This window comes from Pseudomonas mucidolens, assembly GCF_900106045.1.
Lineage (GTDB): Bacteria > Pseudomonadota > Gammaproteobacteria > Pseudomonadales > Pseudomonadaceae > Aquipseudomonas > Aquipseudomonas mucidolens.
In genome coordinates this window covers 569,822-683,014 of record NZ_LT629802.1, presented here as the reverse complement: position 1 = coordinate 683,014, position 113,193 = coordinate 569,822, and the positions used below count along the sequence as shown (strand labels likewise).

Below are 113,193 nucleotides of genomic sequence, written 5' to 3'. Positions count from 1 at the left end.
TCACTATTCTGTTCCAGGTGCTGGTCTTGGGCGCGGTGCTCAACGCCTTGCTGGATATCTACGCACGCACCGAACATGCCCGCACGCGCTCGATCAAGGGTTACGTGCAGCTGGCAAAAATGGTGCTGTTCATATTTGGCGCCATCATCATCGTCGCGACCTTGATCGACCGTTCGCCGTTACTGCTACTGTCTGGCCTGGGTGCCATGTCGGCGGTAATTCTGTTGGTCTATAAGGACACCCTGCTGTCATTTGTCGCCAGCGTGCAATTGACCAGTAACGATATGCTACGCGTGGGTGACTGGATCGAGATGCCCCAAGTCGGTGCCAGTGGCGATGTGGTCGACATCACTCTGCACACCGTCAAGGTGCAGAATTTTGACAAGACCATCGTCTCCATTCCTACGTGGCGCCTGATGTCCGAGTCCTTCAAGAATTGGCGTGGCATGCAAGCCTCGGGCGGGCGGCGGATCAAACGCAGCGTGTATATCGATGCGGCCGGCGTGCGTTTTCTGAGCGATGACGAAGAAGCGCGCATGACCCAGGTCCATCTGCTGACCGACTACATCAGCCGCAAGCAGGCGGAGTTGAAAGCCTGGAACGAGGCTCAGGGCCACAGTGCGCAGCTATCGGCGAACCGTCGGCGCATGACCAATCTGGGCACCTTCCGTGCCTACGCCCTGGCTTATCTGAAAAGCCATCCGGACATCCAGCCCAATATGACCTGCATGGTCCGCCAGATGCAAACCTCTGCCCAAGGTGTTCCGCTGGAAATCTACTGCTTTACCCGTACCACGGTGTGGGCTGACTACGAGCGCATCCAAGGCGATATCTTCGATTACCTGCTGGCGGTGCTGCCGGAATTTGGCTTGAGCCTGTACCAGCAGCCAAGCGGCAATGATTTAAGGGCGGGCATCTTACCCGCGGTGCTGGGGACAAGTCATTTGCCGATGCCGGAGAAAGTGGCACTCTGAGGATTGCCGCGAAGTCGAGTCGAAGTGCATGTCCGTTGCCGCAGCAACGGATATGCGCCCCCACCCGCTCATCCCCGCAAGGCCTTGAGCCTGGCCATCACCCCGGCCGCTGTCTGTTCGCCCAACAACTGCTCACGCACTTTGCCCTTGTCATCAATGATGTAGGTCACGGGCAACACTTCACTGCGGGGGATATCGAAAATCGCCTCGGGGTTCTGCGCCAGCACGGTGAACTTGATACCGAGCTTTTCACTGGCACTCTTCAGCTCTTCACCCTGCACATTATCGAAGTTGACCCCGAACACGCTCACCGGCTGCCCTTTCAACTGCTCGGCCAGCGTATTGAGTTCCGGGATTTCGATACGGCAGGGACCGCACCACTCGGCCCAGTAATTGATCACCAGCCATTGCTTGTCGACGCGCTCGGACGCCACTTTCTGGCCGTATTGATCGATGCCGTAATCATTGCCGCAGCCGCTGAGCAGCAGGGTAGTGATCACTGCCAACGCGCCTATCAGTCGCCGTGTCATGGGGAAATCCTTTGCAAAAAATGAACAAGGGCTGCGGCCTAACGCCTCTTACGGTTTAAGGACCACCCGCAGCGCAGGTAGAATACCCGCCACCTTACGCAAGATGCGACCCGCACATGACCGATCTGACGCTTTATCACAACCCGCGCTGCTCGAAATCCCGCGGTGCGCTCGAACTGCTGGAAGCCCGCGGCTTGACGCCTACCGTGGTGCGTTATCTGGAAACCCCGCTGGACGCCGCACAGTTAACGGTCTTGCTCGGAAAGCTTGGGGTCAGCGCCCGGCAACTGTTGCGTACCGGCGAAGAGGAGTACAAAACCCTCAACCTGGCTGACGCAAGCCTCAGCGACGCGCAGTTGATCGCAGCCATTGCCCAACATCCGAAGTTGATGGAACGGCCGATCCTGGCAACCGCCAATAAAGCCGTGATCGGTCGCCCGCCGGAAAATATCCTGGAGATATTGCCGTGAGCGCGCCTTACATTCTGGTGCTGTATTACAGCCGCAACGGTTCGGTGAGCGAAATGGCCCGACAGATTGCCCGGGGCATCGAACAAGCCGGTCTGGAAGCACGATTGCGCACCGTTCCAGCCATCTCCACTGAATGCGAGGCCATCGCGCCGAGCATTCCGGCAGAAGGTGCGCTGTACGCCAGCCTCGACGACCTGAAGCACTGCTCGGGCCTGGCCCTGGGCAGCCCGACGCGCTTTGGCAACATGGCCGCGCCACTGAAGTACTTTCTCGACGGTACCAGCAACCTGTGGCTGACCGGCGCGCTTGTCGGCAAACCGGCCGGCGTCTTCACGTCGACCGCGAGTTTGCATGGCGGCCAGGAAACCACCTTGATGTCGATGCTGCTGCCGCTGCTGCACCACGGCATGTTGATCACCGGCCTGCCCTACAGCGAACAGGCCTTACTCGACACTCAGGGAGGCGGTACGCCCTACGGCGCCAGTCATCACTCCGGCGCCGACGGCAAGCGCGTCCTGGACAAGCATGAAATTGCCCTGTGCCGCGCCCTCGGTCTGCGCCTGGCAAGCACGGCGATGAAACTGGAGAACGGCCGTGGCCAGGAAGCTTAAGATCCTGCCACCTCAGGCCTGGCTGGAGCCACGGGTCAAAGTGGCGCGAGCGTTGAGCCTGCTGGCGTTTTTCGGCCTGGCGGGCTTGCTGTGTGGCTATTACCTGCTAGTTGCCGACCTGCACGGTGCACGGCCCTGGGTGATTCTACTGATCGAACTGGTGCCGCTGCTGATCCTCGCGCCGGGGATGCTCCTGGGCAGCGCACGCGGGCATTCATGGACCTGTTTTGTGGTCAACCTGTACTTCATCAAAGGCGCGTTGGCCGCCTACGACCCGAACCGACAGTGGTTTGGCGTGCTGGAAATGCTGGCGAGCCTGGCGGTGTTCTGCACCGCGCTGCTGTACGTACGCTGGCGGTTCCAGCTGGATCGACGGTTGGCGGGGGAAGGCCAACCACCAGCGAATCCTGCGTAGATAACGTCTTGAATCTCACCGAACACCTCACACGCCAGCTGCTGCGGGATATTCCTCACACGTGCGGTCAGTGATTGACGGTGTAGGCCAACATCATCGACAACTGGCACATGGGCCGTCCACTCTCGGCGTGCCACTGGTTGAACGCGCCCTGCACGGTCGCCAGATCGCGCAGGCTGCTGGGTACCTTGTCGACGATGTTCTGCGCATTGAGCGCTGCCACCACATCGTAGCCCGGTACAAAGGTGTCCTTGCCGACCATGCGCAAAAAGCGCGGCGCCGACAGTCCGCCCAGCTGATGGCCGTGCTTGCTGAGGTATTTCCACAGGCCGACGATATCGGTCACCGGCCAGTCGGCAATCAGTGCACCAAAGCTACCCTTTTCCTGCTCGATATCGAGGATCATCTGCGCATTGCGCGGCACGCTCTTGAGCTTGCCCAGGTGCCGGATGATTCGCGTGTCCTGCATTAGTCGCTCGAGGTGCTCGGCGCCCATCAACACGACTTTCTGCGGATCGAAACCGAAAAACACCTGCTCGAACGCCGGCCACTTGGCGTCCACCACGCTGTGTTTGAGTCCGGCGCGAAACACCCGCAGCGACAGCGTCGAGAGGTAGCGGTCAGCGCTGATCTTGCGCAACTGCGCCGGCGTCTTGGGCACGGGCAGGTGCGCTTCCAGCTCGGCCACTGAACCGAAACGATTCAGACAATATTCGTGCAGCCACTTGTAATCGCGCATGCCCTCTCCTACCGGTTGAAATGAAAACGGCGCCCAGGAGCGCCGTCAGTCAGAGCCTTGAAAAGACTCAGAGGTTCACCACATTGACGAAACGCGATGCCGCGTTTTCATCGATACGCAGGTTGCTGAAGTCGAACAGGTTGCGATCGGCCAGTTGCGACGGAATCACATTCTGCAGGCTGCGGAAGATGCTTTCGGTACGACCTGGCGTCTTGCGCTCCCATTCTTGAAGCATCTCCTTGACCACTTGGCGCTGCAGGTTCTCCTGGGAGCCGCAGAGGTTGCAGGGAATGATCGGGAATTGCTTGAAGTCAGAATAGGCCTGGATGTCCTTCTCGTTGCAATACGCCAGTGGGCGGATCACCACATTGCGCCCGTCATCGGCTCGCAGCTTGGGCGGCATGGCCTTCAGAGAGCCGTTGAAGAACATGTTGAGAAAGAAGGTTTCGACGATGTCATCGCGATGATGGCCGAGAGCCATTTTGTTCGCGCCGATTTCATCGGCAAAGGTGTACAAGGTGCCACGACGCAGGCGTGAGCACAGCGAACAGGTGGTCTTGCCCTCCGGGATCAACTCCTTGACCACCGAATAGGTGTCTTTCTCGACGATGTGGTACTCGATACCCACTGTCTTGAGATAGGCCGGCAACACATCCTCGGGAAACCCGGGCTGTTTCTGGTCCATATTGACTGCGACGATCTCGAACCTGATGGGTGCGACCTTTTGCAGGTGCATGAGCACATCCAGCATGGTGTAGCTGTCCTTGCCACCGGACAGGCAGACCATGACCTTGTCGCCCTCCTCGATCATGTTGAAGTCAGCCACGGCTTCACCGGCCAGGCGACGCAGGCGTTTTTGCAGCTTGTTCTGGTTAACTGTAAGAGTGCCCATGGCGCTAGGATCCGCGAAAGGTATGTGACGAAAAGCCGGGTATTTTACGCAAAAAACGCCGCATGAGCGACGTTGGCCCAGTGTGGGACTTCTTACAGACCTCACCGCGATTAAGCCCCGTGTTTACAGCGCGATTTGCTCTAAAGCCGCACAGTTTTTCCGGTCATTCATTCCTATACTGCGACATAAGGTCGCATACATATATCCAGACCTTTTAGGCCAATTGGCCGGCGGGCGCTCCGCTGGGGGGCGATGGTAATAACGACAGGAGTGACAGGCATGATCCATCACGTCGTGGGGCTGTTTACTCACCCCGACCAGGAATGGCGGGAAATTCGTGGCGATAAGGAAGAAAGCATCAGCCACATGTACCTCACTCACACGCTGATTCTCGCGGCGATTCCGGCCGTATCAGCCTTTATCGGCACCACCCAGGTCGGCTGGGTCATCGGCGAACGCGCTCCGGTCATGCTGACCCAGGAAAGCGCCTTGTGGATGACCATCATGTCGTACCTGGCAATGCTTGGTGGCGTAGCGGTCATGGGCGCTTTTATTCACTGGATGGCGCGCACTTATGATGCCACCCCCAACATGGCGCGCTGCGTCGCATTCGCCACCTACACCGCGACACCGCTGTTTATCGGCGGGCTGGCAGCGCTTTATCCCCACTTGTGGCTGGGAATGGTCGTCGGTACCGCTGCCATCTGCTACACCGTGTACTTGCTGTATGTCGGGTTGCCGACCTTCATGAACATCGACCCGGATGAGGGCTTTCTGTTTTCCAGCTCAGTACTGGCAGTGGGCCTGGTGGTGCTGGTAGCGATCATGGCGTTTACCGTGATTGTCTGGGGCTTGGGTGTCGGCCCGATCTACACCAGCTGACCTGGATCGGATCGCAGGAGAAGCCACCGCAAGGTGGCTTTGTGCGTCATGCATGACCATTCGGCGCCTGATAGATTCGGAAACACCCCACGATGCGGCATACTGGATGTCTCTGGAGAGATGTACAGCATGCCCGAGCAACTCAATACCCGCGTCGAAGATTGTTTCCTGCAAGCCGAATCCTTTTTCAAACGAAGTTTCAAACGCCCCCAAGTCAGCCTCAAGCTGCGCGGGCAGAAAGCCGGTGTCGCGCATTTGCACGAGAACCTGCTGCGCTTCAACCCGCAGTTGTACCGGGAAAACAGCCAACACTTCCTTAAACAGACCGTCGCCCATGAAGTGGCGCACCTGATCGCCCACCAATTGTTCGGCGAGCGAATCCAAGCGCATGGCGAGGAATGGCAACTGATCATGCGCGGCGTGTACGAACTGCCGCCTGATCGGTGCCACACGTATGAAGTCCAGCGTCGGCGGGTAACCCGCTATATCTACCGCTGCCCGTGTGCCGACAGTGACTTCCCGTTCTCGGCCCAACGCCATGGGTTGGTGAGGCAAGGCCGGCGGTATTTGTGCCGAAAGTGTCGCGAAACCTTGGTATTTACCGGGGAGACTCGGGTGGAGTGAGGGTTGGGGCGTCTGTTCTGGCCTCATCGCGAGCAAGCCCGGACAGGCACTACCCCACCACTTTGGCCCCCCGCAACTGGGCTATCCGCTGAGCACTGAACCCCAGTTCGCCCAGCACCTCGTCACTGTGGGCGCCCAACGCCACGCCTATATGCCTTGGCGCTGGCAGGCCTGCTGAAAACTTCAGCGGACAGGCCATCTGCGCCTGGAATGAACCGTCCTCACGCGGCACCTGGTGGAGCAGGTCCCGGGCTTTGAGTTGTGGATGCTCAAGCGCTTCACCCAGGCTGAGCACCGGCTCGACGCAGGCGTCCACCGCGGCAAACAATCGGCATAGTTCCTCAAAGCTGTGCTTCTCAAACTCAATCTGCAACGCCTGCTTCAGCGCCTGCTGTCGCTCGGGCTCAAGCGACAAGCCTTGGGCCGCCAGCTCCGGACGCCCCAACGCCGTACATAATTGCTGCATAAAAGCCGGCTCCAGGCTGCCCACCGACCACCAACGCCCGTCCCGCGAGCGGTAATAGTCATAAAAGCTGCCGCCATTGAGCACCTGGTTTTCCATCTCCGGCTCCACACCGCAAGCCAGGTAGGCAGCGCCCGCCATGGCATGCAAGCTAAATGCACAGTCGGTCATGCTCACATCCAGATACTGGCCCACCCCGCTTTGTTGCCGTGCGATCACCGCCGCCAGCAGGCCGACCACCGCGTGCAGCGAGCCGCCACCCACATCCGCCACTTGCACGCCCAAAGGCAACGGGCCGCTGTCCCGTCGTCCGGTGTAACTGGCCACGCCGGACAACGCCAGGTAATTGATGTCGTGACCGGCGCGATCCTTATAAGGACCCGTCTGGCCGTAACCGGTGATGGAGACGTAAATCAGCTTCGGATTGATCGCCTTCAGCGCCTCATACCCCAGGCCCAGACGCTCCATGACACCGGGTCGAAACTGTTCAAGGACGATGTCGTAGTCCTTCACCAGTTGCCGGACGATGTCCAGCGCTTGCGGCTGCTTGAGGTCAAGCGCCAGGCTGCGCTTGTTGCGATTGAGATAAGCGTGACTGGCCGATACGCCACGGTCATGCGGCGGCAATACACGCAACAGGTCGATGCGCACGGGGGATTCGATGCGCAGCACCTCGGCGCCCATGTCCGCCAACAGCAGCGAGGCGAACGGGCCAGGCAGCAAGGTCGAGAAATCCAGCACTTTGAGGGACGCCAAGGGACCTGACATAGGAGCTCCGTTTCCGTTTCGATGGAATACAGAGTAGGCAGCCTTGGACCGCAGCGGCAATTACCGTAACCGTCATCGACACTGACCGTTGTGCTCGCCCCGTAATCCAACGCATAAAAAAACCCATCCGAAGATGGGTTTTTTGTACGGCCTCAGCGGTTACTTGAGGGCTGGCGCCGGGCCTTCGGCCACACCCAAGTCGTCGAGTTCACGGGTTTCGGAGATACCGGTACCGCCGGAAGCCAACTCGCGGTGCAGCGTGTCAGTGTCCAGTTCCTTGACCCACTTAGCCACAACCAGGGTCGCGACTGCGTTGCCGACCAGGTTGGTCAGGGCCCGCGCTTCGGACATGAAACGGTCGATACCGAGGATCAGCGCCAGACCGGCAACCGGCAGGTGGCCGACTGCCGACAAGGTCGCGGCGAGCACGATGAAACCACTGCCGGTCACACCAGCGGCACCTTTGGATGACAGCAGCAGCACCAGCAACAGCGTGATCTGGTGGGTGATGTCCATGTGCGTGTCGGTTGCCTGGGCAATGAACACCGCGGCCATGGTCAGGTAGATCGAAGTACCGTCGAGGTTGAACGAGTAGCCAGTCGGAATAACCAGACCTACCACCGACTTCTTGGCCCCCAGACGCTCCATCTTGATCAACATACGTGGCAGCGCGGACTCGGACGATGAAGTCCCCAGTACGATCAGCAGCTCTTCACGGATGTAGCGCACCAGTTTCAGCACGCTGAAGCCGTGAGCACGGCAGATGCTACCCAGCACGACCAACACAAACAGCACGCAGGTGATGTAGAAGCAGATCATCAACTGGCCCAGTTGCACCAGGGAACCCACGCCGTAGGCACCAATGGTGAATGCCATGGCGCCCAAGGCCCCGATTGGCGCGAGCTTCATGATCATGTTGATGATGTTGAACATCACGTGGGCAAACCGATCGATGAAGTCCAGCACCGGTTTGCCATAGGCACCCAGGCGATGCAGGGCAAAACCGAAGATCACCGAGAACATCAACACTTGCAGGATATCGCCATTGGCGAAAGCACCGACGATGGTGTTCGGGATCACGTTGAGGATAAAGCCAACAATGCTCTGGTCTTTACCGGCGGTGACGTAGGCCGCCACTTTGGAGGCGTCCAGGGTCGAGACGTCAATGTGCATGCCGGCGCCCGGTTGCACGACGTTGACCACCACCAGGCCGATCAACAGGGCAATGGTGGAAACCACCTCGAAGTACAGCAGCGCGTAGCCACCCGTCTTGCCGACCGATTTCATGCTCTGCATACCAGCGATACCGCTGACAACGGTACAGAAGATGATCGGGGCAATAACCATTTTGATCAGCTTGATAAAGCCGTCACCCAGTGGTTTGAGGGCCACACCGGTCTGCGGGTAGAAGTGGCCGAGCAAAATACCGATAACGATGGCAACGATTACCTGGAAATACAGGGTTTTGTAGAACGGCTGACGAGTCGTCATTGCAAAGTTTCCTCAAGAGTCCCGCGTGGCAAAGATCCGCCATTGCCCACGACACCTGAATTGCGAACCCTCCTGCACTGGAGGGATTTGTTTTGGCGAGCGGCACCTGGCAGCTCTGCCTCTCCTATCGCAAGCGCCATGCCACTTTATGGAAATAGCCTGGAGGCCTTTAGGCATAAGGCCTGAGGCTTTGCAGTGAGTGGGACAGCCTCGAAAAAGGCTGGCGGATTTCCGCCCATGCCCCGGGTCTCGTCCTACAATTTGGCGGATATCCGCCTTGTTCGCCGTCTGCCCGATAGCTACCATCGGTCCCTCAATGCTTGAGGTCCCCGCATGCGTGAACGAACCATCGCCAGTCATTTCGCCCGTGCCGCCTTGGGTGGCGCGCGCCGGGCTGGCCATGACTATTCGGCGCTGTTGCAGCAAGTGGGCATCACCCCGGAACTACTCGCCGAACCTCGCGCGCGCATTGCGCCGGAACAATTCACCCGCCTGCTGCAAATGCTCTGGCTGGCGCTGGATGACGAATACCTGGGATTTGCCGAAGGGCCGAGCAAACGGGGCACCTTTGCCATGATGTGCCACGCGCTGATCCACTGTCGCACCCTGGAAAAGGCGCTAGAGCGCGGTTTACTGTTTTACAGCCTGTTCCCTCAAGGGCCGCGCTGGCAACTGACGCGCGAGGGCGACATGGCACGCTTGAGCCTGGATGACTCGCAGCTGTGGGATCCGGATCACTTTTTGAGCGAATGCCTGCTGGTGATCTGGCACCGTCTTGGCAGTTGGCTGATCGGCCAGCGCATTCGCCTGGAGCAGGTGACTTTCAGCTACCCGATGCCGGCCCATGGCGGCGAGTATGATCTGCTGTTCCCTTGCTCCCTGATGTTCAACGCACCCGGCAGCAGTCTGGTGTTCCACAGCCGCTACCTGAGCTTGCCGCTGCTACAGGACGAGCGCACCCTCAAACATTTCCTCGAACGCTCGCCCGCCGACCTGTTGTCACGGCCGGATGAAGGCGACAGCCTGAGCAGCCAGATACGTCGTCTGCTGAGTCGCGACCGCACGCCCTGGCCGGACCTGGAAGCCGTGGCCCAGCACCTGCACATCAGCGCACAAACATTGCGTCGGCATTTGCGGGAGGAAGGCACCAGCTTTCAGGCCCTCAAAGATGAACTGCGTCGCGATATTGCGATTTATCATCTGGGACGGGCAAATCTGTCGCTGCAGGAGATCGCCGAGCAATTGGGCTTTTCCGAGCCTTCGGCGTTCCATCGGGCGTTCAAGAAGTGGACCGGGTTGACGCCGGGGGCTTATCGGGCGCAGGGAGGGTAAGACGTAAAGTCAGCCCTCACCCTCTCCCGGAGGGAGAGGGAACTGAGCGGGGGGATATTGGCGTTTTACTGTGACCTGAAAGAGCGGCTTTGAATCCATAATCAATACGGTTTTTCAGGTCGCCCATTGTCTCAGCACACTTCGGTCAGTCCCCTCTCCCTCCGGGAGAGGGTTAGGGTGAGGACGGCTTTTGCCCTGCCTCTCAAACCGCAGGAAAATGAATCCTGAACGCCGCCCCGCCCAATGGCGAATCCCCCAAGGTCAACCGCGCACCGTAGCTTTCTATGATGTCCTTGACCACCGCCAACCCGATCCCCTGCCCCGGGTGCTGGCGATCCAGGCGCTCTCCCCTTTGCAGAATCCGCGCTCGCTGGTCCGGCGGTACACCCGGGCCGTCATCTTCAATGCACACGCGAATCCCATCAAGCCCCTCGTCCAGCGTGATGCGTACCTGGCTCAGGCACAGTCGATAGGCGTTTTCCAGCAAGTTGCCAAGCAACTCCAGCAAGGCACCCTGTTCAATAGGCACCTCGCATTCGTCCGGCAGATCGAAAGTCACCGTCACCTGTTTGTCGCGATAAACCTTGCCCAGAGTGTCACACAGGCTTTGCAGCACGGGGCGCAGTTGCACCTGATGGCGTACCAGGCCGCTTTTGCGCAGGCTGGCGCGTTGTAATTGGTAGCTGATCTGCTGACTCATGCGCTCGATCTGCGATTGCAGGACCCTCGCTTGATCCCGCTCCTCAGGACGCTGCGCCATGTCCTCACTCACACCTTGCAAGACCGCCAGCGGGGTTTTCAGGCTGTGGGCCAAGTCATCCAGGGAATCGCGGTAACGGCTGCGCTGCTCGCGTTCGCTGTGGAGCAAGCGGTTGAGGGATCCGGTCAGGCGCAGTAATTCCCGCGGGTGCTGCTCGCTGAGGCTTTCGCGGGTGCCGCCTTCGATTTCATCCAACTCCTGGCTCAAGCGGCGCAGCGCCCGCAAGCTCCAGCTCAGACCAAACCAGAGCAGGGTCAGGAGCACCAGCAAGGCGGCGCCAAACCCCAGGTACAGGTTTTCTCGCAGGCCTTCGAGGGTCAGTTGATATTCGCGCACCGGTTGCAAGGCTATGATGCTGAACGCCGCGCTCTTGCCCCCCAGCAGCTTGACCTCGACGTCATAGACAAAGAATTCCTGGCCATCGGCCTCGCGAATTCTTGCGAACTCGTTGCCGCGCCCGTCGTAGCGCGGTCGGTAGTTGATGTTTTCTGCCTGCGATGCGCGTGAGCGCCAGACCAGATGACCTTCGCGGTCATAGATGTAGCCCAGCAGACGGCTGTCGGTCAGGTTGAAGCGCTCATCGGGCAATTGCGCGGGCATCAGCAAACGGTTGTTGTCGACCCGCGCAGCCGAAATCAATGTCGTCACGTCCGACGCCAGGCGCTGCTCGATGGAGTCTTGCAACGCCAGACTGAAGGCCCCTTGCATCGCCGGCAGTAAAGCGAGCATGAACAACACGGCCAGGGTCGCGGCCGCCAGCATCAGGCGTACACGTAACGAGCGAATCAACGGCAGCGCTCGTTAAACAGGTAACCCAGGCCACGTACGGTGTCGATCGGCTTGAAGCCGGCCGGGGCCTCGAGCTTGCGACGCAGACGCCCCACCAGCACTTCGATGACGTTCGGATCACGCTCGTCGTCATCAGGATACAGTTGCTCCATCAATCGATCCTTGGCCACCACTTGTTGATGATGACGCATCAGGTATTCGAGGATCCGGTATTCGTAGGCGGTCAGCGCCAAGGGTTGTTCGTCAAGGGACGCCTGCTTGCGGTTAAGGTCCAGCAGCAGCGGCCCGGCGACAATCGTCGACTGGGTAAAACCGCTGGAGCGGCGCAGCAACGCGTTCATCCGCGCCTCCAGCTCCTCGAACTGGAACGGCTTGACCACATAATCGTCAGCCCCGGCGGCCAGGCCTTCGACCTTGTCCTGCCAGTTGCCGCGCGCCGTGAGGATCAGGATCGGGAAGCTCTTGCCCAGGGTGCGCAATTGACGGATCAGATCCAGGCCGCCCATGCCCGGCAAGCCCAGGTCGATGATCGCCAGGTCATGATTGAATTGTCCGGTCTGGTACAGCGCCTCTTCGGCATTGGCCACGGCTTCGACCACATGACCGCTGTCGGTAAGGCGGGTCAACAGGTGATGACGCAGCAGCGCCTCATCTTCGACAACCAGCAATTTCATAACACCCTCCAAGGTCAATCGACTGTCCCACAGGGAAACATCATAGCGGCCCTGAAGGTCTTGCTCACACAGTTTACGGCGGTTGAACTGAACGCTGTCTGAACCGCCAGCCCACCCGTCGGGCTACCCAGGTGCCTCCCGATCCATGCAGAATAGCCAGCATGAATTTATTACCTGCCTGTTGCACCCCATTAGATGCCCACTGGCCACTGCCCGAGCCGCTTCCGGGCACGGTGTTTCTGAGCACCCGATTCGATCCGGCCTTATTGGATGCCGGCGATTTTCAACGCTGTGCGGTGCCTCCACCGGCCAGCATCCAGCGTTCGGTGGCCAAGCGCCAGGCCGAGTTTCTCGCCGGCCGGCTGTGCGCCCGTGCCGCGCTGCAAGCGCTTGAAGGCTTGGACTGCATTCCGGCCATCGGCGACGATCGCGCGCCGGTATGGCCGGGTCATATCACCGGTTCGATCACCCACAGCACCGGCCACGCCGCGGCTATCGTCGCGCACAAGACACAATGGCGCGGACTGGGCATGGACCTGGAGAATGTGCTGTCACTGGAGCGGGCCGAACGCCTGGCCGGGGAAATCCTCACACCGGATGAGTTGCAGCGCATGGCGGCCGGACCACGGGAGCAGATTGCCCGGCGGGTGACCCTGACCTTCTCGGCCAAGGAAAGCCTGTTCAAGGCGCTCTACCCTATTGTGCAGAAGCGCTTTTACTTTGAACACGCCGAGTTGCTGGAGTGGTCTGATACCGGACACGCACGGCTAAGGTTGTTGACGGACCTGTCCGGTGAGTGGTGCCACGGCAAGGAACTGGACGCGCAGTTTGTGGTGCAGGGGGAGCAATTGCTGAGCTTGGTGGCTATCAAGACGCCGTAGTGAAACCTACCGGGCAAGGTCCAATTGAGCATCCCGTAGCAGCTGTCGAGCGCCAACTGCTACGGGGCGGCCAATGTGTCAGGTTTTTTCCTGATAGCGCGGCCAACTCAAGCTGAAACAGGCACCGCCCAAGTTATTGCTCTTGCTGATCAACGCACGCCCGCCGTGCCAATGGATGATCCGCCGTACAATCGACAAGCCCAGGCCGTGACCGCCCGAGGCACGGGTGCGGCTATCGTCCAGGCGCAGGAACGGTGTGAAGATCCGTTCCCAGGCGCTTTCCGGCACACCCGGACCGTCGTCCTCGACATCTATACGGCAACGTACCTGCCCGACTTGATAGCTGATCAATACCCGGGACTGGGCATGGCGCATCGCATTGCTCACCAGGTTCTGCAGGGCACGGTGCAAATAGCGCGGCTCGGCCTCGACCCATGCCCCATCCAAGTGCGCCGATGCCAGACAAATCCCCCGCTCCACCGCAATTTCAGGACGCAACGGCGCCAGTTCACCGATAACCTGATCCAGCAAGGTACTGAGATCGACCCGCTGGAAACTCAGCGCCGGTGATCCCTGCTCAAGGCGCGCATAGGTCAGCATTTCGTCCACCAGGCCATCCAGGTCCTGGATATCACTGTCCATGCCTTCCATGTACTTGCGCCGGGCCTCGGGCGTCGTGGCTTGCGCAATCATCTCGAGACCAAAGCGCAGGCGCGCCACCGGCGTACGCAGCTCGTGTGACACCGCCCGCACCAGTTCGCGCTGGATAGCCAACAATCGCTGCAAATGCTCGGCCATGCCATTGAAGGCGGCTGCCAGTCGCCCTACCGAATCAGCCCCGCGCGCCGGCACCCTGACTTCCAGGTTGCCTTTGGCAATGCGTGTGGCCGCTGCCTCCAACCCGCGCAGGCGCCGCTCCAGCTGACGCACCAGGAAATACACGATCAAGCCAATCAGGGTCAGGCCAATCAAGGCGATCAGCACCAACCACTGCACCGGATACGGGTTCATCTGGTACAGCGGGCCGATCTCCAGCACCCACGGCGTACCAACCATGCCGGCAAACACCCGGATCGAATCACCGCCCTTGCCCAGCGCCATGACGGTATCGCCTTCAGCCACGCGGCGGCGCTGGTCGTCATCCATGTCAGCCTGGTCCAGCGGGACCAAATGTATATCGAAACCAAAACCCTTGGCCTGTTTCAGGTCGGCCAGGCGTTGTGGTTGCTCGGCGTCCGGGAAGCGCACCAGCTCATCGGCCAACAGGTAAATGGTTGCGCGAGCCAATTGCTCACTGATTTGTTGCACCTCGCCGGTGAGTAACAGTTGCTCTTTTTCACTGACCAGGCGCATGACTTTGGCCGCGTGGGGCCCGGTCTGCTCGACCAGCACCTGGCCGCGCTGCAAGCGATTACGCTGGCTCAGGTCCAAATGGGCATCGGCCACCTTCTGCAGTTCCAGGGGAATCCCCAGCAGGCGCTCCCACACCGCCAGGGCGCGTCGGCGCTCAATGGCACTCATCGGCTGCAGGTTGTCACCCATCAGGGCAAACGTGCCATGGGCCAGACGCTCGCGATACTGGCCACTGCGCACTTCATTGAGCAGGTGCAAGGCCAGCACCCCCAGCAGGGCCACCAGGATCAGCGCCGCGCACATGCCGCCGTAGATGCGCAGAAAGATGGAGTTCACGGGCGCAAGTCAGCGGCAGCTTCGGGGACGAACAGGTAGCCTTTGCTGCGGATCGTCTTGATCAGCCGTGGGTGGATCGGATCGTCACCGATTTTCGGGCGAATCCGTGAAATACGCACATCGATGGAGCGGTCCTGGCCGTCGTAGCCAATACCGCGCAAGGCGGTGAATATTTCTTCCCGGGACAGAATGCGACCGGCGTTGACCACCAACAGCCACAATAAATCGAACTCGGCGCTGGTCAATTCGATGCCGGCCTCGTGCAGCCAGGCTTCGCGCAAGGCATTGTCGACCACCAGTGGCCCGAATTGCAGGCGCCGCTGCGGTTGCGGCGCCGCAGGCTCCGCACTGTCGCTGCGACGCAATAAGGCCTGGATGCGTGCCAGTAACAGGCGCGGACGCACCGGTTTACAGACGTAATCGTCGGCACCCATGTCCAGGCCCAGTACCTGGTCCATGTCATCGGTACGCGCAGTCAACATCAGGATCACCCCGTCGTAGCGCGCGCGCACTTTGCGGCAAATGCTCAAGCCGTCTTCGCCCGGCAGCATCAGGTCGAGAATCACCAGGTCAGGTTGCTCGGCGATGATCCGGGCGGCGGCCAACGCGCCGTTCCCCTCCACCGCGACGCTCAGGCCATTGCTCTCCAGATAGTCCCGGGTCAGTTCGGCCAGACGCTGATCGTCCTCGACTATCAGCACCTGCCAGGCTTCTTGTTCCACCGGCGATCCTCGTTTTTATAAGAAATATGTCAGGACAGCGCAGTTCAAATGTGGGAGCGCACTTGCCCGCTGCCACATTTTTGATCTTCGCCCGCCGCACTGCATTTGTCATGTAATCAGGGCATAACACTGATCAATAGCAAGTCGATTGTAGCAACGCGCCCGCCCTCGAATACAAGCCTGGAATTGCACTCGGCGATCGCGTTTTTGTGTGGTAGGGTGCGCGCCCGCAAAAATTCAACCGGGTGTGTTGGTCTTGGAATATTCGGTGACAAACGGTGCAATGCAGCAGCACTGCGGCCTACACGGCAGTTACACCATTCATACACATTTTACCCACAGCGTTATCCACAGGTCGTGCGTTGCTAAGCCTCCCAAAACGCATTATCTTGTAGCTCGGTGCTAAAAAAACCCTACATATAGGGTTTTCAGCCAAAAAACCAAACACAAATCAGACAAGAAACTCAAGCTCTTTCTTGCACCTGCTTGGTTGAACTAATGCATTTTTCAGAAGACCAATCGCCCGTGCGGTCGGTCGCTGTTTTCCAACCCCGAATGGGAGAAAACGGTACGGGTGTTGCAGTACACAGTGGCACCCAATTAGGAATACGGTGAAGAGCCAACGGCTCGGAACCGCAGACTTCGGCATGGAAGCGGCGCGAACAGCTCCCTTCCTCCTGTCCCGAAGTTGTTATGCCAGGCCAAGGCTTGTTGTAAGTGCTTCAGGACGGAACGGTGGGCACTTTGATGGTGCCCAAATAAATACAGAATGTGGAGATAACCCCCCATGCAAACCGACACAACTCGCGAGAACCCGCAAGGCTCCGTGCCGCAGGCCGCTGATTCGAATATGGATCTGTCCGCCACCGCGCCCGGCCAATTGCGAGTGATCAAGCGAAACGGCACTGTCGTTCCTTACACCGATGACAAAATCACCGTCGCGATCACCAAAGCGTTTCTTGCAGTTGAAGGCGGCAGCGCTGCCGCCTCGTCGCGCATTCATGACACCGTTGCCCGTCTGACCGAACAAGTCACCGCGACCTTCAAGCGTCGCATGCCATCCGGCGGCACCATCCACATCGAAGAGATCCAGGACCAGGTCGAACTGGCCCTGATGCGTGCCGGCGAGCAGAAAGTCGCTCGCGACTACGTGATCTACCGTGATTCGCGCGCCAAGGAGCGTGCCGTGCGCACCCCTGCCGACGAGACTGCCGTACAAGCGCACCCGTCGATCCGCATCACTCTCGCCGACGGTACTTTTGCACCGCTGGACCTGGGCCGCCTGAACACTATCATCACCGAGGCCTGCGAAGGCCTGGAAGAAGTCGACGGTGACCTGATCCAGCGCGAAACCCTGAAAAACCTGTATGACGGCGTGGCCCTGACCGACGTCAACACCGCCCTGGTAATGACTGCCCGGACCCTGGTCGAGCGCGAGCCGAACTACTCGTTCGTGACCGCCCGCCTGCTGATGGACACCCTGCGCGCCGAAGGCCTGGGCTTCCTGCAAGTCGCCGAAAGCGCTACCCATCACGAAATGGCCGACCTGTACGCCAAGGCCCTGCCTGCCTACATCGCCAAGGGTATCGAATTCGAGCTGCTGAACCCGATCCTGGCCACTTTCGACCTGGAAAAACTCGGCAAGGCGATCAACCACGAGCGCGACCAGCAGTTCACCTACCTGGGCCTGCAAACCCTGTATGACCGTTACTTCATCCACAAGGACGGTATCCGCTTCGAACTGCCGCAAGTGTTCTTCATGCGCGTGGCCATGGGCCTGGCGATCGAAGAGAAGCACAAAGAAGACCGCGCCATCGAGTTCTACAACCTGCTGTCGTCGTTCGACTACATGTCGTCGACGCCGACGCTGTTCAACGCCGGTACCTTGCGTCCACAGCTGTCGAGCTGCTACCTGACCACCGTGCCGGATGACCTGTCGGGCATCTACCACGCGATCCACGACAACGCCATGCTGTCCAAGTTCGCTGGCGGCCTGGGCAACGACTGGACGCCGGTGCGTGCGCTGGGTTCGTACATCAAGGGCACCAACGGCAAGTCCCAGGGCGTTGTACCGTTCCTCAAAGTAGTGAACGACACCGCCGTCGCCGTGAACCAGGGTGGCAAGCGCAAAGGCGCTGTCTGCGCCTACCTGGAAACCTGGCACATGGACATTGAAGAGTTCATCGAGCTGCGCAAGAACACCGGTGATGATCGCCGTCGTACCCACGACATGAACACTGCCAACTGGATCCCTGACCTGTTCATGAAGCGTGTCTTCGATGACGGCCAGTGGACCCTGTTCTCGCCCTCCGAAGTGCCCGACCTGCACGACCTGACCGGCAAGGCTTTCGAAGAGCGTTACGAGTACTACGAAGCCCTGGCTCAGTACCCAGGCAAGATCAAACTGTTCAAGACCATCCAGGCCAAAGACCTGTGGCGCAAGATGCTCTCCATGCTGTTCGAAACCGGCCACCCATGGTTGACCTTCAAAGACCCGTGCAACCTGCGCAGCCCGCAGCAGCACGTGGGCGTGGTCCACAGCTCGAACCTGTGCACCGAGATCACCTTGAACACCAACAAGGACGAGATCGCCGTTTGCAACCTGGGCTCGATCAACCTGCCGAACCACATCGTCAACGGCAAGCTGGACACCGCCAAGCTTGCACGCACCGTGAACACCGCCGTTCGTATGCTCGATAACGTGATCGACATCAACTACTACTCGGTACCACAGGCGCAGAACTCCAACTTCAAGCACCGTCCGGTTGGCCTGGGCATCATGGGCTTCCAGGACGCGCTGTACCTGCAGCACATTCCTTACGGTTCGGACGCTGCGGTGGAGTTCGCCGACAAGTCCATGGAAGCGGTCAGCTACTACGCGATCCAGGCTTCCTGCGACCTGGCCGACGAGCGCGGCGCCTACGAGACGTTCCAGGGTTCGCTGTGGTCCAAAGGCATCCTGCCGCTGGATTCGCAACAGATCCTGATCGAGCAGCGGGGCCAGAAGTACATCGACGTTGACCTGAACGAATCCCTGGACTGGGCGCCGGTACGTGCCCGTGTGCAGAAAGGCATTCGTAACTCCAACATCATGGCCATCGCACCGACCGCGACCATCGCCAACATCACCGGCGTATCGCAGTCGATCGAACCGACCTACCAGAACCTGTATGTGAAATCGAACCTGTCGGGCGAATTCACCGTGATCAACCCATACCTGGTTCGCGACCTGAAAGCCCGTGGCCTGTGGGACTCGGTCATGATCAACGACCTGAAGTACTACGACGGTTCGGTGCAGCAGATCGAGCGCATCCCGCAAGAACTCAAAGAGCTCTACGCGACTGCGTTCGAAGTGGACACCAAGTGGATCGTCGACGCTGCCAGCCGTCGCCAGAAGTGGATCGACCAGGCTCAGTCCCTGAACCTGTACATCGCCGGCGCATCGGGCAAGAAGCTCGACGTGACCTACCGCATGGCTTGGTACCGTGGCCTGAAAACCACTTACTACCTCCGTGCCCTGGCCGCTACCAGCACCGAGAAGTCGACCATCAACACCGGCAAGCTGAACGCGGTTTCCAGCGGCAACCACGGTGATGACTCGGTTCTCGCCGCTCCAGCCGGCCCAGCGCCAGTGCCAAAGGCCTGCGCGATCGACGAGCCGGATTGCGAAGCCTGCCAATAAGCTGAGCCTGCCTTGGGGCTAATCCTCCAAGGTTGAGAAACCCCCGATAGACCCTGGCTGCAACGGGATCCATCGGGGGTTTTCTTTTGCCTGCGGTTTGCCTTCAAATGACGCGCATAAAAAAGCCCCTCGATCGAGGGGCTTTCAAGTGAAGCGTCAGGCCAACCGCATCAGGTCATCTGAATGATGGTCTGCATGATGGTGCTTTGCGTGGAGATAGTCTTCGAGTTCGCCTGGAAGTTGCTCTGGGCCTTGATCAGTTCGACCAGTTCGCTGGTCAGGTTGACGTTGGAGTTTTCCAGGGAGTTGGCAACAATCGTCCCCAAGGTACCGGATTGTGGCGCGTCGTAGCCTGGTTGGCCGGAAGCGAACGTCTCTTTCCAGGTAGTGCCGCCATTTGCCTGCAGGCCCTGTTCATTGTTGAAGCTCGCCAGGGAGAGCTGGCCGATCGCCTTGCTCTGCTGGTTGCTGAAGGTGGCGAACAGCACGCCGCTGCCGTCGATTTTCAAGCCCGTGATTTCACCCGTGGCGTAGCCGTCGGTGACCGGTGGGTTACGGTAGCTGGCCGAATTGTACTGGGTGATGTTGGCCATGTTGATGGCAATCCCGGTAGGGTTGGCCGCTGCGCCATTGTCTTCCCACACACCATTGTTCAGTACGCCCGGCTTCCAGTCATCAACGGTCAGGGTGGTATTGGAAACGGTGCTCGGCGGTGTGACGATGCCTGCAAGGGCACCGGCCGTGTCAAACGTCAGCGTCGAGGCCACGGGCGGGACCGCACCGACACCGCTGATAGGCGTGCCATCAGGGTTGCGGCCATCGATCAAGGTGTAGGACTTCCACTCATTGGAGCCGGTCTTGACCATGTATTGCACCATCGGGTGCGAGTTGCCCTGGGTGTCATACAGCGTGGTGGTGTACTGGGTGGTGAAAGTCGATGTTTCATTCGGGTCGAACGGATGAAGCGCCTGGTCAATCACCGGTTCCGTGGACTTGAGGTTGCTGCTCGAATCAACCTTGGTCGAGGCTTTCGGTGGCAGGTTCGACTGATCGATACGCAGGTCAATCAGTTCGCCCTTGATGATCTTGCCGTTTTCGTCCGCCGCATAGCCTTGCAGGCGCGAAGTGCCGCCGGAGTTGGTGACAAAGCCATCTTTGTCCGGTTTGAAGGTGCCGGCACGCGTGTACTCCAGGGAGCCATCGCTACCCTTCTGTACAAAAAAACCACCGCCCTTGATCGCCATGTCCAGCAGTCCGCCAGTACCGTTGATTTCACCTTGGCTGAATTGCTGGGAAACAGCGGCGAGGTTAACCCCGCTGCCGATGGCGTTATGGCCAGTACCGAGCTTGGACGCCGCGTAGATATCGGCAAACTCCGCACGAGACGACTTGAAGCCGGTGGTGGCGACGTTGGCGATGTTATTGCCGGTCACGTCCAGTTGTTTATTGGCCGCATAGAGGCCGCTGAGGCCGATATTAAAAGACATGTTCTCTCCTCTTGCCGTGTTTAGCCGGCTCTATGTACCGATAGTCTGAATTTGCGACAGCCTGATACTGCCCAAGCCGCCCGACAGATTGAGCAGCATTTCGCCGCCCGTCTGGCTCAAGGTGACGCTGGTAACGGTGGCCGGCAGCGAAGTGCTCAGAGCCACCGTATCGCCCGCGTCATTTTTTGTGCTGGCCGCGAAGGTGTAATTGCCGGAGTCGACGGTCTCGCCGGCTTCGTTCTTGCCGTCCCAGATGAAGTCCGACTTGCCGGCGCCTTGGGCACCCAGCTCGATGGTCTTGACCAGATTGCCGTCTTTGTCGGAGACCTTGACGGTGACGTTGCCCACCGACGAAGTGACGGCCACCGAGCCGGTGAAGCTCTTGCTCGTATCAACCAGCGCCTTGTCGGTATCAATAATCACCGAACGGCCCACCAGCGACGACGCTTGCAATGCCTGCGAGGACTTGTAGTTGCTGGAGATGGCATTCACCGAGTCGTTCAAGGTGTTGATGCCTTCCAGACTGCTGAACTGCGCCAGTTGCGCCACGAACGCGCCGTTGTCCTGAGGCGACAGCGGGTTCTGGTTTTTCAATTGGGTAACCAACAATTGCAGGAACGCGTCCTTGCCCAGGGCCTGATTGCCGGAAGCCGACTTGGCAGCGTCGGACAGGCTGTCCTTATTGGCCGCCGTGTCCTTGACGTTGGTGTTGAACAGATCCTGGATCGTCGAGTTACTCGACACATCGTTAGTGACGGACATTCTTTGGCGCCCCTTATCACTGACCCAGGGTCAGGACCTTCTGCATCATGGTTTTGGCGGTGTTCATCATTTCCGCATTGGTCTGGAACGAGCGACTGGCGGAAATCATGTCAGCCATTTCCTCGACCACGTTGACGTTGGGGTAATACACGTAGCCCTTTTCGTTCGCGGCAGGATGGTTGGGTTCGTAACGCGCTTCCAGATTGCTCTGGTCTTCGACCACACCCAGGACCTGGACGCCCTGGCCCGCGGCATCCTGGCTCTGGAACAGCGAATCGCTGCCGCCATTCTGGCCAGCCTGGAACATGGTGGCGAACACCGGGTGGCGCGCACGGTACGTCTGGTCAATGCTCGACGATACGGTTTCGGCGTTGGCGATGTTACTGGCAACGGTGTTCAGACGCGTGGTCTGCGCACTCATGCCACTACCGGCAATATTGAAAACACTGGATAGAGACATGAATTACTCTCCGCGCAGGGCCGACATCAGCCCTTTGAATTTGCTGTTGAGCAGGGTAAAGCTGGCTTGGAAGTTCACCGAGTTTTCGGCGTAGTTCGACTGTTCCAACTGGGCATCGACGGTGTTCTGGTCTATCGACGGCTGCATCGGCGTGCGATACATCAGCGACTCATCACCATTGCCCAGGCCTTGTGCTTCGATATGACGGTTGTTGGTCATGTTCAACGCAAAGGCGCCATTCTTGGTCTTGTCACTCTGCGCGGCGAGCACAGCAGCAAAGTCCAAATCCCGGGCCTTGTAGTTCGGGGTGTCGGCGTTGGCGATGTTATTAGCCAGGACTTCAGCGCGCTGGGCGCGGAACCCCAGGGCTTGTTCGTGGATACCGAGCGCTTTATCGAAGCTGATGCTCATGGCGGAAACCTTTAGGCTGACCTGCTTTTCGTAATACGGATTTAGCAAGTGCCATGCCAAGTAGCTTAAGCCCATATAAATCAATGCGTTGAGTAAATCCAGGTAGCGGCAATGCCAGAAAAGCGGCAACCGTCTTCCGCTTTGACGCCAGTAAAGCGGCAATAGCCGTTGCCACCATCCAATAATTTGCCGCAAAAAAATGGGTGTGGCGCTGAATGCCGGTCAGTCAGGCAAAACGACTGTGGGAGCGGGCTTGCTCGCGAAAGTGGCGTAACAGTCAACATTGATGTTGCCTGCCACACCCATTTTGCGAGCAAGCCCGCTCCCACGGGTTCCACTGCTTATCGGAGGTGATTTTCGGGGTGTTACTTGGCCTGGTAAATGATCCCTGGACTGCACTGCACCATCTGATAATGGTCCGGCAAGCCATTCAAGGCTTCGGACGCCCCCAGGAACAGGTAGCCACCGCGCTTAAGGGTGCCGTGAATGCGCAACAAAATGCCTTTCTTCACTTCAGCCGAGAAATAGATCAACACGTTGCGGCAAAACACGATATCGAACTTGCCCAGGCTGGCATAACTGTCCAGCAGGTTGAACGAGCGAAACTCGACCCGACTCTTGATCGGTGCCTTGATCGCCCAACGCCCGGCGCCCTTGGGGTCGAAATAACGCTGCAAGCGTTCCGGAGACAAGCCACGTCCCAAGGCCAGGCTGTCGTACTCGCCGGTCTTGCAGTTGGTGAGCATGGAGCCGGACAAATCCGTGGCGACAATCTGCACCCCGGCCTTCAACTGCCCCATGTTGGTCCGCTCGAACTCATCGATGGACATCGACAGCGAATAGGGTTCCTGGCCCGAAGAACACGCCGCGGACCAGATCCGCAGACGCTGGCCCGGGCTGGCCTTGATTGCCGCAGGCAGTACTTTGTTCTTGAGCACTTCAAAGGGATAGGTGTCGCGAAACCACAGGGTTTCGTTGGTGGTCATGGCATCGACCACCAATTCCTTGAGCCCGCTGCGCGGCTGACCCTGGATCCGCTGGACCAGCTCGCTCAGTGTCTTGATCCCCTGCTGCTCCATCAATTTATTGAGGCGGCTGGATACCAGATACTGCTTGTTTTCACCGAGCAATATGCCACAGGCTTTCTCCAGGAAGACCCGGAACTGTTCGAAATCCAAATTACCCGTAGACAATGATACCGCCTCTCAAATCGTGTGAACGCCAAGGAAAAAGCCCTTAGCCGTGATCTGCTGCCTTGATCCGGTCAACCACCCGGGATGCCAGGTCATCAGGACGAAACTTGGCCAGGAAGTCATCGGCACCGACCTTCTTGACCATCGCTTGATTGAATACACCTGACAAGGAAGTATGCAGGATGATATGCAATTTTTGCATGCGCGGGTCGTTGCGTATCTCGGCAGTGAGCGTGTAGCCGTCCATTTCTGGCATCTCGATGTCGGAAATCATCATCAAGAATTCGTCTTCCGGCTTCTTGCCCTCATCCACCAGCTTGCGCAGATAATCCAGCGCCTGGCGACCATCATTGAGTGCCACCACTTCCACGCCAACCGCCTGCAGGCAACGGGACACCTGCTTGCGTGCCACCGAGGAATCGTCGACCGTCAGCACCCGCAGCGAAATCGCCTTGTGCGCCGTCTCGGCATCTACCACACCCACCGAGATGGCTTCCGAGGTAGGTGCAACTTCAGCCAGGACTTTTTCCACGTCGATGATTTCCACCAACTGGTTGTCAACCCGCGTCACTGCCGTGAGGTAATGATCACGTCCGGTACCCTTGGGTGGCGGATGAATCTCTTCCCAGTTCATGTTGACGATGCGCTCCACCGAACGCACCAGGAACCCCTGGGTCTTGGTGTTGTACTCGGTGATGATCACGAACGGACTGCCACGATCCTGCAAACCAGCCGAACCAGTTGCCATGGAAAGATCAAGAATCGGAATCGTCGAGCCGCGAATATTGGCCACGCCACACACTACAGGGTTGGACTTGGGCATTATTGTCAGCTTGGGACATTGCAACACCTCCCGCACTTTGAAGACATTGATGCCATAGAGCTGATTGCCATCAAGCCGAAACAGCAATAACTCCAGGCGATTCTGCCCTACCAGCTGTGTGCGCTGGTTTACCGAATCCATTACACCTGCCATGCACAGACTCCTACGCTACAAAATCTACGGATACGACGCGTACCCAACACTAAACGGCACGAGCTTTGCTTTTTATTGGCCATGGACATCAAAACGACAGTTTCCCGACACCTTGGCTTATCCCGTCACCGCAGATTGCTCTGCGCCTGGATGGCGTTGCTCGCCTTGTGCGCGGGGCAACAGGTTCGAGCCGACAACGCCACCTTGCCTGATGTACTTATCGGCGTCACCCAGGGCTTTCTTGAGTTCACTGTAGAAGATTATCTCGCGACCACCCAGACACCGGGGCGCTACGAGATCGAAGTCAAACAGTTGGATCCTCGTCTGCGCATGCCAATGTGCGACAAGGAATTGACAGCCACCCTGGAAAGCCCCGCCCAGCCCATCGGTCGGGTCACGGTACGGTTGCGCTGCGACGGCGCCTCGCCCTGGACCGTGTTCGTGCCCGCTCAGGTCCGGCTGTTTCGTGAAGTAGTCACCGTCACTCGCCCACTTAAACGCACGGGAATCATTGGTTTTGAAGACGTCGCCCTGCGTGAACGAGACATCAGCCAGATCAGTCAGGGTTATCTCACCTCGCTGGACCAGGCCATCGGCCAGAAACTGACGCGACCAATGGTCACCGACCAAGTCATCACCTTGGTGCACATGGAACAGGCCGAAGTGATACGCAAAGGGGATCAGGTGGTCATTTCCGCCAGCAGCGGCGGCCTGAGCGTCAAGATGCCTGGCGAAGCCCTGGCGAATGGCGGGATGAGCGAACAGATCAGGGTCAAGAACCTCAATTCCAAACGCGTGATCAAGGCCCGGGTGACCGCTCCCGGCCAAGTGGAGGTCGCGCTATAGATCACTGGCGTGGGACGCTGGCTTTTCCTACACTGTGAACTGAATTTCATTGCACGTAGGTTTATTGTCAATCGAGCCTAAAGTTTGTCCGGGTATGGCCGAAAACATGGCAAGCGTCCAAATACCCAGAGGTTTTTTAACATGGTCATTGATTTCAATCGTTTGAATAACGCTCCGGCGTTGTCCGGCAATACGCGCACCAGCGGTGCCAAGGACAGCGTCGAGGCCAAGTCCCAACCTTCGCCCGCTCCGGCCGAACAAGCCGACGCCAGCAAAAGTGGGGAATCTGTCCACCTGAGCAATGAGGCTCAACAGTTGCAGAAGGTCACTGACTCGCTGCGCCATCAACCCGTTGTCAATGAAGCCCGCGTGGCCGAATTGAAACAGGCGATTGCCGATGGCAGCTACAAAGTCGACAGCAACCGTGTAGCCAGCAAACTGCTTAACTTCGAAGCCGAGCGCTAGGCAAAGGCCTGCGCCAGGCTTTTGGACGCTTAAAACCCAAGGCCAGCCATGCACGACGAAAATTTGTTGCAACTGATCATTGAAGACCTGGCTCCCGCACAACGCTTGCTCGAGCTGCTTCAAGAAGAGTCCCTGGCCCTGCATGGCCGGGATATGCGGCTGCTGGAAGATATCCTGGCACGCAAGCAATCACTGATCGTCCTGCTTGAACAACACGGCAAGAAACGCAGCCAGATTCTTCTCAGCCTCGGGCTGACGACCGACCACGACGGCCTGCAACAGCTGGCGAGCCATTCGTCGGTCGGTGAGCAGTTGCGCGCCCAGAGCGAAGCACTCAACCAGTTGCTGCTCAGTTGCCAGGAAGCCAACGCGCTTAACGGCCAGTCCATCCAGATTCAACAAGCCACCACCGCAAACCAGCTGCGCATCCTCCATGGCGGCGAACCTCCGGCCTTGTATAACGCCCAGGGTTCCACCTCGCGACTGGTCAAGCCCAGCACTCTCAGTCAAGCCTGACCCGGTTTTACCACGCGCCCTATCAAGGCGCGCAACATGCTGGCAAAATGCCCACTCTTGCATGTAGTCGTATTTTGCCTGGAGATGGAAGAACCGTGTTCAATACCCTCAACGCGGAAGATGCTCCGCAGCCGCCCAAGGTCCTCACTACACCTCTGGAAATTGCCGGTACCTTGCGACTGCTACAAGAGAGCAATGATCCTCTGATCATCACTTTCCAGGAGCGCAACCAGCGTTTCCAGAGCTACCTGGTGGACATTGATCGCGACGGCAAGACGCTGATCCTCGACGAAATGATCCCGCGGGACGGTGAGCGTTATCTTGAGAATGGCGAAGCGTTTCGCGTGGAAGGCTTTCACGAAGGTGTCCGGGTGGCCTGGGAAAGCAACGGCAACCTGACCATCAGCGAAGAAGACGGCCATCGCACGTATCAAGGCAGCATGCCCAATGAGGTGGTTTACCATCAGCGGCGCAACGCCTTCCGCGCAGCGTTGAAACTGGCACAATTGATCAATGTCGATCTGGGCGGCGAGAAACTCAAAGCCCCCGTCAACGGCAAACTGCTGGATATTTCCGCTACTGGTTGCAAGCTGCGCTTTGAGGGCGATATCTCCCAGCGCCTGCAATTGGGTCAGGTCTATGACCGATTTATCGCCGCCCTGCCCTTCGGCAACATGACCACCGCCGTGGAATTGCGTTACTTGCACTTCGAAGAAAAGATCGACGCCACCTTTGCTGGCGTACGCTTCCACAACATGAGCGGCCTGGTGCAGCGGCAGGTGGAACGCTTTGTTTACCAACTGCAACGTGAAGCCCGGCGGTTTGATAAAGACGACGATTTTTAAGCACTGAACCGCAGCAGAAAAAACGGGCAGCTCCTTTCGGAACTGCCCGTTTTCGGTTTCAGGGGCGCGCCCTGCTCAAGTCATGCGGATGCTCGTCCGGATCCAGTGGCTCCGGTGGCCCATCCTCGGCGGACGATCGCTGCGCAACGGTCTCAGCGTCAGTCTCAGGCTCAGGTTCGAGCTCAGTCTCCGTCGGAGTCGTCTGCATTTGATCCTGCACCACCTGCTCGTCGACCCGCGGATCAAGCGCGGCCACCAGCGGCGAGCTGGACATGCTGTCGGGCATGGCCACGTGATGCAGCGGCGCATCGTCCACCTGATGCAGGTTGGTCACCGCTTTGGGTCGAATGCGCCAGACCAGAACCAATGCGCACAGACTGAAAAACGCATAGAGCATCTGGCTGCCGAACAGTTTCATGACCACACCGGCCAACAGCGGCCCGATACTCGCGCCGATACCGTAAGTCACCAGCAACATGGCAGTCAGCGATACGCGGCGATCGCCTTCAACGTGGTCGTTGGAGAATGCAACCGCCAACGGATAAAGGCAGAACTGCACCAGCGAACACAAAAAGCCTACGATAAACAGCACTTCCAAGGGCACCTGGCTCATGATCGCCAACGGCAAAGCCGCGACCGCCAGGCTCAAGGCGAAGCAGCGAATCAATAGCGCACGGTCATATCGATCCGAAAGCCAACCCAATGGCCACTGCACCACCAATCCTGCGAAAATACAGCTGCCCATGAACAGACCGACCTGTTCAGTGGTCAGCCCCTGCTGGGATGCATACAGCGGTGCCAGGCCGTAGAACGAGCCGACAATCAGCCCCGCGCCCAGCACCGTGCTGAGGGACTGCGGTACCCGCTTGATAAAGAAGCGCGGTTCCATCGGCGCCGGATGCAAGGGCGCCGGGTGAATACGCCGAGTCATGGCGACCGGCACCAGACACAGGGCAAAACACAGCGCGACCAGCATCAACAGCTCAAGCCCCAGCTCAGGGTGCATGACCAGGATCAACTGGCCCAATACCAAGCCCAGATAAGAGGCGATCATATAGCCACTGAACACCAAGCCTCGCTGGTTGGCATCCGCCTGCTCATTGAGCCAGCTCTCGATGACCATGTACTGGCACATCATGCCCAGGCCGACAATAACCCGCAGCACGATCCAGGCCGATAACCAGTCGACCAACCCATGGCCCAGCACAGCCGCGCCGACAATCCCGGCACACGTGGCATAGGCACGAATATGGCCGACCCGGGCAATCAGCCGGTGACCGATCTTGCCGCCCAGGACCAGGCCAAAATAGTTGGCCGCCATCAACGCACCGACCCACAGACTGTCGACATTATCGGCCGCCAGGCGCAAGGCCAGGTAAGTGCTGAGCAGACCAGAGCCAATCAGCATCATTAATGAGGCGAAGTAAAGGGCTCGAAAAGATTTCCAGATTTGGCGCATCGGCGTTCCGAGCGGCTCCTTGCAGTGGGGTGTCAGACTCTCTACACGATAGCCTGATAACGAAAAGCGTCATGAAACCCGGGCACCAAAACACAGCGATACCAAGGTCTGTTTAATCCGACAAGCAGGTCAACGCCGGGATCTTCGAAGCTTGAAGCCTTCGATGAACACGTCGCGCAACAGTTCCCTTGCCTTTGCGCTTTATCAGACGCTCACGGGCAGGAGACAAGGTACACGCCGACGACAATATATCTCGCCAATCAGGCCACCGGCACCGGCAGAAAGGTGCAGGCACAAAAAAACCCCGCTTGAAAGTTCCAGGCGGGGCGCTTATCGATCACCTCGGGTCGAGGTCGTCAATGCTGCCGGGCAGCTAAGAGCCTTTTCCAGCCTGTTTTTGCCGGGATGCTCGTTGTATCCAGCCCCAACTCAGGCCCAGCGCGGCCGCAGCGGTCGAAGCGCAGAGGACGCTCAACTTTGCCGCCGAGAGCAAACTGGCATCCTCAAACGCCAGCGCGGCGATAAAAATCGACATGGTAAAACCGATACCCGCAAGCAAGCCTACGAGGACGACGCCAGACCAGGTTACGTCATCAGGCAGCTGACACAATTTCGACTTCACCAACAAACCCGAGGCGAGTATTACGCCCAGTGGCTTGCCTACCACCAGCGCGAGTATCACCGCGATAAACACGTGCTGGGAGAGCGCGCTTTCCAGGTTCGCGCCGGAAAAACTCACCCCGGCATTCGCAAGAGCGAAGAGCGGCATGATCCCGAACGCCACCCAGGGATGCAGTGCGGTTTGAATCCGCTGAACCGGGGAAAGCACTTCTCGCTGAGCCTGGCGTATCTGTTTCAGGGGCTTCGAGATGGCCTGTGCGCCGTTGTCCTTTGAAGAGAATCTGTCCACCAACTCATGAAAGTTTTTTTGAATGGTTTCCAGCGGTTGCTCGCGCATAGGCATCGAGCGCACCGGGCTCATAAGCCCGAGGATCACGCCAGCCAATGTGGGATGCACGCCGGTCTTGAGTAATCCATACCAGATGACCACACCCGGCACTATGTAAAGGAGCATATTGCCTATGCCCATTCGCTGGAGCATCAATACCAGCAGCATGCCGCCCAGTACGACTACGATCCCCGTGTAATCAAGATTTGAGGTGTAGAACACCGCGATAATCAAGATGGCCACGATATCGTCAATGATCGCCAGCGCCAGCAATAACACCCTCACGCCCGCTGGAATCGACTTACCGAGCAGCGCCAGCACCCCGACAGCGAATGCAATATCTGTGGCAGTCGGCACGGCCCAGCCGCTACTCGCCTCAGTTCCCTGATTGATGGCGAGGTAAATCAGCGCCGGCACCAGTACCCCGCCCAATGCAGCGCCCATGGGCAGCAACGCCAGTTTGACGCTGGCCAACGCACCGGCGTGGATTTCCTGCCGTATCTCTGCGCCGACGACCAGGAAGAAGATCGTCATGAGCCCGTCATTCACCAGAAAATGCAGGGATTGCGAGACGCTGGCGTCGCCAAAGCCAAGGGTGACCGGGGTGTGCCAAAGATGTATGTAACTTTGCGCAAAAGTACTGTTTGCCCAAACCAAGGCGATAATCGCCGCTATCAGCAGCGCGATGCCGCTGAGGGCTTCAATATGCGAAAAACGTTCAAGCGCTGAGAGTGCCTTTTCGGTCAGCACTTGAGGGCGCGGGATGACGGTTGAGGACGGCTTATTTCCAGGCACTGAAACTCTCCGGTTGGCGGTGCGACCCACACGATAAATTCAACCTGCTCTGCGCGTCATGCAGCAGTTCAGCCGGCTGATGGTATGAAGGTATCATCCGAGGCGCAAATTTTGCGGGCGAACGCCGAGTGAACCTTCTGCAATCAAGCGACTCCAGTTGCTATGTCATCATGCTCACGGCAGAACAGGCTCGATAGCTATTTTACGGGATACGAAGCACTTCAAGGCGTTTTGTGCGTGCGCTTGATGATCATAGTGGGATGTGGTCTGGTAGTTGCCACGCAAAGGTCGACGGCCTTTACCCAGTCAGGCTCTCGAAAGCCCCATTTTGCCCAGCATTCCGAGGTTTCATGCAAATCGAGTTACAGGAGATCAGCGACCATCTCTATCGTTTCGCACCGTTTGATACACTGCCGAAGGAGTCGGTAGATGCCATAGCCCGACGGGTTGAAGTCAGTTACTTCAAGGCTGGCAGCGACATCCTCGAAGCGGGCGCAATCGTCAAGGATTTGCACTACGTACGTAGCGGCGCGGTGGAGATTTATCGGCGCAACGGGGACCTCTACAACCGACTCGTCGAAGGCGATCTCTTCGGGCAAGCCGGTCTGCTGCGCAGTAACAAGGTGCGCTTTCCTGCAAGGGCGCTGGAAGACAGTTTGATCTACTACATTCCCGCCGAGGTCTTCGCCGACCTGTGCGCTCAGCATGACGCCTTTGCGGACTTCGTTGAGGCCGAGGGCCACTCCAGGCTCAAGTCCGCCGTCGAAGCCCAGGGCCGAGCGAGCGAACTTATCCAGCTCAAGTGCCGTGCGTTGATTTCACGCTCCCTGGTGTGGGTGACCTCTGACACGTCCGTTGGCCAAGCTGCAAAGATAATGACCGAGCAAAGTGTTGCTTGCGTCCTGGTCATGCCGCCAGCGGGGATCCAAGCAGAGATCGAAGGTATCGTGACCGACAGGGACCTGCGTACGCGCGTCGTCGCTGCCGCAAGAGACAGCAACACAACGTCCGTCAGCGATATCATGACCACCGATCCGGTGGCGATCAGCGCAGATGACTCCGTCTTCGAGGCCATGCTAGTGATGTTGCGGCGCAATATTCACCATTTGCCGGTCCTTCACCATGGCCGGCCGATTGGCTTGATCAATCTGTCGGACATCATCCGCTACGAGTCCCATAGCAGCTTGTACCTGGTGAACAGAATCTCCAACCAGACCTCCGTCGAAGGCCTGAAGTCGCTATTACGCGACCTGCGAGGCACCTACATCCGCATGGTGCGCGATGGCGCCACCGCGCACATGATCGGCAGTGCGATTTCCGGTATAGGCCGTGCCTTCACCCAGCGCTTGCTGGAGCTGGCGGAGAAAAAACTCGGCCCTCCTCCGGTGCCCTACTGCTTCATGGTGCTGGGTTCCATGGCACGTGACGAGCAGTTGCTGGTGACTGACCAGGATAATGCGCTGGTGCTGGATGATAGCTTCGATCCCGCCCTGCATGATGCGTACTTCCGCAGTTTGGCGACGTTTGTGAGTGACGGTCTCGCCGCCTGCGGTTACAGCTACTGCAAAGGCAAGATAATGGCGACCAATGATCAGTGGCGCCAACCGTTGAAGGTGTGGCGCAATTACTTTGATCAGTGGATCGACAAGCCAAACCCGACAACGTTGCTGAACAGCTGCATTTTTTTCGATCTGGATGGCGTGTTTGGCCAGCTTGAATTGGTGCAAGAACTCAAGAAGTTGTGCGCCAGCAAATCCAGTGCACATCATGGGTTTCTGAATGCCATGGCCAGGATCGCCCTCAACCGGACGCCACCCTTGGGTTTTTTCCGAACCTTTGTCGTCGAGACCGATGGCCAGCAGAAAAGAATCATCAACCTCAAGGGTCGTGGCACCGCGCCGCTGACCGACCTTATCCGCATCCACGCGCTGGCGTGCGGCAGTACCGCACAAAATTCGTTTGATCGCCTAGATGCAATTGCCGACACTCATCTCATGCCGCCGGACGCGTTGAAGCAACTGCGCTACGCGCTGGAATTCCTGTCCATGGTCAGAATCCGGCACCAGGCCGACGCCTTGGAACAAGGCGCAACGCCCAACAACTACGTTGAACCAGAGCGCTTCTCCAACAGCGAGCGACATAACCTAAAAGAGGCATTTCAGGTCTTGAGCAATGCCCAGAACTTCCTGCGATTCCGTTACCCGGCAAAGGGCCGTCTTTCGCAATGAGGGCGCTCAAATCGAATCCAAACCCGCAGCTGCCGGATTGGTCCGCGCAGTTTGAGGTCTTGGCAAAAAAGGCCCGTCACCCTGGCTTGCGACAGTACTACCAAGCAGGCGTCGTCCCGGCACAGACCTCAATCGATGAGGTGCAATTTCTGGCCATGGACGTGGAAACCACCGGGCTTAACCCGCAGGCTCACAGCATTGTCAGCATCGGCCTGATACCTTTCACACTGCAGCGAATTCATTGCAGCCAGGCACAGTATTGGGTGCTGAAACCCACGTCGGAACTGAGTGAAAAGTCTGTCACTTTTCATCACATCACCCATACCGAAATCTTGAATGCGCCTACCTTCGAAGCAGTGCTGGATCCACTCCTGGAAGCTATGGCAGGCAAAGTAATGGTGGTCCATTACCGGAACCTTGAACGCGCGTTTCTCGGGCAGGCAGTACTTAGACTGCTGAAGGAAGAGCTGGCGTTTCCGGTGATCGACACGATGCAGTTGGAAGCTCGAATACATCGCCAGAAACGGGGATGGTTTGCCCGGCTGATGCGCCGCTCACAAGCCTCCATACGCTTGGCTGATAGCCGCGAGCGCTATAACCTTCCGGCGTATCACGCCCACCATGCGTTGACCGATGCCCTGGCGACTGCTGAATTATTGCAGGCGCAGATCGCCACTCTCCACTCCCCGTCGACGCCGGTCGGGGCGTTATGGAACTGAGTCAGGTAGCTTTATCAGAAAGAAAACCATCGAGCGATGGTTCTTGACGCAGTGCAGATCCTCACAGGTATAGCCCTTTGGCCGGGCTATACCTCCAAGGGTGAGTTAAACGTACGCGCCGCTTAACTCACAGGCAGCGTGCTAACGCGGTTCAGACATCAGTCCTTTCACCAGGGATATACATCCCAGCATCAGCACGATAGCGAACGGCAAGCCCGTGGACACCGCCATCGCCTGCAATGCCACCAGACCGCCCCCGAGTAGAAGAGCAATCGCAATCACACCCTCGATGACCGCCCAGAACACCCGCTGAGGCACAGGTGCATCCACCTTGCCGCCCGCCGTGATCGTATCGATGACCAACGAGCCGGAGTCAGAGGAGGTAATGAAGAACACGATCACCAGGATAATGCCCAGGAACGAGGTGATTTCCTTCAGCGGCAGCTCTCCCAGCATGGCGAACAGTTTCAGCTCCAGGACCGCGTCCTTGACGCCCATCACGCCTTGTACGGTCGCTTGATCAATGGCTGTCCCGCCGAACGTCGTCATCCACAGCACAGAAACCACTGACGGAACGAGCAACACCGAAATCAGAAACTCTCTGACGGTTCGACCACGACTCACACGTGCGATAAACATCCCGACAAATGGCGACCAACTGATCCACCAGGCCCAGTAAAACGCAGTCCAGCCTTGAGTGAACTCGGTATCAGTGCGCCCGAAAGGATTGGAAAGCGCCGGCAGATACTCCACGTAAGTGACCAGATTCTTGAAGAAACCGGTGAAAATGGCCAAGGTCGGGCCAACCACGATGATAAACACCAACAAGAGCAATGCGAGTGCCATATTGATCTGGGAGAGCATCTTGACGCCCTTGTCCAACCCCGCCAGAACCAACCACAGGGCGATCAAGGTAATCCCGACGATCAGTACGACCTTGCTGAGATTCGTCGATTGGATGCCGAACAGGTACTCGATACCCGCTGCGGCCTGCTCCGCGCCGATCCCTAAAGATGTCGCCAGCCCGAACAACGTGGCGAATACCGCGAGGATATCGATGCAATGCCCCGGCCATCCCCACACGCGCTCCCCCAGCATCGGATAGAAGACCGAACGTATCGACAGCGGCAAGCCCTTGTTGTAGGAAAACAGCGCCAGGGACAACGCAACAATCGCGTATATCGCCCAAGGGTGCAGACCCCAGTGGAAGATCGTGGCCGCCATTGCCAGATCGGCGGATGCCTTCATATCGCCCGCCGCGCCGCCTAACGGCGCCCAGTCGGTGCGCGCTCCGCTGGCATCGACGGTGATACCACCCATGGATGCAGCGTAGTGAGACATCGGTTCCGCCACACCGTAGAACATCAAGCCGATGCCCATACCGGCGGCAAACAGCATTGAAAACCATCCGACGTAGCTGTGGTCTGGCTTGGCGTCTCTACCCCCCAAGCGAACCTTGCCTAACGGCGAGCAGATCAGCGCAAGACAAAGCACCACAAAAATGTTGGCGATGCTCATGAAGAGCCAGGCTAGATGACCGGTCAGCCAATTGCGGATAGCGCTGAACAGCGGTTCAACTTCATTTTGCAGCGATAGCGTCAGAATGACGAATAGCAAAATCGTGGCGGCGGAGATGATGAAGACTTTGCCGTGGATATCGAGCGAGAACGAAAACTCTCCTTTGATATTGTCTTGGCCAATGACGTAGTCGGTATCTATCAGGTTGGCAGCGCCGCTAGGCGCACGAATACCGTCCTCACTTGTAGATTGAGGGCTGACAGGTAGATCGTCCTCTGGTTTTTGACCCATAAGAGCCTCCTTGGTTAAGGCACGTTACAACGTGCATTTATCGTTATCCCCGCTGTTCCTATGGTAAAAACGAGATGTGAACCCTGCTATCGTAACAAGCTTTTCCAAGCACCCGACAACCTCTGTCCGTATCGAGCGCGCACGCTCGGCCCCCAGCGCAATTGGATGCCTCCAGGGTGGCCAGCATTTTCACTCTCCGCTATCGCTTCCAGGCTGTCACTTTTCCGAGTTTTTCACATAGGCACGCGGACACTGCCAGCAGGCTGCTTACCCCTGGCAGAACTGTCGGTTAGCAGGTCAGACCCTTGGCGAATCCCTGGCGTTCCTTGAAATGCAGTCCCAGATACGAAAAAGCTCCGCCAGGAAACCTGAGCGGAGCTTTTTCTTGGCCACGTGGCGGGTACACCGGTGGACCCACAACATGGGAAAAAGATGGTGTCCCAGGGCCGGTTCGAACGGCCAACCTTCCCCTTAGGAGGGTCAATTTCGACCCAACAGGCACAGCCACAAGCCCAGTATTAATGGGCCCTTTAGTCCCATTGAGTCCGTGAACATCGAGCGGTATAGTGCTTTTTGCTGCCACCCTGCTGTCACGGTCGAACCCTTGAAAACCAAAATCACTCAGAAGCTAATTGGCAGCCTAGCCGCCGAGGCGAAAGCATACCGCGTGCATGACACCGTGCAACCCGGTTTCTTCATTCGTGTACTGCCCAGCGGTCACAAGTCCTACATGGTCACTTGGGGCCGAAACAAGAACGCCACCCTCGGGCGTGTCGGCGTGCTTACTCTTGACCAAGCCCGAACCGAGGCCGCCCAGTACTTAGCCGATGCGCACGCCCATGGCGAGCCTCTCGCCATCGCCCAGGGCCGCAAAGGGTCAGCCCTGCCCTCGCTGCGCGACTTTATCGACGACACCTATATGCCGTGGTTCAAAGCCCATCACAAAGGCCATGAGAAGACGCAGCACACCCTCAGCAATAACTTCGACCCAATCATGGCCCAGCGCTTGGACGCGATCACCGGGCGAGACCTGGAGCTGATCCGCACAGGATGGATGCAGGGCGGCAACAAGCCCTCCACGGTCAACCGGAAAATGGGCTCTATCAGCGGAGTATTCAGCCGGGCGGTCGAGTGGGATTACATCGATACACATCCGCTGGCCAAGCTGAAACAGCTCAAAGTCGATTCAAAGGGAGTGATTCGCTACCTGGCTGCTGACGAGACCAAACGTCTACGCGATGCCCTGGACGCTCGACAGGATGAAATGAGGACCGAGCGTGAGAGTGCGAACACTTGGCGGACGGACCGCCACAGAGAGCCGATGCCAAGCCTGCTGGAACTGCCCTTCACCGATCACCTGAAGCCAATGGTGTTGGTATCGTTGAATACCGGCATGAGGCGCGGAGAGCTGTTCGACCTTAAATGGTCAGCGGTGAACTTCGACACGAAGACAATCACAGTCGCCGGGGCCACCACCAAGACAAGCGATACGCGCCACATCCCGATGAACAAGGAGACTATTGGTGTGCTGGAAGCCTGGAAGAAGCAGGTGAGCAAGTCGCCGTATGTCTTCCCAGGTCAGGGCGGCGGTCGCTTTGAGGACGTCAAAAGCGCCTGGCTCAAGTTGCTTGAGCGGGCTCAGATCGACGGATTCCGCTGGCACGATATGCGTCACGACTTTGCGTCACGCCTGGTAATGGCCGGCGTACCGCTCAATACGGTACGGGATCTGCTGGGGCACGCCGACATCAAGATGACTTTGCGCTACGCACATCTGGCGCCAGGAACAAAGGCCGCTGCTGTGGAACTGATTTAGAACGGTATGTCGTCAGGCATGAAGTCGTCGTCATAGATGGGGACCACTGTCGGTGACGATTTGTGCTTTTCGACATGAGACTGGATCAGCGCCCAGTGAGACCTGATGAGATTCAGTTCAAGCCGATTGAAATTGTCTCCGAATGAGCCGTCTGGGTACACGTCCCAAAAATAAGCACTAGATCTGATTGTCTCCCACACTCTTAACTCATCATACGTGAGGGCTTCCGGCATATTTATCGCCAGGTTCACCATTCTAACCGCTTCATCTGTAGACCAAATTTTGTCTATCGAGCTAGCCAATGTCCCGCCATCAAAATCCGTCGCCTGATTAGCGATTGCCTGAGAGATCGACCATTCAATAACGGCCGTCAGAGAGCGCTTTTGCAGCCGACCCATGATGTCCAGAGCGAACTTGATTTTAGGATCGATCCGAATCCCAACGCTCACTGTCGTGCTCGATTCACCCGCGCGCTTACTCGTCTTAGTCGCCATATCCTTCCATCTACTCTGATGCGGCCAGCCTAACCGGCCTAATTGCCACAGCTTGCGTGACACGCAAATCTCTGTCAATCCATGCGAGTGCGAGACTGTTTAGCATTTGCTTGCAGATATAGTTTTATGCGATGTAAGCTAGCATCACACGACGCCTCTCTGGCTTCGTTTTTTGGGAGACAACCATGGAACAAGCACAGCAACAAATGGCGCCGCTGTCGGTGAGCGTCGAAGAATCTGCCCGCATTTTGGGTATCTCGCGCTCGGCTACCTACGAGTTGATCGCTCAAGGCGAAATCAAGACTTTCAAAATCGGCCGCCGACGCCTGGCACTCGCATCCGAGCTGAAGGCTTTTATCGAGCGCGCAGCAAAGGTCGGCGCACGGTGACGTGCGAAAAGAATAGGGAGTGGGGATTGCGCAAGGCTGCGCGAGAGGTTGCCAAGGCGGTGCTCGAACACCGCCTTAGCGAAAACACACTGGATAGCACCAACGTGAAGGGCAAACTATGACACGGCATTCTTCAACCGAGCAAGACCGCAAGATGATGGAGGCCCTGCGAAACGGGCCGGTATCGACCATCGAAGCCGCCAAAGACCTGGATATAGTCCAGCCCCCCAACACGATCCGGCGCCTCAGAAAAAAGGGTCACGAAATCCGGACCTACTGGACGCATCAGTCCACTGAGCCAGGCCGGCCGCCACACCGCGTGGCCAAGTACATCCTGATGCGCGAAGCCTCGTAATCGGGAGACCACAAGAGACGCCGCGAAATTGCGACGTCCCTTGTACCTGCCTGCGAGCTGCTGGCGGGCTTCGGCCCGTTGTTTATCCAGCCGAATTACGCTGAGGTCGATTCAGTGGAATGCCTAGCCACAAAACTACTTAGCCGCGGCGACACGGTTAGCATTGAGCTTGGGCAGCTCGTCATTCAACCGGCGAGCGGCAAGCCTGTACCGCCGGAGTGGGTCAGTACCAACCGGGCCAGAATTTGCCGTGAAGTGCTTATTTCATTAGGCATGGATGCTTTCGAGTACACGGATTACTCAACTGGGCACTATGGCAAAACCCGAAGCGCCGGTATCACGCTGAGGTTCGTCTCGCTAGTAAATGGGGAGTCTGTATACGCCGTGTTCAATGCAGACCTGACCCGTCAGCGGAACACGGCCGCAGCTAAGGCTGGCGCGCTGCTTCCCAGGGGGCAATTCCGCATCGGCAAGCGGAGCCACTTCTACAAATTCTGGATGGGCACGGGCTTGCCATTCCCTAGGCGCCTCTCAGCTATGCACGATTACATGGGGAAACTGCGAAGCGTCATGCTGACCGGATTACTGACTGACGACCGTATTAACGCCGGCAGTCTGGTGCCTGTCAGCCTGAGTACCGAGCAATTCAGAACGGCAGTTTTGCCGGACAAGTTCCGGACAATATCCGGACAACTGCCGGACAACTTCCGGACAAGAGCCCCGGACAAGGAAAACGCTACAGCCCATGTAATGCACGGGTTACAGCCGATTCCAACTACGTGCGTTTCAAACCACGAAAACAAGTTAATAAGAAAGGACGAATACAAGACAGCTTCCAGAACTGATTTACCTATTCCTAAGCCTCCTCAGGATCAGAGTGTTGACGAGTGGTTGGAGGCATACAGCTCGACCTGACCACCTTGCTGAGAATTTACCCACCGCCAACAAATGAAAAAAGGGCACCACCCTGTTTCGGGGTAGCGCCCTTGATGCCGCAAAGGTTTCGTTGCTTGTCAGCCCTACTCCAACACCACCGCGTGGTATTGCTGATCGCCGCCCAGGTCATCTGAGCCGAACAGAGCCTGATTGACGGCCTTCCTACTCTCAAGCAGAAGGTCATGCTCATCATGAGTGCCAATGTCCGCTGCAACCCACTCAGGGAGCTCCTTACGCCGCCGCATCTCGCTTAGGTGCGTCCACCAGCGCGTAGCGTAACGACGCTCTGCTAGGATTAGCTCCACCACCAAGGTTCGCTGGTTCTCGGTGAAGAGAGGCAAGTCTACGGCGCTAGAGTCGTACACCTCAGTGGCTACCGCCCCCCTCCGCTTCTAATCCGGACTTTTCTTGGCCTTTCAGGGCGTTACTGATATTTTGGTAAAGTTGCATGACGTGTACCTTGAAGTTTCGTCGTGTGATCGCCAGGCCGCTGTTGACGCAGCGGCTTGGCACCTCTTCTGAGATGGCCCAAATCTGGACCATCGATTCAATCGGCTACGGTTTAAGCCGATCTGCATACGGGATTCACCCGCATCTATTGCTTACCCTTCTCGCTGATCCAGCCAGCCGCCCAGCTCAAGGGGTCTTTCGACTCCATCGGCTCGAGTGGCTTCCCGTCGCGTGCTGCCTGCTTTCCCTGATCCTCTGTTTCGGAGTGAATCCATACTGTGGTGTGCCTGAATCCTGCCTCGCGCTGACGCTCCTTGAAGAGCCTCTGACGCTCTGCCGCTGACAGAGGCTGCTTCTGGTTTTCCTGATCTGCCATATTTCCTCCGTTACCACTTACGAAAAAGAGATGATGGATTATTGTGAGTGGTAACGCAATACAGGGTATGCAAATAATTACAGGGCTCCGATCGACTTATCATTTGAGTATTGCCGTCCTGACCCGACGCAGGCCAAGATCAGCGATCACTCACGGAAGGAAAATCTGATGACTGCGATGATCGCAAGGCGGTTTGTCGAGCTTGAGCAGCAATTGGAAGAGATCCTGGCGTCTAAAACCCATAGAAACAGTTCGTATACAGGTTCAAGTTACGAGCACATCGAATCGGACCTAGTGCTCAATTGGGGCGTGAAGGTCAAATCATTGTTTGAGCGGTTGGGCTCAGAAGCGGCAAGTCAGTTAAAGACATTTATTGAAGCCGAGGAATATCGATCATTTGATTCGGAGGTAGATCGCCTGAAGCGCCTCAGAGCGATCTTCCTCGCTACCAAGGAGGATTTCGAAGGCGGCTACTTAGTGTCGTACCGCAACCTGGTCCAAGCAGAGGTATTTTCCAATGAGCTAGAGCAAGCAGAGGAGCTATTCAGAAACAGCTACGCCACTGCTGCGGCGGTAATCGCAGGTGTTGTCCTCGAGACGACTCTGCGCGATCTGTGTTCTACCCATGAGCTAGAGCACGGTAGCCTCAACAAAATGAACGATGACCTAGCCAAGGTAGGTGCATACAATGCCAGTCAGAAAAAGCGGATCACCGCCTTGGCTGCAATCCGCAACAGTGCCGCCCATGGTAAGCCAGAGGAGTTCACGGCCGCGGACGTGAGGAGCATGATCGATGATGTGGAGCGTTTTCTCACTGCGACGCTTCAATGATCAGCATCAAGTAACGATGTGCATCTACCCCACTAATAATAAAGATGTCAGAATCAACAAAAGGATAATTTATCGAATTAGGCGACGGTACTTCTCAGTTATTGCAACAATTTCAGGTGGAAACGTTTCCGCGCGACTCTCGAAGTACTTATCGCTAGTCAGATCCAAGATTGTCCGAACAGCCCCAGAAAAATGCCATTTAGGTAGCTCTCTCTCGCCCCCCACTCCGGTTTCATACTCCACCTCTTCCTTCTCAAAGTTCGTTAGAATGGGGAGGCACAACTCAATCTTTTCCACCAAATCCTTAAAATTGAATCCCGCCTCTCTAATTTCTTCGAGCAAGCTTGGAATATGATTATCATCATGAGCACGATCGCTAAAATAACGATTGTAAATAGCAACAAGTGAATCAGAACTCAACTCAGAAAAATCCTCCAAATTAAGCTTATTCTCCGTCAACTTCTCAACAAGCTTGACCTTAACGTTCTTAATAGCGTCGAACTGCTCATCAGCAAGTTCAATTAACGCGCTCAATCTATTTAACTGCCGCTTAAACTGAGGAGGAACATCTGCCTCCCTTTTATAAAGTAATTTATGGCTTATTGCAGCCCAAGTATGCATAAGCATGGTTCGAATTTGTATTTCTGCACGAAATCCGCCCAAGCCCCGAGCCCCTGGATGGGCCAACCACTCATTCTTCAACCGAACGATATAATGGTAAGAGGTATATCCAAACTGATTATCATTAAGAGCGTCTTTTTTGTTATCTTTTTGAAGAACCTCGAACTCACTTTCAACGATACCACATATATTTTCTATATCTTCTTGATAATAGCAAATAACTCTTACACCACACAGATCGTCAATTTCATCTAACGGCGCACTATATGATTTTCTCGCCACTTTTCCGACAAACGACTCTTCATTCTTAATTCGAGACTCAATTCCAAAGACTGGAATATTTCTTTCACCGACAATTTGCTTAATCACACTCTCAATATTTTGCCTCAACCTCTCAAGCTTCGGCTTGGCATCTCTAAACTGATCAATAATTTCAGACATCAGCAATGCATCCTTTCGATTATTCGGGCACGCTATCTAAGCGCTAACGTATGTAATATCAATAAGACATGACGCGCAACTGGTGTTCCATCCAGGGAGGCAGCCATCTCGAATAAAGCGCGCCCTTCCCCAATTAGCGAGAGGACGAAAAAGAGCCAGACGACAGACCGAAACAGATGGCCGCTGTGGTGATCCTTCAATGGGGATAGATGTGGGAGGTTTACTCCGTAGGAGAAAGCCTCGACGTTCCACCGCTGGTGAAATACCTCGTCTTTCACTAATGGTGGAAGTTACAGGCGCATCTGCCGAATCACCTGCCGCGGATCTGCGCCGGCGGATAACGCTGAGGTTGCGTCCCTGGTGAGCTGATCCAGTGCCTGCTGCTCGAATGCATCGGCGAGCGATGCAGCTTTGCGCACGATCAGCAGCGCCAGTTCTGGTGGGAATGCGGTCTTGGATGGGGCGGGCAGGTAATCGCAATCAATGACTGACATAGGGGCTCCTGGGAATACCCTGAGTTTTGAGGATATTCCCGCGTTAAGCCAGGCGAAATCTCTACAGAAACACGAAAAGACAGAAGATTATCGTGCTGTGTGACGATTTGGTCTCACTGAGACGGTTTGGTCTCACCCAAAGTGCTTTAAACAGTTTGCACCTTGCACACATTCGCAAGCCCTGTCGCTTGAATGCAAATAGCCATTACATGTACTTTCGCTAAAGGGAATTACTCCTCAAATAGAAAGGGTTCAGAGCCATGGCTGAAGGGAATGAGTTTGCTACTGGAGACTTTGTAAAGCTGAAGTCGGGTGGGCCGGTGATGACAGTGAAGGGATATCGGAAGATTAGCGATGCATTCATTTGCCAATGGTTCGCAGGGAAGAAGCTCGAGCAGGGAGAGTTTTTCCCGGATAGCTTGGTAGCTACGACCATAGAGGAAAAGGTGACCTGATGGACGCTGACTCGGTTGCGGTTTGGATGCTCGCTCAAATTCACAATGACGCGTGCGTCTATCAAGACGAGGTAGTGGATCATCTAGTCAGGGCCAAGCGAGAAGATTTGCTGACTGAAAATTCCGATGGCAATCAGGTCATTGGCAAGCAAGTCCTGGCAGCCTTCCGAAGATTGACGCCCGATACGGTGGTTTGGGTGAAGCCAGATCGTTATTGGCGATTTCGGGTGGCAGAGGATGAACCAGGCCGCGATGCCAGAGGTTGATCCACATAAATGTATCGGGGGCCTTAACTTGAGAACCCCCGCCTCACCAACATGCATTGGTCTCAACGATCAGGGACGGCAATGAATCGTTTACAGCATGATGTTCTCAAATACATTTACGAGCGCAATGAGGTGAAAGTCCGTGTGCTAACGGGAGCGATGGAGAGAAAATATAACGATCATCGTGATTTCTACCCGTTAGCCGGCCTGGTGCTAGAAGGCTTTATTGGCTTCACTGGCGGTCTACCGACATTGAGGCAGGACGAAACAATCACTCATCAAGATGCCTATCTCCTATCTCGGGTATTCCAGTGCTACTCCCAGGGCACGGGAAATCAGCGCTACCAGGAGGTTACAATTCTTACTGGTGCGGGTGAGAGCGACGTTTTCATCGCCGCAAAAGGGCTCTTGTACTTTCATGAGTACAAAGAAAAGCGAAAAGAATGGTGGGCCGTCGCCGCGCTTGGGCTAGTCAGCGCGATAGTGGCTGGGTGCGTAACTGGAGCACTGGTTGCGTCCTAGCCACCCAAGGTACGATCCCATCGATTTGCTGGCGACAATTCACCTAGCTCGGAATAAGACTGCAGATCAGGAGTCGTTCAAATTTTCTCGATACTCGCTCCCGCAGCGGCGAGACAGACCGAATGAACCGAGTCGGACCATTTGGTCTGCTTGGCTCCCTCTCCTCCTGGCAGCAGGCTGGAGCAGGTGTTGCGAGGACAGCAACACCTTCGCTCAAATGTGATCCTTGTTCACCTTAAACCATCGTGACCGAAGCGGGATTCTCCCACTCTGCCTGCGCTGCGAAGCGCCGAGGATTTCTCAGTGGTTCGTAAATCCCGCCGATCAGGGGTATTTCCCCAATGAGGGAAGATGTGAGCAAAATCGCTCATCTCCACTACGCGCCACGTTTTCTTATCTCGCAAAACGTGGCGCAGAAACCTGACATACCGAAACGGTAGGCCAGCCCTCCCCGCTCCATCCTCAATCTGAGATCGATCTGAGCCGAAAACCCGGCTGCGTATCACTTTGCCTATCCGCGACTTACTGCAACAAAAAACCTCTTCTAGATTCGCTGTAAACCAACTATTTCAGTCCCGTTTAATCCGGTTAAGTGTATCACCTAGAGTGCACCTAAAAAGCACTGGATAAATGATCAGATCATGCCTAATGTGAGTTTTTGAGCCACTCAGAACCCCATTCGAGGCCGCATCTATGAACACAGCTAAGCCCGCCCGAGGACGCCAGCACAAACCAACTCGCTCTGAAGTTGCTGCCGCCTGGGGCCGCCTTCGCGAAGCCGCAGCCGACGGGAGCGTTCAAGCATCCGCCCTGCTGATAGCGCTCGCTGAAAACAAACCGGTCATCGCTATGGAATCGCCCACGGCATGACTGATCGCGATAAAGCCGGCAAATGGAAGCCGGGGCAGTCAGGTAATCCAGGTGGCCGTTCTGGCCAAACGCAGGAACTGCGCGCCCGACTCGCGGAAGGTGCAGACGCCGTGACAAAGAAGGTTCTGACAGCGGCCAAGAAGGGCGATATGCAGGCTTGCCGACTGATCCTTGAACGCCTGGTACCGCCAATCAAGCCAACTGCCGAGACAGTGTGCTTCGACCTGGACGACACCGACCTGCCCAGCGCAGCCAAATCAATCCTTCGCGCAGTTGCCGCCGGCGAGCTACCGCCCGACCAGGGCAAGGCATTGATCGAAGGGCTAGGCGCTGTTGCCCGAGTCATCGAGGTTGCCGAGCTACAGAAGGCCGTCGAAGAACTCCGCGAACAGATGGAGGGAATGCGGCAATGAGCATTAAGTGGATGCGGGCCGAGCTCAAACGAATTGCAGAGAAGATCGGCACCGAAGACGAAGAGACAGTGCTCGTTATGTTGACGGTGGTGGACTGCAGGGTTGACGCGGTTGAGGGGGAGATGGATTACCCCGAGACAGTGGGCCATTCGTTCAACTATCCCGTCCAGGGCGTACAGACGGTCATGCACCTCCCACTGTGCACCATGAACAGCTATGACGCGGCCAATCTGGCAGAGGCGTTCATTCTCCACGTCCGCGCAATTGAAAGCCTCCGCCGCCCCGCTCCGGTAGGTGTGATGGATATGCGGCCATTCCCAAGTTCTGGTGCCTGGATCTTCCCGCCGCTGGCTGATGGGCAAAACATCAAAGAGCACGTCGCAGAACAGTACCAACTGATCATCGAGACCCGCCATGAACATCCGTAACCAGGTGGCAAAGCTGCGTCAGCAATCCGGGCTCACTCAATTCAATCGTGACGTGCGAGAGATCAGCGCCCTTATGGACGAGTTGCACGTAACAGAAACCGGCGGTGGCACCCGAGAAAACGTGTCCCTACTCGAAATTCTGAGCGAAGCCTCAGACCAAAACCGGCCGCCCCACGGCCAGACAATCAAAAGGTAACTCAATGAAAATCGGCAAACGATCCGTCCTCAAAGTTGGCTTGGCCAACCTCCATTACTCCGAATACGAACACTCCCAGGTAGAGGCGAGAACATTCAATATTCAGCGACCAGATGGCACCAAAGGCACCTGGCAGGCAGGTGGCTTGCTGAAGTCTGTCCGCCATTTGCAGGGATTGTCCCTGGAGGCGTTCAAGGACCTCGGAGAAGAAATCCTCTCGATTCGCGAGAACAAGGACCTCAACGCCGCAGCCATTGAGCGCAAGGGTAAGGAGCAGATTGATGGAATCATCCCCGCCCTGATGCCGGCGATGGAGAAGGCGGCAAAAGATATGCTCACGCTGGCCCAAACAGTTGCCAGCGGCTTTGCAGCGGTCACGCCTCGCGCTAGCTCGGACGTTGTTGGTTTCCTGGCAGATCAGGAGCTGCGAGCGATCGTGCGAGGCCTCAAGCCGGAGGAGCGCCAGCGGCTAGTAGCTGAAGCGCGCGCAGGCAGTCACCCCGACGTTGTAGAGGCGGTGCTCAGGGCAAACCCAATGCTCTCCGGGCTGTCGCCAGAGGCGGCTGACAGCCTTTCGCGTGCAGGCATTGCCGCATCGCGCGCCGAAGACATCGAAGGGCTCAAGCAGATGCTAGCGATCTACGACGACGTGCTGGCCACCGCCTCCAATGCTGGTGTCGCACTGAGCGGTATGGTCGCCAATTCGAATGGGTACACCGGCCGGTTTGAGAAGTGGCGATCGGGCTGTGAGGGTTCCGAAGCGCTTCGCGAATGGCTGGCGAAAATGCCCACTCGCACCACCGCAAAAGCGTCTCCTGATCAATCCGAAGCGGCCTAACTGCCCCTCCGTGCGCTACGCAAGTATTGGTAGCGCCAATCAACGGCAGACTCTGTGAGTGTGAAGACATGACCTTTCAAGAGCGTTTTACCGAAGCGTGCAAAACGCAGAAATTCAAACCCTACGAACTGATCCAGGGGCCGGACGCCGGCTACACGGTGTGGGAGGTCCAGCACGTCAGTGGTGGCCAACAAGTGACAGTCGACGGCCCCTTCTTCACTGAGGAAGAGGCCAGGGTTTCCGCCGACCTGCTGAGGGGGACATTCCGAGGCGCCCGGGCCAGCGATGCGATCTACAACCGGGTGTGGAACTACGACCCGCGCCAGGAGCAACTGACCATCGACCAGGCGCATATGTCGCGTGCAGTACTCGCCATTCGTCTTGGGCTGCCCGCCCCATCCACCAAGCCATAGGAGGCCCCATGGCCGCTACAGCAATCGAATACGCCCAGCTCACCACAATCAAACTGTACGGACAGCTACGGCAGTTCGGTAAGTCCTACCAGTTCTCCATCCGAACGCCGGCCGAGGCAATCAAAGCATTGTCAGTGCAGATCCCTGGGTTTGAACGGTTTCTGTCGAATGCGAAGTCTCGCGGCCTCGTGTTCGCGGTATTTCGAGGCAAGAAAAATATCGGTGAGGGTGAGCTTGGGTTTCAAGGCAAGGGCGACATCATCATCGCCCCCGTGATAGTGGGCAGCAAACGCTCTGGAGTTCTGCAAACCGTAATCGGCGCCGTGCTGATCGCAGCGTCATTCTTCACGTTCTGGGCGCCTCCAGTATCAGCCGGCTTGTTTGCATCTGGAGTGGGTATGGTTGCCGGCGGTGTTATTCAAATGCTCAGCCCCCAGGCCGGCGGTCTCAAGACCAGCGCAGCGCCGGAGAACACGCCATCGTATGCATTTGGCGCAGCACGAAACACCACTGCCTCTGGCAACCCAGTACCGCTTTGCTGCGGCTACCGGCGCTGGGGTGGCGCGATCATCAGCGCGGCGATTTACGCTGAGGATCGGATGTAAGTTACCGGAATAAAGAACTCTTCTTGCGGTTCGACCTTCGGATGATAAATGCCCGGCCTTGAGCGTTTTCGTGCCGGGCATTTGCATTAATGATTACTCATCATCCATTAACTTGAATACGCGCTTAACTATCATTAAAAGAGTCAGAACTAAATTAGCAGTAAGAAAAACAGAAAGAGAGAAAAGCAAATTCTTATAGTCAAAACTAAGAATAGCCGACCATACTCCCTGAATCGGGGTACCAACCTTGGGTGGCGATGCCAAATAAGCAATCATACATAACACAGACGCAAAGACCGAAACAATAACCGAATAAGAGATATTCACCACTAACTCACTCAGCAGTCTCTTATGTTGGCTATACCTACGAATGGGAAAATCCTCAGGTGAGTCTATATCACCAGATTTGAGCACCCCCAAGCTTTCTGCTGACTTAATTAGGCCTCGACGAGCCTCAGTCAAAACGATCAACTTCTCGCTCACCCTCTTACTCTGATCATAAACCAGAACAAGTAAGTTCAGCAGCAAACCTGCAAAAATCGCACACACAGAAGTCAATAGACTTATGGTGTTCGCTTTATCAACAATCTCACTAAAAAAAACCAATACGGCTGTAGCAGCAGGAACCAACAGAAAAATAGTCAAGTCTGACAACGAAATCTTGTCAGTCGAAGAGTTGCGAACGGCAGACCTGCAATGCCGGACGAGAATAAACCAGATGTTAATTTTTTGGCTCATTTTGACACCTTCTGAACAAACTCCTTCATCAGATGTTGCGCATAGTCATGCAAGCTGCTCGGATCAGGACTACCGTTTTCCATGGCAACATTCTCCTCGTCGATATCGATAGCGGCTATCGGCTCTCCATTCCTGAGCGACAGCACTTTTTTTCGTCCCCCCGACTCCACAACGGCTTTAACATCCGCAGAAATATCAGATAGCATCTCTACGTAAGAGCGATCTGCTCCATCGACCTTTTCTCTGAGTCCCTTGATGTTCCCAAAGCCCATACCTCTTTTGGGCTTAAGAATTAGTTCTGCACGTTCTACGCCCAAATTATCAGCTATATCAGCACCTTTATCCGTAAGATTGTAGCGCCCTAGTCGAATCTCCTTAACATCGGACTTATCGAGCCACTCTTTAACGGAGGCTTCATGTGCAAGCGCTGGCATCTGCACATGGAGGCCTACCATCTTATTGAAATATGCACCGAATTCCTTATGGAAAAATGTCTTTACACCCTTACCCCCAGCGGTGTGTAGCAATACCACCCCTGTTTTACTTTTTTCAGGGATACAGAAACTAAAATACAAAGACTTCACATCAGTTTCGTCATGTTTTTTATCATGAGTCTTTTTCCGGCTTTTTATATCAACGATGCTACCGGCAAGCCCATACTCACCGTACTCCAACCAGCCGAAAACGCTACGACCTTTTTTCTCGACACTCACCACCTGAATGGTCTTTTTTGTCTCGGTATCATCATGCATCTCTTTTTTAAGTGTTTCGAGAAAAGCATGTATAAAATCTAACATATCATTAGTTCTGATATTATTCAGCTCATGATATCTCTCGCCTTTGGGACCATCCAAAAGATTATCGTGAACCTTTAAAGTGTAAGCAGATAGCGAGTGCATACGAGTCCTTTCTTTTTAGAGTACAGCTGATTAGCGTCACAAAATAGTGGCACAATAATAGCCGCCTAGCTCATGGAAGGCACGAGCGCTTTGTCGTTTTTTTGTGTATGCCTATCCAGATACAGGCTTATTTTGCCTTTTTCGGGCTTTCCGCTTGATAAGTAACATCCAAAGTGCAACAGTATTAGTGAAACGCCCTAACTGATACAGGCACACATCATGTTCATCCGCGCATACCTCCGAGCATCCACCGAAGAGCAAGACGCCAGCCGCGCCCGCGCCTCGCTTGAGCAGTTCGCCAGCGACCATAACAAGGTCATCGCCAGCGTGTACCTGGAGAACGCCAGCGGCGCCACCGCCGACCGGCCGGAGCTGCTGCGCCTGCTGAAAGATGCGCGCAAGGGTGACGTTCTGCTGGTGGAATCGATCGACCGTCTCTCCCGCCTGCCGGTTGAGGATTGGCAAAAGCTCAAGGCCGCTATCGACTCCAAGGGCCTGCGCATCGTCGCGCTAGACCTGCCGACCAGCCACCAGGGAATGCAGGACACCAAGGGCGACGAGTTCACCGGGCGGATGCTTGGGGCCATCAACTCGATGCTGGTGGAAATGATGGCCGCAATCGCGCGCAAGGATTACGAGCAGCGCCGCGACCGCCAGGCCCAGGGCATCGAGAAAGCCAAGGCCGCCGGCAAGTACCAGGGGCGCCCCGTGGATGCCGACCTGCACAAGCGCGTCACCGAGCTGCTCGGCGCCGGCCTGGGAATTCGCGCAACGGCCCGACACGCAGGATGCTCGACCACGACGGTGCTTCGAATTAGAGATCTTCACAGCCGCGTTAATTGAACGTTGTTAGCTCCATCCTTAGCCACCCAATAGATCGAGGTCTATGTGCCAAAAATACCTTTGCCTAGTTTTGAAATTATTCAGATAGCACAGAATTATCTAGACGCAGCTCTCGTTCTTGAGCAATCAAGATCTGGGCCCGGCGCGTTGGGGCCCGCCAGTATGCTGGCTGCTTTCTCAATGGAGCTTTTTCTCAAAGCCTTTCACGCGCGAGACGCAAGCATTCCACTTCAGGGGTTCGGGTCAGTTGAGATGTTCTGCGGTGCTTTAAAGTCCGCACACGGGCATGACCTATTGAAGCTTTACGATAGTTTGCCCGCTGAGTTCCTCAAAGCCATAAATGACGCCTCAGAAGAGCTTTCGCCCGGGTTCGGCCTTCGGGAGAAGATCGAACGCTACAAAAATCATTTCGTAGGTATCCGGTACGAATATGAACCAGGTGCGATAGGCATAATCAGGAGCGAGATGTTCGACGTTGCCGAGCACCTAGGCAAAATATGCGAAGCGCTCGCTCCACGTGCGTACGGGTTGGAGAGATGACACTGTGACCTCTACTGCTGTCACCCTGCTGTCACGGAAAAAGTGCGGTGACAGTGGATCGACGCGAAAGGCCCTATTTGTATGGTGTCCCAGGGCCGGTTCGAACGGCCAACCTTCCCCTTAGGAGGGGGATGCTCTATCCAATTGAGCTACTGGGACAAATGACAGTCGCACCGCTCAAAGGCGTTGCGACAGACGGCGTGCATGTTAACGGCCAAGGTGAGTTTTGTCATGTCGTCCGTCAGCTTTTCGCAAGTCGGTTTTTACACCAACCAGATGAGCCGTACGGTTCGATATTAAGCCTGTTCAAAATGCCATCATGCAAATTGCACTATCCCAAAGGAGCTTCATTGCAAACTGCAACGGGCCATGAGTTTGGAATCAACATATACTATTGTTTTTAAAGGATTTTATTAAAAACCAGGAGCTGGCATGACAGCTGCAGTGGGTATACTTACACCACTCGATAAAAAAGGGGTCCACACCAATGAACAGTACGCTCCTGCTCCTGAATTCACTGGCGTTGGCCACCTTGCTGGTCTTCCACTTCCAGAACACGGGTAGCGACGATATGGCACCGACCAGCCAGACAGGCAGCCGCTACACCCAACAGCGTCCACAGCTGGCGATCATGACCGTCAATGATCAATCATCGACGCGCCTGACACACGGCACGCAGTCGGCGAACGTTTCTGACCACTGGGTTTTCTGACACCGTTTTGTTTTACCGGAGCGACTCATGACCAAGCCAGCCTGGCTGTCTCTGACCTTAGCCTTGGCCGCCGGCCTCCTCGGCCTCGATGTCACGTCGCATGGCATGCAGATCGCCGCCTTTGTCGCCAGCGGTATATTGACTGCGACTGGCGTACTGTCCCTCATCGCCGGGAAGCGCTTCAAGTTCGACCCCGTATTGCGCTGATTGCTTTCTCCCGCCAAGACCCGCCCTTCCGACGCCCAGCCGTAGGTCACCCGCCCGAGCAAATCGGCAATTTGCCACTAGTCTTAAAATGAAAGGCGAAGGTCGGCATTGCTATACGATGGGCGTGCCAACCCACCTTCTGATTGGGCACATGCGGCTCGAGCATCGACTGAGTACCGCGCGAAAATTTTTCTAACCAGTCCGCAAATTTGAAAAGCAGTACTGGCATAAAGCCTGTATCGGGTTCAATATTTGTCACAGAATTGACGCCAGTGAACCGGCGGATTTGAGGCATGATGCGGCCTCTTTGCAATTCGGGTTGAACATTTGGCAGCAAACCTTGTCCTAACACACATGTTGCGGCCAATCCCAAGAACCGCTCCCCTGAACTTACCGGTTAAATATATGCGCCCATTGAAACAGGCAATTTATTCCAGCCGTACGGCTGACAAGTTCGTCGTACGTCTGCCAGACGGAATGCGGGAACGCATTGCCGAGGTGGCTCGCAATCATCATCGCAGCATGAACTCCGAAATCATCGCGCGCATGGAGCAAAGCCTTATTCAGGAAGGCGCGCTGGGCGACGAGTTGAGCATGCGACTGGACAGCCCGGAGCTGTCACTGCATGAACGCGAACTGCTGCAACGTTTCCGTCAGCTCTCTCACCGTCAGCAAAATGCGCTTGTGTCGCTGATTGCCCATGACGCTGAGGCAGCCGCAGTAGCCGAATAGCCGGCAATTGAAAGCTGAAGCCAGCCTTGTGCTGGCTTTTTTTTGCCTGGAATTTGACGGGTACGCGGACCGCGCAGCCCTTATCGGGCTGCGCGGGAAGGGTTCAGAGCAGGAAGATGGTTGCCAGCCCAAGGAAGATGAAGAAGCCACCGCTGTCGGTCACAGCCGTGATCATCACGCTGGCGCCCATTGCCGGGTCGCGACCAAGGCGCGCCAGGGTCATCGGGATCAACACCCCCATCAAGGCTGCCAGCAACAGATTGAGGGTCATGGCGGCCGTCATCACCACGCCCAGGGACCAACTGCCGTAAAGCAGGTAGGCAACCACACCGATCACCCCACCCCACACCAGACCGTTGATCAGGCCTACGGCCAATTCCTTGCGCATCAGCCGCGAAGTGTTACCCGTGCTCACCTGGTCCAGCGCCATCGCCCGCACGATCATGGTAATCGTCTGGTTGCCGGAGTTGCCGCCAATCCCCGCAACGATGGGCATCAGCGCAGCCAATGCCACCAACTTCTCGATGGAACCTTCAAACAGGCCAATTACACGAGAAGCAATAAATGCTGTAATCAGGTTCACTGCCAGCCACGCCCAGCGGTTGCGCAGGGATTTCCAGACTGACGCAAAAATATCTTCCTCTTCACGCAGACCCGCCATGTTGAGGACTTCGCTTTCGCTTTCCTCACGAATCAGGTCGACCATTTCATCGATGGTCAAACGACCGATCAGCTTGCCGTTCTTGTCGACGACCGGGGCCGAGATCAAGTCATAGCGCTCGAACGCCTGGGCAGCATCATAGGCATCTTCATCCGGGTGAAAACTCACCGGATCGCTGGCCATGACCTCCGCAACCTGCTTGTCCGGGTCATTGACCAGCAGACGCTTGATCGGCAGCACGCCCTTGAGAATACCTTCGTAATCGACCACGAACAGTTTGTCAGTGTGGCCCGGCAACTCCTTGAGCCGACGCAGGTAACGCAGAACCACTTCCAGGCTCACATCCTCACGAATGGTCACCATTTCGAAGTCCATCAGCGCGCCGACCTGATCCTCGTCATAGGACAACGCGGAGCGAACGCGCTCACGCTGCTGACCGTCAAGGGTCTCCATCAGCTCATGGACAACATCGCGCGGCAGCTCAGGCGCGAGGTCGGCCAGTTCGTCGGCGTCCATTTCCTTGGCGGCCGCCAGCAGCTCGTGATCGTCCATGTCGGCGATCAGCGTTTCACGTACCGAGTCGGATACTTCGAGAAGGATGTCGCCGTCGCGGTCCGCCTTGACCAACTGCCAAAGGGTCAGACGATCATCCAGCGGTAAGGCTTCAAGGATATAGGCGACGTCGGCGGAGTGCAGATCATCGAGCTTGCGCTGCAGCTCGACGAGATTTTGCCGGTGGACCAGATTCTCGACCCGATCCTGGTGAGGACCTTCCTGGCGATGAGTCAGGTCTTCAACCACACGCTGGCGCTGCAGCAGCTCAACGACTTGAGCCAGGCGATCCTGCAGGCTTTCTTGTGTTTTCTTTACTTCTACTTCGGTCATAGGCGAACTCCACTCCCAGCAGCGGGGCACGCCGGAAGGATCAATCAGTCAATTCATGATTGGTAAAACGGGGTACTGAGTAACTACTGGGTAAGTCCATGGAGGTATTCCACAAGCCCCGGCGGGGCTGACGAGCGCAATGATACACCGCCCGGCCGTTTTAAACGTTAAAAAACTGGAAAGAACAAGCGCTTGCGAAGCAAAGCTGAGTAGCGGCCACACGTATGCTGCGACGACACAGGACGCAAAGAAAACACATGGCCCCGAGAGAAAAACCGAAAGCCATGGATTCTCCCCACGAAAAGGCTCACGACAACATGCTCGCAACAAAACAAATACCCCAGACGGCAAAAAGCCCGCACTAGGCGGGCTTTTTGTTTGTATGGTGCACTCGACAGGATTCGAACCTGTGACCGCTCGGTTCGTAGCCGAGTACTCTATCCAGCTGAGCTACGAGTGCAGGTTGTGTTTTTATACCAGATCACAACTGGCTGAAGCAAAGCTAACTGCATCACTGCAACTAACTCTTAAATGGTGCACTCGACAGGATTCGAACCTGTGACCGCTCGGTTCGTAGCCGAGTACTCTATCCAGCTGAGCTACGAGTGCATTTGTTGCCGCGCATTATAGGCCGTCCAATCTCTATGTAAAGCTATTTTTTCTAGTAATTTCAACAACTTACCGAAAAAATACAGATTGCAACGTACTAAGCAAATAATGGCGGAGAACGGGGGATTCGAACCCCCGACACCCTTTTGAGGTGTACTCCCTTAGCAGGGGAGCGCCTTCGGCCACTCGGCCAGCTCTCCGCAACACGGGGCGTATATTAACCAGCTTCATCCCCGTTTGCAAACATAAAAAACGATAAAAATTAATGGCTTGGTTCGTCGTCCTTCTCTTTCTTGATCCGCAAGTAGATTTCCTCACGGCGGACAGCCACCTCTTTCGGGGCGTTAACCCCGATCCGTACTTGATTGCCTTTGACGCCGAGCACGGTCACGGTGATTTCGCCATCACCAATAATCAGGCTTTCTGCGCATCGACGAGTCAGAATCAGCATGCCTTTCTCCTCACGCATTTCAGTTCAGGGACAACAGTCTGCAAAAAAAAGGCATTCGACCTACAACCAGACGGTCATAGCCTTATCTGCCTAAGTATTGTCGAGCACGCGTAAAAGAACAGGTCCATACACCCACCCGGCAAAAAAATGAAAGGCGCGGATCAACCGCGCCTTCCTGGCATTGCGTCACTCACCCTGTCGGGCAGGAGCATCCAGCTCAAACGCGGTATGCAGCGCGCGCACGGCCAATTCCAGATATTTCTCTTCGATGACCACCGAAACCTTGATTTCCGAGGTGGAAATCATCTGGATATTGATAGTTTCCTTGGCCAGGGACTCAAACATGCGGCTGGCGACACCCGCGTGGGAGCGCATGCCGACACCGACGATCGAAACCTTGGCGATCTTGGTATCGCCCACTACTTCACGGGCGCCGATTTCGCGGGCGGTATTTTTCAGGATCCGTTCCGCCGCATCGTATTCATTGCGATGCACGGTGAAGGTGAAGTCCGTGGTGTTATCGTGCGCAACGTTCTGCACGATCATGTCGACTTCAATGTTCGCGCCGCTGATGGGGCCCAGAATCTTGAAGGCCACGCCCGGAGTGTCTGGCACGCCACGGATCGTCAGCTTGGCTTCATCGCGGTTGAAAGCGATGCCGGAAATGATCGGCTGTTCCATGGATTCCTCTTCATCAATAGTAATGAGGGTACCCGGACCCTCCTTGAAGCTGTGCAATACGCGCAGCGGAACGTTGTACTTGCCGGCGAACTCCACCGCACGAATCTGCAGTACCTTGGAACCGAGGCTGGCCATTTCCAGCATCTCTTCGAAGGTGATCTTGTCCAGGCGCTGAGCCACGGGCACCACGCGAGGATCGGTGGTGTAAACACCATCTACATCGGTGTATATCTGGCATTCGTCAGCCTTGAGAGCTGCCGCCAGCGCCACGCCGGTGGTGTCCGAGCCGCCACGACCGAGCGTGGTGATGTTGCCGTTTTCGTCCACACCCTGGAAACCGGCGACAACCACGACCCGACCTTCCTTCAGATCAACACGAATCTTCTGATCATCAATCTGCAGGATACGCGCCTTAGTGTGCGCGCTGTCGGTCAGGATGCGCACCTGACTCCCAGTGTAGGACACCGCCGGCACCCCACGTTTGTTCAGCGCCATCGCCAACAGGGCAATGGTCACCTGCTCGCCCGTGGACACAATCACGTCCAACTCACGAGGAAGCGGTTGCTGATCGCCACTGATTGACTTGGCCAGATCGATCAGACGATTGGTCTCGCCGCTCATGGCAGACAACACCACTACCAGGTCATCGCCGGCATCGCGGAATTTTTTAACCTTGTCGGCCACCTGCTCGATTCTTTCGACAGAGCCGACCGAGGTGCCTCCGAATTTCTGTACGATCAAAGCCATTTCTAAGCCGCCTCAGCCCGTAAAGGGGCGCCCAATAAACAAATCTTCCAGCAGCCGATCGAGCCCATGACTAGAGCATGGGCCGAATAACAGCGCCTTAAATACCTGCCTCGACAAACGGAACGGTCAGCGCCAGGGCCGCGTCCAGGGCACCGGCGTCAACACCACCGCCTTGCGCCATGTCCGGACGACCACCGCCCTTCCCGCCCACTGCCGCGGCAGCTTGTTTCATCAAATCACCGGCTTTGAGTTGGCCAGTCAGGTCTTTGGTCACACCGGCAACCAGCACGACCTTTTCCTCGTGGACACTGCCGAGCAGGATCACTGCGCGGCCGAGTTTGTTCTTCAACTGGTCGACCAAGGCCAACAGCGCCTTGCCATCCTGGCCGTCCAGGCGTGCAGCCAGGACGTTCACACCCTTGACGTCCAGCGCCGAAGCCGACAGATCGTCGCCCGCCGCGCTGGCAGCCTTGGCTTGCAACTGCTCCAGTTGTTTCTCCAGGGCGCGGTTGCGCTCCAGCACGGCGGACAGTTTGTCGATCAGGTTGTCGCGGCTGCCTTTGACCAGGCTGGCCGCTTCCTTGAGTTGTTCTTCCGCCGCATTGAGGTAAGCCAGGGCCGCAGCCCCCGTCACGGCCTCAATACGACGCACACCCGAAGCCACACCACCTTCGCTGATAATTTTCAGCAGGGCGATGTCGCCGGTGCGGTTGGCGTGGATGCCGCCACACAGCTCCACCGAGAAATCGCCACCCATGCTCAATACGCGCACACTGTCGCCGTATTTTTCGCCAAACAGCGCCATGGCGCCCTTGGCCTTGGCGGTCTCGATGTCGGTTTCTTCGGTTTCAACGGCGGTGTTCTTGCGAATCTCAGCGTTGACGATGTCTTCCAGGGCCTTGATCTGCTCAGGCTTGATCGCTTCAAAGTGGCTGAAGTCGAAACGCAGACGCTGGCTGTCGACCAAGGAACCTTTCTGCTGGACGTGCTCGCCCAATACCTGGCGCAGCGCGGCGTGCAGCAGGTGCGTCGCCGAGTGGTTCAGCGAAGTGGCGTGGCGCACGTCAGCGTCGACCTGGGTCTCCACCGGCGAACCGACGGTCAGGCTGCCCGATGCCAACACACCGTGGTGCAGGAACGCGCCGCCGGTCTTGGTGGTGTCACGCACATCAAAACGACCGGAAGCCGCCTTGAGGAAACCGCAGTCGCCAATCTGGCCACCGGATTCAGCGTAGAACGGGGTCTGGTCGAGGACCACAACGCCTTCATCGCCTTCACTCAATACATCAACCGACTGGCCTTCCTTATAGAGGGCAACCACTTTGGCCGAACCGCTGGTGGCCTTGTAGCCGGTGAACTCGGTGGCCACGTCAACCTTGACCAGGCTGTTGTAGTCCATGCCGAACGAGCTGGCCGAACGTGCACGCACGCGCTGGGCTTCCATCTCGCGCTCGAAACCTTCCTCGTCGAGGGTCAGGTTGCGCTCACGGGCGATGTCGCCGGTCAGGTCCATCGGGAAACCGTAGGTGTCGTAGAGTTTGAACACCACATCGCCCGGTACCACGCTGCCCTGCAGGCTGGCGAGGTCTTGCTCGAGGATTTTCAGGCCCTGCTCCAGGGTCTTGGCGAACTGCTCTTCTTCAGCCTTCAACACGCGCTCGATGTGCGCCTGGTTTTGCTTGAGTTCCGGGAAGGCGTCGCCCATCTCGGCAACCAGGGCCGCAACGATCTGGTAGAAGAAGCTGCCGTTGGCGCCCAGTTTGTTGCCGTGGCGGCAAGCGCGACGAATGATGCGACGCAGCACGTAGCCACGGCCTTCGTTGGACGGCAGCACACCGTCGGCAATCAGGAAGCCGCAGGAACGGATGTGGTCAGCCACAACCTTGAGCGAGGCCTGGTCATCGTTGCTGCAACCAATGGCCTTGGCGGCCGCGGCCAGCAGGCTCTGGAACAGGTCGATTTCGTAGTTGGAGTGAACGTGTTGCATCACCGCACTGATTCGCTCCAGACCCATGCCGGTGTCGACCGACGGCGCTGGCAACGGGTGCAACACGCCATCGGCGGTGCGGTTGAACTGCATGAACACGTTGTTCCAGATCTCGATGTAGCGGTCGCCGTCTTCCTCTGGCGAGCCCGGCGGGCCGCCCCAGATGTCGGCGCCGTGATCATAAAAGATCTCGGTGCAAGGACCGCACGGACCGGTATCGCCCATGGTCCAGAAGTTGTCAGAGGCGTACGGCGCACCTTTGTTGTCGCCAATACGCACCATGCGTTCGGCTGGGACGCCGACCTGCTTGGTCCAGATGTCGTAGGCCTCGTCATCGCTGGCGTAGACGGTGACCCAGAGTTTTTCCTTCGGCAGTTTCAGCACACCAGTCAGGAAGGTCCAGGCGAAATTGATCGCGTCTTGCTTGAAATAATCGCCAAAGCTGAAGTTGCCGAGCATTTCGAAAAAAGTGTGGTGACGGGCGGTGTAGCCGACGTTTTCCAGATCGTTGTGTTTACCACCGGCGCGTACGCACTTCTGACTGCTGACGGCGCGGGTATAGGCGCGCTTTTCCTGGCCCAGGAAGCAGTCCTTGAACTGGTTCATCCCCGCGTTAGTGAACAGCAGGGTCGGATCATTACCTGGGATCAAGGAGCTGGAGGAGACACGGGTGTGACCTTGCTCTTCGAAGAAGCGAAGGAAGGCTTCACGGATTTCTGCGCTTTTCATTAGGTTCTTCCACGGAGGCTGCGGCCAAAGGCCAGTGCGCAACATCATCAGACGGAGCGACGGCAAAGGGCCGCATTATATCGGCCCTTTGCCGGTGGTACAGCGTGTTTATGCGATAGAAACCGTCAATTAGACGGTCAGCACTGTCATTTTCGGGAAAACTCGACGAATGTCGCGACAACCTGCTCGATCTGCGCCCGGCTGACGTCCAGGTGCGTGACCATTCGCAGCCGCGAGGCGGCACTCAACGTGATCCCGCGCGCAGCGGCAAAACGTTTCAAGGCCTGAGCCTGATCCCCGACCTGTACATAGACCATGTTGGTCTGCACCGGCTCTACCGTATAACCGGCCTTGCGCAATTCCTCGCCCAGCCATTGGGCGTTGGCATGGTCTTCGGCCAGGCGCTCGACCTGATGGTCAAGCGCATACAGTCCGGCCGCCGCCAGCGAGCCCGCCTGGCGCATACCGCCACCGACCATTTTGCGCAGACGACGCGCCTTGGCAATCAATTCACTGGAACCGCACAACACCGAGCCGATGGGGGCACCGAGTCCCTTGGACAGGCAGACCGACACCGAGTCGAAGTGCTGCGCTATCTCCCGGGCATCCACCCCCAGCTTGACTGCCGCGTTGTAGAGACGCGCACCGTCCAAGTGCAGGGCCAGGCCGTGCTCGCGGGTAAACGCCCGTGCAGCCGCCAGGTACGACAGCGGCAAGACTTTGCCCTGCATGGTGTTTTCCAGTGCCAGCAGTCGGGTACGGGCGAAATGGAAGTCATCGGGTTTGATCGCTTCTGCCACCTGGGTCAGGTCCAGCGAACCATCGGCCTGCACGTCCAGCGGCTGGGGCTGGATCGAGCCCAGCACGGCCGCACCGCCACCCTCGTACTTATAGGTGTGGGCCTGTTGGCCGACGATGTACTCCTCGCCCCGCTCGCAGTGGGCCATCAACGCCAACAGGTTGCTCATGGTGCCAGTGGGGACGAACAACGCACTCGCAAACCCCAGACGACGGGCCAGTTCGGCTTCCAACTGATTGACGCTGGGATCCTCGCCGTAGACATCATCACCGCTGGCGGCATTCGCCATGGCCTCGCGCATACCGGGGGTAGGTTGGGTCACGGTATCGCTACGCAGGTCAATCACAGTCATCACACTTGCCTCTAACGGTTTCGGTCAGCCCTTTTGCTCACGATAACAAGCTCGCCCCTGCAAGGGAAAACTGAATACCAACCAAACAAACCGATATAGCTAATCGATACGACAGCCGTGCAGTTTTTTGAAAAGCGTGTTAAAAACTCACCGCTGCCAGGGTTCTGGCGGCAACGTTCTCAGGGCGGGGTGTAATTCCCCACCGGCGGTAATTGCGCGCAATGCGCATAGCCCGCGAGCGCTTGGCGCCTCGAACTGCTTGTGCAGGACGGCGCCAAGGTCAGCAGACCCGGTGTGATTCCGGGGCCGACGGTCATAGTCCGGATGAAGAGAGAACGGGATTGCCATCCAAGGGCCGCGCGCTGTCGCATACGTGCATGACGCAGTGATTCGCGCCCTTGAATCCCATTCGATTCATAACGCCCTGTTTTTTTCTTAAACAGGAGTCAGAACATGCAACCCACCGCAATCGACAGCAAAAGCAAAAACCACCACGGCGAGCGCGTCGCGTTTATCCAGGCCTGCTGGCACAAGGATATTGTCGATCAGAGCCGTAAAGGATTCCTCGCCGAAATGATCGCCCAGGGCTACCAGGAGTCGGATATCGACTTCTTTGAAGTCGGCGGCGCCTTTGAAATGCCGCTGCACGCCAAGCTGCTGGCCAAGTCTGGCCGTTATGCCGGCATCGTCGCCGCGGCGCTGGTAGTAGACGGCGGGATCTATCGCCACGAGTTCGTCGCCCAATCGGTCGTCAGCGGCCTGATGCAGGTTCAGTTGGAAACCGAAGTACCGGTGTTCTCCGTGTCCCTGACGCCGCATCATTTCCACGCAGGCGTCGAGCACCAGACCTTCTTCTTCGAGCACTTCGTGCACAAGGGCGAAGAAGCGGCAAAAACCTGCGCCGACACCCTGAACAAGATTCGTGCGCTGCGCCGCAACGAGCCGCGGGCGGTAGCGGTTTAAGCAACACCGACAAACACATGTGGGAGCGGGCTTGCTCGCTCCCACACGTGTTTGTGATCGTCCTTTAGTTCAGACCAGGCCGGCATCCGTCGTCGGCACAATCAATATCCCCGCACGCAGACCGTTCTTCACCTTCGGGTTGGGGAAGATGATTCGCGCGCCCTCCTCCTCGATCACCCAGCGGGTCTTGGCCAGATCCTCGGCCAACAGGTAGCCCTTCTCCAACGGCGAGAAGTTTTCCACGTCCGCCGGCAGGTGCATCAGGAAGGCATCGCTGTGCTTGATCACTTCCCGCGCCACGCTGAACAGTTGCAAACCGTCCAAGCTGTCGGTAACCGGCTCGTTGCCTTCGATGATCTGTTGCAGACGGGTTTCCAGGCGGGACACGTTAACCCCCTGGTTTTGTCCGAACGGGCGGGCCTTGCCGAGCTCCAGGGTGAACGACTCGGCGTCCAGTTGCTCGTAGGTGAAGGCCGTGAACGTGATCGAGGGCTTGTTCTGCAGCAATACCGCTTCCATGCCGGCCGCGCGCAGGCGAGCCAGCTCATGGCGCGAATGCTTGCGTCCGTCCTTCCACGGGTAGAGGGCGAACTGTTCAATTTTCGAACCACGAATGGCCGTGTGCAGGTCGTAGTGCAAGCGGCTGCGGCCTGGCAGGCTGAAAAAGTTGCGCGCCAACTGCTCCAGGTCGGCAGCGCGAATGGCTTCCGGGCCGATGTTTTTTTCATGTCGACCGTTGAACAATCGGTTGACGTCAAGTTCGAGATAACGCTCGCCGCGGCGCATCGCCTCGGGGTTACCGAACAGGAACAGAATACGGGTACGCAGTTTGATTTGCCCCTGGGCGATGCCATGCAACAGGCGGTCGAGCAGTTCGATCGGCGCGGTTTCGTTGCCATGGATGCCGGACGACAGCAGCAGGTCGCTGCCGTTGTCCCGCGCCTCGGGTGGCCGCACCTCCAGCGCGCCCTCGCTGAGCCAGCGCAGTTGCACGCCGTCGACAGTCAGTTGAATTTTTTGCGCCGGTTCGCGACCGGCGAGGGTCAGTTCAAGCAGTTTGCCGAGGGCGAGCATAAAGCAGCTTCCTTAGTGGTTGCAGCCTGGGCCGTGGACGTGATCGTCGTCATCGCCTTCAACGTCGGCCGGTTCCATTTCCAACTGCAGGCTCATCAGGTTGGTGGCCAGTGGGCGCATCAGCAGGTTGGCGTATTCGGCGTCGCCTTCTTCCACGTCGACACCGATCAGCAGTTGGCCACGGCCGTCGTGCTGGATCCAGATTTCCTTGCCCTGCCAGACCACCGCGACGCGGGTGCAGGAGGTTTCCAGTTGCGTGCCGTCGGTGTCTTCAAGAATCAGTTTCAGGGTGTCGGTCATAAAATAGCTCTCAGCCGGTGGGCATTAATTGATCTGGAAAGGATAAACCGAGCCCAGTTTAAGGATTTGCGTCAGTTCATCCAATGCCGTCCGGCACTCAAGCAACAACTGCGGGTCAGCCAGGTCAGTCTCGCGCAGGCTGTCGCGGTAATGCATGTCGACCCATTGGGTCAGGGTGTCGTACAGCGGTGGCGTCATGATAACCCCTGGATTGACCGCCGCCAGTTCAGTTTCATTCAACGCTACCCGCAGGCGCAGACAGGCCGGTCCACCACCGTTCTGCATGCTTTGCTTGAGGTCGAAGACGTTGACTTCGCGAATCAGGCCGCCGGAGGCGGTCAAGCCTTGCAGATACTGCCAGACGCGTTCGTTGTTGCGGCACTCTTCCGGCACGATCAGCAGCATCGTGCCGTCAGGGCGGGTCAGCAACTGACTGTTGAACAGATAGGAACGCACCGCGTCCTCGACGCCCACCTGGGAGCGTGGCACGCAGATCGACTGGAAGTTGCCTCCCAACTTGCCGAGCTTGCCCTGCAATTGCGCCAGCATCTGCTCGGTATTGAGGAACGCATCTTCGTGGTAGAACAGCACTTCACCGTTGCCCACCGCGATCACGTCGTTGTGGAACACGCCAGCATCGATCACTGCCGGGTTCTGCTGGCCAAACACCACGCCGTCTTCGCTGAGGCCGTGCAGCCGCGCAACAGCCTGGGAAGCTTCCAGGGTCTGGCGCGCCGGGTACTTTTGCGGTGCCGGGTAACGTGTGTCGAAGGCACTGCGACCGAACACGAAAAACTCGACACCGGCCTCGCCGTAATCACGGCAGAATCGCGTGTGGTTGGCCGCCCCTTCGTCACCGAACTGCGCCACGGCTGGCAACGCGGCGTGGTGCGCGAAGTGCTGCTGATCGGCAAACATCGCCCCCAGCACGCGACTGGTGGTCGGGTGTTCGATGCTGCGGTGGTATTTGCAGTTGAGGTTGGCGGCGGTGAAATGCACACGGCCGTCGGCGGTGTCGGCGCTCGGGCTGACGGTGGCGGCATTGGCCACCCACATGCTCGACGCCGAGCAACTGGCAACCAGCAACGGCATCGCTTGCTTGGCCGCTTGCTCAATCACTTGTGCGTCAGTGCCGGCAAACCCAAGGTTGCGCAAGGCCGCCACATCAGGACGCTCCTGGGGCGCCAGCACGCCTTGCACGAACCCCATTTCCATCAGGGCCTTCATTTTCGCCAGGCCTTGCAACGCCGCTTCCTTCGGGTTGGAAGACTGCTGGCTGTTGTTCTGGGACGCGACATTGCCGTAGGACAGACCGCCATAGTTATGGGTCGGCCCCACTAGACCGTCAAAATTGACTTCACAGGATTTCATCGGCGAGGCTCCACGAACATCTGTTTTTTATAGGCAATCTTCAGCACACCACAGATTCATTGTGGGAGGGGCTTGCTCCCGATAGCGGTGGATCAGTCACCTGATTCATCAACTGACAGACTGCTATCGGGAGCAAGCCCCCTCCCACACTTTTAGATCAGCGTTATACCCGGAGTCAGCGTTGCCGGGACTACCAGGCTCGGGGTCTCCAACGAGGCCACCGGGTACGCGCAATAATCCGCCGCGTAATACGCGCTGGCGCGATGGTTGCCCGACGCCCCGACGCCACCGAACGGCGCAGTGCTCGCCGCACCGGTCAGCTGCTTGTTCCAGTTGACGATGCCGGCCCGACTCTCCAGCCAGAACTGCTGATAGCGCGCTTCGGAATCCGAAAGCAAACCTGCCGCTAAACCGTATTGGGTGTTGTTGGCCTCGGCGATCGCCGCTGCAAAATCGGTGTAGCGGATCACCTGCAGCAGCGGGCCGAACAGTTCTTCGTCAGCACGTTCGGCAACAGCGCTCACATCGATGATGCCTGGCGTCAGCAACGCCGCCTGCGCCTGAGGCTGGGTCATCTCCAGCAGCCCCACGCCGCCGTTGGCAAGCAGCAACGCCTGGGCGTCCATCAACGCCTTGGCCGCGCCGAGGGAAATCACCGACCCCATGAACGGTGTCGGCTGCTGATCGAACGCGCCGATTTCAATCGTCGAACTCACGGCGACCAGGCGCGCCAACAGTGCGTCGCCCCACGCGCCTTGCGGCACCAGCAGGCGGCGGGCACAAGTGCAACGCTGGCCAGCGGAAATAAACGCCGACTGGATGATGGTGTAGACCGCCGCATCCACATCCGCGACTTCGTCCACCACCAGCGGGTTGTTGCCGCCCATCTCCAGCGCCAGGATCTTGTCCGGCCGCCCCGAGAACTGCTGGTGCAGGTGGTTACCGGTACGACTGGAACCGGTAAAGAACAAACCATCGATACCCGGGTTGGCCGCCAACGCAATCCCGGTTTCCCGTGCGCCTTGCAGCAAATTCAATACACCAGCGGGCAGGCCGGCTTCGACCCAGCACTGCACCGTCAACTCGGCGACTTTCGGCGTCAGTTCGCTTGGCTTGAACAGCACGGTGTTGCCCGCCAGCAAGGCCGGGACGATATGCCCGTTCGGCAGGTGACCGGGAAAGTTGTAGGGGCCGAACACCGCCACCACACCGTGTGGTTTGTGGCGCAACACAGCGCTGGCGTCGCCCAGCGGGCCGCTCTTTTCGCCGGTGCGTTCGCGGTAGCTTTGTACCGAGATCGCGATCTTGTTGGCCATGCTGGTGACTTCTGTCGCCGATTCCCACAATGGCTTGCCGGTTTCTTCACCAATACAGCGTGCAATCTCATCGGCACGCTTTTTCAGTGTGTTGGCAAAGGCTTCGAGTACGCTGATACGTTCTTCCAGCGGACGTCTGGCCCAGGCCGAAAATGCCTGACGTGCGGCCTGCACGGCGGACTCGACCTGTTCGACCGTCGCGCCATTCCCCGCCCACACGACTTGCTGGGTCACCGGGTTCAGCGACTCGACCCGTTCACCCTGGCCAGCCAGCCAGCTACCTGCGATATACAGCGAATTCATTATTTCGACTCCCGGGCTGCGGACAACGGTACGCCGCGCACTTGATCACCCGCCACCAGTTGCAGGCGCTTGGCGGTCAGCGGATCGACCACCAGAGTGCCAGCGGCCAGTCGCGCCGGTGCGGCGGTAATACGGCAATCCTCACGTTTGCGGTTGTGCATCAGGAACGGTGTGGCGTCGTCCCCTGGCGTGCCGATGGCCAGCACCAGCGCCTGACTGTCGCGCACCGCACGGATCTTAGTGGTTTCACATTCCACCGCCGGACCTGCGTCGAAGATGTCGACGTAACCCTGGTAGCTGAAACCTTCGCTCTTGAGCATGCTCAGCGCCGGCTCGGTGTCGGTGTGGACCTTGCCGATCACGTTGCGCGCATCCGGGGAGAGGAAGCAGGTGTACAGCGGAAACTTGGGCATCAGTTCAGCGATGAATGCCTTGTTGCCTACGCCGGTGAGGTAATCGGCCTGGCTGAATTCCATCTTGAAGAAGTGTCGACCCAGGCTTTCCCAAAACGGCGAACGCCCGGCATCGTCGGACATGCCGCGCATCTCGGCGATGATCTTGTTGCCGAACAACTGCGGGAACTCGGCGATAAACAGCATCCGCGCCTTGGCCAGCATGCGGCCGTTGAGGCCGTTGCGGTAATCGGCATGCAGGAACAGCGAGCACAATTCGGAGTTGCCGGTCAGATCATTGGCGAGGAACAGCGTCGGGATCTCGCGATAGATATTCAACTCCTGGGAAGCGCTGACGGTCAGGCCGACCCGAAAGTTATACCAAGGCTCGCGCAGGCCGACGGCACCGGCGATGGCGGAAATACCCACCACGCGGCCGTCATCGTTTTCCAGCACGAACAGGTAGTCCGCATCACCACGCCCGGCTTCGCCGCGAAAGGTTTTCTCGGCCCAGCCGACCCGGTGCGCCAAACGCTCTTCGTTGGCCGGCAAGGTGGTGAGGCCGGTGCCGGTGCTGCGCGCCAGATCAATCAGGGCCGGTAAATCGCTGCTGCGTACGGGACGAACGATCATGCTATCTCCTCAAGCGGGCCGCTGATTCCAAGCCACCCGTGAAACTCTCTTTTAAACCGCTACCAGGCGCACGCTGGCACCTTCACCGACGCCCAAGGCTTCGGCGGCTTCCAGGTCCAGCGTCACCGGTTTACCCGGCGCGTAGTCCAGTTCCAGCATCACCGCACGGTAATCCTGCAACTGACCATTGCTGACCAGGTACTGGCGGCCCACGCCCTTGACCATTTCACCGATCTTCACCGGCACCACGCGGCTCTGGGCAATCGAGCGGATACCCGAGACCCGTGCGTGCAACGTCGGGCCACCATCGAAGATGTCGATGTAGTGGTCGGTTTCAAAGCCTTCGCGCATCAGGATGTCGAACGTGATCTGCGCCCGCGGATGAACCTGACCCATCGCTTCCTGCGCGGCGTCCGGCAACAGCGGCACGTAGATCGGGTAATGCGGCATCAGTTCGGCAAGGAAGGTGCGGCTTTTCAGCCCGCACAACCGTTCGGCCGCAGCGTAGTTGAGATCGAAGAAATTACGGCCGATGGCATCCCAGAACGGCGAATCACCATTTTCGTCGCTGTAGCCGACAATCTCGGTCACCACCGAATCGGCAAAACGCTCGGGATGATTGGCGACGAACAGCAGCCGGCCACGGGAGTTGAGTTCCGACCACGGCGAACCGACCAATTCCGGCACCACGTAGAAACTGGTCAGCAGACTGTTGCCGGTCAGGTCATGGCATTGGGACAGGACGTGGATCTTGTTGTGGATCTTCAGTTCACGGGACGCATGTACGAAGGTTTCGTTGCGAAAGCTGTAGAACGGTTCGGAGTAACCGGCCGACGCCACGATGGCCGAACACCCCACCAGCTTGCCGGTGACGCTGTCTTCCAGCACGAAGAAATAGCTTTCTTCACCGTTGAAACTGACTTCGGCGGCGAAGGATGCTTCGCTTGCGGCGATCTTGTCGCTCAGGCGTTCGACATCATCCGGCAGGGAGGTGACACCAATCGGACTGTCCGCGGCCAGACGCTGTACCTCGCCCAGATCAGCCATTTGCGCGGGGCGCATCACCAGCATGGTGTCACTCCTTAAAATCCAGAATAAAAAACAGGGGGCCAAAACAGCGCATTTCCCTGTAGGAGCGAGCTTGCTCGCGAAGATCGTCAACGATAACGCGCGCATCCTCGATGAACGCGGCGTTCTTGAGTATTTCGCGAGCAAGCTCGCTCCTACAGGGCAAAGGCGCAGCGAATCAGGCTTGCGTAAGCGTTTTTACAGCACGTTCAAAACGGTCGAGACCTTCCTGGATATCCGTTTCGTCCACCACCAGGCTCGGGGCGAAACGCACCACGTCCGGGCCGGCTTGCAGGATCATCAGGTTTTCACGCTCGGCGGCGTTGAACACCTCCTTGGCCTTGCCTTTGAAGGCATCGCTCAGCACGCAACCGAGCAGCAGGCCCATGCCGCGCACCTCGGTGAAAATACCGTACTTCTCGCCGATCTGCTGCAGACGGGCGACGAACAGGTCGTGTTTGGTATTGACCCCGGCCAGCACCTGCGGGGTGTTGATCACGTCGATCACGGCTTCCGCGACCGCACACGCCAGCGGGTTGCCGCCGTAGGTGGTGCCGTGCGTGCCGACCACCAAGTGCTTGGCCAGATCTTCACGCGTCAACATCGCTGCGATCGGGAAACCGCCGCCCAGGCTCTTGGCGCTGGTCAGGATGTCCGGAACCACGCCGTAATGCTGGTAGGCAAACAGCTTGCCGCTGCGGCCCATGCCGGTCTGTACTTCGTCAAACACCAGCAACGCGTTGTTCGCGTCACACAACTCGCGAGCACCTTGCAGGTAGGCAAGCTCCGCGGGCAGCACGCCGCCTTCGCCCTGGATCGGTTCCAGCACCACGGCGCAAGTCTTGTCCGAGACGGCAGCTTTCAGCGCTTCCAGGTCGTTGTAGGGAACGTGGGTGATCCCGGTGATTTTAGGGCCGAAGCCGTCGGAGTACTTCGACTGGCCGCCGACGTTGACGGTGAACAAGGTACGCCCGTGGAAACTGTTCAGCGCGGCAATGATTTCGTACTTCTCAGTCCCGAAACGGTCGAACGCCACGCGACGCGCCAGCTTGAAAGCGGCTTCGTTGGCTTCGGCGCCGGAGTTGCAGAAGAACACGCGCTCGGCAAACGTGGCGTCGATCAACTTGTGCGCCAGGCGCAGCGCCGGCTCGTTGGTGAAGACGTTGGAAACATGCCACAACTTGTTGGCCTGTTCGGTCAGCGCACCCACCAGTGCCGGATGGGCATGACCCAGGACATTAACCGCGATACCGCCGGCAAAGTCGATCAGCTCGCGACCCGACTGGTCCCAGACACGCGAGCCTTCGCCACGGACGGGAATAAAGGCGGCAGGCGCGTAGTTAGGCACCATGACCTGGTCGAAATCGGCACGTTGCACCGGGGCTTGCTCAACGGACATCGGAGTCTCCTGAAGAGGAACGCCTGCCTGGAACTGGCGGGCGATGCAGGGATTGTAAGGACAGTTTTCAGCGCGGCCTTGCCGCCAAGCGACAACTTCTTATAGCGCCAACCCCTGATTTTCGCGGGTTTACGCCAATGCGACAAATAGCGTCGCAATGGCGCAGTTTAAACTGCCCAGGCTTTTTACGTCAGGGCCAAAGGCCGCGGATCGACGCGCAACCACGCCCTAATTATCTAGCGTCTAGCGCCACTGTGCGGGTGATTAACTGATCTCCTTTGTCTACCGCTGGAGATTAACCCATGGATACACAGCCCTACGCCCCCCTCTTGAACCTGCCCGCGTGGCTAGGCCAAGCTGCGCCCCATCGTCACCAGGCGCTGAAAGACGCCAAACCGTTGCTGTCCGGCCCACTGCTACAAGCCCCTGCCGCCCAACGGGCCCGACTCAATCAACTGAACGCCGAACATTGGCATGCGCTGAACAGTGTCGACAGTGCGCTGCAAAACCTGCAAGACGCCAAAGCCTTCGCCAAACCGATCCTTGAAGACGCACTGCTCACCCGCTTTGGCCTGCGCCTGGACAGCGAGTCCGTCTATCTGCACCTGTATATCCCGCAAAATCTTCCCTGGCTTACCCTCCCTTCCGGCGGTGCGCGCACCCGGAAGGTTTCCCTGTTGGACGCAGCCCTTTACAACTTTGAGTATCAGGAAACCGCGAAAGACGCCTACGAGCCAGCCTCCACCTATATCACCCAACCTTCGGCCACCGGCCAATTCCAGTCCTTGCCCGCCATCCGGCAAGCCCTGCCCATCACCGTCTTTACCCGCTTGTGCCGCGACCTCGACATCGGCGCCCGTTACACGAGCTATTTGCGCACTCAACTGGGCATGGACGAACCGGCAGTCGCCGCCGCGTTGCAGCAAAAAGTCAGCGCCAGCCAGAAAGCCGCGCTGCGGGTGGCGTTACAAGTGGCACAGCTGCAAAAGGACATCCAGCCCGCGGATGTGCAGTTGATCGAAGCGGTGATCGCGGGCCGCAGTGACCTCGCTCTGAAAGGCCATGACCTGAGTCTGATGGAAACACCGCTCAGCGGCATCCTGGTGTTCGCCGCCGACCTCGATCAATCAAACAGGGTACAGCGCATGGTGGTTTACGTGCCCGATGATCCCGAGCACCCGCTCAAGGGCTACTCCTCCTCGATAGCCTTTCAGAAGGAACTGGTGCGACAACTGCGTAGCGAGGATTATCAGGCGTTTTTCAGTCGCTTCGTCGCCCACGAACATCGCGGCGTGTTTTTCGGGCAGTTGAACCAGCGTCTGTCCCACATCACCTGGCATCCCCCGACCCGGGACAGTAACCTCGCGCCTTGGCGCCAGGAACCCATCGAAAACCCCAAGCTGCAGTTCCTCGCCACGGCTGTCGAGGCCGATCTGTGGCAGCACCTCTACCAGCAGGCGCTCAACAAACTGCTGAATGACGCCCGCACCCAAGCCGTATCCACCGCCAGTGCCGACCGCAAGGCACGTTGGGCGCTGTGGGATTCTTTCGTCGAGGTCGCCTCATCCATCCTCAACGCAGTGCTGCTGGTGGCAACCCCGCTGGTGCCTGGGCTGGGTGAATTGATGCTGGGTTATATGGCCTATCAGTTGCTCGATGAAGTGTTCGAAGGGGTGATCGACTGGGCCGAGGGCGAGGCGCGAGAAGCCTTTACCCACCTGATGGGTGTTCTCCAGTCACTGGTCCAACTGGGGACGTTTGCCGTCGGCGGCAAAATTGCCGTGACCGAGTTGCGCAAGCTCCTGCCGGCGGATGTGGTCGCATTTTTCGACCGATTCAAACCAGTGACACTGGCCAACGGCAATAAGCGCTACTGGAAACCCGACCTCACCCCGTACCGGCATCCCGGCACCTTGCCGCCACACGCGCGCGTCGACGCGCAGGGTCTGCACAGCCTGCAGGGCGAACCGGTGCTGGCCCTGGAAGGCCAGTTGTATGCGCTGGAAAAAGCCGAAGGCAGCGAGCACTACCGCATTAAACACCCGACCCGCCCCGACGCTTACAGGCCCACGGTTCGCCACAATGGTGCCGGCGCCTGGCATACCGAGCTGGAGCACCCTCTGCATTGGGACCGCCCCACCCTGCTGCACCGCCTGGGGCACAAAGTGCGGGGCCTGAGTGCGGCGGACCGCGAGTTGGCCCTGCGCATCAGCGGGACGGAAGAAGACGCCCTGCGCAAGATGCACGTCAACAGCCAGCCCATGCCGCCGCTGCTTGAGGACACCCTGGTGCGCCTGCGCATCGACCGCAGCCTGCAGCAACTGATCGACAACCTGCGCAGCGACGATTCGGCGGTATACCCACGCATCGAGCCGCAGGCCCTGCTGCAACTGCTGACAACCCAGGACGTGTGGCCACCTACCCGATCGCTGCAGTTTCTCGATGAAAAGGGACAGGTAACCTGGACCTTCGGCGACCCGAATCAACCCGCCGTGCAGATCCTCGAAACCCAACTGCAAAATGGCGAACTGCTCAAGTCCTTTCTGCAGTCCCTCAGCCCGGATGAAATCCGCGAGCTGTTCACAGAACGCCTCGGCGACCCCGAACTGAGCCTGGAAACCCGCGCCCACAACCTGCGCAAAAAGCTGGCGGAAACGGCCGAACGTCACCGCACCGCCTTGTTCGACTCCCGCTACGGCTCACTGCCTGACCCCACGCCCCCGACCCAGCAAATCCTGCAGAAAGCGCCAGGCCTGCCCGTCAGCGTGGCCGAGACCTTGCTCGAACATGCCAGCGGCGAGGAACTGGAGATATTGGACCAGGGCCACACGCCGTCACGCCTGGTTGACCTGGCACGCGCCGCTCTCGATGAAGTACGCGTCAATCGTGCGTATGAAGGCCAGCACATGGCCTCGCAAAGCAACATCGATACCGATCGGCTGGCGCTCAACTCGCTGAAATTGCTGCCCGGCTGGTCGGACCAGGTCCTGCTTGAAGCCAGGCACCGCAGCTTCGACGGTGAGCTCTGGAACACCATCGGTCCGGCTGACGCGCCGATTCGACGCACCTTGGTACGCCTCGATTCAGGTCGTTATATACCCCACGATGCGAGCGACGCATTGTCGGGGCAAACCGATCTGTATACCGCTATCCTGCACGCCCTGCCGGATGCCCAGCGGGATGCGCTGAACATCGGCATTCATGACGGGCCTGTGCTTAAAGAGCGCCTGGTCAAGCGCCCACTGCAACGCGAAGAGTTGCGCGTCCTGCTCAACGAGCCGACACCTCAGGGAGTGCGCGTGGAAACGCTGCGCCTGCTGGGCAACAGCGAAGGCTATGTTGGCGAGCTTGAGTCCCCGCCCCCACTGCTGACGTTGCAACAGCGAACCCGCGCGCTGTTTCCGGTACTCAGGGACGAACAGGTGCAGCAGTTGATCGACAACCTGCAACAGCAGCCCGGCGGCGCCCTCGTCGCGATTGCCACACTGGAGAGCGACTACCAGCAACTGGAGACGATCCTGTATACCTGGCAAGACGATGTCCCGGCCAACCATCCCGTCAGCGGCATCCCGCTCACCCGCCGCCAGCGCCAATATCAACGCCAGAATCGCCGCCATTTCGCCGCGCGCCTCAAAGGGTGCTGGCGCCAGGAAACCGAGATCGACAACTACTACAACGACCCCGCACGCGACGGCGTGGTGCTGAAACTGGACTGGCCGATCCTCGGTGAGCTGCCGCTCCTGGACAGCGAGTTCCCGCATGTGTCGCTGCTGACGCTGACGGGTGTCGATGGCACTCAGGGGGTGACGCATTTTCTCGAGCACTTCCCCATGCTGCGCCACCTGGAGGTCCGTGAGATTGCCCTCGGCGAATTGCCGCCGCCGCTCAGCGACATGCTCAACCTGCGCACCTTGAGCCTAGACAACTGCCAGATCGTTCTCACTGCCGAGAGCGAGGCGCGTCTGGTGGCGATGAATCGTCTGGAAAGCCTGAACCTGCACCAGAATCCGTTGGGCCGAGCGCCCGATATTCGAACCATGACCAGCCTGGAAGACCTGGACCTGTCGGAGACCGGGATTGACCAGTGGCCCGCCGGCCTGCTGCAGCTACCGACGCTGGAAAGCGTATTTTTGGGCGACAACCGTCTTAGCGAGCTGCCGACAGCACTGTTCGAATTGCCGCCGTCCGCCAGCGAGCGCTTCGACCTCACCGGCAATCCGCTTTCGCGCGCGACACTCGAGCGTTTCAAAGCATACTACCAGCGCCACAAAACCTATTGGATCGTGGACGCGGCGCCGGTCGACCAGCGAGACGCGCACCTGCTGTTCCCCTCCCTGAGCCATCAGGACATCAACCAGTTCATCTTCAGCCTGCCCGGTGATATCGAGGCCGGCCGGCGCGAACTGGCCCGCCTGGCGAACGAATTGGAAACCCTGCAGCAAGAGTTGGGGGCCTGGACATCCGACACCACGCTCGCCGAACTCGAACGGGCCAGGCGTCAGGCGGTCCAGCAACGACTGGAACGCAGCTGGCGCCGTGAGACCGCACCCGACGGGAATTTCATCCATGCGTTGACGCTGTCTTCGGCGCTGGCCGGCGAGCTGCCGGCAATGAGTGCGCAGTTCAAGCACATCACTTACCTGAAGCTCGACGGCAACGGTCTCGCACTGCAACCGGGAGCCTTTCTCAGGAGCTTTGCCGAGCTGGATACGCTGACCATCGAACAGGCACGCCTGGGGGATATTCCCGGCGCAATATTCGACTTGCCGAAACTCACCGACCTGAGCCTGCCCAACTGCATGATTAGCTTGTCCGAAACCAGCCAGGCGGCGCTGGGCAACATGAGCAACCTCGACCATCTGGACCTGAGCCACAACCCGCTGGGGCGCGTTCCGGATTTTCGCGGCCTGGACAACTTGAGTCATGTTTCCCTGCAGGACACCGGCCTGCGCGAAGTCCCCGAAGGCCTGCTGATCGAGGACCGACCTGTCGCGGTCAACCTGAGCCACAACGCCATCGAGGAGCTGCCGGCTTTCAGCTTCAGCTTGCCGCCGACGCTCACCCAGCTCTTCGATCTCAGTGCCAATCCGCTGTCCCCCCAGACCCTGGAGCGGATCAAAATCTACTGCCAGAACATGGGCGAATTCTTCAACGCCCAAGCCCCCCGCGCAGAACGGGACAGAGTCAAAGCCCTCTACCCGCGCCTGGCGGATAATGCGGTCGACCGCTTTATCTTCAACCTGCCGGGAGACATGGCCGAGGTCACCACCTACCTGGCGCGTCTCGAGGCCGAGTACCAACAGTTGGGAGCTGACCTGCAGCAATGGGTGCTCAGCGTGCCCGACCGACACCCGGTCCTGGATGTGCCGCTGGATGAGCCCTCGCGCGTAGAGGAGCAATTGCGCCGTCGCGATTTCAAGCGCTTGCTGGAACAGGCATGGCGCCGCGAAAGCGAAGAGGACATTCGCAGCCCGGGCGAAGACATCACCTATCGCTTGACGGTCGATCTCACGCTCATGGGCGAACTGCCGCGCATAAATGCACGTTTTGAGCATATTTCGCTGTTCGATTTCACCGGCGACGGCACCACCACCGCGGTTGACGCCACGCTGGACTGTTTCCCCAACCTACAGACGCTGAAACTGCGGCATTGTTACCTGCGTTCACTACCGCGTGCGCTGTTCAAGCTGCCCAAGCTCACCTACCTCGACTTGAGCCATTGCGCGATTACCCTGACCGCCGATACCGCACGCACCGTATCGGAGCTGAGTGCACTGGAGTTTCTCAGGATGAACAATAACCCGCTGAGCCTGGCCCCCGATATCAGCGGCCTGAACAACCTGCTGGCGCTGCAACTGCGTGACGCCCAGATTAGCGCGGTGCCGCGAGGGGCATTTCAGCTCGCCCGCTTGCACATTCTGGACCTGGGCAACAACCAGATCTCGACGATCCCGTCCGACCTGCTGGAAATGATCCCGACGTTCCTCGATGAATGCGATCTGAGTGGCAACCCGCTGTCGGCGCAAAGCCTGCGGCATCTCAGGACGTACTACCAACGCACCGGGCAGGACTTCCAGGTGCCTGAAGCGGCACGCGACGAACAGGGTAATCCGTTGCCGGTGCCGGTCCCGCAACCCCAGGAGGAATAAGGCCGATCAGCCCCGTTCGGACGGCACCGAAGACAGTTCGAACGGGCTGCTGCTGCGACGCTGGTTGCGGTCTTCGCGCGGCGTGGCACCGAAGAAATTGCGGTAGGCGCTGGAGAAGTGCGGCCCCGAGGAGAAGCCGCATGACAGGCCGATCTGGATGATCGACTTGCTGGTTTGCATCAACATCTGCCGTGCCTTGTTCAGGCGCAACTCCAGGTAATACTGGCTGGGAACGCGATTGAGGTATTGCTTGAAAATCCGCTCCAGTTGTCGTCGCGACACGCAGACATGCTGAGCGATTTCATCGGTGGTCAACGGCTCTTCGATATTCGCTTCCATCAGCAACACCGCCTGGATCAGCTTGGGATGGCTCGAGCCCAGGCGGTTTTGCAGCGGAATACGCTGGCGCTCGCCGCCTTCGCGGATGCGTTCTACCACCAATTCTTCCGATACCGCACCGGCCAGTTCGGCGCCGTGATCACGCGCCAGCACCGCCAGCAGCAGATCGAGTACCGACATGCCACCGCAGGCAGTCAGGCGATCACGATCCCAGTCAAACAAATGGCTGGTGGCGATGACCTTGGGAAAGCGCTCGGCAAAATCATCCTGCCAACGCCAGTGCACGGCCGCCCGATAACCGTCAAGCAACCCCAACTGCGCCAACGGATAAACACCCGCCGACAACCCACCAATCACGCAGCCCGCACGGACAAGCTGTTTGAGTGCCGTACTGAGTGGCGAGGCAATGACGGTCGGCGGCTCGTCGGCCAGCAAGAACAACTTCTGGAAGCCTTCAAGCTTGCCGGCCCAGGGTTCGCCGGGTAATTTCCAGTCACCTTCGACCGGCGGCTCGGCCTGCAGAAACGATACCTCGTAAACCACGTCCGGATGCACCCGCTGGGCAACCCGCAAGGCCTCCTCAGCCAGCGCAAGCGTCAGTGCTTTAGTGCTGGGCCAAATCAGGAAACCAATTCGATGGGCGGTCATGGAGGGCTATCCGAAACGAGTAACAGTAATAAAGACAAAGGCCAATGCTAGCCCGTAAACCAACACAAATCTCAAAAACAATGAAGACCGTCCCACCTGTAGGAGCGAGCTTGCTCGCGAAAAACCTGAGAACGCCAAGGGCGTGTCAGGCATTCCGCGTTATCGTTGACGATCTTCGCGAGCAAGCTCGCTCCTACAGGGGGTGAGTAGCGGCCGTTATTATTTCAAGCTACCGGACAAGAACTGCTGCAACCGTTCGGACTGCGGGTTGACCAGCACTTCTCGCGGGTTGCCACGTTCTTCGACGATGCCTTTGTGCAGGAACACCAACTGGTTGGATACTTCGCGGGCAAACCCCATTTCGTGCGTCACCACCACCATGGTCCGACCTTCCTGGGCCAGGTCCTGCATGACTTTCAATACGTCGCCCACCAGCTCGGGATCGAGAGCCGAGGTGGGCTCGTCGAACAGCATCACTTCAGGCTCCATCGCCAGCGCCCGGGCAATCGCTACGCGCTGTTGTTCGCCACCGGACATGTGGCCGGGGAACGCATCCTGGCGATGCCCCACGCCAACTTTGGCCAAGTAGTGCTCGGCCTTTTCGCGGGCTTCCTTTTTCGAAACACCGAGTACATGCACCGGCGCCTCCATGACATTTTCCAGCGCGGTCATGTGCGACCACAGGTTGAAATGCTGGAACACCATCGACAGCCGCGAACGCATGCGCTGCAGTTGTTTCGGGTCGGCAGCCTTCATGGCGCCGTCTTTGCCGGCCACCAGTTTCAACTCTTCGTTGTTGAGCAGAACCTTGCCGGCGTGAGGTTGCTCCAGCAGGTTGATACAGCGCAAAAGGTACTTTTACCTGAACCACTGGAACCGATGATGCTGATCACATCACCCGCCGCGGCGGCCAGGGAAACACCTTTGAGCACTTCATGACTGCCATAGCGTTTATGCAGGTCTTGGACTTCAAGTTTGTACATGCGGTCGGTTCTCACAAAAACAGTTGGTCAGTCGTTGAGCAAGCGCCCGTGACGCAGCGCTTCGCGCCCCGCCACCTTGGCCAGCCAGAAACCCGCTTGGGCATAACGTAGCCGTTCAACGGCAAACAACACCCCGGACGTGCCCGCGCAAACAGTGCTGGCGCGGTCGGTCAAGGGATCAATGACTTCAAATAGCGGCTCGCCCGCTTCCACCCAGTCACCGGCTTTACGCAGATAGCTGATCACGCCGGCATGGGGCGCGAACAGCAACTCGGTGCCTTCAAACGGCACGCCTTCGCAGGGTTCAAATTGCGCGGCGGGCCACTCGCCACGGATCAGGCCTTGTTCAGCGAGAAACGCCAGAATGCCTTCAGCGTGAAAAATCGCCTCGTCGCGCCCGGTATCGGCCTGACCACCCAACTCCAACGTCGTCGCCAGACACGCCAGGGGAATCTGCGCCTCGGGGAATGCACGCGACAGACGCAACCACGGCAGCGAACAGGCTTCGTCAAAGGAGCTGCCGCCGGAGTCTTCCGCCAGCAAGCCGACCTTCACGTTCAGGTGCGCCGACAGTGAACGCCATTGCGGCCAGTGCTGAGGCAAAGCGTACATGTGCAACGCAGCTTCGGCGTCGCAATGCAGGTCCAGCACCACATCAGCATCGCAAGCGTGACTCAGCAACAGCCGCTGCATGCCTTGCAGCTGGCTGGCAGCCGGCGGCAAGGCATTGAGTACCTCGGCCATCGCCTGGCGAATCAAGCGCACGTTGGCGCGAGGATCATCCCCCAGTTCGCCCTGGAGGCGTGCGGCCACCGGCTCACTCAACTCGACGAAATCGCGGTTGAAATTCTTGCCGCTGCCGACTTCAAAGCGCCCTTGGTGAGCACCTTGCAGCAACTGGCCGAGGCCCATCGGATTGGCCACCGGCACCAGTTCTATCACACCGTTGAGGGCGCCTTGCTGTTCGAGTTCGCTCAGGCGCTTTTTCAGCTCCCAGGCGGCGCGCATCCCCGGCAATTCATCGGCGTGCAGACTGGCCTGGATATAGGCCTTGCGCTCGCCGCCGCCGAAACGGAACACCGTCAGCTGGCGCTCGCAGCCCAAATGCCCCCAAGGCAACACGTGATCGATACGTTCCATATCAGTGCTTCCGAGGAGCCAGGTAGCTCAGCCAGCGGCGCTCGGCCAACTTGAACAGGCGCACCAGAATGAAGGTCAGGCACAAGTAGAAGACACCCGCGGTGATATAGGCTTCAAACGGCAAATAGTACTGCGCGTTCACAGTGCGGGCGGCTCCCGTAATATCGATCAGGGTCACGATAGAAGCCAGGCTGGTGGTCTGCAGCATCATGATCACTTCGTTGCTGTACTGCGGCAGTGCCCGGCGCAGGGCCGAGGGCAGCAGGATCCGGCTGTACAACTTGTAGCGCGACATTCCCATGGCCTTGGCCGCTTCGATCTCGCCATTCGGCGTGGCCTTGAGGCTACCGGCAATGATCTCGGCGGTGTAGGCGCTGGTGTTGATGGCAAACGCGAGGCAGGCGCAGAAGGTCGCACTGGACAGCCACGGCCACAGGAAACTCTCGCGCACCGCTTCGAACTGGGCCAGGCCGTAGTAGATCAGGAACAGTTGCACCAGCATCGGTGTACCGCGAATCACATAGGTGTAGAGCCAGGCCGCGCCGTTGATCACCGGCTGCTTGGACACACGCATCAACCCCAGGGGCAAAGCGGCGAGCAAGCCGAAGAACAGCGAAATCAGCAGCAATTTCAGGGTGGTCAGCAAACCGCCGAAATACAGCGGCAAGGCCTCCCAGATGACGTTGTAGTCGAAGATCATAGATCAGCCGCCTTTACGCCAACCGAGTAGCGCTTCTCAAGGTAACGCAGGGCCAGCAACGAAACGCTGGTGATCACCAGGTACATCGCCGCCACTGCGAGGAAGAAGGTAAAAGGTTCGCGGGTGGCGTCTGCCGCCTGCTTGGCCTTGAACATCATGTCTTGCAGGCCCACCACGGAAATCAACGCGGTCGCCTTGGTCAACACCAGCCAGTTGTTGGTGAAGCCAGGGATCGCCAGCCGGATCATTTGCGGCACCATCACCCGGAAGAACACCTGGAACGGACTCATGCCATACGCCATGCCCGCCTCCGCCTGACCTTTGGGGATAGCCATGAAGGCGCCCCGGAAGGTTTCCGAAAGGTAGGCGCCGAAGATGAAACCCAGGGTGCCGATACCGGCGGCCAAGGGGTTCAAGTCAATATAGTCGTCGTAGCCCAGTAGCGGCGCGACGCGGTTGAGCAGGTCCTGACCACCGTAGAAAATCAGCAGGATCAGTACCAGGTCGGGGATCCCGCGGATCACCGTGGAGTACAAGTCGCCCAGCCAGGCCAACCAGCGCACCGGCGACAGGCGTAGTGCGACCCCAATCAGACCCAGAACAATGGCCAAGGCCATGGACGACAAGGCGAGCTGAAGCGTCAACCATGCGCCATCGAGGATAACGGCCCCGTAGCCTTTCAACATGATTCAGGTCCTCGAAAAGGCGGATGAAAAAATGGCGCAAACGTCAGAGATCCTGGTGCTTGCGCCATTATGGACAGACAACTGCGATGACTTACTTGGCGTCAGCGCCGTAAATATCGAAGTTGAAGTACTTGTCCTGGATAGTCTTGTACTTACCGTTGGCACGGATCGCGGCGATAGCGGCGTTGATACGGTCGAGGTTCTTCTGGTCGCCTTTGCGCACCGCAATGCCTACGCCGTCGCCGAAGTACTTGACGTCGGTGAAGGACGGACCGGTGAACGCGTAGCCTTTACCGGCTGGCGTATCGAGGAAACCTTCCTGCAGCAGGGTCGCGTCGGCCACGGTGCCGTCGAGGCGACCCGATTTGATATCCAGGTAGATTTCGTTCTGCGAGCTGTAAGGCACAACGGTAGCGCCCTCCGGAGCCAGGACTTCCTTGGCGAAACGGTCGTGGATCGAACCGCGCTGCACGCCGATTTTCTTGCCTTTGAGTTCATCCAGGCTTTCGCTGACCGCCGTACCGTCCTTCATTACCAGGCGTGCCGGCGTCAGGTAGTAACGGTTGGTGAAGTCCACGGACTTCTTGCGGTCTTCGGTGATCGACATGGAGGACAGGATCGCGTCGATCTTGCGCACTTTCAACGCCGGGATCAGACCGTCGAACTCTTGCTCGACCCAGGTGCACTTGACTTTCATCTCTTCGCACAAGGCGTTGCCGATGTCGTAGTCGAAACCGACGATACTGCCGTCCGGCGCCTTCGAGGCGAACGGAGGGTAAGCCGCTTCGATACCAATTTTCAGGGGTTTCTCTTCAGCGAAAGCCTGCATGGACAGTACGGACAGCGCCAGGGCGCCCAACAGCACGAGTTTCTTCATCTTGGGACTCCATCGGTATAGGGCAAAAACAGCAGTATGAGCCAGGGCCCACGATGCGACTGAGTGAAACCGAATAACGCTGCTGCGTCCTGACCAGCGACGACGAGCGAGTGATCGGCATTCTAACGACAGGCCAGAAGCCGATATTTCCTCAATGCGACAACAATTTACAGAAGCACCAAGAAAGCGGTTCCAACACATTGACAGTCTCTGGATTTTATGCAGAGAAAAAAGACACTAAACCTTTTACCGTTGCAAATTGCGGGCCTATTATTCGCAAACCCTTCTGGCACGGCAAGTATAGCGTTTGATCTTATTTACAGGGGCGCCTAAAACGGGCGTTTGAAGGGCATGGACGTAGCACTTTGCCCCATGCTCAGGCAAAGGGTTACACATTTTCACTATTCGGTAACATTCAGAAGGCTCCTACAGCAAAAACCGATATTTATTGAGCTCTTGGGTAGGGTAATCCGGCTCAGCCCGGTGCCTTCCAATGTAAGCTTTATCACATCTCTGTTCAGATCTGCCTTGATAAAACAGTTGCGCCCTCTAGCCTGAACGTCAGGAGGGCCCACTCCACGCCCTGGCTCGTGCGCAGCGGAGCTGCTCGCTATATGACGGCAGCCGTAGAACCGCTAGGACAACACTGCTATCCGGCGCTGAGCGAGGATTTGACACATCTGACGCCCACCCTTCGGACACATCAGAATGTGGGGCTGGAATTTCTTCGCAGCCATCAGGCGAGGTCACCCGTGGCGAACTGCGAGCGTGAGTACGCAAGCGTAGTGGGCATATTGAACAAAGCGGAGGCATGGCGGACGGGATGACTGATTAGACAAGCGTTTGCCTTGATGAAAACCATCGCCCTGGTTTTCTGCTTGAGCGCCTTTGTTCCACGAACAAAGGCTCTACCTGCGGCAGATTTCTCGGCCTTCCGTGTCAGGCGTTACACCTACTCCATAAGTAGGGGGTATATTATTCTACAGATTCATCGCAAAGGACGCTCATCAAACATGTATACGATCAAATATCTAGTCAGCTTGGGATTGATCCTTATCGGCTGTTCAATGGGCTACACAATGATTATCGTCTGGGGCATAACAAAAGTCTTCCCGCTGGAAGGCGCAACCTATTGGGTCGTCAGTACAACTGTGTTCACTATCATCTTCTTTGCCGGTTTACGCTTCTACATGCCAAGATTACGCAAAGTGTGGTAGCGAGAGCGACCACATCACACCATCACTGGCTTACTATTTCAGATTCCTTCCCTGAAACCAAAGCATTAATCGTAATTGAATCAACTAGGGCTTCGAAAAGCAGGGCCAATTTACCGGCTTGTTGGTAGGTAGCTTCATAATTCAAAGGGTCACGCCTGAAAAACTCTACTGAATCCGCCTTACGTATTGGCCGCATCATACCTCCCGCCGACAAAACCAAGTCGATAGCCCCATATGCTATATCCCCTTTATAATCATCTCCTAAAAAAAATTGGTAGGCTCGCCTTGTAGGTCCTTGTGTCGCCGGGGCGTCAGGACCGTTATAGATATTCATCCCTCCTTCATACATATTATTTACACCATGTGCGAAAAAAAACGCACCTACCGGCGCTCCCACGCCGTATGAAGCGCCTGTAATCGCAACACCTGCTTCAATCTGCATGCCGCCCGCAACCAATCCGATACCGTGTTGTGCATAAAAAAGCGCTTGGGAGGAAAGGACAGCATACTCTGCCTTTATCTCGCGCACGCCCTCCCAAGCACTTATTACTCCGTCGTTAACCGCGCTTATAACCTCATTCACATAACGGGAAACGATTGAGCTGAACTGAAGCTGAGCAATCCCATCATAGAGCCTCGTAGTGCCAATTGTGCACCCTAAAGCAACCAGTTCAGAGGCAGCCTTGACGACGTCATTAATATCACACGACTGCTCACTCACCTTCACCACCCCAAGAGCTATAAGCACTTGTACTCGCTTGATGGTGCGCCCAGCTAATCTCCCGATATCTTATAGCCATAAGTTCCTGTGGCTGCGCGTCGCCCATATAAATGGCATGCGGCACCTGGACACGTAAATTGGCAATACGTGCGCCACTTAAAATCACAGTAAAATATTTTTCGTGAAAGCCTGCAGATGAAGTGCGATAAAAATTGATTTTACACTCGATCTCTTCACCCTCATGAAGAGCGCTGGCCAACAACGGCGTAGACTTATCAATATTTTTCGTGAGAACGACTGGCATATGCTTACCCCGGCCACCCGAGGTACTTCCGTCATTACCAGCCGCCATATCATGAGAGTAAGACAAAACCATAATTTCGTCTTCATGGCCCGCTTGACACTTATTCCCAATAGAGTCTTGAGTGGAGCAACCTGCGGAAATCAAACCTTGTTTCTTTCCGACGATAGTCATGTAGCTGTGATTAGCCATGCGCCTTCCTCCGTCTGGTAATCCAGCCATCCTATTACAACGATTTCAAACGTATTTGTAGGTACCTTCCGAAAAAACTTACAAGATATTTCGAACTTAGGCCTGCCGTCGCGAGAACAAAGTTGGACGGGGTTTTCCGACGCCTTAAGTGATGAGTTTGTCCTTCCTTCAGCGTATTTTCCGTTGCCCTTCAATGACCAGCTTGGAAGCCGAGATGTGCAACGGTTCTATCGAGGCGAAGGCCAGCGAAAAACTTCATTGAGCGGAGGTGGCAAGGCTTACGGTGGCTTCGATCCATCGCCCCCAACAAAAACCAAAACTTTTACAGACGCACGACAACGATCGATCCTGAGCCACCGCCGACGGCGTGCGGCACAAAAAAGCCCCACCCGGCTCACACCGAATGGGGCTCTGTCCCACCTTCCCCGCCTTACGCGACGTTCATGGTCTTGTGCGTTTCGATCAAATGCGCGACTACGCCTGGATCCGCCAAGGTCGAGATATCGCCCAACCCGTCATACTCGGCCGTGGCAATCTTGCGCAGGATACGGCGCATGATTTTCCCCGAACGGGTCTTCGGCAAACCCGGCGCCCACTGGATCACATCCGGCGAAGCAATCGGCCCGATCTCCTTGCGCGCCCAGTTTTTCAGTTCCAGGCGCAGCGCTTCGTTAGGCTCCTCGCCATTCTTCAGGGTGACGTAGACATAAATGCCCTGGCCTTTGATGTCGTGCGGTACACCCACCACCGCCGCTTCCGCGACTTTCGGGTGAGCAACCATGGCGCTTTCGATTTCAGCGGTACCCATACGGTGACCGGACACGTTCAACACATCGTCCACGCGGCCGGTGATCCAGTAGTAGCCGTCCTCGTCACGCCGCGCACCGTCGCCAGTGAAATACATGCCACGGAACGTCTTGAAATAGGTATCGACGAAGCGATCGTGGTCGCCGAACAGCGTACGCGCCTGACCCGGCCAGGAATCGAGGATCACCAGATTGCCTTCAGCTGCACCTTCAATCAGGTTGCCCAGGTTATCCACGAGCGCCGGCACCACGCCGAAGAACGGCCGCGCCGCAGAACCCGGCTTGAGTGCATGAGCACCCGGCAACGGGCTCATCATGTTGCCGCCAGTCTCGGTTTGCCACCAGGTATCGACAATCGGGCAACGGGATTGACCGACGTTCTTGTAATACCAATCCCACGCTTCCGGGTTGATCGGCTCACCCACCGAACCCAACAGGCGCAAGCTGCTGCCGTCAGCGCCTTCGCAGGCGGCGGTGCCGGAAGCCATCATCGCGCGGATTGCGGTTGGCGCGGTGTAGAGAATGTTGACCTTGTGCTTGTCGACAATTTTCGCCACCCGGGTGATGTCCGGGTAGTTCGGTACGCCTTCGAACAGCAGCGTGGTCGCGCCATTGGCCAGCGGGCCGTAGACAATATAGGTGTGACCAGTGACCCAACCAACGTCGGCGGTGCACCAGTAGATTTCCCCTGGGCGGTAGTCAAACACGCGCTCGTGGGTCAGGGCCGCGTACAACAGGTAACCGCCCGTGGTGTGCTGCACACCCTTCGGCTTACCGGTGGAGCCGGAGGTATACAGGATGAACAGTGCCTCTTCGGCGCCCATTTCTTTAGGTGCACAGACGGTACCGGCGACCTTCATCAGATCTTCGTACCAGATGTCACGGTGCTGGTTCCACTTGATCTGGCCATTGGTGCGCTTGCACACAATGACTTTCTGGATGCTGCTGGTTTCCGGGTTGGTCAGGGCGTCGTCAACATTGGCTTTGAGCGCAACTTTCTTACCAGCCCGAATGCCTTCGTCGGCGGTGATCACCACTTTGGATTTGCAGTCGATGATACGTCCGGCCAGCGCCTCTGGCAAAAATCCGCCAAACACCACCGAATGAATCGCACCGATCCGGGTACAGGCCAGCATCGCGACCACGGCTTCGGGAATCATCGGCATATAGATAGTCACCACGTCGCCGCGGTGCACATCCTGACCACGCAGGGCGTTGGCGAACTTGCAGACTTGCTCATGCAGCTCGCGATAGGTGATGGTACGGCTTTCGGAAGGGTCATCGCCTTCCCAGATGATTGCGGCCTGATCGCCTCGCTCGGCGAGGTGACGATCCAGGCAGTTGTAGGAGACGTTCAAGGTGCCATCAGCGAACCACTTGATGTCGACATGGTGATCATCGAACGAAGTCTGCTTCACCGTGGTGAAAGGTTTGATCCAGTCAAGTCGCTTGGCTTGCTCACGCCAGAAACCATCGGGGTTGACCACCGATTGCTGGTACATGGCCTTGTAGGTCGCCTCGTCGGTCAGCGTGTTGGCTGCTACTTCGGGGCGAACGGGGTACAGGGAAGCCGCACTCATCTTTCTTACCTCGGTGACAATAGTTGTTGTTGTATGGCCCTTTTGTAGCCGGGGCGGACCTATAGAACCATTCGACGATGGTAGTAACAAGCCCCTACAAATTACCCTGCATTGTCTGCGCGCCGCTCTGGTCCGCGGCTTGCGGAGATTTTCCACAGCGTAAAAATACCTTCGGCCGGGGTGATTGTTACAAAAACCGCCAATAGTGTTTATCAAAAGCACGGGTATATGAATAAAACACAGGCGCCTAAAATCAATTCCGCCAACAAGGCACCGTGATTAACCAAGTTGCAGCCCCCACGAAGGCACGTTAATCCGAACTTTCCAATCAAGTTACACACGCGGCCTCACAAGGGCCCCGTGCTCCCACTCGAGCCTAAAAAGATAAAGATAGAAATGAAAGCTTTATGGGTAATGGTCCTTACCAGCGTATGCGCTAGCGCGGCTTTGGCCGACGAAATGCCGACTGACGTCGCCAGCCAGCAGACTGCCGTTGTCGAGGAGTACACCTACTCCAGTCATTTGGACATTGCTAAAGTACTGTCCATGAGTGCAATCCCGAATGTCTGTGAAGTTGTTCCGGCGCGCATGGAGTATGAAGATCATCAAGGCCAGCGGCATATTCTCAATTACAAAATCATGGGTGATGGTTGCTCCAACGGTTAAGTACGTTGTTAGTTAAAACTTGCCCTGGCGCTGTACGCCGCAAGAAATCGTTCTTGCGGCCAGGGACTACCTGCAAGATCCCCATGGCAATGGTGATCAAAAACCAGTGCAGAGCAACGCCGCCTTCTAATGATGTAGGAGCGAGCTTGCTCGCGAAAAACCTGAGGGCGCCTCGGGGTATCAGCTATCCCACATCTTCATTAACGTTCCTCGCAAGCAAGAACTAGGCGTCCCCCTCGCTCCTGCAGGGCGGGGAAGGGTCACAAAAAACCAGGTCGGCTGCCAGGCCGCCGTGCTTTTGATTTTGATCTTCGGCACCCCGTTCAAGCACAACAACCGTAGTCCGATATTGATTCGCAGCGCGCCCTCACCGCCCGTCAAAAAAATCCTGCTCCGGCAAACCCTTGTAAACTCGCGCTCCGGCTCGAAAAGGCGGCATTTTGCCCCTCGACTGAGGCCATCTGCCGCAACACAAAGCCGAATTTTTCCCTATAATGCGCGGGTAAATCGGGCCTGCAATATCCCTTTACATGGGACACAGAGCCAGACCTGAGGCCCCGCTGGAGCCAGCAAGCATCGCTCCGCCCCTCAAGCCTCAAGCAGAACACCCGTAGCCCTATTCCGTTTAATGCCTGCGCTAGCTGTTGCAACAAACGATTCCTTAAAGATCCACCGCGGCCTCTGGGCCGTGTGAACACCCAACCACGCGGTTTCACACGGGCACCTTTGGCCCTCACGCAGGAGACGACATGTCATGCTGAGCTGGGACGAATTCGACAAAGAAGAAGAAGGCGAAGTAGCCACTAAAGGCGCCAACGCCGGCCACGCCACCGAAGCCAACATGGATCGCCTCGACGGAGCCGGCGCTGCCGCCGCCCTCGAAGCCCGTGCCGTCACCGCCAGTGACTCCGCCGCCATCGTTCGGGCCAAGGCCGCCCTCGACAAGCTCGACGTCGCCGAAGGCCTCGCCGAGCTCGAAGGCGCCGCCGCCCGGGTCGCGGTTGACGAAAAACGCATGATCAACTGCCGCGCCGACCTCAACCAACTCGTGCCCTTCAAGTACGACTGGGCCTGGCAGAAATACCTCGACGGCTGCGCCAACCACTGGATGCCGCAAGAGGTCAACATGACCGCCGACATCGCGCTGTGGAAAAACCCCGAAGGCCTGACCGACGACGAACGTCGCATCGTCATGCGCAACCTGGGCTTCTTCTCCACCGCCGACTCGCTGGTCGCCAACAACCTGGTGCTGGCCGTGTACCGCCTGATCACCAACCCGGAGTGCCGCCAGTACATCCTGCGCCAGGCCTTCGAGGAAGCGATCCACACCCACGCCTACCAGTACTGCATCGAATCCCTGGCCATGGATGAAGGCGAAATCTTCAACATGTACCACGAGATCCCGTCGGTCGCGAAAAAAGCCGCCTGGGGCCTGAAATACACCCGCTCGATCTCCGATCCGAAGTTTGAAACCGGCACCGTCGACACCGACAAGGAGCTGCTGCGCAACCTGGTCGCCTACTACTGCGTCCTCGAAGGCATCTTCTTCTACTGCGGCTTCACCCAGATCCTGTCCATGGGCCGGCGCAACAAAATGACCGGCGTCGCCGAACAGTTCCAGTACATCCTGCGCGACGAGTCGATGCACCTGAACTTCGGTATCGACGTGATCAACCAGATCAAAATCGAAAACCCGCACTTGTGGGATGCCGAGATGAAAGAAGAAGCGACCCAGATGATCCTGCAAGGGACCCAACTGGAAATCGAATACGCCCGCGACACCATGCCGCGCGGCGTCTTGGGCATGAACGCGGCGATGATGGAGGACTACCTCAAGTTCATCGCCAACCGTCGTCTGTCGCAGATCGGCTTGAAGGAAGAGTACCCAGGCACCACCAACCCGTTCCCATGGATGAGCGAAATCATGGACTTGAAGAAAGAGAAGAACTTCTTTGAGACGCGGGTGATTGAGTATCAGACCGGTGGCGCGCTTAGCTGGGATTGATGGTCTCAAAATCACGTAACAATTAAAGCCCTGCGATTACACGCAGGGTTTTTTTATGGAAAACACAACGACATATTTGCGCAGGCTGCGGTTCAAATTCGCCCTTTGTAGTCGACGGCCCGCCATGTCTTGAAGTCCATCACCTCAAGCACCTCGCCCATAAGGGTTCGGATCGCATCACCAATGCTGTAGCCTTGTGCCCCAATTGCCATCAGCGTTGTCACCGGTCGAGTGACCGGGATGTTTTTACCGCCGGTCTTTACTCGACAATCACGCGATTGATACAGGAGTAAATTCCTGCGGTCACAACACATGCATTCCAAAAAAATAGTAGATAGGACCGAGGCCAACCCGTGACCCCAGACATGCTAGAAGCCGGCCCAGTGGATGCCAAGGTACTTTCAGTCTTCGACTTTGACGGTACCCTGACTCACCACGACAGTTTTGTGCCGTTCCTCAAGTTCGCCTTCGGCAAGCAGGAATTCAACCGCAGGATGCTGAAACTGGCGTTACCCGGCTTGCGCTTTCTGGTGCGCCAGATCAGCCGTGACGAGCTCAAGGCGCAGTTGATTCGTACCTTTATGACAGGCGTCGAAAAGACCTGGGTTCAGCAGAAAGCCGCGGAGTATTGCCAAACCCATTGGAACAAATTGATGCGGCCAGCCGGGTTGCAGTCGGTGGCAGATGAGCTTGGTTCTGGCGCGCAGGTGACGTTGTGTTCAGCCTCGCCGGCGATTGTATTGCAGCCTTTTGCCGATCGACTTGGGATTAAGTTGATCGGGACCGAGCTGGAGGTGGTCGACGGTGTGCTGAGTGGACGTCTCACCGGGAATAACTGCCGTTGCGAGAACAAAGTGCTGCGGCTTGAAGCGGTGTATGGAGATCTGGCGGACTATCGACTCCGGGCCTGGGGCGATACACGCGGCGATCGAGAGTTGCTGGCGGCGGCGCAGGATGCACATTGGCGGCATTTTCATTCAGCCAAGAAGCGCCGTGCTCGATTGAAGTTGAAAACGCGTTAATACCGCGCTTCACCTAGCCTCGCCAGGGTTCGACAGCGGCTACGGGATGATCGGTGGTTGGTGGTTTGTACTACGCCAACGTTCCGGCTATTAATAGCGAACCTTCCCACGGACTAGCCCGGATGAAATTCGACACGGCCTACAGCCTAGCGCTCGACGAAAAGCTGTCGATCTACGACGTGCGTGAGCTGAATTTCGACGAGACCGCGGCTTTCGATTCCGACAAGGACAGTTTTCTGTGCCCCAACAATGAATGCCGCGTGGCCTTTGCCGCAGGCAATGTGTTGGGCACATTCAATGCGAAAAACGTTAACTACCGGCGCACCCCTCACTTCAAGAACACTCCCAGCACTCGGCATATTGAAGGTTGTCGCTATGCCAGTCGCAAGGCCGTGGCAGGCGAAAGCGAGGACGAGCGTGAGGAGAGTTTCCCGTCCGAGTTCGTGCTGACCCGACGACAGTACGAACGTAAAACATCCGCCCTCGGCACCGAAGGTTCAGCTGCGCTGGATCCGGCAAAAACGTCCTCGAACACTATCGGAACATCCCACAGCGCAGGGGATATCACGCCGGATAAAACCAGCGTCTTCGCCCACCCGGTGGAATGCTACGTGTCGAACATCGACGACAAGGACAAGCTCAAGCACATGCCGTTGAAGATCGGTGAGCACACGGCGACGTACTGGACGTTTTTCAAGAAAATCGAATACCTGCAAGACAACCACGGCCTGATTTACTGGGGCAGGATCAAGGCGATCAAGGACTACACCAGCAGCTTTCGTATCGACTTCGAAAAAAAGGTCTGGCTCGACAAGAAACCCTACTCCGTCAACGTTTACCTGAACAAGAAGCTGATCGAGAGCTACCGTAAGCGCAAAGCGTTCCTGGAACAGATCAAGGCGGCAGTGGACAGCGAGCGGCCACTGTATTGCTTCTTCTACGGGGTAACACCAAGCCTGAAACAGGTACCGAGCAAGAAAAACCCCGAGCAGCGGTTCGGCGTATTCAGCGCTGATATCGAAAACCTCGACCATCTGATCATTCGCGAAGCACCGGGGCTGGAAGCCGCGAAATAGAGCGGGTAAGCGGGTGCGGAAAGATCCAGTTGATGAGCGGTCAAAACAACTGTACAAAAACACAGTATAGTTTGTCCTCCCCGTCGGACTTCTGGAGAATCCCCATGTCCTCTCTGGCAATGAGCAGCACCGTAGATCAACAAATCGTCCTTCATCAATTCACCCCGCGACACAGCGCCCAGGCCCGCGCGATGCTGGGCTGGAGCCAGGAAGACCTCGCTCGGGAAACCGGCGTTGCGCCGCAGACCATTCAACGCTTCGAACGCCATGCCGACGTGAACGACGAGACTCGCCTTACCCTGGCGTTTCGCCTGGAAGCCGAGGGCCTGGTGTTTTTCCCCGGCTTCGCACCCGGCTGGGGAATGAACAGACCCGCTTCGTCAGCTTCACAGCCTGCCCCCGGATCCGCCCGGGGATTCTTTTCACGGCTGCTCGGTTCCACGCGCGCATCAACGGGGCAGACGACACCTCAACCCAATGGGGTGTAAATAGGCTCATCCCGGCGCTCACAGCCCATGGGTGATTCATCCGCTTCAAAGCGGATCATTTTGCAGCAGCACCTTTTGATAGGCCTGGACCAACACGGACAATGAGTCCCGTGCCCAACGAGCACCATAGAACCAGATGGCAACACCGGCGCCGGTGATATCGTCGCTGAATGACAGGCAGATACCGGGATATCCAGCCTTGCAGGAGGCATGAAAGGCTGGGCTCTGCTGCTCGGAAACCAACGCGTCCAGACGATGCTCAGTCACTTGATCATCGATCTCATTGCGCGACTCAAGGGTGAAGTACAACGCAGCATCGGGCATCTGAGCAGACACCGGCACCAATTGCGCACCGGCGGTACGCAGTACCTCCAGCGTCCGCAGGAAAACCCGACTGTGCTCCGCGGTTTCGCGCTCGCCACTGCGCAAATAATCGTCAGCGAAACCAATACGCCAACCGGCCAACCCAGGCGGCGTGTTCAACCCGCTGTTGTCCTGGGTCGGGGGGACTTCGACCATGACGGGCCCCACGGGATCGAGACCACTCAAAGCCGTCAGCGATAATGCAGGGTCACGCACGGCTTTCATCATTGGCCCCGGCACATCGAATCTGGGGCCCTGGGCCAACGCTACACCATAGACGGCATGAGCGCTTACCGATTCAAATTCGATACCACCCCGAGGAATGCCTGAAGCGCCGACCACAGCACTCGAGGCATCAGGGAGAATGCTCGTGGTACAAGGCAATACTTGAAAGCTGTTGGCCTGCGACGGTATTCCGAAAGGGCATGCAACACCCGGCTTCAGTGGTTTCCCACATGTGTCTTCCATCAAGACTTACTCCCGGAAAATGAATTTCCGGGAATGATCGCACCCTTTTCGAGTTTCCCCTTCAGGCGGAAACACCTTGAAAGTCCTTTTTGCCCACGGGATGTTCTAACCGCCCTTCAACTCATAAGCTGTTCTTCAACAGGCTGAGACTCGACCTCCAACCACCAGGCTCTTCCGCGCTCCGGCGCCGCCAGCAGGAAAGGCTGCCCCATGGATGGTGTGGTGATCCGGACATTGCGTTCCCAGGCCAAAGCCATGATGCGATCGAAAGGTTCATGCCAGGCATGAAACGCCAGGTCGAAGGTGCCATTGTGGATCGGCAGCAACCAGCGCCCCCTCAGATCGATGTGAGCTTGTAAGGTTTGCTCTGGCTGCATATGCACATCGGGCCAGTCAACGTTGTAGGCTCCGGTTTCCATCAGCGTCAGATCGAACGGCCCATATCGCTCGCCAATGCGTTTGAAGCCATCGAAATAACCGGTGTCGCCGCTGAAAAAGATGCGTCGGCTACCGTCGATCATTACCCACGAAGACCAAAGTGTCTGGTTGCCATCAAACAGGCCTCGACCCGAAAAATGCTGGGCCGGGGTTGCGATAAAATGAATGCCGTCGACCACGGTGTCCTGCCACCAATCCAGCTGCCGGACCTTGCTGGCGTCCACTCCCCAGGTAATCAGAGTGTCGCCGACACCTAAGGGTGCGAGAAAATAACGGGTCTTGTCGGCCAATTGCATCACCGCCTGGCGGTCCAGGTGGTCATAGTGATTGTGAGAAAGAATCACCGCTTCAATCGGTGGCAATTCATCGAGCGTGATGGGCGGCTGATGGAAACGCTTGGGTCCGGCCCAACTCAAAGGCGATGCACGCGCGGCGAACACCGGATCGGTCAGCCAGAACTTACCACGCATTTTCAGTAAGACCGTGGAATGGCCTAGCCGGTAGACACTGTGATCCGGTGCGACGAACAGTTGTTCGCGAGTCAGCCGCTGCACCGGAATCTCGCCGACGGGCCGTGTGCTGCGGGGTTTGTGGAAGAGCATTTTGCAGAATATCTGCAAGGTTTTGCCAAAGCCTGCCCTTTGTACAAAGGCGTGATTCTTGAAGCGACCCTGCTGCTCGACTGGCCTGGATAAGGGAGAAGGAGTGGAGAGACGGGTGGGGGGCGTGGTCATTTCAGAATAACTCCGGAACATTTTTCCTGAGGCCGATCAACAACTACACTGCACAGTGTAGTTTCAAGATTGCAACAAAACTCGGAGCAAGTAAACTACCAAGTGTAATTTTTTGACCAGAGCCCAAGGCTACCCATGACTGCACCTCAGCGCCTCACCGATCGTAAACGCGAAGCCATCGTGGCAGCCGCTATCAGCGAATTTCGCACCAACGGTTTCGAGGTCACCAGCATGGATAAAATTGCCGCCGTAGCGGGCGTGTCCAAACGCACGGTGTACAACCACTTCCCCAGCAAAGAGGAATTGTTTGCCGAAATTCTGCACCAGCTATGGGCCAGCAGCGCCGCGCAGCTGGACGTGACCTACAGCAATGATCGGCCTTTGCGCGAACAATTACGCGCCTTGCTACAAGCAAAGATGGACATGCTGTCGGACGCCAATTTTCTCGATCTGGCTCGCGTTGCAATCGCCGCCACCATTCACTCTCCAGAACGCGCCCAGAACATGGTCAACCGTCTGAGCGAACGCGAGGAAGGTTTCACCTTGTGGGTACGCGCGGCACAGGAAGACGGCAGATTCAAAACGGTCGACCCAGGTTTTGCCGCCCATCAGTTACACAGCTTGCTCAAAGCCTTCGCTTTTTGGCCACAAATTACCCTCGGCCAGCCCCCTTTGGATGCGGCCACTCAGGCCAATGTGATCGAGTCTGCGATAGACCTGTTTCTGGCTGGCTACGAAATCACCGCCCATCCCTGAGCCTGAGCTGCGTCAACCCTGTCGTCTAGGCGACAGAGACTTGTCGTTTTCGCCTCACCACCCCTCGTTCCCGCGTAAATGACCTCTCGATACACTCGTTTTCGTAACCTCCGAAAAGAAAAAACTGACGCCGGGGTTTATGGAAAACCTACGAGGCAACGGACTGTCATTTGCCAAACGCATTTATCGGCCGCGCATTCTCGGGTTGGCCATCGGCAGCCTTTGCGTGCTTGCCGCGTTGTACCCACTTTCCATGCCCGCCTGGGTCTGGGGCCTATGGCTGTTCAACGCTTTTATCTGGCCGCACCTGGCCTATCAGTTATCGAATCATGCGGCCTTTCCCTATCAGGCCGAACGCCGCAATCTGCTGTGTGATTCACTGGCCGGTGGATTCTGGGCCGCAGCCACGCAGTTCATCCCGCTGACCACCGTCACCATCCTCGCGATGATGACCATGCACAACGTGGCAGCAGGCGGTAAACACTTGATGTTTCAAGGCATGATCGCGCAAGGGCTGGGTATCGCGGTGGCTTGGATGGTGTTCGGGCCTTCATTCAACCCCGGTGTCAGCCCGATTCAAGTGTATGCCTGCCTGCCGATGCTGATCTTTTACCCGCTCGCCATCGGCATGGCCAGTTACCGTCTGGCCATCCACCTCTCGGAACACAAGCGTGCGTTGAGTGCCCTGAGCCGCACCGACAGCCTGACCGGGCTGCTCAACCACGGCTCGTGGAAAGACCTGTTGCAACTCAAATTCCACAGTTGCCAGCAACAACAGTCACACGCCACCATCGCCTTGATCGACATCGACCACTTCAAGCAGATCAATGACACCTACGGCCACATTGTCGGTGACCGGGTGTTGCGACAACTGAGTTGGGAACTGCGACGCATCGTGCGGGAAAACGACCTCGCCGGCCGCTACGGTGGCGACGAGTTCTGTGTGATTCTTCCGGATGTATCCCTGGAGCAGGCCAGCCATCAGATGGAGCGCCTGCGGGCGATATTCAGCCGTTACCACGACCCGCAAGTGCCGGCGTTGCAGGTCAGCCTGAGCATTGGCCTGGCGTCTTACACCGCGCATTTCACCCACGCCCATATGTGGCTCAACGCGGCGGACAAAGCGCTGTACGCCGCCAAGGACAGTGGGCGCAATCGCGTGACCCTTGCCGAGTCGCTGGCCGCTCGTTCAGCTTGAGCCCGTCGCTCTCCAGACTTACCGTCCACTCAACAGAGAAGTCATAGGCTGTGGCCAGGCAGTCGCACATGCCGCCCCAACTCATCGAACAACGTCACCACTGAACGCAGCGCCCGGCAGTCCGGGCGCGTCAACAACCACAGGGCTGTGTCATATCCGGCAAGAGCCGGCCCCAACGGTTGCAATCCATGCTTCTCCCCCAGCAAAAAATCCGGCAAGGCCGCCACCCCCAACCCGGCGCGCACCAACTCAGTGGCCGACAACATGCTGTTGCAGCGATAACTGGGGGTCACACCGGGCAAGTGTTGGCGACGCCAGGCGACTGTCGGGTGGTCGGGCAAGAAGTCATCCGGAGCGATCCAGGCCAGGGCCGCCCACTCCTGGGTGGCATGCTGCTGCCGATAACCGGCGCTGGCGCAGACACGATAGGAAACGGTCCCGAGGCGCCGTCCCACCAGATGTTCCGGTGGTGTATTGGTCAGGCGCAAGGCGATATCGGCGTCACGGCGACTGAGGTTGGCGAAGTCATTGGATGTACTCAACTCAAGGGTCAACGCCGGATAGTTCGGCATGAACTGCGCCAGGGCTGGCAACAATATGCCCTGCAGCACCGAGTCGGTGCACGTCAGGCGCACCGTGCCGCTGATCACTTCTGCGCCCAGCTCCACGCCGATACGCGCCGCTTCCAGCGCCTGTTCGGCACGCTCGGCCTGCTCGGCCAAGGTGCTCGCCACGCTGGTGGGCAAATAACCGGCGCGACTCTTTTCAAACAAGGCCTGACCCAAGGATGCCTCGAGACGCCGTACGGCCCGGAACACCGTGGACACATCCACCCGTAACAGCGCCGCCGCTCGTGCCAGGGTGCCGCCGCGCACCAGAGCAAGCACCAGGGACAGGTCGGAATAATCAACTTGATAGTGCGTCGCTGCATTGAGCATTTGGTTCAGCGCCAATATTGATTGCGTGAACGCCAATCTATAGTGCGCCGCAGGACTCAACAAGCCATTGGATGCCCCCATGAAGCACGCCCACCTGCACCTTGCCCTGATCGGCGATTACGACCCTCAAGTGACTGCGCACCAGGCCATCCCCCTCGCCCTGCAACAGGCTGGCGCAGTCTTGAACCTGAGCGTGCGCGCCGACTGGTTGTCCACCGACACCCTCGACAACCACAGCGCCCTGCAGCGCTTCGACGGTTTCTGGTGTGTGCCCGCCAGTCCCTATCGCGACATCGACGGCGCCCTATTGGCCATTCGCTATGCTCGGGAACATCAGCGCCCGTTCCTCGGCACGTGCGCCGGGTTCCAACATGTGCTGCTGGAATATGCACGGAATGTGTTGGGTTGGACCGACGCTGAACACGCGGAACTCGCGCCCGATGCACCGCGCACGGTGATTGCACCACTCAATTGCGCCCTGCTGGAAACCACCGCGGCGGTACGCTTGATGGCGTACACGCGTATCGCCGAGGCTTACGGCTGCATGGATATTCACGAAGCTTACCGGTGCCGTTACGGCGTGAACCGCGACCTCGAACCGCAATTGCTGGAGGGTAATCTGATTGGCAGCGCGCGTGACGCCGCCGGCGATCTGCGGGCCGTGGAATTGCTGGACCATCCGTTCTTTATTGCCACGTTGTTCCAGCCCGAACGCGCAGCACTCAGCGGCACGGTGGTGCCCTTGGTGACGGCATTGCTCAAGGCCTGCGGGGCGAGCTCGAAATGATCGCCCGCACACCGGCCCCGCCCTACTACGCGGTGATTTTCAGCTCGCTGCGTACCGAAGTCGACCAAGGCTACGCCGCGGCCGCCCAACGCATGCTCGAACTGGCTCACGAACAGCCGGGGTTTCTCGGCATGGACTCAGCCCGAGGTGAGGATGGCCTCGGTATTACCGTGTCCTACTGGGTCAGCGAGACGGCGATCCTGGCCTGGAAAGAACACGCCGAACATCGTGAAGTACGCGAGCAGGGCCGATCCACCTGGTACGCAGCGTTCCATACGCGGGTCTGCAAGGTGGAGCGGGCCTACTCGTTCGCAACCGACCCCGCGCTCAACTCACCAGACTACGCACCGCGCTGATCTGCGCAATTTCCACCCGGCGCATGTAGACCCGCAGCGGCTCGGTAATGTTGATGCGCTCGTCGATGTTCTGGTCCAGCAACAGTTGGATATGTTCACGCGACAAGGTCATGGTCTGCTCATCAAGGGGCTGCCAGACAAATTCGCTGGTGGGGATGATGCCATCGTCGGCGACATCCATACCGAACGAGTCCTCGCTGAAACGCACGATGTAAAGACCGGTCTTGCGGTTCAGGCCGACAAAGCCGTGGAGTTGGTCAGCCGCCTGGCAAATGAGTTCGGACGTAATGCGCATGGTAAACCTCACTGAAAAATCCCGCAGGGGAAGTGAACGATGGTTTACACGCGAGGCAGAAAAGAGAGCACTACAGGTTCCCTCTGATGGGGAAGCTCGACACAAGAGTACTGCATAGCACGGCACAAAAGCGCGAAAAAACACCAGTCTCATCCCGCGGCAGAGCGTCCTCCCGCCAAATGCGCATTTACACACAGCTAATTACCTCCACTTATGGCGGTTTGGTGATAGCGCGTATTGCATTCAATTGTTAAAAAGGGAGCCTTCTTGAAACTACCTCCACGAAAGGACCTCGCACATGCATGGAACGTTTACCAAGAGTGCTCTGCTGCTCACCTTGTCAATGGGCTTTGGCCACGCAGGGGCCGCGCCCTCGATCAGTCCCGCTGAATTGGCGACCAAAGAGGGTATTCCCCGCCCAGCGGTCATTGCTCACCAGGGCGCGTCCTTCGACGCACCGGAGTCGACGGCTGCGGCCTACAAAGTCGCCCGCGACCTGGGGGCCGATTACCTGGAGCTGGATTTGCAGCGCAGCAAGGATGGCGTGCTGTTCGCCTTGCACGATGACAACCTGCAACGCACCACCGACGTCGCTACCAAGTTTCCTGAGCGCAAGAACAGCCCGGCCAACGAATTCACCATGGCCGAGCTGAAAACCCTCGACGCTGGCAGTTGGTTCAATAGCGCGTACCCGGAGCGTGCGCGGCCTGGATTCGTCGGTTTGAAAATCCAGACCCTCGATGAAGTCATCAAGATCGCCGAAGGTAACCCGCAACACAAACCGGGCCTGTACATCGAAACCAAGGAGCCGAAGCTGTTTCCCGGGATTGAGGCTGACCTGAAAGACCAACTGCAGGACAAGGGTTGGCTGAGTTCGGCGGGTTCCAAGCTGGGTAAAAGCAACACCGGCGTGGGCCAGGGCAAAGGTCGCGTGATTCTGCAGACTTTCGAGAAGGACAGTCTCAAGGAGCTGCAAAAAGAAATGCCCAATACGCCGAAGATCCTCTTGTTGTGGGTCGGTGAAGACGGCATGGAGCCCAAGTCCAAGGTGACGTTTGCCGAATCCGGCGAGCCGACCAAAGCGGCCTACTACGCCAAGCAAGAACCCAAGGATGCCGCCGAATTCGAAAAGTGGATCGACGATGCCAAGAACCTGGGCGCCATCGGCACCGGCCCATCGGCGCAGCGGACAGACTTGAATGACCAGAGCTATTCGGACCTGGTGAAACCTGAAATGAACAAGCTGACCCACGACAAAGGCCTGCTGGTGCATGTCTACACCGTCGATGAGCCGGTGGACTTCAAGAAAGTGATGGACGCGGGTGTCGATGGCATCTTCACCAACCGTGCCGCCGAACTGCTCAAGTACTACCGGCGCGCACCGGCATCCAGCGTGTCGCAACTGCTTGAGGATCACGGTTACTGAGTACAGAGCGGATGATCGGGCCAGCCTTGACGCAACAGCTGTTTCATCGTGCCGCGCAATTAAGGGTGAATTAAGTTGCGCGGGTTAATCTGATCCCACTTAAACAGCTCACCCAGAAGGATCCACACCATGAAAAACCTGACCGCTCTGTTCGCCGCTACCGCCTTGACCCTGACCGCTGGCCTGGCCCAGGCCGACGTCCGTCCAGACCAGATTCCAAGCCTGCTGCAGTCCGGCGCCGTGAAGCCTTTCGAACAGCTGAACAAGGCCGCCCTGGCCCAACACGCCGGTGCCACCATCCACGATACCGAGCTGGACGACGAAGCGGGTCGCCTGATCTACGAAGTTGACCTGATTGACACCGCCGGCAAGAAATGGGATGTGAAACTCGACGCCAAGACCGGCGACGTGCTGGAAAACAAGCAAGACACTTGAGTTGATCGATGAAAAATCTGCGCCGCCTTCGGGCGGCGCAGTTGTGTCTGATCAAGCACTCAAGCGGGCGGTCACCTCGTTCAATTCGCCAGACAAACCACGCAGGTTATGGCTGGCCGCCTCGGTACGCTGGACGTTGTCCAGGTTGGTCGTGGCAACTGTGGTGATTTGCGTGATGTTGCGCGAAATATCTTCAGCCACCGACGTTTGCTCCTCCGCCGCCGTGGCAATCTGATGATTCATGTCGCGGATCGCCTCAACCGCCTGGGTGATGTGACTGAGCATGGCACCCGCCTGAGTCACTTTTTCGACACTCTCATCACTGCACGACTGACTGCTGACGATCGCTTCGGCGGCGTCGATTGCCCCTGTCTGCACCGCCTGGATGATCTGGTTGATTTCAATGATCGACGCCGCCGTGCGCTGCGCCAGGCTGCGCACCTCATCGGCCACCACCGCGAAACCACGGCCAGACTCGCCCGCCCGTGCGGCTTCAATGGCCGCGTTGAGTGCCAGAAGATTGGTCTGCTCGGCAATCCCGCGAATCACTTCCAGCACCGTGCCGATGCGCACGCTGTCGGTTTCCAGACGGCGGATAATGCCGCCAGTGTTGAGGATCTCGTTGCGCATCTGATCGATGGTGGAAATGGTGGCCTGCATCACTGCACCGCCCTCACGCGCCGAATGATCGGCTTCATCGGCTGCCCGCGAGGCACCGACGGCATGTCGGGCGACTTCCTGGGCGGTCGCCGACATTTCAATCATCGCCGTGGCGACTTGATCGGTGCGACTGAACTGGTCCTGCGTTCCTGTCGCCATCTGCACGGCAATCGAGTTCAGCTCACCACTGGCACTCACCAGCTCGGTGGCGCTGCGCTGCAAACGGCTGAACGTTTCCGACAGAAAATCGCGCAAGGTATTGGCGGCTTCGGCCAAGTGCCCCAATTCATCCTGGCGATGACTGGCAACGCGCTCCGCGAAGCGCCCATGGCTCAGTTGGGCCACATAGTCGATCAGCCCACGAATAGGCAAAATCAGGTTGCGGTTGATCAGCCACAGGCTGAACAGACCAATCAACATCCCCGATCCCAGCATCACTGCCAGCCCCACGATAATGGTCCGATCGGCATAGGCGCTGATCAACAGCGATTGCTGATTCCCCTGCTCATGCAACTGCGTTACCAGCGCACTCATCTGTTCGCTGACCGCACGGTCCACGCCCTTGACCGCTTTATCTCCGGCAGCGGCATCGGCCCCGGCTGCCAGATACGCATCCCTACCCTTCTGATAGGCGCCTCCCAGCATCTGATGCTCCTGGCGCAAGGTTTCAATACTGCGCTTGAGAACCTCATCGCCCTGGGTGTCGGCGACCAGGCGGGCCAAAATGCCCTGCACTTCTTGTTGGCGATCCTGGAACTGCCCCCAGTATTTATCCATGTCCTGGGGTTGCTTGCCGCGCAGCAGGACGTTTTTCCATTCCTGGACCTGGACCTTGAATTGCAGGTTGGCTTCGTCAATCAGTTGAGAGGTCTGCAAGGGACCTTCAAGCAAGCTGCGATAACCCTGCACACTGCTGGAAAGGAAATGAAAACAGGCCAGGGCAATCAACAATATTGCCAGCAGGCTGCCACCTAGCAACGACAAGATCTGTGCTCTCAGGGACTTTCGCAAAAAGTTCATCGGGGGGAAAACCTCGAAACAGGGAAAAAGGGTTGCTGCAAGCCAAGACGTCCCTATCAGCCAAGTCATTGCCCATCCAAAAACAACGCCTACGATTGAATCGACCGTGCTAGACGCTTCTTGAACCTATCGGATGTGTGGTTGGGCAAATGCTGGCCATCTCCCACGAAGCCTCGGCAGCTGTCATAAAACGGTCAAATCGGCTTGCAATGATTCGTCATCGCGAACCTGTGAAACATCCCGCAGACGCCTTCCTCCGCGAGCCGCCATGAACCACAGCATCGACCATAGCCACCAGGATTCCGACCTGTTCGGCCTGCTTTACGGTTTCCGCTTCAGGCCCGGCGAAAAGGCGGAGCAAATCGACTCGGCCAGCGCGTTGCTGGCCTTACAGCAACCCGCGGCCAGCGACGAGTTTCTCTGGCTACACCTGAACCTCACCCACGCTGCCTGTCAGCGATGGATGCAAGCGCATCTGCAGTTGCCGGAAGAGTTTTTCGAGTCTTTACAAGAGGGCTCACGCTCCACTCGGATCGAGCATGTGGACTCGGCGTTGCTGGCGGTGGTCAATGACGTGGTGTTCAACTTCAGCAGCATGATGTCATCGGACATTTCCACCTTATGGGTCTGTGCCCGCAGTCGCCTGCTGGTCAGCGCGCGCCTGCAACCGTTGCACTCGGTGGACAAGTTGCGTTCTTCGGTGAAAGCCGGTGAGCGCTTTCGTTCACCGCTGGAACTGCTGGTGCACTTGTTACGCGATCAAGGCGAAGTCCTGACACAAATCGTGCGTACCACCAGCCTCAGTGTCGACCAGATCGAGGATCAGTTGCTGTCCTCACGCGTGTCCAACAACCGCGCCGAACTGGGCGCCATGCGCCGGGTGTTGGTGCGCTTGCAACGCTGGCTGGCGCTGGAGCCGGGCTCATTGCTGCGCCTGCTCAACCGCCCGCCGCACTGGTTGCAAAAAGACGACGTGAAAGAACTGCGCAAATCTACCGAAGAGTTTGCGCTGATCATCAACGACCTGACGGCCTTGGGGGAACGGATCAAGTTGTTGCAGGAAGAGATCGCCGCCAACCTCAATGAACAGAGCAACCGCACGTTGTTCACCTTGACCGTGGTTACGGTGCTGGCGCTGCCGATCAATATCATTGCCGGCTTCTTTGGCATGAATGTCGGGGGCGTACCGCTTTCACAGGACCCGGAGGGGTTCTGGATCCTGGTGGCGCTGGTAGCGACGTTTACCCTGATTGCCGGGCGCTGGGCGTTTCGCAAGCGTCGGGATTATTGACCGTGGGGTCACGCCTTCGCCGTAGCGCTGTCATGCAGCGAACCGAAGAGCTGTTTTGAGCTGAGGTGGTTGGCTTTTTTGTATTTGGCTTGAAAAACACCCCTCACCCTAGCCCTCTCCCCAAAGGGGAGAGGGAACTTACCGATGTGTAATAAGACATTTTGCGACCTGGAAAACCCGGTCGATTATGGATTCAAAGGCGAGCTTTCAGGTCGAAAAATATCTGGAATATCCCCCACTCAGTCCCCTCGCCCCTTTGGGGCGGTCCGACGTTTCGGGAGGGTTAGGGTGAGGGTTGGTTCTCAAGCCAAACACCAAACACGGATATGCCCCCAGCCCCCTCAGGCAAACAACCCAGCCATCACCCTCAAGCGCTTTTTGTACACCCGTCGCGCCTCCAACGCCTCTTCCAACGTCACCGCGACAAACCCGGCACGCTGATTGGGTTGCATCTGAGCGATCAGATCCAGGTCAGCACTGATCACCGTGCCAATCATCGCGTAGCCACCGCCCGACACCGCATCCCGGTGCAGCACAATCGGCTCCAGCCCGGCCGGTACCTGGATCGAGCCGATGGGGTAACAACTGTCGACGATGTTCGAAGGATCGGAACCGGCGCCAAACGGTTGTTCCCGCGGCTGAAAATTCAAGGCGCTGCCGCCCTTGAAGCGATAGCCGATACGATCAGCCTCCGAGCCGACCGACCAAGGCTCGGCAAAAAAACTGCTTTTCGCGCCCGCCGTCAGTCGCTCGTAATACAGTCCGGGGACTACCCGCAACGTAACCTCACCGCCCACCGATTGCCGTAACGCCATGGGCAGGCTGTTGCCCGCACGGCCGCTACCGCTGGCCTCGCCGATAGGCAACTGATCACCTTCCTGCAGCCGGCGGCCATGAAATCCACCCAACGCCCCGAGGGCATACGTTGACCGGCTGCCCAGCACCAACGGCACGTCAATACCACCGGCCACGGCCAGATAAGCCCGCGCGCCAGCCTTGGGGAACTCGAAGCGCAGCACTTGCCCGGCACGTACCTGGAATGCGGTGTCCTGATGCACCCCTTCACCGTCCAGGCGCGCAGACATCAGCGCGCCGCTGATTGCCACCAGGGCATCCTGCTGAAACTCCAGCTCTGGTCCGATCAACGTACATTCCAGCCCGGCCGCGCCAGCCGGGTTGCCCACCAGATGATTGGCCGCACTCAAGGCGTATTGATCCAGCGCGCCGGATGGCGGGATACCCAGGTGGTAGTAACCTTCGCGCCCCAGGTCCTGCACGGAAGTGGCAAGGCCCGGCTTGATGACCTTGATCATGCGAGCACCTCCTGCAAGGTTTTCGGGTAACCGACTGGATCGGCGAGAAAGGCGTCGAGGGAAAATTCCACGGAGCGAATACGCAAATCGAAACGACCTGCCTCCACTTCGACCACGGCCAGGTCGTAAGCCTCGCGGTCCATGGGTTTGAACTGCACGATATCGCCGGGCCGGAAGAACACCATGTGCTCCTTGAGGTAGGCCAACCGTTGCGCCGGGTCGTAGATCGGGGCCGGCGTAACGCCGAACATCTGGTAACCCCCGGCGCCGCGGACTGAGTAGATGCAGCCGAAACAGCCGCCATGACCGAGGGTCAGTTTCGGCGTATCCGTGCGCGGGCGCAGGTATTTGGGCACCTGCAACTGGCGCTCGCGCTCGACCATCTGGAACATGAAGGGCAATCCCGCGACAAAGCCGACCATCGAGACAAACCACGGCGCGCCGCTGTGAGCCGCGATAAACCCGTCGACATCCGCCAGGCCATTGATCCGCGCGGCGTACTCCAGGTCGGTGCCGCCAGGGTCTTGATGGCGATCGCGAAAACGCATCAGGGTTTCATGGGTCCAGGGATCGTTGTACAGCACCGGGATCTCGATGATCCGGGTGTGCAAGGTGCGCTCGGCCACCGCCTGGGCTTCGGCACTCTGCACCGCGTCGAGCAGCACGTGCGGGGCAATCTGGTCAGGGTCGAAGCGAATCTGGAAGGAGGCGTTGGCCAGGCATACATCCAGCACACCCGGCAGATTCAGGCGTTCCACCGCACGGGTGACGGCCATGCCCTTGAAGAAGGCTTGCAGGGACATGCTCTCGCTGACCTCGGCGAACAAATGTTCATCAGCGCCAAAGCTGTAGCGGATCGGGGATGTTTCAGCCATGTCTGTTCCTCTTGGAATCATTGTAGAAAGGCAGGCGAATGTGATTCAGGCCCGGTGTCTGGGCACCGGTATCGTTCAACGCGGTGCGCGCACGGCGATCCCCGCTTGATCCAGCGCCCTGCGCGTGGCTTCCACCAGATCGAGGGCGCCGGGGGTGTCGCTGTGCAAGCAGATGGAGTCGAATTCGATCGCCAAGTCTTCACCTTCGACGGTGCGTACCAGACCGCTCTGGCAGGCACGCAGGACACGCGCTGCGACGGTTGCCGGATCCAAGGCGTGAACCCTGCGGGTAAACACGATGGAGCCGGAGAGATCGTATTCACGGTCGGCATAAAACTCCCGCACCACCGGTTGCCCCAGCGCCTTGGCAATCCGCCAGATCACCGAGTCGGGCATGCAGTACAGCAACAGGCCAGGCTCCAGGCGTTGCAGGTTTTCCACCAGCAGGCGCGCAACTTCTTCGTCCCGGGCCAGGTGCATGTACAGCGCGCCATGGGGCTTGATGTGTTGCAGCGTCACGCCTTGCGCCTTGGCAATCTCGCGCAGCGCGCCGAGTTGATAGAGCATGTCGTCGACCAACTCCTGGGCCGGCGCATTGATGTGCCGGCGACCGAAACCCACCAGGTCACGAAAGCCCGGATGGGCGCCGATGGCGACGCCCAACTGCTTGGCGCGTTCCACGGTACGACGCATGGTGCCGGGGTCGCCGGCATGGAAGCCGGTGGCGACGTTGGCCGAACTGATAAACCCCATCAATTCGTGGTCCACGCCATCGCCAATGGTCCAGGGGCCGAAGCCTTCACCCATGTCCGAGTTGAAATCCACTGTGTGCATCGAGGCCGCTCCGCAAAAAGATCGTGCCACGGAAAGTAGGCTGCGACTTGACCCCTTGGGAAGATCTATTATCAGATGGGTTATCTTCTGAAAATCAGATAACTGTCTTTGGGGAAGACCGCATGTCACTCACCTTGCGCCAGGTCCGCTACTTTGTCGCCACCGCCGAAATCGGCCAGATTTCCCAGGCGGCCATCCATCTGAACATCTCGCAGTCAGCGGTAACCACGGCGGTCAAAGAACTCGAAGCCATGCTCGGTGCCCAGCTGTTTGTGCGCTCGGCCCAGGGCATGAGCCTGACCGACGCCGGACGCCACTTTCTCAACCGCGCCTACGTGATCGTGCGCAGCGTCGATGATGCGCTGAACAGCCCGCTGCCGGACTACCGCGCCAGCGGTGTGTTGCGGGTCGCGGCCAGTTACACCGTGCTGGGTTACTTCCTGCCGCATCACCTGCAGCGCATGGAACACTGGCACCCGGACGTGACCATCGAGGTCTTCGAGCAGGAACGCCAGGCAATCGAACAGGGGTTGCTGGACGCGCAATTCGACATGGCCGTGGTCCTGACCGCCAACCTCACCCATCCGCATATTGTCTCCGAAACCCTCTTCAACTCCGAACGCCGCCTGTGGCTGCCCAGCCACCATCCGTTATGCGAACGCAGCGCCGTCAGCCTGGCCGACGTGGCCAAGGAACCCTATATCCTGCTGACCGTCGATGAGGCCGAACACAGTGCCAGACGCTATTGGCAACAGGCCGGGCAGACGCCCAACGTGCGGCTGCGCACCAGTTCGGTGGAAGCGGTACGCAGCATGGTGGCCAACGGCAGCGGCGTGGCGATTCTGTCGGATCTGGTGCACCGCCCGTGGTCGCTGGAAGGCAAACGCATTGAAACCGTGAGCGTGACCGACCACGTGACGCCGATGAGCGTCGGCCTGGCCTGGCACCGGGAGCGGGCGTTCACCCCGGCCATGCAGGCGTTCCGCGACTACTTTCACGACGCCTTCCTCGCCCCGCAGCAGTTGACGGCGCGGCGTTAAAGCAGCGCTTTCAACGTGGCCGCCAGCCAATCCATGAACACCCGCACCCGGATGGGCAGATGACGCTGGCCGGCGTACAGCATCGACACGTCCAGCGAGGGTGCCGGATAGTCCTGGAGGATCGCTACCAACTCGCCACGCGCGAGCAATTCACGGATGCCCAACCCCGGCACCTGGACAATCCCGAAACCGGCCAGGCACGCCGACTGATAGGCGTCGGTGCTGTTGACCGTGACCCGCCCGGCCATGGCGACACGCTGCACCTTGTTGCCCTGCATGTATTCGAAACCCGGCGAGCGAGCGCCCAGCGGTCGGACGTAATGCACCAGGTGATGGTCGGCCAGATCCGACAAGCTCCTGGGTTCGCCGTAACGCTGCAGATAACCACGGCTCACGCAGTTGATCATCGGCATGCTGCACAGCAACCGCGCCACCACGGACTGATCCGGCTGCGCGCCGATACGCAACACGCAATCAAAACCTTCAGCCAGGAGATCAACTTGCCGGTCGGAGCTGCTGATCTCCAGCTCGATCAGCGGATGCCGATCCATGAACTCCGGCAGGCGCGGCACGATGTGCTCACGGGCCATAACGTTGGGCATGTCGACCCGGATGCGTCCGCTCAATTGCGTCTCATCCTGGCGAAACAGCCCTTCCAGTTCCTCCATGTGCGACAGCAAATCCTTGCTGCGCTCATACAGCACGCGCCCATCCTGAGTCGCCTGAACCTTGCGCGTGGTGCGTTGCAGCAGCCGCGTGCCCAACAGTTCTTCCAGCGCCTGAACATGCTCGAACACCGTGGAACGTGGCAGCCCCAGGCGCTCGCCGGCCTGGGTAAAACTCGACAGTTCGGTGACGCGTACGAAGGTGAGCAACAGGTCCAGTTTATTCATGACGACCCTCGGTGATTGTTCGGATCATCCGGCCAGTGATTCCGGTTTACCGCTGTTTATCACGTATCGGGCGGACAAATACACTCAATCCCACTGATTACCCGTTCGCTCAGAGGACTTCACCATGACCCGTAAAATCGCATTGATCACTGGCGCCAGCCGCGGCTTGGGCAAAAGCACGGCCTTGCACCTGGCGGCCCAAGGCGTCGATATCATCGGTACTTATCACAGCAAGGCCGACGAGGCTCAGGCCGTCGCTAGCCAGATCGAGCAGCTCGGTGGCCGCGCCGCCATGTTGCAACTGGATGTCAGCCAAAGCACCAGGTTCGAGGCATTCGCCCGTGACATAGGCCACAAGCTGCAAGAAGTTTTCGCACGGGAGCATTTTGATTTTCTGATCAATAACGCCGGGATCGGCACCCACGCCAGTTTCATCGAGACGACTGAAGAACAGTTCGACCAAATGCTCGCGATCCATCTCAAAGGCCCGTTCTTCCTGACACAAAAGCTGCTGCCACTGATCGTCGACGGCGGCCGGATCATCAATATTTCCAGCGGCCTGGCCCGCTTCAGCCTGCCGGGCTATGCCGCCTACGCCTCAATGAAAGGCGCGGTGGAGGTGCTGACCCGCTATCAGGCCAAGGAACTGGGAGCCCGCGGTATCAGCGTCAACACGCTGGCTCCCGGCGCCATTGAAACCGACTTCGGTGGCGGCAGCGTACGTGATAACGCCGAACTCAACGCTTTCGTCGCCAGCAATACCGCCCTGGGTCGGGTCGGTTTGCCGGACGATATCGGTGGAGCGATTTCCACCCTGTTGGCTGACGGCAGCCAATGGATCAACGGTCAGCGCATCGAAGCCTCGGGCGGGATGTTCATATAACACCGTCACACTTGCCCAGGTACACGCTGCTGCAGGAGTTTCTCCCGCAGCACGTCGTACCCCCAGTGATACACGTAGGTGTACGGCAGGAAAAACAACAGCACGCCGATGTCGAGAATGAAGGCCTGCAGCAGGCTGATGTCCAGCCACGCGGCAATCAGCGGCACACACACAATGATCAGCCCGCCTTCGAACAACAGGGCGTGCAGCACCCGGGTCCAAACGCCACTGGCCAATTGCAGGCGCGCTTTGAGGCGGTCGAACAAGCCGTTAAAAATGATATTCCAGGTCAGCGCCAGAAGGCTGATGGCCAGCGTTACCATGCCCATCTCCAGGGCCGTTTTTTGCATGATCCAGGCCAGCAGCGGGGTGCAAATCAGCAAGGCCAGGGCTTCGAAGCCAATAGCCTGGAAAACGCGTTCGGTAAGGGACTTAGTCGGGTTCATGAGCCGTGCTCTGTGAAGGTCGAGGGTTGCCATGTTCAACCCTCGCATCGATACTTCATAACTAATAACCATCGATCAAGGCGATAGATGATGGCTTCACATGAAGTGTTGCAGGCGTTTGTCCAGGCGGCGACTCAAGGCTCGTTTTCTGCCGCCGCGCGTAAGCTGGGCAAGAGTCAATCCACCGTCAGTGCAGCGGTGGCAAGCTTGGAGATTGACCTGGATGTAGTGCTGTTCGACCGCAGCAGCCGCAAACCGACCCTGACTGCGGCCGGCCACGTTCTGCTGCAACGGGCCGAACAGGTGCTGGACGCTGGCAACCGGCTGGCGCTGGCGGCCAGTCAATTGTCCCAGGGCCTGGAACCCAAGCTCAGTATCGCCATGTCGGATACCTACCAGTCGGGGCACTTCGACGCGGTGCTCAGCGCCTTCGAACAGCGTTATCCGGACATGGAACTGGAATGGTTGATCGCCGAGTACGAAGACTTGATCGCGCTGGTGCAAAGCGGCCGGGCACAGATTGCCTTTATCGAGGCGCAAGAGGTCTACCCACCCGACCTGACCGGCGCCACCGTCGGAGAGCGCGCGGAACTCGCCTTGTTCGTTTCGCCCCGGCATCCGCTGTCCAGCCTTGACGGCATTGATCAACAGGCGCTGCAGCAATACCGTGAACTGCGCCTGGCAAGCGTCATCAATCCGAATGAGAACCGGCCGGCGGGACGGGTGTGGTCGGCTCCCAGCTTCGTGATGCTGATGGAAATGGCCATCCTCGGTTTCGGTTGGGCAGCCCTGCCCCGCTGGCTGGTGGAGCGCTTCGCGAATGGCCAACTGGTGGAGCTCAACGCACGCGGCTGGCCACGCTCGGTGGCCGTGGATGCGCTGTGGTCCCGGCAACATCCGCCGGGGCCGGCGGGGAGTTGGTTTCTCGAGAAAATGCTGGAGTAGCAGGCTCGCTGTCAGAGTTCAGCCAGGCGTCGTTCGATAAAGCGTTTTTCCGGGGTTTGTCGGGTCAGCGTCAAAGCTTTTTCATACGCTTGCCGCGCCTCTTTCACTCGGCCCAACTGCCGACAAAACTCACCCCGCGCAGAATGCGCCAGATGGTAGTCCAGCAGTTCGCCCCGGGCCAGGATCCCGTCCACCTGCTGCAATCCCGCCAATGGCCCGTCGCGCATGGCCAAGGCCGCCGCCCGGTTAAGCTCGATCACCGGCGACGGCAGCATTCTGAGCAACACGTCGTAAAGCCCGACAATCTGCAGCCAATCCGTTTCACCGGCATTCGGCGCTTCGGCGTGTACCGCGGCAATTGCCGCCTGCAAGCAGTAAGGCCCGAAACGTCGGGTCTTCAGGGCCTCCTCGACCAAGGCGCAGCCTTCAGCAATCAAGGATGCCTCCCACAATGAACGGTCCTGCTCATCCAGCAGCACCAGTTCGCCGCTGTGCGACATGCGTGCCGGACGTCGGGATTCATGCAGCAACATCAAGGCCAACAGGCCCATGACTTCCGGCTCGGGCAACAGTTCCATGAGCAGTCTGGCAAGACGAATGGCTTCGCGGGTTAAGTCATCACGGGTCAGATCGTCGCCGGTGGAGGCCGAGTAACCTTCGTTGAACACCAGATAAATCACACGTAGCACGCTGTCCAGGCGCTCGGGCAATTCCGCCAGGGACGGCACCTGATAAGGAATCTTCGCCTCACGGATCTTGCCCTTGGCCCGCACAATCCGTTGGGCGATGGTGGCCGGTGTGGCGAGAAACGCCCGGGCAATTTCCTCGGTGGTGAGGTCACAGATCTCACGCAAGGTCAGTGGTACCTGCGCATCCGGCGCCAGCGCCGGATGGCAGCAGGTAAAGATCAGGCGCAGGCGGTCGTCTTGCACGTCTTCAGTACTCCAGTCAGCCTCTTCCAGCGCCTCGGCCTGGGCCAGCAACAGCGCCTGGGACGCCGCAAAACGTGCCTGGCGGCGCAGCCGGTCGATGGCCTTGAAGCGCCCGGTGGAAACCAGCCACGCCCGGGGGTTGTCCGGCACACCGTCTTGTTGCCAGCGCTCGACCGCGACGAAGAACGCCTCATGCAAGGCTTCTTCGGCGAGGTCGAAATCACCGAGCAGGCGAATCAGGGTCGCGAGAATGCGCCGTGATTCATTACGGTAGATCGCCTCGACCTGAGCCTTGATGATCAACCCTCAAGGCCCTCGCTCACGCGCCGCGCCGGTACTCGGCGCTGGCAATGCCGCCGATCCTGTCTTGAGCACACCTTGGGCAAGCCTCCTGACGCTCGGGTTACTGGGGTGAGAGGTTCAACTCACGCACCGGACGCACCTCAACGCTGCCGACCCGGGCGGCGGGGATACCACCCGCGACCTGGAGCGCTTCGTTCAAGTCCTTGGCGTCAATCAGATAGAACCCGGCAAGCTGCTCCTTGGTTTCGGCAAACGGTCCATCAGTGATCGACAACTTGCCGTTGCGCATGCGCACGGTGGTGGCGCTCGACACCGACTCCAGCGCCTCGGCGGCGAGCATCCGGCCGCTGCCCTCGACGGCTTCGGCGTAGGCGTGGCACTCCGTATCCTCGGGACTCTCGGGTTGGGTATGCAACGTGCGTTCGTCGCAGTAGACCAAGCATAGATACTTCATGGGTTTCTCCATTTTCGGACTATCAACTATGGCTGCGGATTGGCAAGTTGCCGAATTTCCCGACGATCAGGGCTCCAGGTCGAACAGCGCCGCACCACTTTGCATATCGAACGGTGCGGACCAATGCTCGTGCACCACTCGCCACTCACCGTTGATCCGCTGATAACCGGCGGTGACGCGCATCCAGCAGACCTTCTCCACGCCGTCGGGGCCGGTGCCACCGCAACGGGCCAGCCAGTGCGCAAAGGCGCTGTCGGCCGCGGCGACGATCTTCAAGTGGTGAAACTCGAAGATCCCGGGACCAGGGCAGAACTCCGCGCAGGCTTTCCAGTGGGCCTTGTAGGCTTCACGGCCTTTGAATTGCAGGGCCGTCACCGCATCAAACGCGACAATGTCGTCGGCGTAGAAGCTGACGATTTTGTCGAGATCCTTGACCATCACGGCTTGCTGCCAGTTTTTGATCAGGGTGCTGATTTCGCTGTTCACTTGGGTACTCATGGCGATGCTCCTTCCAGGGAAAAATCACGGAAGACACCCGTAGTCGACTGGCCACCCGAGCAATCGACAAGTGCGTGAAAAAAAATCTTGATGACGACAAACCCGCTAGAATTTGCCTCCTTGCTGTAGCAATCAGGACAAGTATTCGATGCAAACCCGCCTCGTGCCCTATGAGACCCTGACTGCCGCGCAGCAACAGCAGCTCGGCACCCTCGAGATTCACCCCGAGCAACTGCCTTACGCTGGTGATATCTACTGTGCGCTGAACACTTTGCTGGTCAACCCCAGCCCCGGCATCAAGGGTTTCGCGCTGCTGGCCGATGAGGTTCCCGTCGCCTTCCTGTTGCTCAAGCGCCCACCCTGCCTGCCGCACTGGGCCAACGAACACAGCGCCACCCTGCACGCTTTGCAAGTCGATCGCGGCAGGCAAGGCCAGGGGTTTGGCAAAGCCTGCCTGCAAGCATTACCCGCCGCGGCACGCCTGGCCTGGCCACAGATCAAGGCGCTGGAGTTGTCGGTGGACAGTCACAATGAAGCGGCGATGGGCCTGTATTTGCACTTGGGCTGGGTGGACAGCGGAGAGGCGTATAAAGGGCGGATCGGGTATGAACGGCGGCTGGCGTTGATATTTTGAACAACTGGAGGCCCTGAATGGAGCGAGGGCACGCCTCGCTCATGGGAGACAGTGTTATCCCGCCTTAGTCTCGACCGGCATCCAGATTTCCACCGTCCCGGTCCCCTTTCTTACATCAAAATCGGCGCTGTACCGCTCAAAGTCAGCGCCTGTGACCTTGTAGCCCGAGGTCGGCAACCACTCGAACATGATGCGCTCGTAGGTCTGCGCCAGCGCCTGCACCGGACCGTAATGAGGGAACACCGCATACTGCCGGAGCGGGATTTCGATCGCCGCAAAGTTGCTCGGTACATCGCCCTTGGCAGGTACTTCGACCCCCGCCATGTAATCGAACTCATCGTGGCCGGCGTTATAGCAAACACCATAGGTCACGCCGCCGACACGCTTTTTGAGGTCCTTGATACACGTATCGAAAAGCTCCCACAACTTGGGAATGTCTCCGACCGTGGCCTTCGAATAGCGACCGGAAACACCCGCGATCACCAGGGCCTTGCCCTCTTCCATGCGCGGTGCCAACGGTAGCGTCGTCTGTTGATCCATTTGAACAATCTCCAGCGGTGAAGGAACAAAACCATATCGAGTATAGGGTCATACCCACCCTTTGCTTCAAGCGCTAAAAAAATCCGTGGCGCCATCTGGACAACTCGCCATCACTCGCCGTATCGTCCGTCCCGCAGGCCACCGCAGTGGCCGACGTCGCTCGGACGGTTCCGGGCGCTTACGTACTCCGAGGCAACAATGGCAGACCACGGTTCGCCGCGCCGCTTTGCGCGCATAGATCGACTCCCCCCTTACGTGTTCAACATCACCGCCGAGCTGAAGATGGCCGCCCGTCGTCGTGGCGAAGACATCATCGACTTGAGCATGGGCAACCCCGACGGCCCGACACCACCGCATATCGTGGAAAAACTGGTGACCGTTGCCCAGCGCGAAGACACTCACGGCTACTCCACCTCCAAAGGCATCCCGCGTCTGCGCCGGGCAATCTCGCGCTGGTACAAGGATCGCTATGCAGTGGACATCGACCCTGAGACCGAAGCGATCGTCACCATCGGTTCCAAGGAAGGCTTGGCGCACTTGATGCTGGCCACCCTCGACCAGGGCGACACGGTGCTGGTGCCCAACCCCAGTTATCCGATTCACATCTACGGTGCGGTGATCGCCGGCGCCCAGGTGCGCTCCGTGCCGCTGATTCCTGGCGTGGACTTCTTCGCCGAACTGGAACGGGCCATTCGCGGCTCGATCCCCAAGCCAAAGATGATGATCCTCGGCTTCCCTTCCAACCCCACCGCGCAATGCGTGGAATTGGACTTCTTTGAACGGGTGATCGCCCTGGCCAAACAGTACGACGTACTGGTGATCCACGACCTGGCCTACGCCGACATCGTCTACGACGGCTGGAAAGCCCCGTCGATCATGCAGGTGCCCGGCGCGAAAGACATCGCCGTGGAGTTTTTCACCCTGTCCAAGAGCT

The 113,193-nt window shown here is 58.0% G+C and carries 112 protein-coding genes, 4 tRNA genes, 3 pseudogenes and 1 riboswitch (2 of these 120 only partly in view); of the genes and pseudogenes, 55 read left to right on the top strand and 64 right to left on the bottom strand.

Translation table 11 applies throughout. The features are described from left to right. Window positions 1–974, top strand: partial view of a mechanosensitive ion channel family protein gene (locus BLU75_RS03395; RefSeq protein WP_084379428.1) — the 3' portion only. It extends 325 nt beyond the left edge of the window; the window shows 974 of its 1,299 coding nt (coding positions 326–1,299); its start codon lies off the left edge, out of view; its stop codon occupies window positions 972–974. A gap of 68 nt (window positions 975–1,042) precedes the next feature. Here BLU75_RS03395 and BLU75_RS03390 read toward each other — a convergent pair whose 3' ends face one another. Further along, a complete protein-coding gene (locus tag BLU75_RS03390; RefSeq protein WP_084379429.1) occupies window positions 1,043–1,504 on the bottom strand; it encodes a TlpA disulfide reductase family protein in 462 nt (153 codons plus the stop codon). A 116-nt stretch (window positions 1,505–1,620) separates the two neighbouring features. Here BLU75_RS03390 and arsC point away from each other — a divergent pair, with 116 nt between their 5' ends. From arsC to BLU75_RS03375, 3 genes are read left to right on the top strand one after another with little or no spacing between them, the layout of a single operon-like run. Continuing rightward, window positions 1,621–1,974 (top strand): arsenate reductase (glutaredoxin), encoded by a 354-nt coding sequence (arsC, locus tag BLU75_RS03385; RefSeq protein ID WP_084379430.1) that lies wholly within the window; start codon window positions 1,621–1,623, stop codon window positions 1,972–1,974. Beyond that, window positions 1,971–2,585 carry an NAD(P)H:quinone oxidoreductase gene (gene wrbA, locus BLU75_RS03380; RefSeq protein WP_084379431.1) on the top strand — a complete coding sequence of 205 codons (615 nt, stop codon included), beginning with the start codon at window positions 1,971–1,973 and terminating at the stop codon, window positions 2,583–2,585. Before arsC ends, wrbA begins: the two co-directional genes overlap by 4 nt. Then, on the top strand, window positions 2,569–3,000 hold the full coding sequence (locus tag BLU75_RS03375; protein WP_084379432.1) for a DUF2069 domain-containing protein: 432 nt from the start codon (window positions 2,569–2,571) through the stop codon (window positions 2,998–3,000). Before wrbA ends, BLU75_RS03375 begins: the two co-directional genes overlap by 17 nt. 67 nt (window positions 3,001–3,067) lie before the next feature. Here BLU75_RS03375 and BLU75_RS03370 read toward each other — a convergent pair whose 3' ends face one another. Both BLU75_RS03370 and ttcA read right to left on the bottom strand, forming a co-directional pair. After that, window positions 3,068–3,739 (bottom strand): DNA-3-methyladenine glycosylase I, encoded by a 672-nt coding sequence (locus BLU75_RS03370; RefSeq protein WP_084379433.1) that lies wholly within the window; start codon window positions 3,737–3,739, stop codon window positions 3,068–3,070. A 67-nt stretch (window positions 3,740–3,806) separates the two neighbouring features. Then, window positions 3,807–4,631 (bottom strand): tRNA 2-thiocytidine(32) synthetase TtcA, encoded by an 825-nt coding sequence (gene ttcA / locus BLU75_RS03365; RefSeq protein ID WP_084379434.1) that lies wholly within the window; start codon window positions 4,629–4,631, stop codon window positions 3,807–3,809. A gap of 279 nt (window positions 4,632–4,910) precedes the next feature. Between ttcA and BLU75_RS03360 the strand changes: the two genes are divergently transcribed. Together BLU75_RS03360 and BLU75_RS03355 are read left to right on the top strand one after the other, a co-directional pair. Then, entirely contained in the window at window positions 4,911–5,513 is a 603-nt protein-coding gene (locus tag BLU75_RS03360) for a Yip1 family protein (protein WP_084379435.1), read from the top strand. Between the two features lie 129 nt (window positions 5,514–5,642). Beyond that, complete coding sequence (locus BLU75_RS03355; RefSeq protein ID WP_084379504.1) at window positions 5,643–6,137, top strand: SprT family zinc-dependent metalloprotease; 495 nt, start codon at window positions 5,643–5,645, stop codon at window positions 6,135–6,137. 49 nt (window positions 6,138–6,186) lie between these two features. Here the strand turns inward: BLU75_RS03355 and BLU75_RS03350 are convergent, their stop codons facing one another. Together BLU75_RS03350 and BLU75_RS03345 are read right to left on the bottom strand one after the other, a co-directional pair. Next, window positions 6,187–7,368 (bottom strand): CaiB/BaiF CoA transferase family protein, encoded by a 1,182-nt coding sequence (locus BLU75_RS03350; protein ID WP_084379436.1) that lies wholly within the window; start codon window positions 7,366–7,368, stop codon window positions 6,187–6,189. Window positions 7,369–7,527: 159 nt separating this feature from the next. Then, the gene (locus tag BLU75_RS03345; protein ID WP_084379437.1) at window positions 7,528–8,859 is read right to left on the bottom strand and encodes a dicarboxylate/amino acid:cation symporter; all 1,332 of its coding nucleotides are present in this window, start codon (window positions 8,857–8,859) and stop codon (window positions 7,528–7,530) included. Between the two features lie 333 nt (window positions 8,860–9,192). Here BLU75_RS03345 and BLU75_RS03340 point away from each other — a divergent pair, with 333 nt between their 5' ends. Continuing rightward, the gene (locus BLU75_RS03340) at window positions 9,193–10,191 is read left to right on the top strand and encodes an AraC family transcriptional regulator (protein ID WP_084379438.1); all 999 of its coding nucleotides are present in this window, start codon (window positions 9,193–9,195) and stop codon (window positions 10,189–10,191) included. A gap of 202 nt (window positions 10,192–10,393) precedes the next feature. On the opposite strand, the gene BLU75_RS03335 is transcribed toward BLU75_RS03340, so the two are convergent. Then, the gene (locus BLU75_RS03335) at window positions 10,394–11,740 is read right to left on the bottom strand and encodes an ATP-binding protein (protein WP_084379439.1); all 1,347 of its coding nucleotides are present in this window, start codon (window positions 11,738–11,740) and stop codon (window positions 10,394–10,396) included. Next, complete coding sequence (locus BLU75_RS03330; RefSeq protein ID WP_084379440.1) at window positions 11,737–12,414, bottom strand: response regulator transcription factor; 678 nt, start codon at window positions 12,412–12,414, stop codon at window positions 11,737–11,739. Before BLU75_RS03330 ends, BLU75_RS03335 begins: the two co-directional genes overlap by 4 nt. A 161-nt stretch (window positions 12,415–12,575) precedes the next feature. On the opposite strand from BLU75_RS03330, the gene BLU75_RS03325 reads away from it, so the two are divergent. Continuing rightward, a complete protein-coding gene (locus BLU75_RS03325; RefSeq protein WP_084379441.1) occupies window positions 12,576–13,295 on the top strand; it encodes a 4'-phosphopantetheinyl transferase family protein in 720 nt (239 codons plus the stop codon). A 78-nt stretch (window positions 13,296–13,373) separates the two neighbouring features. On the opposite strand, the gene BLU75_RS03320 is transcribed toward BLU75_RS03325, so the two are convergent. Further along, window positions 13,374–14,984, bottom strand: a complete 1,611-nt coding sequence (locus BLU75_RS03320) for an ATP-binding protein (protein WP_084379442.1) — start codon at window positions 14,982–14,984, stop codon at window positions 13,374–13,376. After that, window positions 14,981–15,706: a response regulator gene (locus BLU75_RS03315; RefSeq protein WP_084379443.1), complete on the bottom strand. Its 726-nt coding sequence runs from the start codon at window positions 15,704–15,706 to the stop codon at window positions 14,981–14,983. Before BLU75_RS03315 ends, BLU75_RS03320 begins: the two co-directional genes overlap by 4 nt. 787 nt (window positions 15,707–16,493) lie before the next feature. Here BLU75_RS03315 and BLU75_RS03310 point away from each other — a divergent pair. Then, entirely contained in the window at window positions 16,494–19,388 is a 2,895-nt protein-coding gene (locus BLU75_RS03310) for a ribonucleoside-diphosphate reductase subunit alpha (RefSeq protein WP_084379444.1), read from the top strand. Window positions 19,389–19,558: 170 nt separating this feature from the next. On the opposite strand, the gene flgE is transcribed toward BLU75_RS03310, so the two are convergent. From flgE to BLU75_RS03280, 6 genes are all read right to left on the bottom strand, one after another. Further along, window positions 19,559–20,875, bottom strand: a complete 1,317-nt coding sequence (gene flgE / locus BLU75_RS03305) for a flagellar hook protein FlgE (RefSeq protein WP_084379445.1) — start codon at window positions 20,873–20,875, stop codon at window positions 19,559–19,561. A gap of 30 nt (window positions 20,876–20,905) precedes the next feature. Continuing rightward, window positions 20,906–21,637, bottom strand: coding sequence for a flagellar hook assembly protein FlgD (flgD, locus tag BLU75_RS03300; protein WP_084379446.1), 732 nt, complete (start codon window positions 21,635–21,637; stop codon window positions 20,906–20,908). A 16-nt stretch (window positions 21,638–21,653) separates the two neighbouring features. Further along, window positions 21,654–22,097, bottom strand: a complete 444-nt coding sequence (gene flgC / locus BLU75_RS03295) for a flagellar basal body rod protein FlgC (RefSeq protein WP_084379447.1) — start codon at window positions 22,095–22,097, stop codon at window positions 21,654–21,656. A 3-nt stretch (window positions 22,098–22,100) separates the two neighbouring features. Continuing rightward, entirely contained in the window at window positions 22,101–22,508 is a 408-nt protein-coding gene (flgB, locus tag BLU75_RS03290) for a flagellar basal body rod protein FlgB (protein WP_084379448.1), read from the bottom strand. A gap of 365 nt (window positions 22,509–22,873) precedes the next feature. Then, window positions 22,874–23,701, bottom strand: coding sequence for a protein-glutamate O-methyltransferase CheR (gene cheR, locus BLU75_RS03285; protein WP_090221370.1), 828 nt, complete (start codon window positions 23,699–23,701; stop codon window positions 22,874–22,876). A gap of 43 nt (window positions 23,702–23,744) precedes the next feature. Next, a complete protein-coding gene (locus tag BLU75_RS03280) occupies window positions 23,745–24,677 on the bottom strand; it encodes a chemotaxis protein CheV (protein WP_084379450.1) in 933 nt (310 codons plus the stop codon). Between the two features lie 81 nt (window positions 24,678–24,758). Here BLU75_RS03280 and flgA point away from each other — a divergent pair, with 81 nt between their 5' ends. The 4 genes from flgA to BLU75_RS03260 all read left to right on the top strand — a co-directional run bounded on the left by flgA (window position 24,759) and on the right by BLU75_RS03260 (window position 27,349). Beyond that, entirely contained in the window at window positions 24,759–25,523 is a 765-nt protein-coding gene (gene flgA, locus BLU75_RS03275; protein ID WP_084379451.1) for a flagellar basal body P-ring formation chaperone FlgA, read from the top strand. Between the two features lie 141 nt (window positions 25,524–25,664). Next, on the top strand, window positions 25,665–25,988 hold the full coding sequence (gene flgM, locus BLU75_RS03270; protein WP_084379452.1) for a flagellar biosynthesis anti-sigma factor FlgM: 324 nt from the start codon (window positions 25,665–25,667) through the stop codon (window positions 25,986–25,988). A gap of 48 nt (window positions 25,989–26,036) precedes the next feature. Further along, complete coding sequence (flgN, locus tag BLU75_RS03265; protein WP_084379453.1) at window positions 26,037–26,504, top strand: flagellar protein FlgN; 468 nt, start codon at window positions 26,037–26,039, stop codon at window positions 26,502–26,504. A gap of 95 nt (window positions 26,505–26,599) precedes the next feature. Then, a complete protein-coding gene (locus BLU75_RS03260; RefSeq protein WP_084379454.1) occupies window positions 26,600–27,349 on the top strand; it encodes a flagellar brake protein in 750 nt (249 codons plus the stop codon). 58 nt (window positions 27,350–27,407) lie between these two features. Here the strand turns inward: BLU75_RS03260 and BLU75_RS03255 are convergent, their stop codons facing one another. Together BLU75_RS03255 and nhaA are read right to left on the bottom strand one after the other, a co-directional pair. After that, window positions 27,408–28,808 (bottom strand): MFS transporter, encoded by a 1,401-nt coding sequence (locus BLU75_RS03255; protein WP_084379455.1) that lies wholly within the window; start codon window positions 28,806–28,808, stop codon window positions 27,408–27,410. Between the two features lie 373 nt (window positions 28,809–29,181). Further along, complete coding sequence (gene nhaA / locus BLU75_RS03250; RefSeq protein WP_084379456.1) at window positions 29,182–30,552, bottom strand: Na+/H+ antiporter NhaA; 1,371 nt, start codon at window positions 30,550–30,552, stop codon at window positions 29,182–29,184. Window positions 30,553–30,902: 350 nt separating this feature from the next. On the opposite strand from nhaA, the gene BLU75_RS03245 reads away from it, so the two are divergent. Both BLU75_RS03245 and BLU75_RS03240 read left to right on the top strand, forming a co-directional pair. Then, window positions 30,903–32,780, top strand: coding sequence for a DUF294 nucleotidyltransferase-like domain-containing protein (locus BLU75_RS03245; protein ID WP_084379457.1), 1,878 nt, complete (start codon window positions 30,903–30,905; stop codon window positions 32,778–32,780). Next, window positions 32,777–33,499 carry a 3'-5' exonuclease gene (locus BLU75_RS03240; RefSeq protein ID WP_084379458.1) on the top strand — a complete coding sequence of 241 codons (723 nt, stop codon included), beginning with the start codon at window positions 32,777–32,779 and terminating at the stop codon, window positions 33,497–33,499. Before BLU75_RS03245 ends, BLU75_RS03240 begins: the two co-directional genes overlap by 4 nt. A gap of 141 nt (window positions 33,500–33,640) precedes the next feature. Here BLU75_RS03240 and BLU75_RS03235 read toward each other — a convergent pair whose 3' ends face one another. Further along, the gene (locus BLU75_RS03235) at window positions 33,641–35,308 is read right to left on the bottom strand and encodes a BCCT family transporter (protein WP_084379459.1); all 1,668 of its coding nucleotides are present in this window, start codon (window positions 35,306–35,308) and stop codon (window positions 33,641–33,643) included. A 604-nt stretch (window positions 35,309–35,912) separates the two neighbouring features. Here BLU75_RS03235 and BLU75_RS03230 point away from each other — a divergent pair. Beyond that, complete coding sequence (locus BLU75_RS03230; protein ID WP_165447474.1) at window positions 35,913–37,124, top strand: site-specific integrase; 1,212 nt, start codon at window positions 35,913–35,915, stop codon at window positions 37,122–37,124. Here the strand turns inward: BLU75_RS03230 and BLU75_RS03225 are convergent. Then, window positions 37,121–37,681, bottom strand: coding sequence for a hypothetical protein (locus BLU75_RS03225; RefSeq protein WP_231982607.1), 561 nt, complete (start codon window positions 37,679–37,681; stop codon window positions 37,121–37,123). The two genes, BLU75_RS03230 and BLU75_RS03225, sit on opposite strands and share 4 nt — an antisense overlap. A 122-nt stretch (window positions 37,682–37,803) precedes the next feature. Here BLU75_RS03225 and BLU75_RS03220 point away from each other — a divergent pair, with 122 nt between their 5' ends. From BLU75_RS03220 to BLU75_RS03195, 4 genes are all read left to right on the top strand, one after another. Further along, window positions 37,804–38,007, top strand: coding sequence for a helix-turn-helix domain-containing protein (locus tag BLU75_RS03220; protein WP_058410861.1), 204 nt, complete (start codon window positions 37,804–37,806; stop codon window positions 38,005–38,007). A 118-nt stretch (window positions 38,008–38,125) separates the two neighbouring features. Beyond that, the gene (locus BLU75_RS03215) at window positions 38,126–38,362 is read left to right on the top strand and encodes a helix-turn-helix domain-containing protein (protein ID WP_026067396.1); all 237 of its coding nucleotides are present in this window, start codon (window positions 38,126–38,128) and stop codon (window positions 38,360–38,362) included. A 114-nt stretch (window positions 38,363–38,476) separates the two neighbouring features. After that, entirely contained in the window at window positions 38,477–39,277 is an 801-nt protein-coding gene (locus BLU75_RS03210; protein WP_090221609.1) for a hypothetical protein, read from the top strand. Between the two features lie 1,015 nt (window positions 39,278–40,292). Then, complete coding sequence (locus BLU75_RS03195) at window positions 40,293–40,955, top strand: DUF4145 domain-containing protein (RefSeq protein ID WP_084379463.1); 663 nt, start codon at window positions 40,293–40,295, stop codon at window positions 40,953–40,955. 69 nt (window positions 40,956–41,024) lie between these two features. Here the strand turns inward: BLU75_RS03195 and BLU75_RS03190 are convergent, their stop codons facing one another. Both BLU75_RS03190 and BLU75_RS03185 read right to left on the bottom strand, forming a co-directional pair. Beyond that, a complete protein-coding gene (locus BLU75_RS03190) occupies window positions 41,025–42,017 on the bottom strand; it encodes a GTP pyrophosphokinase (protein ID WP_084379464.1) in 993 nt (330 codons plus the stop codon). A 290-nt stretch (window positions 42,018–42,307) separates the two neighbouring features. Then, entirely contained in the window at window positions 42,308–42,511 is a 204-nt protein-coding gene (locus tag BLU75_RS03185; RefSeq protein ID WP_084379465.1) for a hypothetical protein, read from the bottom strand. Window positions 42,512–42,771: 260 nt separating this feature from the next. Between BLU75_RS03185 and BLU75_RS03180 the strand changes: the two genes are divergently transcribed. From BLU75_RS03180 to BLU75_RS03140, 9 genes are all read left to right on the top strand, one after another. Continuing rightward, window positions 42,772–42,966 (top strand): YodC family protein, encoded by a 195-nt coding sequence (locus BLU75_RS03180; RefSeq protein ID WP_084379466.1) that lies wholly within the window; start codon window positions 42,772–42,774, stop codon window positions 42,964–42,966. Next, the gene (locus BLU75_RS03175; protein WP_084379467.1) at window positions 42,966–43,232 is read left to right on the top strand and encodes a DUF6953 family protein; all 267 of its coding nucleotides are present in this window, start codon (window positions 42,966–42,968) and stop codon (window positions 43,230–43,232) included. Before BLU75_RS03180 ends, BLU75_RS03175 begins: the two co-directional genes overlap by 1 nt. An 81-nt stretch (window positions 43,233–43,313) precedes the next feature. Continuing rightward, window positions 43,314–43,754, top strand: coding sequence for a hypothetical protein (locus BLU75_RS03170; protein ID WP_084379468.1), 441 nt, complete (start codon window positions 43,314–43,316; stop codon window positions 43,752–43,754). 866 nt (window positions 43,755–44,620) lie between these two features. Next, on the top strand, window positions 44,621–45,037 hold the full coding sequence (locus BLU75_RS03165; protein WP_017529439.1) for a DUF5681 domain-containing protein: 417 nt from the start codon (window positions 44,621–44,623) through the stop codon (window positions 45,035–45,037). Next, window positions 45,034–45,465, top strand: coding sequence for a hypothetical protein (locus BLU75_RS03160; protein ID WP_084379469.1), 432 nt, complete (start codon window positions 45,034–45,036; stop codon window positions 45,463–45,465). The genes BLU75_RS03165 and BLU75_RS03160 overlap by 4 nt, the downstream gene beginning before the upstream one ends. Continuing rightward, window positions 45,452–45,661, top strand: a complete 210-nt coding sequence (locus BLU75_RS03155; RefSeq protein ID WP_111769998.1) for a hypothetical protein — start codon at window positions 45,452–45,454, stop codon at window positions 45,659–45,661. The genes BLU75_RS03160 and BLU75_RS03155 overlap by 14 nt, the downstream gene beginning before the upstream one ends. Before the next feature lie 4 nt (window positions 45,662–45,665). Next, window positions 45,666–46,499 carry a hypothetical protein gene (locus BLU75_RS03150; RefSeq protein WP_084379470.1) on the top strand — a complete coding sequence of 278 codons (834 nt, stop codon included), beginning with the start codon at window positions 45,666–45,668 and terminating at the stop codon, window positions 46,497–46,499. A 68-nt stretch (window positions 46,500–46,567) separates the two neighbouring features. Next, window positions 46,568–46,912, top strand: a complete 345-nt coding sequence (locus BLU75_RS03145) for a hypothetical protein (RefSeq protein WP_084379471.1) — start codon at window positions 46,568–46,570, stop codon at window positions 46,910–46,912. An 8-nt stretch (window positions 46,913–46,920) separates the two neighbouring features. Beyond that, on the top strand, window positions 46,921–47,517 hold the full coding sequence (locus BLU75_RS03140) for a tail assembly protein (RefSeq protein WP_084379472.1): 597 nt from the start codon (window positions 46,921–46,923) through the stop codon (window positions 47,515–47,517). A 93-nt stretch (window positions 47,518–47,610) separates the two neighbouring features. On the opposite strand, the gene BLU75_RS03135 is transcribed toward BLU75_RS03140, so the two are convergent. Together BLU75_RS03135 and BLU75_RS03130 are read right to left on the bottom strand one after the other, a co-directional pair. Further along, entirely contained in the window at window positions 47,611–48,255 is a 645-nt protein-coding gene (locus tag BLU75_RS03135; RefSeq protein ID WP_084379473.1) for a hypothetical protein, read from the bottom strand. Continuing rightward, window positions 48,252–49,154, bottom strand: a complete 903-nt coding sequence (locus BLU75_RS03130; RefSeq protein ID WP_084379474.1) for a hypothetical protein — start codon at window positions 49,152–49,154, stop codon at window positions 48,252–48,254. Before BLU75_RS03130 ends, BLU75_RS03135 begins: the two co-directional genes overlap by 4 nt. A 219-nt stretch (window positions 49,155–49,373) precedes the next feature. Here BLU75_RS03130 and BLU75_RS03125 point away from each other — a divergent pair, with 219 nt between their 5' ends. Together BLU75_RS03125 and BLU75_RS03120 are read left to right on the top strand one after the other, a co-directional pair. Continuing rightward, window positions 49,374–49,997, top strand: a complete 624-nt coding sequence (locus BLU75_RS03125; protein ID WP_084379475.1) for a recombinase family protein — start codon at window positions 49,374–49,376, stop codon at window positions 49,995–49,997. Window positions 49,998–50,042: 45 nt separating this feature from the next. Then, window positions 50,043–50,537 (top strand): hypothetical protein, encoded by a 495-nt coding sequence (locus BLU75_RS03120; protein WP_130909353.1) that lies wholly within the window; start codon window positions 50,043–50,045, stop codon window positions 50,535–50,537. An 82-nt stretch (window positions 50,538–50,619) separates the two neighbouring features. Here the strand turns inward: BLU75_RS03120 and BLU75_RS03115 are convergent. After that, window positions 50,620–50,696 (bottom strand) — tRNA-Arg (locus BLU75_RS03115). A gap of 328 nt (window positions 50,697–51,024) precedes the next feature. On the opposite strand from BLU75_RS03115, the gene BLU75_RS03110 reads away from it, so the two are divergent. Next, window positions 51,025–51,249, top strand: coding sequence for a hypothetical protein (locus BLU75_RS03110; protein WP_084379478.1), 225 nt, complete (start codon window positions 51,025–51,027; stop codon window positions 51,247–51,249). A gap of 27 nt (window positions 51,250–51,276) precedes the next feature. After that, on the top strand, window positions 51,277–51,456 hold the full coding sequence (locus BLU75_RS03105; RefSeq protein WP_084379479.1) for a PA3371 family protein: 180 nt from the start codon (window positions 51,277–51,279) through the stop codon (window positions 51,454–51,456). 46 nt (window positions 51,457–51,502) lie between these two features. On the opposite strand, the gene BLU75_RS03100 is transcribed toward BLU75_RS03105, so the two are convergent. Next, window positions 51,503–51,751, bottom strand: coding sequence for a hypothetical protein (locus BLU75_RS03100; RefSeq protein WP_084379480.1), 249 nt, complete (start codon window positions 51,749–51,751; stop codon window positions 51,503–51,505). Window positions 51,752–51,861: 110 nt separating this feature from the next. Between BLU75_RS03100 and BLU75_RS03095 the strand changes: the two genes are divergently transcribed. Then, window positions 51,862–52,188, top strand: a complete 327-nt coding sequence (locus BLU75_RS03095) for an Arc family DNA-binding protein (RefSeq protein WP_084379481.1) — start codon at window positions 51,862–51,864, stop codon at window positions 52,186–52,188. A 103-nt stretch (window positions 52,189–52,291) separates the two neighbouring features. Here the strand turns inward: BLU75_RS03095 and mgtE are convergent, their stop codons facing one another. From mgtE to ltaE, 8 genes are all read right to left on the bottom strand, one after another. After that, entirely contained in the window at window positions 52,292–53,734 is a 1,443-nt protein-coding gene (mgtE, locus tag BLU75_RS03090; protein ID WP_090221369.1) for a magnesium transporter, read from the bottom strand. 383 nt (window positions 53,735–54,117) lie between these two features. Beyond that, a tRNA-Arg gene (locus BLU75_RS03085) sits at window positions 54,118–54,194 on the bottom strand. A gap of 72 nt (window positions 54,195–54,266) precedes the next feature. Continuing rightward, window positions 54,267–54,343: transfer RNA gene (locus tag BLU75_RS03080), tRNA-Arg, on the bottom strand. Between the two features lie 109 nt (window positions 54,344–54,452). Beyond that, a tRNA-Ser gene (locus BLU75_RS03075) sits at window positions 54,453–54,543 on the bottom strand. 62 nt (window positions 54,544–54,605) lie between these two features. Then, window positions 54,606–54,794 (bottom strand): carbon storage regulator CsrA, encoded by a 189-nt coding sequence (gene csrA / locus BLU75_RS03070; RefSeq protein WP_084379483.1) that lies wholly within the window; start codon window positions 54,792–54,794, stop codon window positions 54,606–54,608. Window positions 54,795–54,980: 186 nt separating this feature from the next. Next, entirely contained in the window at window positions 54,981–56,222 is a 1,242-nt protein-coding gene (locus tag BLU75_RS03065; RefSeq protein WP_084379484.1) for an aspartate kinase, read from the bottom strand. A gap of 97 nt (window positions 56,223–56,319) precedes the next feature. After that, window positions 56,320–58,938 (bottom strand): alanine--tRNA ligase, encoded by a 2,619-nt coding sequence (gene alaS / locus BLU75_RS03060; protein WP_084379485.1) that lies wholly within the window; start codon window positions 58,936–58,938, stop codon window positions 56,320–56,322. 146 nt (window positions 58,939–59,084) lie between these two features. Next, window positions 59,085–60,089, bottom strand: coding sequence for a low-specificity L-threonine aldolase (gene ltaE, locus BLU75_RS03055; RefSeq protein ID WP_084379486.1), 1,005 nt, complete (start codon window positions 60,087–60,089; stop codon window positions 59,085–59,087). 171 nt (window positions 60,090–60,260) lie between these two features. Then, a riboswitch (FMN riboswitch) is annotated at window positions 60,261–60,430 on the top strand. Between the two features lie 112 nt (window positions 60,431–60,542). Between ltaE and BLU75_RS03050 the strand changes: the two genes are divergently transcribed. Continuing rightward, the gene (locus tag BLU75_RS03050) at window positions 60,543–61,052 is read left to right on the top strand and encodes a 6,7-dimethyl-8-ribityllumazine synthase (protein ID WP_084379487.1); all 510 of its coding nucleotides are present in this window, start codon (window positions 60,543–60,545) and stop codon (window positions 61,050–61,052) included. A gap of 69 nt (window positions 61,053–61,121) precedes the next feature. Here BLU75_RS03050 and astE read toward each other — a convergent pair whose 3' ends face one another. From astE to BLU75_RS03015, 7 genes are all read right to left on the bottom strand, one after another. Continuing rightward, window positions 61,122–62,126 (bottom strand): succinylglutamate desuccinylase, encoded by a 1,005-nt coding sequence (astE, locus tag BLU75_RS03045; protein ID WP_084379488.1) that lies wholly within the window; start codon window positions 62,124–62,126, stop codon window positions 61,122–61,124. 12 nt (window positions 62,127–62,138) lie between these two features. Beyond that, entirely contained in the window at window positions 62,139–62,426 is a 288-nt protein-coding gene (locus BLU75_RS03040; protein ID WP_003175651.1) for a hypothetical protein, read from the bottom strand. A 24-nt stretch (window positions 62,427–62,450) separates the two neighbouring features. Further along, window positions 62,451–63,797, bottom strand: a complete 1,347-nt coding sequence (gene astB, locus BLU75_RS03035; protein ID WP_084379489.1) for an N-succinylarginine dihydrolase — start codon at window positions 63,795–63,797, stop codon at window positions 62,451–62,453. Between the two features lie 152 nt (window positions 63,798–63,949). Next, a complete protein-coding gene (gene astD, locus BLU75_RS03030) occupies window positions 63,950–65,419 on the bottom strand; it encodes a succinylglutamate-semialdehyde dehydrogenase (RefSeq protein ID WP_165447475.1) in 1,470 nt (489 codons plus the stop codon). After that, window positions 65,416–66,441, bottom strand: a complete 1,026-nt coding sequence (gene astA, locus BLU75_RS03025) for an arginine N-succinyltransferase (protein WP_084379491.1) — start codon at window positions 66,439–66,441, stop codon at window positions 65,416–65,418. Before astA ends, astD begins: the two co-directional genes overlap by 4 nt. A gap of 51 nt (window positions 66,442–66,492) precedes the next feature. Next, window positions 66,493–67,512 (bottom strand): arginine/ornithine succinyltransferase subunit alpha, encoded by a 1,020-nt coding sequence (gene aruF, locus BLU75_RS03020; RefSeq protein ID WP_084379492.1) that lies wholly within the window; start codon window positions 67,510–67,512, stop codon window positions 66,493–66,495. Between the two features lie 175 nt (window positions 67,513–67,687). Beyond that, complete coding sequence (locus BLU75_RS03015) at window positions 67,688–68,908, bottom strand: aspartate aminotransferase family protein (protein ID WP_084379493.1); 1,221 nt, start codon at window positions 68,906–68,908, stop codon at window positions 67,688–67,690. 302 nt (window positions 68,909–69,210) lie between these two features. Between BLU75_RS03015 and BLU75_RS03010 the strand changes: the two genes are divergently transcribed. Beyond that, window positions 69,211–75,057, top strand: coding sequence for a dermonecrotic toxin domain-containing protein (locus BLU75_RS03010; protein WP_084379494.1), 5,847 nt, complete (start codon window positions 69,211–69,213; stop codon window positions 75,055–75,057). Between the two features lie 6 nt (window positions 75,058–75,063). Here the strand turns inward: BLU75_RS03010 and BLU75_RS03005 are convergent, their stop codons facing one another. The 6 genes and pseudogenes from BLU75_RS03005 to BLU75_RS02980 form a co-directional block, all read right to left on the bottom strand. Beyond that, window positions 75,064–76,044, bottom strand: coding sequence for a GlxA family transcriptional regulator (locus tag BLU75_RS03005; protein WP_084379495.1), 981 nt, complete (start codon window positions 76,042–76,044; stop codon window positions 75,064–75,066). Between the two features lie 219 nt (window positions 76,045–76,263). Further along, a pseudogene (locus BLU75_RS03000) lies at window positions 76,264–77,027 on the bottom strand (ABC transporter ATP-binding protein). Between the two features lie 27 nt (window positions 77,028–77,054). Continuing rightward, a complete protein-coding gene (locus tag BLU75_RS02995) occupies window positions 77,055–78,167 on the bottom strand; it encodes a succinylglutamate desuccinylase/aspartoacylase family protein (protein ID WP_084379496.1) in 1,113 nt (370 codons plus the stop codon). A 1-nt stretch (window position 78,168) separates the two neighbouring features. Next, complete coding sequence (locus BLU75_RS02990) at window positions 78,169–78,867, bottom strand: ABC transporter permease (RefSeq protein ID WP_084379497.1); 699 nt, start codon at window positions 78,865–78,867, stop codon at window positions 78,169–78,171. Further along, window positions 78,864–79,553 carry an ABC transporter permease gene (locus BLU75_RS02985; protein ID WP_029294434.1) on the bottom strand — a complete coding sequence of 230 codons (690 nt, stop codon included), beginning with the start codon at window positions 79,551–79,553 and terminating at the stop codon, window positions 78,864–78,866. The genes BLU75_RS02990 and BLU75_RS02985 overlap by 4 nt, the downstream gene beginning before the upstream one ends. 91 nt (window positions 79,554–79,644) lie before the next feature. Further along, window positions 79,645–80,430: an ABC transporter substrate-binding protein gene (locus BLU75_RS02980; protein WP_084379498.1), complete on the bottom strand. Its 786-nt coding sequence runs from the start codon at window positions 80,428–80,430 to the stop codon at window positions 79,645–79,647. Window positions 80,431–81,281: 851 nt separating this feature from the next. On the opposite strand from BLU75_RS02980, the gene BLU75_RS27135 reads away from it, so the two are divergent. After that, on the top strand, window positions 81,282–81,647 hold the full coding sequence (locus tag BLU75_RS27135) for a hypothetical protein (protein WP_130909349.1): 366 nt from the start codon (window positions 81,282–81,284) through the stop codon (window positions 81,645–81,647). 22 nt (window positions 81,648–81,669) lie between these two features. On the opposite strand, the gene BLU75_RS02970 is transcribed toward BLU75_RS27135, so the two are convergent. The 3 genes from BLU75_RS02970 to acs all read right to left on the bottom strand — a co-directional run bounded on the left by BLU75_RS02970 (window position 81,670) and on the right by acs (window position 85,247). Further along, window positions 81,670–82,368: a DUF4225 domain-containing protein gene (locus BLU75_RS02970; RefSeq protein ID WP_231982606.1), complete on the bottom strand. Its 699-nt coding sequence runs from the start codon at window positions 82,366–82,368 to the stop codon at window positions 81,670–81,672. After that, window positions 82,361–82,861 (bottom strand): Hcp family type VI secretion system effector, encoded by a 501-nt coding sequence (locus BLU75_RS02965; RefSeq protein ID WP_084379501.1) that lies wholly within the window; start codon window positions 82,859–82,861, stop codon window positions 82,361–82,363. The genes BLU75_RS02970 and BLU75_RS02965 overlap by 8 nt, the downstream gene beginning before the upstream one ends. A gap of 430 nt (window positions 82,862–83,291) precedes the next feature. Continuing rightward, window positions 83,292–85,247 carry an acetate--CoA ligase gene (gene acs, locus BLU75_RS02960; protein ID WP_090221368.1) on the bottom strand — a complete coding sequence of 652 codons (1,956 nt, stop codon included), beginning with the start codon at window positions 85,245–85,247 and terminating at the stop codon, window positions 83,292–83,294. Between the two features lie 396 nt (window positions 85,248–85,643). Between acs and BLU75_RS02955 the strand changes: the two genes are divergently transcribed. The 6 genes and pseudogenes from BLU75_RS02955 to BLU75_RS02930 all read left to right on the top strand — a co-directional run bounded on the left by BLU75_RS02955 (window position 85,644) and on the right by BLU75_RS02930 (window position 90,504). Then, window positions 85,644–85,913, top strand: coding sequence for a DUF2790 domain-containing protein (locus tag BLU75_RS02955; RefSeq protein WP_084379503.1), 270 nt, complete (start codon window positions 85,644–85,646; stop codon window positions 85,911–85,913). 754 nt (window positions 85,914–86,667) lie between these two features. Beyond that, window positions 86,668–87,918, top strand: a complete 1,251-nt coding sequence (locus tag BLU75_RS02950; protein ID WP_090221367.1) for a ribonucleotide-diphosphate reductase subunit beta — start codon at window positions 86,668–86,670, stop codon at window positions 87,916–87,918. Window positions 87,919–87,992: 74 nt separating this feature from the next. Beyond that, window positions 87,993–88,211, top strand: a pseudogene (locus BLU75_RS02945) (HNH endonuclease); the annotation flags it as partial. 72 nt (window positions 88,212–88,283) lie between these two features. Then, window positions 88,284–88,940, top strand: coding sequence for an HAD-IB family hydrolase (locus BLU75_RS02940; RefSeq protein WP_084381020.1), 657 nt, complete (start codon window positions 88,284–88,286; stop codon window positions 88,938–88,940). 122 nt (window positions 88,941–89,062) lie between these two features. Further along, window positions 89,063–90,016, top strand: coding sequence for a hypothetical protein (locus BLU75_RS02935; RefSeq protein WP_084381021.1), 954 nt, complete (start codon window positions 89,063–89,065; stop codon window positions 90,014–90,016). A gap of 104 nt (window positions 90,017–90,120) precedes the next feature. Next, complete coding sequence (locus BLU75_RS02930) at window positions 90,121–90,504, top strand: helix-turn-helix transcriptional regulator (protein ID WP_084381022.1); 384 nt, start codon at window positions 90,121–90,123, stop codon at window positions 90,502–90,504. A gap of 45 nt (window positions 90,505–90,549) precedes the next feature. On the opposite strand, the gene BLU75_RS02925 is transcribed toward BLU75_RS02930, so the two are convergent. After that, the gene (locus BLU75_RS02925; protein ID WP_373863665.1) at window positions 90,550–91,023 is read right to left on the bottom strand and encodes a hypothetical protein; all 474 of its coding nucleotides are present in this window, start codon (window positions 91,021–91,023) and stop codon (window positions 90,550–90,552) included. A gap of 428 nt (window positions 91,024–91,451) precedes the next feature. Beyond that, window positions 91,452–92,507: an MBL fold metallo-hydrolase gene (locus tag BLU75_RS02920; protein ID WP_084381024.1), complete on the bottom strand. Its 1,056-nt coding sequence runs from the start codon at window positions 92,505–92,507 to the stop codon at window positions 91,452–91,454. A gap of 135 nt (window positions 92,508–92,642) precedes the next feature. Between BLU75_RS02920 and BLU75_RS02915 the strand changes: the two genes are divergently transcribed. Together BLU75_RS02915 and BLU75_RS02910 are read left to right on the top strand one after the other, a co-directional pair. Then, window positions 92,643–93,263 carry a TetR/AcrR family transcriptional regulator gene (locus BLU75_RS02915; RefSeq protein WP_084381025.1) on the top strand — a complete coding sequence of 207 codons (621 nt, stop codon included), beginning with the start codon at window positions 92,643–92,645 and terminating at the stop codon, window positions 93,261–93,263. Window positions 93,264–93,402: 139 nt separating this feature from the next. Beyond that, a complete protein-coding gene (locus BLU75_RS02910) occupies window positions 93,403–94,461 on the top strand; it encodes a diguanylate cyclase (protein ID WP_084381026.1) in 1,059 nt (352 codons plus the stop codon). Between the two features lie 41 nt (window positions 94,462–94,502). Here BLU75_RS02910 and BLU75_RS02905 read toward each other — a convergent pair whose 3' ends face one another. Continuing rightward, window positions 94,503–95,462, bottom strand: coding sequence for a LysR family transcriptional regulator (locus BLU75_RS02905; protein WP_165447505.1), 960 nt, complete (start codon window positions 95,460–95,462; stop codon window positions 94,503–94,505). Between the two features lie 16 nt (window positions 95,463–95,478). On the opposite strand from BLU75_RS02905, the gene BLU75_RS02900 reads away from it, so the two are divergent. Together BLU75_RS02900 and BLU75_RS02895 are read left to right on the top strand one after the other, a co-directional pair. Continuing rightward, window positions 95,479–96,186, top strand: a complete 708-nt coding sequence (locus BLU75_RS02900; RefSeq protein WP_084381028.1) for a CTP synthase C-terminal region-related (seleno)protein — start codon at window positions 95,479–95,481, stop codon at window positions 96,184–96,186. Further along, window positions 96,183–96,542, top strand: coding sequence for an antibiotic biosynthesis monooxygenase family protein (locus BLU75_RS02895; protein WP_084381029.1), 360 nt, complete (start codon window positions 96,183–96,185; stop codon window positions 96,540–96,542). The genes BLU75_RS02900 and BLU75_RS02895 overlap by 4 nt, the downstream gene beginning before the upstream one ends. Here the strand turns inward: BLU75_RS02895 and BLU75_RS02890 are convergent. Further along, complete coding sequence (locus BLU75_RS02890) at window positions 96,514–96,837, bottom strand: DUF2025 family protein (protein WP_084381030.1); 324 nt, start codon at window positions 96,835–96,837, stop codon at window positions 96,514–96,516. The two genes, BLU75_RS02895 and BLU75_RS02890, sit on opposite strands and share 29 nt — an antisense overlap. A 298-nt stretch (window positions 96,838–97,135) precedes the next feature. Between BLU75_RS02890 and BLU75_RS02885 the strand changes: the two genes are divergently transcribed. Both BLU75_RS02885 and BLU75_RS02880 read left to right on the top strand, forming a co-directional pair. After that, window positions 97,136–98,263, top strand: a complete 1,128-nt coding sequence (locus tag BLU75_RS02885; RefSeq protein WP_084381031.1) for a glycerophosphodiester phosphodiesterase — start codon at window positions 97,136–97,138, stop codon at window positions 98,261–98,263. Window positions 98,264–98,392: 129 nt separating this feature from the next. Then, the gene (locus BLU75_RS02880; protein ID WP_084381032.1) at window positions 98,393–98,698 is read left to right on the top strand and encodes a PepSY domain-containing protein; all 306 of its coding nucleotides are present in this window, start codon (window positions 98,393–98,395) and stop codon (window positions 98,696–98,698) included. Window positions 98,699–98,749: 51 nt separating this feature from the next. Here the strand turns inward: BLU75_RS02880 and BLU75_RS28215 are convergent, their stop codons facing one another. Together BLU75_RS28215 and BLU75_RS28210 are read right to left on the bottom strand one after the other, a co-directional pair. Then, complete coding sequence (locus tag BLU75_RS28215) at window positions 98,750–99,454, bottom strand: methyl-accepting chemotaxis protein (RefSeq protein ID WP_414860568.1); 705 nt, start codon at window positions 99,452–99,454, stop codon at window positions 98,750–98,752. Window positions 99,455–99,682: 228 nt separating this feature from the next. Further along, window positions 99,683–99,778, bottom strand: a pseudogene (locus tag BLU75_RS28210) (hypothetical protein); the annotation flags it as partial. An 868-nt stretch (window positions 99,779–100,646) separates the two neighbouring features. Here BLU75_RS28210 and BLU75_RS02870 point away from each other — a divergent pair. Beyond that, window positions 100,647–101,669: a transporter gene (locus BLU75_RS02870; RefSeq protein ID WP_084381034.1), complete on the top strand. Its 1,023-nt coding sequence runs from the start codon at window positions 100,647–100,649 to the stop codon at window positions 101,667–101,669. A 341-nt stretch (window positions 101,670–102,010) separates the two neighbouring features. On the opposite strand, the gene BLU75_RS02865 is transcribed toward BLU75_RS02870, so the two are convergent. From BLU75_RS02865 to BLU75_RS02855, 3 genes are all read right to left on the bottom strand, one after another. Continuing rightward, window positions 102,011–102,982 carry a 5-oxoprolinase subunit C family protein gene (locus tag BLU75_RS02865; RefSeq protein ID WP_084381035.1) on the bottom strand — a complete coding sequence of 324 codons (972 nt, stop codon included), beginning with the start codon at window positions 102,980–102,982 and terminating at the stop codon, window positions 102,011–102,013. Continuing rightward, complete coding sequence (locus BLU75_RS02860; RefSeq protein WP_084381036.1) at window positions 102,979–103,857, bottom strand: 5-oxoprolinase subunit B family protein; 879 nt, start codon at window positions 103,855–103,857, stop codon at window positions 102,979–102,981. The genes BLU75_RS02865 and BLU75_RS02860 overlap by 4 nt, the downstream gene beginning before the upstream one ends. A gap of 75 nt (window positions 103,858–103,932) precedes the next feature. Next, window positions 103,933–104,691, bottom strand: a complete 759-nt coding sequence (locus BLU75_RS02855) for a 5-oxoprolinase subunit PxpA (RefSeq protein WP_084381037.1) — start codon at window positions 104,689–104,691, stop codon at window positions 103,933–103,935. Between the two features lie 122 nt (window positions 104,692–104,813). Between BLU75_RS02855 and BLU75_RS02850 the strand changes: the two genes are divergently transcribed. After that, window positions 104,814–105,731: a LysR family transcriptional regulator gene (locus BLU75_RS02850; RefSeq protein WP_084381038.1), complete on the top strand. Its 918-nt coding sequence runs from the start codon at window positions 104,814–104,816 to the stop codon at window positions 105,729–105,731. On the opposite strand, the gene BLU75_RS02845 is transcribed toward BLU75_RS02850, so the two are convergent. Then, window positions 105,728–106,624, bottom strand: coding sequence for a LysR family transcriptional regulator (locus tag BLU75_RS02845; RefSeq protein ID WP_084381039.1), 897 nt, complete (start codon window positions 106,622–106,624; stop codon window positions 105,728–105,730). The two genes, BLU75_RS02850 and BLU75_RS02845, sit on opposite strands and share 4 nt — an antisense overlap. 124 nt (window positions 106,625–106,748) lie before the next feature. On the opposite strand from BLU75_RS02845, the gene BLU75_RS02840 reads away from it, so the two are divergent. After that, entirely contained in the window at window positions 106,749–107,507 is a 759-nt protein-coding gene (locus BLU75_RS02840; RefSeq protein ID WP_084381040.1) for an SDR family NAD(P)-dependent oxidoreductase, read from the top strand. A gap of 5 nt (window positions 107,508–107,512) precedes the next feature. On the opposite strand, the gene BLU75_RS02835 is transcribed toward BLU75_RS02840, so the two are convergent. Then, window positions 107,513–107,953, bottom strand: a complete 441-nt coding sequence (locus tag BLU75_RS02835) for a multidrug/biocide efflux PACE transporter (protein WP_084381041.1) — start codon at window positions 107,951–107,953, stop codon at window positions 107,513–107,515. A gap of 90 nt (window positions 107,954–108,043) precedes the next feature. Between BLU75_RS02835 and BLU75_RS02830 the strand changes: the two genes are divergently transcribed. Continuing rightward, on the top strand, window positions 108,044–108,898 hold the full coding sequence (locus BLU75_RS02830; protein WP_084381042.1) for a LysR family transcriptional regulator: 855 nt from the start codon (window positions 108,044–108,046) through the stop codon (window positions 108,896–108,898). Window positions 108,899–108,909: 11 nt separating this feature from the next. Here BLU75_RS02830 and BLU75_RS02825 read toward each other — a convergent pair whose 3' ends face one another. The 3 genes from BLU75_RS02825 to BLU75_RS02815 form a co-directional block, all read right to left on the bottom strand. Then, the gene (locus tag BLU75_RS02825; RefSeq protein WP_373863667.1) at window positions 108,910–110,127 is read right to left on the bottom strand and encodes an RNA polymerase sigma factor; all 1,218 of its coding nucleotides are present in this window, start codon (window positions 110,125–110,127) and stop codon (window positions 108,910–108,912) included. Window positions 110,128–110,233: 106 nt separating this feature from the next. Continuing rightward, complete coding sequence (locus BLU75_RS02820; RefSeq protein ID WP_084381044.1) at window positions 110,234–110,587, bottom strand: YciI family protein; 354 nt, start codon at window positions 110,585–110,587, stop codon at window positions 110,234–110,236. 66 nt (window positions 110,588–110,653) lie between these two features. Further along, the gene (locus tag BLU75_RS02815; protein ID WP_084381045.1) at window positions 110,654–111,085 is read right to left on the bottom strand and encodes a YybH family protein; all 432 of its coding nucleotides are present in this window, start codon (window positions 111,083–111,085) and stop codon (window positions 110,654–110,656) included. Between the two features lie 148 nt (window positions 111,086–111,233). Between BLU75_RS02815 and BLU75_RS02810 the strand changes: the two genes are divergently transcribed. Beyond that, window positions 111,234–111,719 carry a GNAT family N-acetyltransferase gene (locus tag BLU75_RS02810; RefSeq protein WP_084381046.1) on the top strand — a complete coding sequence of 162 codons (486 nt, stop codon included), beginning with the start codon at window positions 111,234–111,236 and terminating at the stop codon, window positions 111,717–111,719. A gap of 54 nt (window positions 111,720–111,773) precedes the next feature. Here BLU75_RS02810 and BLU75_RS02805 read toward each other — a convergent pair whose 3' ends face one another. Beyond that, complete coding sequence (locus tag BLU75_RS02805) at window positions 111,774–112,259, bottom strand: GyrI-like domain-containing protein (RefSeq protein WP_084381047.1); 486 nt, start codon at window positions 112,257–112,259, stop codon at window positions 111,774–111,776. 198 nt (window positions 112,260–112,457) lie between these two features. On the opposite strand from BLU75_RS02805, the gene alaC reads away from it, so the two are divergent. Next, on the top strand, window positions 112,458–113,193 hold the 5' portion of the coding sequence (gene alaC, locus BLU75_RS02800) for an alanine transaminase (RefSeq protein WP_084381048.1). 476 nt of this gene lie beyond the right edge of the window; only the first 736 of its 1,212 coding nucleotides appear in the window; its start codon is at window positions 112,458–112,460; its stop codon lies beyond the right edge, outside the window.

Bases quoted from the DNA above. Each gene is read 5' to 3' on its own strand.
- BLU75_RS02910 (WP_084381026.1), top strand. From the start codon at position 93,403: ATGGAAAACCTACGAGGCAACGGACTGTCATTTGCCAAACGCATTTAT.
- BLU75_RS03160 (WP_084379469.1), top strand. From the start codon at position 45,034: ATGAGCATTAAGTGGATGCGGGCCGAGCTCAAACGAATTGCAGAGAAG.
- BLU75_RS02805 (WP_084381047.1), bottom strand. From the start codon at position 112,259: ATGGATCAACAGACGACGCTACCGTTGGCACCGCGCATGGAAGAGGGC.
- BLU75_RS03065 (WP_084379484.1), bottom strand. From the start codon at position 56,222: ATGGCTTTGATCGTACAGAAATTCGGAGGCACCTCGGTCGGCTCTGTC.
- BLU75_RS02990 (WP_084379497.1), bottom strand. From the start codon at position 78,867: ATGATCTTCGACTACAACGTCATCTGGGAGGCCTTGCCGCTGTATTTC.
- BLU75_RS02895 (WP_084381029.1), top strand. From the start codon at position 96,183: ATGATCGCCCGCACACCGGCCCCGCCCTACTACGCGGTGATTTTCAGC.
- BLU75_RS02830 (WP_084381042.1), top strand. From the start codon at position 108,044: ATGGCTTCACATGAAGTGTTGCAGGCGTTTGTCCAGGCGGCGACTCAA.
- BLU75_RS03280 (WP_084379450.1), bottom strand. From the start codon at position 24,677: ATGGCAGGTGTAATGGATTCGGTAAACCAGCGCACACAGCTGGTAGGG.
- BLU75_RS03040 (WP_003175651.1), bottom strand. From the start codon at position 62,426: ATGACCGACACCCTGAAACTGATTCTTGAAGACACCGACGGCACGCAA.
- BLU75_RS03050 (WP_084379487.1), top strand. From the start codon at position 60,543: ATGCAACCCACCGCAATCGACAGCAAAAGCAAAAACCACCACGGCGAG.
- BLU75_RS03150 (WP_084379470.1), top strand. From the start codon at position 45,666: ATGAAAATCGGCAAACGATCCGTCCTCAAAGTTGGCTTGGCCAACCTC.
- BLU75_RS03255 (WP_084379455.1), bottom strand. From the start codon at position 28,808: ATGCGCCAAATCTGGAAATCTTTTCGAGCCCTTTACTTCGCCTCATTA.
- astE (WP_084379488.1), bottom strand. From the start codon at position 62,126: ATGCTCGCCCTCGGCAAACTGCTTGAACTGACCCTCGCCGGTCGCGAA.
- BLU75_RS02855 (WP_084381037.1), bottom strand. From the start codon at position 104,691: ATGCACACAGTGGATTTCAACTCGGACATGGGTGAAGGCTTCGGCCCC.
- BLU75_RS03155 (WP_111769998.1), top strand. From the start codon at position 45,452: ATGAACATCCGTAACCAGGTGGCAAAGCTGCGTCAGCAATCCGGGCTC.
- BLU75_RS02845 (WP_084381039.1), bottom strand. From the start codon at position 106,624: ATGAATAAACTGGACCTGTTGCTCACCTTCGTACGCGTCACCGAACTG.
- flgB (WP_084379448.1), bottom strand. From the start codon at position 22,508: ATGAGCATCAGCTTCGATAAAGCGCTCGGTATCCACGAACAAGCCCTG.
- alaS (WP_084379485.1), bottom strand. From the start codon at position 58,938: ATGAAAAGCGCAGAAATCCGTGAAGCCTTCCTTCGCTTCTTCGAAGAG.
- BLU75_RS02815 (WP_084381045.1), bottom strand. From the start codon at position 111,085: ATGAGTACCCAAGTGAACAGCGAAATCAGCACCCTGATCAAAAACTGG.
- BLU75_RS03330 (WP_084379440.1), bottom strand. From the start codon at position 12,414: ATGAAATTGCTGGTTGTCGAAGATGAGGCGCTGCTGCGTCATCACCTG.
- BLU75_RS02810 (WP_084381046.1), top strand. From the start codon at position 111,234: ATGCAAACCCGCCTCGTGCCCTATGAGACCCTGACTGCCGCGCAGCAA.
- BLU75_RS03340 (WP_084379438.1), top strand. From the start codon at position 9,193: ATGCGTGAACGAACCATCGCCAGTCATTTCGCCCGTGCCGCCTTGGGT.
- BLU75_RS03215 (WP_026067396.1), top strand. From the start codon at position 38,126: ATGACACGGCATTCTTCAACCGAGCAAGACCGCAAGATGATGGAGGCC.
- BLU75_RS03125 (WP_084379475.1), top strand. From the start codon at position 49,374: ATGTTCATCCGCGCATACCTCCGAGCATCCACCGAAGAGCAAGACGCC.
- BLU75_RS02940 (WP_084381020.1), top strand. From the start codon at position 88,284: ATGCTAGAAGCCGGCCCAGTGGATGCCAAGGTACTTTCAGTCTTCGAC.
- BLU75_RS03005 (WP_084379495.1), bottom strand. From the start codon at position 76,044: ATGACCGCCCATCGAATTGGTTTCCTGATTTGGCCCAGCACTAAAGCA.
- acs (WP_090221368.1), bottom strand. From the start codon at position 85,247: ATGAGTGCGGCTTCCCTGTACCCCGTTCGCCCCGAAGTAGCAGCCAAC.
- BLU75_RS02980 (WP_084379498.1), bottom strand. From the start codon at position 80,430: ATGAAGAAACTCGTGCTGTTGGGCGCCCTGGCGCTGTCCGTACTGTCC.
- BLU75_RS02930 (WP_084381022.1), top strand. From the start codon at position 90,121: ATGTCCTCTCTGGCAATGAGCAGCACCGTAGATCAACAAATCGTCCTT.
- BLU75_RS02950 (WP_090221367.1), top strand. From the start codon at position 86,668: ATGCTGAGCTGGGACGAATTCGACAAAGAAGAAGAAGGCGAAGTAGCC.
- flgE (WP_084379445.1), bottom strand. From the start codon at position 20,875: ATGTCTTTTAATATCGGCCTCAGCGGCCTCTATGCGGCCAATAAACAA.
- BLU75_RS28215 (WP_414860568.1), bottom strand. From the start codon at position 99,454: ATGTCGGCGACCGCCCAGGAAGTCGCCCGACATGCCGTCGGTGCCTCG.
- flgM (WP_084379452.1), top strand. From the start codon at position 25,665: ATGGTCATTGATTTCAATCGTTTGAATAACGCTCCGGCGTTGTCCGGC.
- BLU75_RS02840 (WP_084381040.1), top strand. From the start codon at position 106,749: ATGACCCGTAAAATCGCATTGATCACTGGCGCCAGCCGCGGCTTGGGC.
- astB (WP_084379489.1), bottom strand. From the start codon at position 63,797: ATGAAATCCTGTGAAGTCAATTTTGACGGTCTAGTGGGGCCGACCCAT.
- BLU75_RS03355 (WP_084379504.1), top strand. From the start codon at position 5,643: ATGCCCGAGCAACTCAATACCCGCGTCGAAGATTGTTTCCTGCAAGCC.
- BLU75_RS03190 (WP_084379464.1), bottom strand. From the start codon at position 42,017: ATGTCTGAAATTATTGATCAGTTTAGAGATGCCAAGCCGAAGCTTGAG.
- BLU75_RS03235 (WP_084379459.1), bottom strand. From the start codon at position 35,308: ATGGGTCAAAAACCAGAGGACGATCTACCTGTCAGCCCTCAATCTACA.
- BLU75_RS03390 (WP_084379429.1), bottom strand. From the start codon at position 1,504: ATGACACGGCGACTGATAGGCGCGTTGGCAGTGATCACTACCCTGCTG.
- BLU75_RS02885 (WP_084381031.1), top strand. From the start codon at position 97,136: ATGCATGGAACGTTTACCAAGAGTGCTCTGCTGCTCACCTTGTCAATG.
- BLU75_RS02965 (WP_084379501.1), bottom strand. From the start codon at position 82,861: ATGGCTAATCACAGCTACATGACTATCGTCGGAAAGAAACAAGGTTTG.
- aruF (WP_084379492.1), bottom strand. From the start codon at position 67,512: ATGCTGGTGATGCGCCCCGCGCAAATGGCTGATCTGGGCGAGGTACAG.
- BLU75_RS03165 (WP_017529439.1), top strand. From the start codon at position 44,621: ATGACTGATCGCGATAAAGCCGGCAAATGGAAGCCGGGGCAGTCAGGT.
- BLU75_RS02850 (WP_084381038.1), top strand. From the start codon at position 104,814: ATGTCACTCACCTTGCGCCAGGTCCGCTACTTTGTCGCCACCGCCGAA.
- flgA (WP_084379451.1), top strand. From the start codon at position 24,759: ATGGACATCAAAACGACAGTTTCCCGACACCTTGGCTTATCCCGTCAC.
- BLU75_RS03175 (WP_084379467.1), top strand. From the start codon at position 42,966: ATGGACGCTGACTCGGTTGCGGTTTGGATGCTCGCTCAAATTCACAAT.
- BLU75_RS02925 (WP_373863665.1), bottom strand. From the start codon at position 91,023: ATGGTCGAAGTCCCCCCGACCCAGGACAACAGCGGGTTGAACACGCCG.
- mgtE (WP_090221369.1), bottom strand. From the start codon at position 53,734: ATGACCGAAGTAGAAGTAAAGAAAACACAAGAAAGCCTGCAGGATCGC.
- BLU75_RS02900 (WP_084381028.1), top strand. From the start codon at position 95,479: ATGAAGCACGCCCACCTGCACCTTGCCCTGATCGGCGATTACGACCCT.
- BLU75_RS03360 (WP_084379435.1), top strand. From the start codon at position 4,911: ATGATCCATCACGTCGTGGGGCTGTTTACTCACCCCGACCAGGAATGG.
- BLU75_RS03140 (WP_084379472.1), top strand. From the start codon at position 46,921: ATGGCCGCTACAGCAATCGAATACGCCCAGCTCACCACAATCAAACTG.
- BLU75_RS03310 (WP_084379444.1), top strand. From the start codon at position 16,494: ATGCAAACCGACACAACTCGCGAGAACCCGCAAGGCTCCGTGCCGCAG.
- astA (WP_084379491.1), bottom strand. From the start codon at position 66,441: ATGATCGTTCGTCCCGTACGCAGCAGCGATTTACCGGCCCTGATTGAT.
- BLU75_RS02955 (WP_084379503.1), top strand. From the start codon at position 85,644: ATGAAAGCTTTATGGGTAATGGTCCTTACCAGCGTATGCGCTAGCGCG.
- BLU75_RS02880 (WP_084381032.1), top strand. From the start codon at position 98,393: ATGAAAAACCTGACCGCTCTGTTCGCCGCTACCGCCTTGACCCTGACC.
- flgC (WP_084379447.1), bottom strand. From the start codon at position 22,097: ATGTCTCTATCCAGTGTTTTCAATATTGCCGGTAGTGGCATGAGTGCG.
- BLU75_RS03180 (WP_084379466.1), top strand. From the start codon at position 42,772: ATGGCTGAAGGGAATGAGTTTGCTACTGGAGACTTTGTAAAGCTGAAG.
- BLU75_RS03135 (WP_084379473.1), bottom strand. From the start codon at position 48,255: ATGAGCCAAAAAATTAACATCTGGTTTATTCTCGTCCGGCATTGCAGG.
- BLU75_RS02865 (WP_084381035.1), bottom strand. From the start codon at position 102,982: ATGATCAAGGTCATCAAGCCGGGCCTTGCCACTTCCGTGCAGGACCTG.
- BLU75_RS03350 (WP_084379436.1), bottom strand. From the start codon at position 7,368: ATGTCAGGTCCCTTGGCGTCCCTCAAAGTGCTGGATTTCTCGACCTTG.
- BLU75_RS03110 (WP_084379478.1), top strand. From the start codon at position 51,025: ATGAACAGTACGCTCCTGCTCCTGAATTCACTGGCGTTGGCCACCTTG.
- BLU75_RS02870 (WP_084381034.1), top strand. From the start codon at position 100,647: ATGAACCACAGCATCGACCATAGCCACCAGGATTCCGACCTGTTCGGC.
- BLU75_RS02935 (WP_084381021.1), top strand. From the start codon at position 89,063: ATGAAATTCGACACGGCCTACAGCCTAGCGCTCGACGAAAAGCTGTCG.
- BLU75_RS03195 (WP_084379463.1), top strand. From the start codon at position 40,293: ATGACTGCGATGATCGCAAGGCGGTTTGTCGAGCTTGAGCAGCAATTG.
- BLU75_RS03095 (WP_084379481.1), top strand. From the start codon at position 51,862: ATGCGCCCATTGAAACAGGCAATTTATTCCAGCCGTACGGCTGACAAG.
- arsC (WP_084379430.1), top strand. From the start codon at position 1,621: ATGACCGATCTGACGCTTTATCACAACCCGCGCTGCTCGAAATCCCGC.
- BLU75_RS02835 (WP_084381041.1), bottom strand. From the start codon at position 107,953: ATGAACCCGACTAAGTCCCTTACCGAACGCGTTTTCCAGGCTATTGGC.
- BLU75_RS03325 (WP_084379441.1), top strand. From the start codon at position 12,576: ATGAATTTATTACCTGCCTGTTGCACCCCATTAGATGCCCACTGGCCA.
- BLU75_RS03245 (WP_084379457.1), top strand. From the start codon at position 30,903: ATGCAAATCGAGTTACAGGAGATCAGCGACCATCTCTATCGTTTCGCA.
- BLU75_RS03130 (WP_084379474.1), bottom strand. From the start codon at position 49,154: ATGCACTCGCTATCTGCTTACACTTTAAAGGTTCACGATAATCTTTTG.
- flgD (WP_084379446.1), bottom strand. From the start codon at position 21,637: ATGTCCGTCACTAACGATGTGTCGAGTAACTCGACGATCCAGGATCTG.
- BLU75_RS02920 (WP_084381024.1), bottom strand. From the start codon at position 92,507: ATGACCACGCCCCCCACCCGTCTCTCCACTCCTTCTCCCTTATCCAGG.
- BLU75_RS03240 (WP_084379458.1), top strand. From the start codon at position 32,777: ATGAGGGCGCTCAAATCGAATCCAAACCCGCAGCTGCCGGATTGGTCC.
- BLU75_RS03370 (WP_084379433.1), bottom strand. From the start codon at position 3,739: ATGCGCGATTACAAGTGGCTGCACGAATATTGTCTGAATCGTTTCGGT.
- BLU75_RS02985 (WP_029294434.1), bottom strand. From the start codon at position 79,553: ATGTTGAAAGGCTACGGGGCCGTTATCCTCGATGGCGCATGGTTGACG.
- BLU75_RS03105 (WP_084379479.1), top strand. From the start codon at position 51,277: ATGACCAAGCCAGCCTGGCTGTCTCTGACCTTAGCCTTGGCCGCCGGC.
- BLU75_RS02995 (WP_084379496.1), bottom strand. From the start codon at position 78,167: ATGGAACGTATCGATCACGTGTTGCCTTGGGGGCATTTGGGCTGCGAG.
- BLU75_RS03185 (WP_084379465.1), bottom strand. From the start codon at position 42,511: ATGTCAGTCATTGATTGCGATTACCTGCCCGCCCCATCCAAGACCGCA.
- BLU75_RS03345 (WP_084379437.1), bottom strand. From the start codon at position 8,859: ATGACGACTCGTCAGCCGTTCTACAAAACCCTGTATTTCCAGGTAATC.
- BLU75_RS02890 (WP_084381030.1), bottom strand. From the start codon at position 96,837: ATGCGCATTACGTCCGAACTCATTTGCCAGGCGGCTGACCAACTCCAC.
- BLU75_RS03170 (WP_084379468.1), top strand. From the start codon at position 43,314: ATGAATCGTTTACAGCATGATGTTCTCAAATACATTTACGAGCGCAAT.
- BLU75_RS03100 (WP_084379480.1), bottom strand. From the start codon at position 51,751: ATGCCTCAAATCCGCCGGTTCACTGGCGTCAATTCTGTGACAAATATT.
- BLU75_RS27135 (WP_130909349.1), top strand. From the start codon at position 81,282: ATGAAAACCATCGCCCTGGTTTTCTGCTTGAGCGCCTTTGTTCCACGA.
- ttcA (WP_084379434.1), bottom strand. From the start codon at position 4,631: ATGGGCACTCTTACAGTTAACCAGAACAAGCTGCAAAAACGCCTGCGT.
- BLU75_RS02820 (WP_084381044.1), bottom strand. From the start codon at position 110,587: ATGAAGTATCTATGCTTGGTCTACTGCGACGAACGCACGTTGCATACC.
- BLU75_RS03015 (WP_084379493.1), bottom strand. From the start codon at position 68,908: ATGTCCGTTGAGCAAGCCCCGGTGCAACGTGCCGATTTCGACCAGGTC.
- flgN (WP_084379453.1), top strand. From the start codon at position 26,037: ATGCACGACGAAAATTTGTTGCAACTGATCATTGAAGACCTGGCTCCC.
- BLU75_RS02915 (WP_084381025.1), top strand. From the start codon at position 92,643: ATGACTGCACCTCAGCGCCTCACCGATCGTAAACGCGAAGCCATCGTG.
- BLU75_RS03145 (WP_084379471.1), top strand. From the start codon at position 46,568: ATGACCTTTCAAGAGCGTTTTACCGAAGCGTGCAAAACGCAGAAATTC.
- BLU75_RS03010 (WP_084379494.1), top strand. From the start codon at position 69,211: ATGGATACACAGCCCTACGCCCCCCTCTTGAACCTGCCCGCGTGGCTA.
- csrA (WP_084379483.1), bottom strand. From the start codon at position 54,794: ATGCTGATTCTGACTCGTCGATGCGCAGAAAGCCTGATTATTGGTGAT.
- BLU75_RS03220 (WP_058410861.1), top strand. From the start codon at position 37,804: ATGGAACAAGCACAGCAACAAATGGCGCCGCTGTCGGTGAGCGTCGAA.
- ltaE (WP_084379486.1), bottom strand. From the start codon at position 60,089: ATGACTGTGATTGACCTGCGTAGCGATACCGTGACCCAACCTACCCCC.
- BLU75_RS02860 (WP_084381036.1), bottom strand. From the start codon at position 103,857: ATGGCTGAAACATCCCCGATCCGCTACAGCTTTGGCGCTGATGAACAT.